We start from the raw sequence: 115,343 nt of genomic DNA, 5'->3' as shown, positions 1-115,343 counted from the left end.
AACAGGTAGTCACGGGGTTGGAGCGCGGTCATCAGGCCCACCACGCTGGCTTCCTCACCCAGGTTGAGGTGGCAGTACCCGCCGATCTTCGCCCGCTTATACATCTGGTCGGCCGTCAGCTCGAATCTGCGGATCAGTGCCATCTGCCGGTAATACCCGATCAGCGTCTGCGGGTCTTCCTCCCCGGCGGTGCGCTGTTGCGTCCGATCAACCATCATGTTCCTCCGTTGCTGGCCTGCCTCCATGCCGTCGTCACTTTTGTGGTTAGGGGCCGGGAGGCTGTTCCTGAAGTCTGAAGCTGCCGGATCCCCCGCAGGTGGGGCAGGTTTCGGGGGCTTCCATCCCACGGGCCGGCTCGCCGCAGGTTCCACACACCCATTCGGTGGTCAGCAGGGCCACGATGTCGCGGCGGCTGACGATTCCTGCCAGCCGTCCGGTGTCCAGCACGGGAAGACGGCGCAGCCGCTGATCCACCAGCAGGGCCCGGATATCGGAGATCGGTGTGTCGACGGAAACGCTGATGACCCCGGGGCTCATCACCTCGGCGGCGGTCCGCCCGGGTTTGGCGAGCACATCGTATTCGCTGACCAGCCCCAGCACATGCCCGGGATCTTCCACGACGGGCAGAGCACTGATCCGGTGCCGACCCAGCAGGGCGGCGATTTCTTCGACGGGCGTGTCACGGGAAACCGTGAACACGGGAGTGCTCATAATGTCGGCGGCCGTGGTGGGAATTCGCGTCCCGGCCGAGTCAAGATGCTCGGAAGCATCCTGGGAAACGCCGGTGCCCTGAGGTTCGCTCATACCCCCAGTGTGCCCTCACCCGTCGTGACTGGCCAGCAAAGGTGAGGGAAAGACCATCGCGGGCGGTGAAACCCGCAGCTGGAGCCGCCCCTCGGGGGACTGGCTCCACCACCCGGGTCTTCGTGGTCCAACCCGTCGGTGGTGCTCGATAGTCTAGGTTCATGCGGATTCTGCACACCTCCGACTGGCATCTGGGCCGGTCCTTCCACGGCGCCGGACTCCTGGACGCCCAACGTGGTTTCGTTGATGCCCTGCTCACAACGGTGAAGGACGAACGGGTTGACGTGGTCCTGATCGCCGGGGACGTCTACGATCGCGCCCTGCCCTCCGTCGATGCGGTCACCGTGTTCGACGACGCCATTGTGCGGTTACGCGATGCGGGGGCCACCGTCGTGGCCACCAGCGGCAACCACGATTCGGCCCTGCGACTGGGCTTCGGCTCGCGCCTGCTCGAACGCGCCGGACTGCACCTGCGCACCCGCCTCGCGGACCTCGACACCCCGGCCCTGGTGGAGGGCGAGGATTTCACCTTGGCCATCTACGGGTTGCCCTACCTTGAACCGCGGATGGTCGCCGAGCAGTTGGGCGTTGAGGCCCCCGGACATCAGCCGGTGGTCCGGGCGGCGATGGGCCGGGTTCGTGCCGATCTGGCTACGCGGAGGGAAGGAACCGGGACGCCCATCCGCTCCATCGTCATGGCCCACGTTTTTGCAGCCACGGGCCTCTCGAGTGATTCGGAACGCGAATTGAGCATCGGCGGGCTGGACATCGTTCCGATCGAAGAGTTCGACGGCTTGGACTACGCCGCCTTGGGACACCTGCATGGTCGCCAACGCCTCGCCGAAACGGTCCGCTATTCGGGTTCACCGATCGCCTACTCCTTCTCCGAAGCAAACCACCGCAAGGGGGCCTGGTTGCTGGAGGTCACCGCCGAAGGCATCACCTCCATCGACGCCGTGGACTGGCCCGCCGCCACCGAGCTGCGCATTCTGCGGGGCCCCCTGGAGGAACTCCTGGCCGACCCGGGCCTGGCAGGTGCCGAAGAAGCCTGGTGCCAGGTGACGCTGACGGACCGTGATCGTCCCTCCCAGGCGATGGAACGGCTGCGAACCCGCTTCCCGAACACCCTGGTCCTGAACTTCGAACCCGAGGGCCGCCCGGCAGAGGTCACCCGCAGCTACCGCGACCGGCTGGCTGCGGCGGAGAGCCCGTTGGAGGTCTGCACCGGATTCATCGACCATGTCCGCCAGCGCCCGCCCTCGGAGGCGGAGGCCGAATTGCTGGGCCGGATCCTTCAGCAGGCCACCAGCGGGAAGGTGGAACGATGAGAGTCCACCACCTGCAGATCGCCGCATTCGGGCCGTTCGCCGCGCGGCAGGATATCGACTTCGACGAACTCTCCGCGGCTGGCTTATTCCTGCTCAACGGTGAAACAGGTGCCGGCAAAACCAGTATCCTCGACGCGATTTGCTACGCACTGTATGCCGGGCTCCCGGGGGCACGGGAAGGCACCAAATCGCTGCGCAGCGATCATGCGGGACCAGCCGATGAGCCGGAAGTCGTCCTGGAATTCAGTACCGGCGGACGCCGCTTCGAGGTTCGTCGATCACCGGCCTGGCAGCGCCCTTCCAAACGCGGGACAGGGAAGACCACCACGGCCCAGGCCCAGAGCCGGCTCCGCGAACTCGTGGAGGGCCAGTGGAAGGAAATTTCCACCCGCAACGACGAGGTCTCCGCCGAATTACGGGGAGTCATCGGCTTGGGCAAGGACGAATTCACCCGCGTCGCCATGTTGCCCCAGGGCGCTTTCGCCGCCTTCCTGCGCGCCAAGGACAAGGAACGCGAAGAGCTCCTCAAGAAACTCTTCGACACCGGTCTCTACGACAGCGTCGAAGCGCTGCTCGCCGAGGAACTCGCGATGGCTAGAACGGCAGCCGAAGAGGCCGACCGCGCCCGCAGTGAAGCCGTCGACCAGTTGATCGAAGACGCCACCGCATCCCTTTCCAACGACGACGGAGTCTCCCCGTTTGCCGCCGATACGGTCGATAGCGAAGAGGGTACGGCGCCCGACATGACGCCGGAAGAGCTCTCCAGCAAGGAACTGCTGACGCTACTGGAGACACGGTTGCAGGAAAGCACGGCACGTTCGAGCACCGAACGGACGGCGGCAGATGCCGCCGCGACGCAGGCCCGAACCGCCGCCAGCGAACTCGCTGCAGCCGCCGAACGCCACCGGGCGTTGGCCGAACTGGACCGGCTGCGCGCCACCCATGCCGAGAGCGGCGAGCGGATGGCTGCCGTGGCCGCCAAAGTGTCCTTGGATGAGCAGGCAGCGGCTCTTCAGCCCAGCGACAAGGCACGACGCCGGGCAACACAAGCTGTCCAGGACGCCGACCAGGCGCTGGAATCCGTCCGCGAGGCCGCAGGCCGTGGGCTGGCCGCCGACTACCTGGCCGCGGCAGCGGAACCGGGCGTGCTCACCGAAACGGACGCCGCAACCGATGCTGGGCCGGCGGAGACCGAAGCTGCAGAACTGTCGCAACGCGCCGCCGAGGCCGCTTCGCGCATCACCGGCGACGCTGCCGTGCTGGAGGCTGCCCTGCCCGAAGAGCGCGAACTGAGCGAACACAACACTGAACTGGACAAATCCCAGGCTGACCTTGAACTGCGGAGGACGGCACAGGCCGAGAAACTGCGTGAACAAGAGGCGCTCGGGGACTCACTGCCGCGACTGCGGGAGGCAGCCGAAGCCCTCTCCGGGACGGCCGGCACGCTGCCGACGCTCACCGCCACACGGGACGACGCGGCGCACCGGGTGGCAGCCGTCGCGGCCCGCCAGGCCGCCGAAACCGCGGCAACCCAAGCCCATACTGTGTGGGCCCAGGCCAAGGACGAACAACTGGCAGGCCGTGAACGGCTGCTGGACCTGGGACGGACCCGGCTGGCCCAGGCGGCTGCGGCCTTGGCCCGGGAACTGGTTCCGGGGCAGGCCTGCCTGGTCTGTGGCTCGGCCGAGCACCCGGCTCCGGCCAGGGTAGCGGACGGTGAACTCGTCGAAGAAGAGGACGAGGAGAGCGCCCGTCAGCTGGCTGCCGCTGCCGATGCTGCCGAAACCGAGGCGGCCTCCCGGCTCCATGCAGCCCGCGAGGCAGCCTCCCGGGCCGCGGGGCAGGCGGGGGAGTCCACCGCCGAACAGGCCGACCAAGCCCTCGCCGATGCCAACCAAGCATTGGCGGAGGCTACCGAGTCCGCGGCGCAGGCCCAACGCGCCCGAACGGCGGTTGAAGAGGCCAGCGAAAAGTTTGAGCGCCTGCGCACGAACAACACCGCCGAAGCCACGGCACTGACCGTCTTGGCCGGAAGTATCGAACAGCTCGGCATACGAATCACCACCCTCGAATCCCGGCTGAAACGGCTGCGAGGCGAGGAAGGATCCTTACGGTCCCGCCACGAACTGCTGGTGGGTGCCAGGGGACTGCTCGAGGAACTAGCCCGGGCAGCCCGTGCGCTCGACAGTGCCCGCCGTGCCGCCGACACGGCCACCGCTACCTGGGAAACCGAACGCCATGCTGCCGGGTTCCACGACGACGCCGCCTGGGCCGCGGCACTTCTGGACCCGGAGGCACGGGCCGGCGCACAGGCCCAGATCGCCGAACACACGGCCGAGGGCGTACGGATCGACACCCTGGCGGGAACCGAAGCCGTAGCCCGGGCCAAAACCGAGGTGGAAGAGGGGTTCTCGGTCCCTGGCCAGGAGGAACTGGCCGAAGCCCAGGCCACGGCCGCCGAAACGGCCACGGCACGTGACACGGTGCTCGAACGCGACGCCGTCCTGCGCTCCTATGCCTCACGCTTCGGACGGCGCAGCGAACGCCTCCGTGAACTCGAGACCAGCCAAGGCGCCGTGCTGGAACGCTATGCGCGGGTGAAGTCGATGGCCGATATCGCCCGGGGGTTGGGGGAGAACCGGTTCAAGATGACCTTGTCCACCTACGTTTTGGCTGCCCGGCTGGAAGCCGTGGCGGCCGCCGCGACCGAACGCCTCCTGGTCATGAGCGCCGAACGCTATTCGCTGGTCCACGACGACAGCCCCAAGGGCAACGCAAAATCCGGTCTGGGACTGCATGTGCTCGACGCCTGGACCGGCCAGCGCCGCGACACCCAGACGCTTTCCGGTGGGGAGTCCTTCATGGCCTCGTTGGCGTTGGCCCTGGGTTTGGCCGATGTCATCCAACAGCAGTCGGGAGGCATCGACATCGAGACCCTTTTCGTTGACGAAGGGTTCGGTTCCCTCGACGAGGGGGCACTGGAGACGGTGATGGATGCCCTCGACGGGCTGCGTCGCGGTGGCCGGGTCGTCGGCCTCGTGAGCCACGTCGCCGAGATGAAACAACGTATCCCTGCCCAGTTGAGGGTCAGTAAGGAACGCACGGGTTCCACCACCGAAGTGGTTTTGGCCGACACGGTAGAATAGGGAGCGCAAAGGGTAGGGCGCTCCGGGTGGCTGGGACGGGCGCACCTTGGAGGACCCGTGAAATACATGAACACCGATCCCTCGGCGCCCACCACGGGCGCGCACCCCGCCACTGAAACCACCCCCCGCTCTCGTGGTAGTTTCCGCAGCCTGCTGGAACTGGCCGGTCCGGGATTCTTCCCGCTGGCTTTCTTCGCCCGACTGCCTCTGGCCATGCTCACCATCGGCACCCTGACACTGATCAGCACCGCGACCGGATCCTATGCCAGCGGTGGGATCGCTGCAGGGGCGGTAGGAGTTGGTTCGGCCATCGGTGCGCCGCTGATCGGTTACGCTGCGGACCGGTGGGGCCAACGGCCCGTCCTGCTCCCGGTGGCCTTGCTCCACGCACTCGTCGTTGCGGTGCTCATCCTGGCCGGCATCGGAATCATCGACTCCGAATCCCTGCTCCTGGTCATCGTGATCTCCTTCGCTGCCGGGGCCAGTTGTCCGCAAGTCGGCCCGCTGGCCCGCGTGCGTTGGATGGCCCTGACCCAGGGGCGCTCCCGGGGCCGACGGGAACTCGAAACAGCACTGAGCTACGAAAGCACCGTCGATGAACTGACCTTCGTGATGGGACCGGCGCTCGTCGGCGTGCTGGCCTCACTCGCGGCGCCCTGGTTACCGCTGGCCTTGGCCGCCGTCTTGACCGCGGTTCTGGTTCCGGCCTTCGCGGTCCACCCGACCTCCCACGCCATCGAACTGCAGGATTCCGGCGCCGAACCAGTCCCTGGATCCGGATGGATCCCGGCCCGCGTGGTGCGCGTGGGTCTGTGTGTACTGGGGATGACGGGGATGGGGACCCTCTTCGGTTCAGTCTCTGCCGGGGCCGTGTCCTATGCGGGACTTTTCGGTCATGCCAGCGCCGGCGGACTGCTGTATGCCGCCTTGGGACTGACCTCGGCCATCGCCGCCCTGTCCGTCTCGCTGTGGCCACGTGGCTGGGCGCAACCGGTGCGCTGGGCGGCCTGTGCCTTGCTGCTGATTCCGCTGGCCCTGCTGCTGCAGGTTCCTGACACGATGGGCACCATGGTCGTGTTCCTGCTGCTGATCGGCCTACCGATCGGACCGATTCTGGTCACGATCTTTACCGTCGGAGGAGACGTGGCACCCATCGGCAGAATGGGCACCGTGATGACGATGCTCGCCAGCGGGATTGTCGTCGGCACCGCGATCGGCAACGGTTTCGCCGGGGTACTGGCCGATGTGGTGGGGCCGCAGGGGGCGTTCCTGGTCGCGGCGGCTGCCGCCGTCGTCCTCTTTGGCTCGGGTGCAGGAACCTACGCGCTGGGACGGGTGCGGCGCACCGACAGCGTTTAGCTGCCGGACCGGGCAACGACGATCAGCCCAGCGCCAGTTGGACCGTGGCCGCGGCGGTGGCCACGCGGTGGCCCACCGTATCGGCGTCCACCTCATGGGCCGCCGTGGCATAGACGACAGCTAACGCGGCAGGGGTCTGGCCGGGAACGTGAAGGGCCGCAGCGATGGAGGAAACTCCAGGGATGACCTCATCCAGGCTCGTGGCATATCCTGCCCTCCGGGCGTCGTCGGCGGCCGCACGCCACGGATGTTTCGGTGCCACCGCCTCCCATTCGGCGCGCGAATGCGCCGACTGGATCGCGATGCCCGGGGCGCCATGGGTTAACGGATGCCTCGAACCGGGACGCTGCATGACGGTGGCCGTGCTGTGTCGTGGTTCCACGGAGACCAAGGTGATGCAGTCCTCGTGGTCCCAGACGGCCAAAAATGCCGTCATCCCCAATTCGTTGGCCAGTGAGGTCAGTTCCGGCAGGGCGGCGCTTTGCAGATCGCGCTGGACTCCACGGGCCAAGGACGCCAGCCCCGGAGCCCCCTCGAGGCGGCCGGTGCTATCTCGACGGACCAGGGCATGATCTTCCAGGGTGCGCAGGATCCGGTAGGCGATGGAGCGGTGGACGCCCAACTCGTCAGCGAGTTCGGCGATCGTGGGAGGCTCGGAACGATCGGTGATGATTTCCAGGGCGCGGAGCCCCCGCGACAGGGTTTGCGCCGGGGAACCGGCCGTGGAACTCTCTGACACGGGTACCGCCTTTTCTGAGGGGCGGGGCGCGACCTCTTGTGCGCCGCAGGGGCCCGGGATACGTTTGAAGTAGTTCTCTCATAGAACTGGAAGTTCGAATATAGAACACCTGTGGTCGTGAAGGCAAGGTCCTGATCGCTGACGACGGAGGCTCGGACATGGACGTGGACCCGCAGGGCGAAGTAGCCGAAGGCGGCCTACCGCACCGGATCGAGACCACCGACCCGCGGCACTTCAGGGGCAGCCTGGGGCGCTTTGCCACCGGCGTGACCATCGTGACCTTCGATGGATCCACTAAACGCCACGGGATCACGGTGAACTCCTTCACCTCCGTGTCCATGGACCCCGCGCTGGTGCTGGTGAGTATCGCCCGCAGCACCCGCGCCCACGACGAGCTCGCTGACCGGCCCTTCACGGTGAACATCCTCGGCGCCGAACAACAGGCCTTGGCCCTGCACTTTGCCGGCAAGCCGGGACCGGACCCCGTTTGGGTCGAAGGCGAAACAGCGCCACGCCTCGCCGGCGTGCTGGCACATTTCTCCTGCGACCCCTGGGCCGCCTACGGCGGCGGGGACCACACCCTGTATCTGGGGGAGGTGAAGGACTTCAACTACCGCACCGGCGATGCGTTGGCCTTCGCCAATAGCGCCTTCACCACCATTCCGGGAAGCCAACTCGGGGTCGAAGAACTGCTCTAAGCCGTGCCGTCGTCATCTGGGCGAAATATGGGAAATGTTGACGAGAAATTGACGAACATATCGGTTACGATGAGATAGATCACACTTACCGTCCGTTCGGTCGGTTATGCACCTAGCGCAGAGAGCGCAGAACACTGGAGTTCGCATGTCCCTGTCAGCAGCAGCACCCACTGCAGCCACCCGGCGCGAGGAACGCAAGGTCCTGGCCGGAACCCTCGTCGGAACCACCATCGAATGGTACGACTTCTTCATCTACGCACAGGCCGCCGGTCTCGTCCTCGGTCCGTTGTTCTTCGCCCCGCTGGGGGAAACCGGTGCACAGCTGGCCTCCTGGGCCTCCATCGGCATCTCGTTCCTGTTCCGCCCGCTGGGCGCCATCGTCGCAGGCCATCTGGGCGACAAACTCGGTCGCAAGAAGATGCTGGTCTTCACCCTGATCATGATGGGGCTGGCCACGTCGCTGATCGGCGTACTGCCCACCCACGCACAGATCGGCGGATGGGCCGCCATCCTGCTGATCCTGCTGCGCGTCTTGCAGGGCTTCTCGGCAGGTGGCGAATGGGGCGGAGCCGCCCTGATGTCGGTTGAGCACGCACCGGATCACCGCCGCGGGTTCTTCGGCGCCTACCCGCAGATCGGTGTCCCCTGCGGCATGATCCTGGCGACCGGCACCATCTGGCTGTTGACCACCCTCATTGGTGAGCAAGAGTTCCTTTCCTGGGGCTGGCGCGTTCCGTTCCTGTTCTCGATCGTGCTGATCATCGTCGGCTACGTCATCCGCCGTTCGGTGGAGGAGTCCCCGGTCTTCGCTGCCTTGCAGGAGCGCAAGAAGGAGTCATCGGCACCGCTGAAGACGCTGTTCAAGCACAACACCCGTGAAGTGGTCCTCACCGCGCTGATCTTCATCGCCAACAACGCCGCCGGCTACCTGCTCATCGCCTTCTTCGCCACCTACGCGTCCAAGACGTTGGGGATGGACCGTGGCCCCGTGTTGCTGGCCACGGCGTTGGCCTCCTTCGGTTGGCTGATCTTCACCATGTATGGGGGCATCCTCTCCGACAAGATCGGCCGGGTGCGCACCTTCCAGCTCGGCTACATCCTGGTGGCTCTCTGGGCGGTACCGATGTGGTTCCTCATTGATACAGCCAACATCTACTGGTACTTCGTGGCGCTGTTCGTTCTGACCATCGGACTGGGCTTGTCCTACGGCCCGCAGTCGGCACTCTATGCCGAGATGTTCCCCGCCAGGGTTCGCTACTCAGGGGTCTCCATCGGCTACGCACTCGGTGCGATCCTCGGTGGTGCCTTCGCCCCGCTGATCGCGGCGCTGCTGCTGGAGAAGACCGGGCATTCCTGGAGCATCGGGATCTATGTGGTGGTCATCTCGATCATCTCCTTGATCGCCGTCTCCATGGTGAAGGAAACCCGCGGGGTCGACCTGATGGTTGAACACCACGTGGACTACGTCGAGAAGTAGAAACGCCGAGGACGACGACGGCCGCCCCACCTTCCGGATTCACTTCGGGGGTGGGGCGGCCGTCCTCGTGGGGGAGGGGTGTCATTTCGGCCATGGCAGGATGTAACCCACGAGCAACCAAGAGGGGGATTCCAATGGACCCGATGCGGGAAGTGCGGCTGGATGATGTCCGTGAGTCGGGCCCCGTCGAGCCCGGAGGTATCCGGAGGCCCCAATGGCGCCATCAGCTGTGGTGGGCCCTCGTCTTCACCGCGGTGGCCATCGCGCTGGTCGGCCCCGAGGCGTTGTTCTGGATGTTCCTCATTGCCGGAGTCGTGGGCACTATGACCGTCGAGCTCGTCAGATGGCGAAGGCGTCGAGCCACGGTGCGTGGCCTAGCCGCCCAGTAGGCGCAGCACGTCCTCGTCGCTGACCTGGGCGAAGTTGGCATAGAACTCACCGACCGCACCGAATTCTTCCGGCTGCAGCGGGCACACTAGTTCGTCGGCTACCGCTGCCAGTTGTGCGCACACCTCGGGTGGGCCCACCGGGGAAGCGACGATCACGCGGTTGGGGTTTCCTTGGCGGATGACCTTGATGGCCGCGAGCATTGACGCCCCGGTAGCCAGACCGTCATCGCACAGGATGACGTCTTGTTCGCCGACATCGATGCCGCGCCGGCGTAGATAGGAGAGCTGGCGGCGTCGTAGTTCCCTGGATTCGCGGTCCCGGACTTCATCCAGGGCGGCCTTGCTGCGTGTTTCCGGGGGAAGGGTGGCCAGAACCTCGTTCATCAGTACTTCGGCTTGATCCGGTCCGTGGGCGGCCAAGGCGCCGAAAGCGAGTTCCTTCTGGCCGGGGACGCCGAGCTTGCGCACAACCAGCGCGTCGAAGGGGGCATCGAGGATGCGGGCCACGGCCGCCGCAATCGGTACACCGCCACGGGCCAGGCCCAGCACGACGACGGAGTCAGATTGGTCTCGGTAGGTGTCCAGATGGCTGGCCAGATGGCGGCCTGCGTAGTCCCGGTCCGAAAAGGGACGGGCGTCTGATCGAAAGAGTCCCATGCCCTATTGTCGCCCGGAAGTTCTAGGGTGACCAGTCTCGGGCGTGGCGTCGAAACCGACTGCCCGATGGTCCGGGCTCCCGTGGGAGCGCTGCTCAGCCTGGGCAACGCCCCGGGCCTGATCGCGGTGCCAGCCGGTCAGTCCCACCCATAGCGGTTTGACCTGATTCGGTTCTGAATGCTCTGAAGCATCCGGAGGTTTTGCTGTGCGGCAACGTATGGCCACCTTCGGAGACATCCCGGAAGAGTCAACGCGAGGTCTACGTCATGTCACCAATTGGTGACATCATGGAGGCATGGAAACCAGAGGAATTGATGCCGCGATGGTAGGTGAACGCATTCGTTCCGCCCGCAAGCGGCGCGGCTGGACGCAGCTGGAACTGGCTAGGGAGGCAGGGGTTTCCAGGAAATTCCTTGGTGACCTCGAGGCTGGCCACCCCGGCGCCTCGCTGGGCTTGACTCTCATTGTCCTGAACAAGCTGGATTTGAACGTCACTGCAGGCCCTCCCGAGCGCGACTTCAGGATCGACTTCGAGTCCACATTGTCCCGGGGCGACTACGAATTTGCCTTGCGCCTTCTGGGGGAGTACGCCCAACGGGTCGTCGAAGAGGGGCCGTCCATGATGATCACCCGGGCGCCGCGGATCAAGGATCAGGCCTACCGTGCCGCGCTTGCCGCCATCACCCGTTGGGCAGCAGCCAAGGTTGGTTCGTGCTCTCCCCGATGGGCCAAGGACTCGAAGCCGGCATCCAGCCCGATGTTCCCCTCAGAGAAACTCCACCCCATGGGCGAGGCGATGAAGGACCTGGTCCGACGGGAGACACCTCGTGAATTGGCTTCCATGAACGTCTGGATGCGGGAGAGGGACCTGACTCGCGCATGAGCATGCCGGGATTCACCCGAGAAGCAATCCTTGGGCTACTCGTTGAGCTCGAATCCCGGCTCGAGAAGCGTGGCGTCGCCATGGACATTCAGATCGTTGGCGGTGCCGCGCTGATCTTTCACGGTCTATTGGAACGCTCGACCGAGGACATCGACGCCCGGTACTCCAACAAGATCATCGACGAGGTCGCCACAGAAATGGCCGCTGAGGACGTGCTGCCAGCGCGTTGGTTGAATTCCCATGCCACGGCTTTCATCCCGGACGGTGCCGAGTGGGCCGCGAACATTCCTGGAACACCTGCCGCCGTATCGCTGGCTGACTTGCCAACGCTGGCCGCCATGAAACTCGCAGCTGAACTTAGCAAGGATATCGAGGACCTCGGACGCGTGGCCAGCGCACTGGATATAGACACTCCCGAGGAGCTCGTTGATCTCGCCTACGAGAAGTACGGCGAAGAATCCATCTCCTGGTCAGCAGGACGAGAAAACTACTTGATCGTCGCCGGAGAGGCTCTCGCGGCAGCCCGGGCATTTCGCGTTCGCGGAGACTACCGGCCCTAGTCCGGTTCCGCGTCGATCATCCAAGCCTGCTTTTTCACCAAGTAATGTCCACCAACGTGGATCGAGTTGGGCAACGCACCGGACCTGTGAGTGCTTGAATGGTGCTGTGACCCCTTCCCCTGCCGACCCCGACGAGACGCCTTATGTTCCGGATCCGCGCCGTTGGCGCATCCTCATCGTCCTGCTGGTCACGATGTTCATGTCGTTGGTCGGCGTCAGCATCGTCAATGTTGCCCTGCCCTCCATCCAATCCGGCCTCGACGCCTCGCAATCGGATCTTCAGTGGGTCCTCTCGGGCTACGCCCTGACCTTCGGTGTCGTGTTGGTCGCCGCCGGCCGTGCCGGGGACATCCTGGGCCGGGGGCCGTTGTTCCTGGCCGGGGTCACGGTCTTTACCCTTTCGGCGGTCGCTGCCGGCCTGGCCCCGGACCCGACGAGCCTGAACATTGCCCGGTTCGTCCAAGGCGTCGGCTCCGGGCTGCTGAACCCCCAGGTCGTGGGGATGATCCAGCAATACTTCAGGGGCCGCGAACGCGGGAGGGCCTTCGGGGCCCTGGGCAGCGTGGTCGGGGTCTCGGTGGCCTTCGGGCCGTTGATGGGCGGCCTGATCATTGAGACCTTCGGTGCCGAAACCGGGTGGCGTTGGACCTTCCTGGTCAACGTTCCGGTGGGGATCGTCGCGGTGGTGCTGGCGCTTAAATGGTTCCCGCGGCCACTCCTGATCCGTCGCAATGCGGCACCGAAGACCGGCAAGGAACTCTCGAGCGTTCAACCGAAACAAAAATTCGATTTGGACCCGGTGGGTGCTCTGCTGTTGGGGTTCAGCGTGTTGGGTCTGCTGCTGCCCTTCGTCGAATCGGAGGGTTCGGCCTGGGCGTGGCTGCTCCTCCCGGTGGGAATGGCCCTGCTGGGACTGTGGATCATGTGGGAGCGGTCCTATAAGCAGCGCGGCGGTAGCCCCATGGTCGATTTGGAACTCTTCAGGACCCGCAGCTTCACCTTGGGGACCATTATTGCCGGACTGTACTTCCTGGGGGTGACGAGCGTCTGGGTGCTGATCGCCCTCTACGTGCAGGACGGGTTGGGGCTCAGCGCCCTCCAGACGGGCCTGCTGGGGCTTCCCGCGGCACTGCTGGCAGCGGTGAGCTCGAACTGGGCCGGGAAACGGGTCATGGATTTCGGGCGGAAGATCGTGATCGGCGGCATTATCAGTGCCTTCGTGGGGCTGGTGCTCACGGTACTGGTCGTCCAACTGGAAGCGGCAGGCATCCTGAGCATCTGGTGGCTGTTGGGTTCCATGTGCTTTGTGGGCCTGGGGCAGGGGTCAATTATTTCCCCCAACCAGGCGCTGACCCTGGCCGAGGTCCCGCAGGAATATGCCGGCAGCGCCGGGGGAGTGCTGCAAACCGGCCAGCGCATCGGGACCGCTGTGGGGCTGGCCCTGGTTACTGCCGTGTTCTTCGCGATCCTGGCGCTCACGGACTGGACGACGGCCTTCACCGCGGCATTCTCGGTGATCGGGATCGTGGTGCTGGTGACCCTATCGGTCGCCGTGGCAGACGAAAAGCGGCGCAGCAGGCTCTAAGCCTGCCGCGCCGCCGTGGGGCCTGCCGCTGCTAGAGCTGGTGGCCCATCTTGAAACCGACGTCCTCGCCCGGCTCCTCGGTTGCTCCGACACCGGGAACCCGGGTGTAAGAGAAACCATCGGCACCGACGGTCACCGCCATCTCGGACTTGTCCTCACGGATGGTGACCGGCTGCGGGTTGCCGTCCAGGTCCAGGACCAGGGAGGCCTCGGTGTACCAGGAGGGGACCACTGCGTTGCCCCACCAGTCGCGACGCTGGTTATCGTGCACATCCCAGGTGATCGTGGGGTTATCGGGATCCCCGGTGTAGTAGTCCTGCGTGTAGATCTCGATCCGGTGGTCGTCCGGATCCAGGATGTACAGGTAGAAGGCGTTGGACACCCCATGCCGGCCGGGGCCGCGTTCGATCCTGTCGGAAATGCGCAGGGCGCCCATCTTGTCGCAGATCTGGATGATGTTGTGCTTCTCGTGGGTGGCGAAAGCGACGTGGTGCATCCGCGGTCCATCCCCACCGGTCAGGGCCGTGTCATGGACCGTCTGCTTGCGGTGCATCCAGGCCGCATAAGTGACGCCATCGGCGTCTTGGATGTCCTCCGAGACGCGGAAGCCCAGCCCCTCCAGGTAGTCGCGGCCCCGCGGGACATCGGGGGTGACCTGGTTGAAGTGGTCCAGACGAACCAGCTCACCGGCGGAGTAGAGGTCGTAGCGCTGGTGCAGACGCTCGACATGCTCGACGTCGTAGAAGAACTCGTAGGGGAAACCCAGCGGGTCCTCCACCCGGACCGAGTCGCCGATGCCCCGGACGAACCCGTCCTGGCGGCGTTCGGTGCGGCAGCCGAGTTCCTTGAAGTAGGCCTCGGCGGCGTCGACCTCTGCCGGTGACTTCACCCGGTAGGCGAAGGCTGCCACGGCGGCCACCGGCCCCAGAGTCAGCACCAGGTTGTGGTGGATGAACTCCTCGAAGGAACGCAGGTAGATGGCGTGCTCGTCCTCGTAGGTCACGTGCAGGCCCAGCAGGTCCACATAGAATTCGCGGGAGCGGGCCAGATCGGTGACCACGATCTCCATATAGGCACAGCGCACGATATCCGGTGCGGGAACTGAGGTGGTGACGGTTGAGATGCTCATGATGGTTCCTTAGGAAGTGGGGTCAACGGCGGCGTCGTTGCCGGCGTTCAGGCGCCGAACTTGGGGGTGTGGACCTCGCCGAGCGTGATGTGCACAGCCTGCTGATCGGTGTAGAAATCGATCGAACGGTAGCCGCCCTCATGGCCCAGGCCAGAGGACTTCACGCCCCCGAAGGGGGAACGCAGGTCACGCACGTTATGGCTGTTGAGCCACACCATGCCGGCCTCGACCGCCTGAGCGAAGTTGTGGCTGCGCTTGAGGTCGTTGGTCCACACATAGGCGGCCAGCCCGTACTTGGTGTTGTTCGCCAGTTCCAGGGCCTCCTCCTCGGTATCGAAGGGAGTGATCGCCACGACGGGCCCGAAGATCTCCTCCTGGAAGATCCGCGCGTCGGGGGCCACGTCGACGAAGACCGTCGGGGCGATGTAAGAACCGTTTTCCTGGCCTTCGGGAAGGTCTTCGGGGCGGCCACCGCCGGCCACGAGCCGGCCCTCGGATTTGCCGATCTCGACGTAGGACATGACCTTGTCGTAGTGCTCCGGGTGCACGAGCGCTCCGACCTCGGTGGCGGGATCGTGGGGGTCGCCCACCACGATGTTCTTCGCACGGGCCGCGTAGGCCTCGACGAACTGGTCGTAGATCCCGCGCTGGACCAGGATGCGCGAACCGGCCGTGCAGCGCTCGCCGTTCAGCGAGAAGACCCCGAAGACGGTGGAGTCGATGGCCGCATCGAAGTCCGCGTCGTCGAACACGATGGCGGGGGACTTGCCACCGAGTTCCATCGACATGCCCTTCAGGCCCTCAGCACAGTTGCGGAAGATCGTCTGGCCGGTGGTGGATTCGCCGGTGAAGGAGATCAGCGGGACCTGGGGGTGCTTCACCAGTGCGTCCCCTGCGGATTCGCCGAAGCCGTTGACCAGGTTGAAGACGCCTTCGGGCAAGCCCGCCTCTTCGAAGATCTTCGCCCACAGCGAGGCCGAGAGCGGAGTGAATTCGGCGGGCTTCAGGACCACGGTGCAACCCGAGGCGATGGAGGGGGCCAGCTTCCAGGATTCGAGCATGAACGGGGTGTTCCAGGGGGTGATGAGCCCTGCGACGCCGATCGGCTTGCGGTTCACATAGTTCAACTGTGCCCCGGGGACCTTCAGCGCGCTATCGTGCTGGGCAACGATCAGGTCGGCGAAGAACCGGAAGTTCTCGGCGGCGCGCTGGGCCTGGCCACGCGCCTGGGTGATCGGCAGACCGGTATCGAAGGTCTCCATCTCGGCCAGACGGTCCTCCTGGGCGACGACGGCGTCGGCGATCGCGTAGAGGACCTTGGCCCGGGCGCGGGGCTTCATGGTTGGCCAGGGGCCGTGGGTGAAGGCTTCACGGGCGGCGGCGACAGCTGCGTCGATGTCTGCCTGCTGACCGGAAGCGGCAGTGGCGTAGGTGGTGTTGGTGACCGGGTCGAGGACCTCAAAGGTCTCACCGCCGACGGAATCGACGAACTTCCCGCCAATATAATGCTGCACGTGGGTGGGCAGGTTTTCGGGGACGAAATGCTTGCTCAAGGGGTGTTCCTTCCGTGGACGGATGGTTTAGAGGGCCGACGGCGGTTGGCCGGCGGCTGCGAGGTAGGCGTTGAGGGTGTTGGTGCGGTGGGCGCGGGCCGCTTTTTCGATCTCTTCGGCCGGGGCCCCGGTGGCGAGGAGATCAAGCAGGGCATCATGTTCGGCCACCGAATGATGTGCCCGGCCGGGAATCTGGCCGAAGGACGTCGAACGCATGGCAGCCAATCGGGCCCAGCCACGATGGACGAGGTCCAGGATGTGTGGATTGGGGCAGTTTTCGTAGAGCACCGCATGGAACTGGTTGTTCAGCTCGGTGAAGCGGCGCGGATCAAAGTCCGTGAGTGTCCGGCGCAGGGATTCGTTGATCTCCCGGGCCCGGGCCAGGTCTTCGGTGCTCAGCAGCGGGGCGGCCAGGGCGGTGGCCGCCCCTTCGATGATCGAGAGGGTCTGCATGGTGTGCAGATACAGGTCGGTATCCAGCGAGGCGACGGTGGCCCCGACATTGCGTTCGAAACGGACCAGACCCTCGGCCTCGAGTTTGCGGATCGCCTCCCGCACCGGGACCACACTGCAGCCCAGTTCCGCGGCGATGGTCCCCAGGACCAGGCGGTAGCCAGGTACCAGGGCGCCGGAGGCGATCCGGTCACTGAGCAGGGTGTAGGCCTGCTCGGATTTACTCGTGGCAATCACTCGGTCCTACTTCGGGTCGAGGCCGACGGTGGAACCGCCGGAGGCGATCCAGGCGTCGTACATGGATTTCCAGGCGGCGTTCATCGGGAACAGTCCCTCGACCTGGTGTCCCTGCCGGACCTGTTCGAAGGTGAACTCGTCCTTGCGTTCCTGCTCCATCGCCTCGTCGGCGACCTGCTCGGCCAGTGCCGGCGGGATGACCAGGATGCCGTCGTCGTCGGCGACGATGATGTCCCCCGGCTGCACGGTGGTGCCGCCGCAGGCAATGGTGAGGTCGGTATCCCACGGCACATGCTTGCGGCCCAGGACCGCCGGGTGGGCGCCGCTGTAATAGGCGGGGATCTCCAGTTCGGAGACTGCCGTGAGGTCACGGACCCCACCATCGGTGATGATGGCCGCCGCGCCGCGGACCTGGGCGCGCAGGCCCAGGATATCGCCCAGGGTGCCGGAGCCCTTTTCGCCGCGGGCCTCCATGACCAGGATCTCGCCCTCGTTCACCGAGTCGATGGCCCGCTTCTGGGCGTTGAAGCCACCACCGTGGGACTTGAACAGGTCCTCGCGGTTGGGGACGAAGCGCAGGGTCCGCGCGGTGCCGATGACCTTGCGTCCGGCCTTGGTCGGGTGCAGGCCATCGATCGAGACGTTGTTCAGCCCGTGCTTGCGCAGCGTGGCGGAGATCGTGGCGGTGGCCACGGCGTTCAGCTTCGCCTTGAGCTCATCGGTGAGGACGACGGCAGGAGACTGCTCGGTGGAGTCGTCGGCTGCGGGGGAAAGGGCTCCGGCGGTGGAGGCTGCCTCGCGGGAGCCGTAGGCGTCGATGAGGTCGGTTTCGGAGAGCCGGGGCTGATTCCCGAAGCTGCCCATCGCCGTGGTGCCCTGGGTGACCGGGGTGGACAGCCGGCCGGTGCTCAGGCCCGAGGCCGGGTCGTCGACCTCGACCTCGACGGTATCCCCGGGGACGATGACCGAGGAGCCGGCGGGGGTGCCGGTGAGGATGACGTCCCCGGGTTCCAGCGTCATCAGCTGGGAGAGGTCGGCGACCATGCGGGCGAAGTCGAAGATCAGTCCCGCGGTGGTGTCGTCCTGGACGAGTTCGTCGTTGACCCAGGTGCGGATGCGCAGGTTCGACGGGTCGATGGAGGCCGCCGGCAGAAGGGCCGGGCCGATGGGGGTGAAGCCGTCGCCGGATTTGGAGCGGACGTTGGAGCCTTTATCCGCGTATTTCATGTCGTAGACGCCCAGATCGTTCGACGCGGTGACCCCGCCGACGTGGGCCCAGGCCTGATCGGGGGAGACCCGGCGGGCCGTGGTGCCGATGACCAAGGCGATCTCGCCTTCGAAGGCCAGGGCCTCGGTGCCGGCGGGGCGTTCGACCCCGGTGCCGGAGACCGAAAGCGAGGAAGCGGCCTTCATGAAGTAGGAAGGATGCTCCGGGGTGCGCCCGCGCTGGGCGGCCCGGGAGGCATAGCTGAGGTGGATGGCCAGCACCTTGCCGACCGCGTCGATCATGGACTCGTCGACGGGGACGGTCCCGGCTGCGCCCTGCTCGCCGGTGTTCGCTACGGGGTTCTGCTCCAACGCCACGGTTCCTCCTGTGATGTACGAAATCGTATACGATTCATCATGCCCTGTGGAGCACATCACGTCAAGAGGTGGAGGGGTGTGGTTTGAACGTGTTGGAGACGGCGGAAGGCCGCCCGGTATCCGGGCGGCCTTCCTGTCCGGCATGGGAGGGGCGCCTTAGCCGTCGACGAACTCCACGGCGCTCTGCTTATAGGCCCGCGAGGTCACCGCATTGGCGTGGGTGCGCACCGGCAGGAGCAGCTCGCGGACGTCCGCCTCGGCGCCCTGGTGTTTCCGAGCCAGCTCCACCAGCTGCGGCAGGGTCGCCGCCAGCTCGTCGCGCTCGCCGGCGACGAGCAATACAGGCATCGAGGGCACGGCCTCGGACGGGTCGAACGGCTCTGACTTGATGGCTTCGATCAGGGACAGCATGGAGAACATGTTGTTCGTGGGCACCAGCTGCGCCATGCGCACCAGTTCCGCCGTTGTCGGATCCTCGATCTCGGGTCCGCCGGAGAGGTGTTCCCGGGCAGCGTCGAGGTCGAAGTCCGAGAGCGGGTCGTTGCTCGCCGGTCCGCCCAGGACCAGGCGGTGCACCAGCTGTGGTTGGGTGCCGGCGAACTCCCAGGCCAGACGTGAACCCAGCGAGTAGCCCAAGACGTCCACCCCCGAGGCAGGATCCTCCTCGGCCAGCGGGCGCACGTGGTGGTCCTGCAGGATCTGCAGGATTTCCGCACGGATCCTGCTGGGGGTGTAGGCATCCAGATCATCCGGTGCCGGGCTGAGCCCGTGACCGGGCAAATCCACGGCGATGACCTTGCGGCCGGCGTCGTTCAGGGCGGTGATCCACCCGGTGGCGACCCAGTTCAGCTCGGTGGAGGAGGCGAAGCCGTGGATGAGCAGGACCGGGCGGGCTCCGGAATCATCCCCTGCGGAGAAGATCCGCACGGTCAGGGAGTTCTCGGTGCCCTCGACCCGGTGCTCGGCGTCGTGGTGGGCCGTGGCTGCCGCCGTGCCGTTCTCGGCTGGAGCCACGATTAGTCCTCGTCCAGGTTCGCGCTCAGGCGCACCCGGCGCTTCGGGGCGGCCTCCTGCGGCACGGTGCCCACGATGCCTGCGGTGTCATCGGCCACCTCGAAGACGATGAGTTCCTCACCGACGTTGATCGTGTCACCTGGTTCTCCGTGAATGCGCAGCACTTTGCCGGCCTGCGGGGAGGGCAGCTCGAGTGAGCTCTTGGTCGTTTCGACCTCGACGAGGGGCTGGTTGCGTTCGACCTGGTCGCCGACGGCCACGATCCACTCGAGCACGGTGGCATCGATGAGGCCTTCTCCCAGATCGGGCAGCGGGAAGGAAATTTCAGCCACGGCGGTACTCCAATACTCGTTGAATGCCGAACAGGATGCGGTCGATGTTGGGGATGTACTCATCCTCGAGATCACCTGAGGGATACGGTACGTCGAAACCGGTCACCCGCTCAACGGGTGCCTTGAGGACACCGAAGCAGGATTCGGAGACCAGCTGGGCGACTTCGGCGCCCAGGCCCGCGGTGCGGGGCCCCTCATGAACGACGACGGCGCGTTTGGTTTTGGACACCGAGGCCGCCAGACCGGCGGCGTCGATGGGCTTGAGCCAGCGCAGGTCCAGGACCTCGATGCTGATGCCATCCTCTTCGGCCAGTTCGGCGACCTGCAGGCAGCGAGCCACCATGGCACCCCAGGCAATGAGGGTCAGGTGGCGGCCTTCGCGGGCAATGACCGAACCTTCCAGATCTCCGGGATTCTCGGTGTCGACCTCGCCCTTCTGCCAGTAGCGGGACTTCGGTTCCATGAACATGACCGGATCGGGCATGAGGACCGACTTCTTCAGCAGGTGGTACGCCTGGTGCGGGTTCGACGGGGAGACGACCTTGAGCCCGGGCACGTGGGCGAAGAGCGACTCGAGGGACTCGGTGTGCATTTCGGGGGCGCGGATGCCGCCGAAGGAGGGCACGCGCAGGGTTACCGGCATCGGCAGGGTGCCGCGCGAACGGTAGTTCATCCGGCCCAGCTGGCAGACGATCTGGTTGATCGCCGGGTAGGCGAAACCGTCGAACTGTACTTCGGGGATCGGATGCCAGCCGGCCATGGCCAGCCCGATGGACATGCCCAGGATGCCGGATTCGGCCAGCGGGGTGTCATAGACGCGGCTGCTGCCGTGCTTGGCTTGCAGTCCGTCGGTGATGCGGAAGACACCGCCGAGGCCGCCGACGTCCTCGCCGAAGATCATCGAACGCGGGTCTTCGGTCAACAGTTCGTCCAGGCCGCGGTTCAGGGCCTTCTGCATGGACATTTCGACGACGGTGTTTTCCATCGGACGCTCCTGCACGGTTGCGGTGGCCGGGTTAGACATGTTCGGATTCCTCTCGCCAGTTCGCGGCCTGGGCTGCTAGTGCTTCGGTGGGTTCCTGGAAGACGAAGTCGAACATCTCGGTGCCCGGGCGGGCATCGAGGGCGTCGACGCCGAGACGGACCTGCTCGACGAATTCGCCGGCCTGCTCGCTGATGGCGGCGACGGAGGTGTCATCGAGGGCACCGGCGGCACGCAGGGTGGCTTCGAGACGGTTCAGCGGGTCCTCGCCGCCGTCACGCCGTTCGTCGTCGAGGCTGCGGTAGCGTCCCGGATCATCCGAGGTGGAGTGCGGTCCGCGGCGGTAGGTCATGGCCTCCACCACCGCCGGACCGTTGCCGGCCCTGCCGTGTTCGACGGCGGCACGCACGGCACGGACCACGGCGACGACGTCGTTGCCGTCGACCTGGATCGAGGGGATCGCGTAGCCGGCACCACGGGCGGAGACCGAGCCGCCGGCGACCTGGCGTTCGGTGGGAACCGAGATGGCCCACCCGTTGTTCTGCGTGAAGAAAACCACCGGGGCCTTGAAGACCGAGGCGAAGTTCATGGCCTCGTGAACGTCGCCCTGCGAGCTGGCGCCGTCACCGAAATAGGTCAGGGCCACGTTGCCGGTGCCGTCAACGGTTTGTCCGTGGGCCCAGCCCACGGCGTGCAGCACCGAACCGGCCACGACGGCCTGAATGGGGGCCACATGGGTTTCGGCGGGATTCCACAGGCCACCATGCCAGGAGGCCTTATGGGTGGACATGTAATCCACCATGTCGATCCCTGCGGCCAGAGCGACGCCCATCTCGCGGTAAGTGGGGAAGGCGAAGTCGCGGGTGAAGTCCAGTGCGTAGGCGCTGCCCACCTGGGCTGCCTCCTGGCCTAGTTCCGGGGCATAGCCCGGCAGGATGCCTTGTCGCTGCCAGGCAATGGCGGCGACATCAAGCTGCCGGGTGCGCACCATCAGGCGGTACAGCTCAAGTAGTTCATCGGTGCCGAGCTCGTCGGCGTGCGGCTCAAGCCGGGGTGCATCGGTCATGTTCGACTCCCAGTGGATTCGGTGAGGTGGGCTTGCTGTGACCCTAGTTACCACCTGTTTCATGCGCAATCGCATCAATCAATGACCAACAATCTGCGCAGAGTGTCTACGCTGGTACCGAGTCATCTATACATATTGTCTAGTTAAGGAGCGTCCATGAAAATCGACGCATTGGATGCACGGATCCTGGGGGAGTTCTCCTCGGACCCGCGGATGTCGGTGTTGGAGGCGTCGCGGGTTCTGGGGGTGGCCCGGGCGACGGTGCAGTCGCGGCTGGACAAGCTCACGCGGGAGGGCGTGATCACCGGTTGGGGGCCGCATCTCTCGGCCGAAGGGCTGGGATATCCGGTGCGTGCCTACTGTTCCCTGGCGATCGATCAGGACGCAGGGCACGACGGCGTGGCCGCCGCCCTGTCCCAGGTCCCCGAGGTGCTCGAACTGCATACCGTTTCGGGTGAAAGTGATCTCATGGCCTGCATTGTGGCCACGTCGAACGACGATCTGCAGCGGGTCCTGGACGCGATCATCGCGACCCGGACCGTGCTGCGCAGTTCCTCGTTGGTGGTGCTGAACTCACCGATCCCCTTGCGCATGCTGCCCCTGGCCCGGGCCGCGGCCCAGAGGGGCTGAGCCCTCAGGGTCGCTGGGCCGTTCAGGCCTCCGGCCGCTCCAGCCCCAGATGACCCCGCAACGTGTGAGTCGAGTATTCGGTGCGGTAGAGCCCCCGACGTTGCAACACTGGAACCACCCGGTCCACGAACTCCTCTAGGGAATCAGGCAGCATCGGCGGCATCAGGTTGAAGCCATCGGCAGCGCCCGAGGTGAACCAGCGTTCGATGGAGTCGGCGACCTGCTCCGGGGTCCCCACCATCGTGCAATGGCCGCCGCCGGCAGCGAGTCGACCCAGCAGCTGTCCGACCGTGGGGCGTTCGGCTTCCACGATGCGCAGGATCGTGGCGTACCTGCCCTGTGGGCCGGTGAATTCGCTCGCCGGTGGCAGAGCCGGAACCGGTGCGTCGAGGTCCCACTCGCTGCAATCCTGCCCGATGAACATTCCCAGCTGGGCCAGCGACTGTTCGGTCGGTAGGAGGGCATCCACCTCTGCCTGCCGCGCCAACGCCTCGACTTCGGTGGATCCGAGGTAGGTGACCAGTCCGGGCATGATCGCGACCTTCGACGGGTCCCTGCCTTCGGCGGCAATGCGCTGCTTCAGATCCGCGTAGTAGTCCTGCCCGCTGGCCAGATCGTAGGCCACCGCGTAGATCCCTTCGGCATGGCGTGCCGCTAGCTGGCGACCGGATTCCGAGGCCCCGGCCTGGAACAGGACCGGCCGGCCTTGCGGGCCCCGGGGCACGTTCAGCGGCCCGGCAACACCGAAATGCTCGCCGTCGTGGTTGATGGGCCTGACTTTCTCGGGATCGGCGAAGAACCCCGAACGATCGGCGAGCACCGCGTCATCGGCCCAGGAATCCCAGAGGGCCAGCGCGACGTCGATGAATTCGGCGGCCCGGGCATAACGTTCGGGACTGGCCGGCATGGAATCCATCGAGTGGTTGCGCGCCTCGGCGTCGAACATCGAGGTGACCACATTCCACCCGATGCGCCCGGCGCTGAGGTGATCCAGCGAGGCGAGCATCCTGGCAGCGTGGTACGGGGTGTAGAAGGTCGTGGAGACGGTGGAGATCAGCCCGATGCGGCTGGTGCTCCGCGCCATGGCGGCCAGCGCCGTCAACGGTTCGAAGAACCACCGGGGGCCGGCTGCCGGGTTTCCCGCCGAGTGTCCGTCGGCGAAGAACACGGCATCGAAGAGGCCGGCCTCGGCGGTTTGGGCCAACCGTTCGTAATGCTCGATGCTGCCCAGTTGCTCAACCGCAGAGTCCGGGTGGCGCCACGCTGCCTGGTGGTGCCCGCAGGCGTTGAGGAAGGCGTTGAAATGTAGTTGGCGTGGTGCCGTTTCGGCTGTGTTGATGGGGTGTGTGCTCATCTCTAGTTCATCACCAGTCCGCCGTCGACCACCAGATTCTGCCCGGTGACCGCACGGGCCCAGGGGGAAGCGAAGAACAGGATGGCGTCGGCGAATTCGGCCGGTGTGGTGACCTTGCGCAAGGGGGTGGAGGAGGCGATGAAGTCGAAGACCTCTTCGGGGGTCGCGGCGCTGGCGTCCGTGGTGCGTAGTAGACCACCGGAGACCATGTTCACCGAGACCTGGTGTTGGCCCAGGTCGGCGGCGAGTGTTCGGGTCAGGGCCAGCAGGGCGGCTTTGGAGGCGGTGTAGTCGTGGTACGGGACCACGGGGTTTTGGAAGAGGTTGGTGCCGATGTTGATGATCCGCCCGAAGCCCTGTTTACGCATCCCCGGCAGCGCCGCCTGGGCGGTGTTCAGTGCGCCGCGAACACTACCGGAGAACTGGGTGGTGAACTCCTCCCAACCAATCTCTGCGGCCGAGGATCGGGCCTCGCCATTGAAGGAGAAATCGGCCAGCGCGTTGTTCACCACGGTGGTCACGGGGGAACCGAAATGGGCCTGGGAGGCCACGAGCATGGCGGTGACCTGCGCCGGATCGGTGACATCTGCCTGGACTGCCAGGGCACGGTCGGGCCCCAGACCGGCAGCAAGTTTCTCGGCGGCTTCGGCGGACTGCCGGTAGTTGATGACGACGCGGGCGCCTTGTGCGGCGAAGGCCTGCACGATATGACGGCCCAAACCGCGGGCGCCCCCGGTGACAAGGACAATCTGGTCTGAGAGGTTCATTTGGTCTCGCTTTCATGGCTGCCGAGGGCAGGTGGTGGTGGAAATGAAGGGGATCGTTGCGGGCAGCATCGCCCGGGGGAGAGAGGTGAGGGCCCCGTGAGACACGCGGGGAGCACGGTGGTCGTGCTGTGGTGTCCGACGGTGGAGAGCAGGCTGCGCAGGAGAGGTTTCAGCTGGGCCGCAGCTGGCGGGCAGAGGCTAAACCGCTGGCCGAGAGACGGCACGGCAGGATGCGGAGCGCCAGGGTGGACGCAACCAACGCATGGCGACATCGGGCCGTGGGGTGGCGGTCCGGCAGGACCTTCCAACATGGAGGTTTAGGTGAAGAAGCACCTGCAACATCCCTTCGCTAGTTCGAACTAGATCAGGTTCAACGGGTGTTCTCTCAGCCAGAAATCATGGCACCCCGTGTCACTGCACCACACCCTACACACTTCACGCAGCGATTCGACAACTTCGTGTCCACGTGTACAGTCTGTGCTGAACACGGGAGTCCGGTGAGCCGGGCTGAGAGGAAGCTGATCAAGCTTCGACCGTCGAACCTGATCTGGGTCATGCCAGCGCAGGGAGGCAAAACTCTAAATCCCGTGCCCTGTTCACTCAACAGAAGGGGCACGACAGTGCACTCAATAACGCCGCCATCCACCACGCCACTACCGGCGCGACGACGCTTTTCCTTCGACCTCAAGGACCTGGTGCTCATCGTGGTCCTGGGGGTCGTCTTCGGATTCCTCTACTGGGCGTTGGTCCAGGCATCGGCCGGGCTGACCCTGCTGATGGGCCCGTTCGGGGACCTCTCCTCGCATCTACTCTTCGGCGGGTGGCTCATCGTGGCCCCGATCGCCGTCGCCATCATCAGACGACCCTTCGCCGGGATCCTCGCGGAGGTCATTGCCGGTGGGGTGGAGGTCGTTTTCCTCGGCTCGACGGCAGGACCCATGCTTTTCCTGGTGGCCGCCATCCAAGGTCTGGGCAGCGAACTTCCCTTCGCCCTGCGTCGCTACCGGTCTTTCAGCTGGCTCACCTACGCTTGCTCCGGACTACTCGGAGCAGGATTGGCCTTCGCCGTCTCGGCCTTCCGTTTCGGGTGGTACGGCCAGGATTTCTTTGTCATCCGGCTCATCGTTCAACTGCTCTCCGGGCTCATTCTCGGCGGTCTCCTGGCCCGCAAGACCGTTAACGCCCTGGCTAAAACCGGCGTCGTGGACAACTACGCCATCGGCCGGGACCAGCCAACCGCCGAGGGAGCATGAAACCGGCAAGCACGCCGGTAGTCGTGCTTGAGAACGTGACCGTAACCTACCCCCGAAGGCAGGTGCCGGTCCTGGATCGGGTGACCTTGAGTCTCGAAGCAGGCGAACAGGTCATCATCCTGGGGCCCTCGGGGGCCGGAAAGTCGACGCTTTTAAACCTGATGACCGGGGTCATCCCGCATTCGGTGGCGGCACGGTTCACTGGCCGGGTCCTCGTCGCTGGTCAGGACACCGCTCACACCGGCGTCGCCGAATTGTCACGGACCGTCGGCGTCCTGGCCCAGGACCCCGAATCGGCGATGTGCATGCCCGATGTGCAGCGGGAGATCGCCCTTCCACTGGAGAACCATGCGGTACCCCCACGACAGATCGAGGGCCTGATCGATGAGGTGCTGGAACAGGTCAACGGAGCCAGCCTCAAGGACAGGTCAACACGGCAACTCTCCGGTGGCCAAGGTCAACGGGTTGCCTTGGCGGCCAGTCTGGTCGTGGAGCCGCCGGTGCTGCTGCTCGACGAACCCACCTCGATGCTTGACGCCGAAGGCATCTCCTCGGTGCGCCGGTCCATCGACCGGGCGGTGCACGACCGTGGCCCCGCCGTGGTGCTGGTGGAACACCGCATCGACGAGTATGCGGGAGCCGACGGTGTGGCGGGGCTTCCCGGACGGGCCATCGTGCTCGACGCCGAAGGGGCCCTGATCGCTGACGGCCCCACACGGACCGTGTTAAAACAATCGGCACGCCAGCTCGTGGACGCCGGGTGCTGGACACCGTTGGAAACCGAGCTGCAGGCTGCATGCGGCACCGAAGGCGGTTTGGCATCGCCCATCGTCCGCGAAGAATTGCTGCACTGGGCGGAGGGCCAACCAACGGTTCCGCAGCCGACGCAGGCCACCGACAGCGTGGTCCTCTCAGCCCGGGGCCTCTCGATCACCCGGGCGCCAATCCCTGCCCGGAAACGACGCCGCGAACCCGCGGTGATCAGCCCCCAACTTGAAGGCATCGACCTGGAACTACGCTCCGGGGAGATCGTCGCCCTGTTGGGCGCCAACGGGACGGGCAAGACCAGTCTGTTGCTCGCGCTCGCCGGGCTGCTGCAACCACTTGCCGGCACGATATCGGGGGACCGCCCCGGGCTGGTGTTCCAGAACCCCGAACACCAATTCGTGGCCACCACGGTCCGAGAAGAAGTTGGCCATGGCCTGCCGGCGCTCATCAATGGTCGTCCTGCCCAGGAGAAGATCGATGACCTGCTGGCCGAACACCGGCTGACGCATCTGGCCGCGAGCAACCCGTTCCGACTCTCGGGCGGGGAAAAGCGGCGGCTCAGCGTTGCGGCCATGCTCGCTCATTCCCGCAACGTCCTGTTGGCCGACGAACCGGGTTACGGGTTGGACCGGAAAGCCACCATCTCGATGATGGGAGCCTTCCGGGACGCGGCGGCCGACGGACAGTCGATCCTGTTTTCCAGCCACGATCTACGCAGTGTCGCGAGCCTGGCCCACCGGGGAATCGTCATCGCCGAGGGCACCATCATCGCCGACGGGCCGATTTTTGACGTGCTGGGCGACCGAGACGTCTTGGCCAGGGCAGGGATCGTGCTGCCCCCGCTGCTGGACTGGCTGCTGGGCCTCGGGAAGAGTCCGGAGCAGATCAAGAACATCCTGGATGCTCTGGATCGCGAAGTTGCGCCTGCGGCACGGATGCAGGTGCCCTCGTGAGCGCGGCCCCCTTTCCGTGGGTGGTCACGACCACGCCCTTGGGCCGTCGCAACCCCACCATGAAGCTCGCCCTGCTCTTCGTGGTCTCCTTCGCCTTGCTCTTCGTCTTCGACCCGCTGACCCCGGCCCTGCTCTATCCGTTGGCGCTGGCCGCCGTGCTGATCTGGGGCCGGCCCTCGCCCCGGATGCTGCTGCTGGCCCATATCCCGTTCCTGGGTTTTGCCCTCGGGATGCTCATGATCAATGCCATCACCCGGCCGGGGGAGGAACTCTTCACGGTGCTGGGCCTGCAGGTCAGCGTCGAGGGGGTGAACCTGGGGACTTCCCTGGCCCTGCGCACGTTCGTTCTGGGGGTGTTGTCGATCGGTTTCGTCCTCTCCACCGATGCCGTGGCCCTGACCGACAGCCTGCATCAACAGGCCAGACTGGGTCCGCGTCTCTCCCATGCCGTCCTGGCCGGATACCAGATGCTCCAAGATCTGCCGGGCACCTGGCAGACGATCCGGCAGGCCCATGGGGTGCGGGCTCCCGAGCTGGCTCCGGGGCTGCGTCGCCCCACGATCCGGGAGTTCGGGCATGCCTCCTTCGCCCTGCTCGTGGTCTCGCTGCGCCGGGGTGAGCGCATGGCCCAGTCCATGGAGTCCCGCGGTCTGGGACTGACTCCCCGAACCATCTGGAAGCCCATCAGACTCCAACGAGCGGACTGGATCATGGCTACCGGTGTGCTCAGCGTTTTGGCGGTGGTGTTGGGCCTGGGTGTCGCCGGTGGGTGGATCAGGGGATACTCCGCCCTCTGGGGGTAAGCCCGGACTCGGGCCATGCTCAGCAGGCTCGTCTTCGCTTGGTAGGCTGCTTTCTTGCTCCCCGGTGAGAGGAATGCGGCATGAGCCAGGACCCGAGTACCTTCAGATCCACTGCCCGTGCAGTGAATAACCGCAGTACCAAGGCCAAGACGCTCGCACGCTACCTCTGGGATCGCCACCTGGGACCCGAGGAACTGGCCGTGTACACCGAGCAGGAACTGCGGTCCATCGCCCGGGCTGCAGGAGTGCACCCACCCTCGACCAGCGAGACCTGGGAGGCGACCGCCGAACTGCTCCTCGCCCAACAGGCCTGGCTGGAGAAGCACCCGGGCCACCCCGTGGGGGAGCGGCACTGCCTCGAGGACGCGTGGAAATACGAGCCGGGGTTCGGCGGCTGAGGAATTCGAGTACCCAGGGGCAGTGAACAAGTGTTTCTGCCGCGAAAAACAGGGGGAAGCTTCGCTGGTTCGGGCGATGAAGGGTTCTTAACATTGAGGTAGGGCAGATGTCATCGCAGCAGCCGGTGTCCCAGCGGGGACCAACATGAAACTCGCACCATGTTCAAGGCTACTCCGGGCGTCGAGACGAGGGCATGTTGCACCTCGTCGATGTCCCGGGCCACCGGTACGGTGCCGCCGGATGAGTCCCATCGACCGGCAGCACACCCGAAGCCGCGACCCAGGCAGGGGGCGGATCAGGGGAACCGGTGGCCGGGATGTTGCCTGCGTCCCGGGCCAACGGCCCCGGGTGGGTCGGCGAAGCCGTGCAGTAGCCTCGAAACCATGAGCACGGCAGGCGGGCCCGGAGGATTGCGCAGGCACGCGCCCTTCGTCCGCTTCTGGGCCGCTTCCACCGTCTCGGACTTCGGCACCTACGTCACCTCCGTCGCACTCGCCGTCCTGGTCCTGGTGACCCTGGACGGAAATGCTCAGGATCAGGGGTGGGTTAGTGCCGCACGATGGGCGCCGTACCTGATCTTTGGGCTCGTGGCCGGCATCTGGGTGGATCGCTTCAGCCGACGTCGTGCCCTCATGGTTGCCGACCTGGGGCGGGCGGTCCTGCTGGGGGTGCTGTGTATCGGAGGGGTGTCCGGGTGGCTGTCCGTTTCCGGTGTCATTGCGTTGGTTTTCGGCTTCGGGGCCCTGTCGCTGGTGGGGGATGCCGCTTACCAATCCTTCATCCCGCAGCTGGTGCCCCGGAAGCTGTTGGTGCGGGCCAACGTCCGCCTGGAGCAGAGCGACACGGTGGCCCAGACCGTAGGCGGCGCCGTGGCCGGCAGCCTGGTCGCCGTCCTCACCGCCCCCTGGGCCCTGCTGCTGGACGCCGGCAGCTTCTTGTTCTCCGGGGTCGTGGTCGCCACTTTGCCCGGGCGACCCACGGGGAAGGCCGCTCCGGCCACGAATCACGGTGCGACTCCGAGCCTGCGTGCCCGCGTGGTCGAATCGGTGCGTTGGCTCTATGGGCACTACTACTTGGGCCCGCTGGCCTGGAGCACGCATGTCTGGTTCATCGGATCGGCGATGGTGGGTACGGTCCTGCCGGTGCTCATCCTGCAGACTGCCGGGCTGGGTCCCTTCGATTTGGGGGTGGTTCTCAGCTGCGCGGGCGTCGGAGCAGTGGTGGGCACCAGCGCCTCGGCCCGGTGCGGCGAGCGGTGGGGAACGGGCCGCATCATCGTCCTGTCCCGGGGACTCGAAGTCGTCTCAGTGGTCGCGGTGGCCAGCATCGCCGCGCTGCTGCCGCAGCTGGGGCCCGCGTCGGGAGATCGCGTCACCCTCTTGGTGTGTCTGGGAGCCGCGCAACTGCTCTGGGGCGTGGCCATGGGGGTCGAGAGTCCCTTGGAGATGGGCTTCTGGCAGGGGCTGACGCCCGATGGGATGATCGCCCGGATGACCTCGGTCCGGCGTTCGGCCAACCGAGGCATGATCGTTCTCGGGGCCCCGCTGGGCGGTTTCATCGCCACCTCCGCAGGCGTCGGTACTGCCTTGTGGGTCGCCGCGGGGTTCATTGCAGTGGGCACGGCACTGTTGGGCATCTCCCCGTTCCGCGCCGTGCGCCTAGAAGACGTCATCCTTGACGACGAAGAAACCGCCGGTCAATAAAAGGCGTGGGTCCCGAGGAAAAATACGCGTCATAGGTGTTGGAAATGCCCGTCCACCGACGTATGCTGACTTATTGTCAATTCGACAATAACTCTTAATCGCCTCGGGAAGGAGCAGGGATGGAGTTCGCCAATGTTTCCGAACGCCAAGCCATGAGCCCGGAATTGGCCGTCTCGACGGTGATCTTCGCCCTGCGTGATGAACTCCGGGACGGGGAACCGACCGGACGCCGGACCCTCTGGCTGCCGCTGATCCGCCGGACGCGCGAACCCTTCCGCGGCCAATGGGCGCTGCCGGGTGGCCCGTTGGGCGCCCGGCAAACCCTGCAGGATGCCGCCGCCGGCAACCTCAGGGCCACCACCGGCCTGGCCCCTAGCCACCTCGAACAGCTCTACGCCTTCGGCGGGCTTGACCGGTCCCCGGCACACCGGGTCGTCTCGATCGTCTACTGGGCCCTGGTCCGTGAGGAACATCCCGACGCGCCGCAACTGGTGAAGGACCCCCATGTCGCCTGGTTCCCCGCCCGCGACGAGGCCGTGATCGACGCGCTGGCCTTCGACCATGCCGAGATCGTGCGCTACGCGCTGTGGCGACTGCAGAATAAAGTCGAATACTCTTCGATCGCCCACCGCTTCCTGGGCCCACGCTTCACCCTGGCCCAGGTCCAGGACGTCTACGAGGCCGTCCTGGACCGCCGCCTCGACGCCGCGAACTTCCGCCGCCACCTGCGCGGAGCCTCCGGCATCGAGGCCACCGATGAATACCTGCACGGGGGCAAACACCGCCCACCACGCCTGTACCGGTACGCGGGGGATGCCGCCGTCGTACCTCAAGAGACCACCAACACGGAAGAACAGCGGGATAGATCATGACCAGTGTCAACAGCACCATCCAACAACTGAGCCTGACTCCTGTCGGGGACGGGGCGGACTCAGGGGTCTGCGCCACCGACCTGGTGAAGTCCCCCTGGGACCTCGATACCGGGCTGCGCTCCTATGGGCCCGGTTCCTCCATGGATGACGTCGCCCCGGCCGACACCCCGCAACAAGGGGTGATCCCGGAAAAGTACCGGAATGCGGACGACGCCGAACTCGACGCACGCATCCGCGCCGCCAAGGAAACCCTGGGCGAACGGTTGGTGGTGCTCGGGCACTTCTACCAACGCGACGAGGTCGTCCAGTACGCGGACTTCATCGGTGACTCCTTCCAGCTGGCCAACCAGGCGCTGAACCGCGAGAGGGCCGAATACATCGTGTTCTGCGGGGTGCACTTCATGGCCGAGACCGCCGACATCCTCTCCCAGGACCACCAGCAGGTCATCCTGCCCAACCTGGCCGCCGGCTGCTCGATGGCCGATATGGCCGATGAGTCCTCTGTGGAGGAGTGCTGGGAACAACTCGAAGACCTCTACGGCACCGAACCCGACGCCGCGGGGCGGGTCCCGGTGATTCCGGTGACCTATATGAACTCCTCGGCGGCCCTGAAGTCCTTCGTCGGCCGGAACGGCGGGATCGTGTGCACCTCATCCAATGCCACGACCGTGTTGGAATGGGCGTTCGAACGCGGCCAGCGCGTGCTGTTCTTCCCCGACCAGCACCTGGGCCGGAACACCGCCAAGGCCATGGGCATCCCCCTGGAGCAGATGCCACTGTGGTCACCGGCCAAACCCCTGGGCGGGAACACCGCCGAGGAACTGGCCGAGGCGAAGGTCCTGCTCTGGCATGGTTTCTGCTCGGTCCACCGCAGGTTCAACACCGGTCAGATTGACAAGGCGCGGGCCGAATACCCGGGAGTGAACGTCATCGTCCACCCCGAATGCCCCATGGAGGTCGTCGACGCCGCCGACTCGGCAGGGTCCACCGACTTCATCCAGAAGGCCATCGCCGCCGCCACGGAACCGACCACCTTTGCGATCGGCACCGAGATCAACATGGTCAACCGGCTTGCCGACCAGTACCCGCAGCACAGAATCTTCTGCCTCGACCCGGTGATCTGCCCCTGCTCCACGATGTACCGGATCCACCCGGGCTACCTGGCCTGGGTCCTGGACGAACTCGTTGCCGGACGCGTGGTCAACCAGATTTCCGTCCCCGAAACCGTGGCGTCCAACGCCCGGGTGGCCCTGGAACGGATGCTGGCGGCCCGCCCATGAGAAGCCCCGCAGTGAAGAAACCGCTGCACCTGGTGATCGTGGGGTCTGGGGTCGCGGGACTCTATGCAGCGATCACCGCCGTCGAACACGGCCACCAGGTCACCCTGCTCACCAAGGACGCGCTGGCCGACTCGAACAGCTGGTACGCCCAGGGTGGGGTCGCCGCCGTCGGGCCCCGGGGGACATCCCGCGGGGATGAGGTGGCCAGCCATATCGAGGACACCCTCACCGCAGGGGCCCGGCTGAACGACCCGGCCGCGGTCCGGGCCGTGTGCTCCTCCGCCTGGGAACATATCGAAGCGTTGATCGGGCTGGGAACCACTTTCGACGCCGACCCCGCGGGGGACCATCCTGCCCTGGGGCTCGAGGCCGCCCACACCCACCCCCGCATCCTGCACGCCGGAGGAGACGCCACCGGGAAGGTGATCGCCTCCACCCTGATCGGTGTCTGCCGCCGATTGGCCGGACAGGGGAGCCTGCGCATCCTCGAGGACGCCTTCGTCACCGACCTGGTGGACGACGACGGTGTCATCACCGGGGTGCACTACCTCCAGGCCGGGCAATGCCACCGACTTCAGGCCGACGTAGTGCTCCTGGCGACCGGGGGGATCGGCTCACTGTATGAATGGACCACCAACCCCGCGGGGGCCACCGGTGACGGGGCCGCCTTGGCGTGGAGGGCAGGAGCCCTGGTGGTGGATGCCGAGTTCGTCCAGTTCCACCCCACCCTGGTGCGCGCCGGCAGGTTCATGGTCTCCGAAGCCGTCAGGGGAGAGGGTGCGGTACTCATTGACGGCAACGGGCGACGCTTCATGGAAGAGGTGCACCCGGCGGCCGAACTGGCTCCCCGCGACGTGGTTGCCCGGGCCATTCATTACGTCTACGCCATGGGTGGCCAGGTGTTCCTGGACGCCCGGGCCGTGGAGGCAGCGAAGGGACGGGGGTACCTGGCCCGGAGGTTCCCCTCCATCACCACCCGGTTGGCCGCCCTGGGCCTGGACCTGGCCGTCCAACCGGTCCCGGTCACCGAGGCCCAGCACTATTGGATGGGCGGGGTCTACGCCGACGCCAGGGGGCGCACCACCGTCCCCGGACTGCGGGTCGCGGGGGAGACGGCCTGCACCGGAACCCATGGAGCCAACCGGCTCGCCTCCAATTCCCTGCTCGAAGCACTCGTGCACGGCTTCGCCGCGGCCTCCACCCTGGGGGCCGCAGACGCCCGGCAGGCCTCCACTCCCATCGAATTCGAATATGTGTTCGAACTTGATGGGGGGTGTAGAGAAACGCCGGCCGTTCCGCTGACCCGGGAAGGGCTCCAGGACCTGGCCACCGCCCAGCTGGGCGTGGAACGCACCGGGGAGGGCTTGTCCCAGGCCGCAACAACACTGGCCGGTGCCCTGGCCGGGTCGGGGGCCGCCACGCGGGAGGAGGCGGAGCTGCGCAACCTGATCACCGTGGGGCGCCTCATCGCCGAAGCCGCCCTGGCCCGCACCACCTCCATCGGCGCCCACTACCGCACCGATACCCCCGATGCCGTGACCCACGGGCCACGGGTGCGGACCGGCTTCGTCCGGGCAGCCCCGACACCGCCGCCACCCTTCACCGGCACCGGGGCAGAGGACAACCACCTGCTGCTCACCGGCACCCCCAACTCCTGAGGAACGAATGACCACTGTGCACCACGGACCCACCCCCGCGGCCCCTTCAGTCGCCGTGACCGAACCGATGCCCGTGCCGCAACGCGTCGTGGAGAACATCGTCGAAGCCGCGCTCGCCGAAGACAACCCCACCGGCGACCTGACCGGTAATGTCCTGCTGCCCGCAGATGCCACGGCAACCGCCGACGTGATCGCCAGGGAACCGGGCATCGCCAGCGGCTTGGGGGTCTTCGCCACCACCATGGTCTTGACCGACCCGGCCATCACCGTGGACCTCGCGCTCGCCGATGGGCAGCCCTTTGCCGCCGGAGACGTTCTGGCCACCGTCAGTGGGTCGGCCCGTTCGGTGCTTGCCGGTGAACGCGTCGCGTTGAACCTGCTCCAACGCCTCTCGGGGATCGCCACCCTCACCCGAGCCTTCGTCGACGCCGCCGTAGGGACGTCGGCGAGGATCGCCGACACCCGCAAAACCACCCCCGGGCTGCGCGCCCTGGAACGCTATGCGGTGCGCTGCGGCGGGGGGCATAACCACCGTGGGTCGCTCTCCGAGGCAGTGATGGCCAAGGACAACCATCTGGCTCTGCTGGGTACCGGTGCCGAGCTGACGGCGGCCCTGACCGCAGCCCGGGCCCGGCTCGGACATACCGTGCACTTCGAGGTGGAAATTGATGGGCTCGACCAGCTCGACGCGGTGCTGAACGCCGGGGTGGATACGATCATGCTCGATAACTTCACCCCGGCCGACCTCATCGAAGGCGTCCGCCGCATCAACGGTGCCGCCTACGTGGAGGCCTCGGGGAACGTCACGTTGGAAACCGTCGCCGAACTGGCAGCCACCGGGGTCGACGTCATCTCCTCCGGTGCGCTCACCCATTCGGTCAGGTCCCTGGATCTGGGGCTCGATGTCCGCATCGGCGGCGCCGCAGCCACCACCGCCGCTACCGACGCCGTGGCAGGGCAGGGAACGGTGCGGGCGTGATCTACCTCGACGCCGCAGCCACCACACCGGTGAAGCAGGAAATCCTCGAACTGATCTGGCCGCTGATGGCTCGCGATTTCGGTAACCCCTCCAGCACCCACTCTCTCGGGGAGACCGCTGCCCGGGCCCTGACCTATGCCCGCACGACGGCGGCCAGCACCCTGGGGGTGCGCACCGGGGACATCGTGTTCACCTCGGGCGGCACCGAGGCGAACAACCTGGCGATCATTGGTCTGGCCCTGGCCAACCCGCGCGGCAGGCACGTGGTGCGTTCCGCCATCGAACATTCCTCGGTTCGTGAAGCCTGCGACTACCTGCACCGTCACCACGGGTTCAGCATCGACGTCGTCCCCGTGGGTTCCGAGGGCCTGGTGGATCCCGCGGTGCTCTCCGGGCTGCTGCGCGAGGACACGACACTGGTCACGGTCATGTCGGTCAATAACGAAATCGGGACCATCCAACCCCTGGCCGAGATTTCGGCAGCCGCCCGAGCCGTCGGAGCGCTGATGCATAGCGACGTCGTCCAGGCCGCCAGCTGGTTGCCCCTGGTCGAACTGGCCCAGCACCTGGACGCCCTCAGCATCTCGGGTCATAAGCTCGGCGGGATGAAGGGGGCCGGGCTGGCCATGATCCGCGGGAAACTGGCCGTGGAACCTGGACTGCACGGTGGCGGGCAGGAACGCGGACGCCGTTCGGGAACCGAAAACGTGGCCGGCGCCGTTTCCACGGCTACCGCACTACGGTTGGCCACCTCGGCGGTGGCGGGCTTCGAGGACTCCCGAACCAAGGCAAACTATCTGATCGATACCGTCTTGGAAGGACTCAACACCGGAAGGCGCCCCGGGGAGGAGGCAGCGGTGCTCACCGGAGACCGCCAGCAGCGGGTGCCGGGCATCGTCTCCTTCACCTTCCCCGGGGCCAACGGGGAAACGGTCCTGCTGGAACTTGAACGGCGCGGCATCATCTGTTCCTCGGGGTCGGCCTGCGCCGCCGGATCCACCGAACCCTCACCGGTTCTGCTGGGGTTGGGGCTGGACCCCGATCTGGCCCGCACCGCTGTCCGGTTGAGCTTCACCGCCGAGACCACCGACGTGCAACTGACCACAGCGGCCCGCGCCGTCATCGCGGCGGTGCAAACAGTGACCGACACAGGCCCCCACATTGCCGCGCCCACCTCGGAGGCGTAGTTTAAAAGTATCGACCGTTTCCGCACACTAGGTGCGGCGACGGCTCCGAATTGCATGACGAAGAGACTCCCGGATCAGCCGGCCGCCTCTTCCACCGGTGGAAGGGAGCCTGCCATGGCAACGAATAATACGACAACGAAGAGCCGTGACCGCACGGGCATCGTCTGGTTTGTGCTGGGAATCGTGATCATGGCGATCTACGGGATCTCAGCAGTGCTGGTGCAGAACCCCTTCGTGGACCAGACCCATACCTCGCTCTGGCTCGGAGTTATCGTCGGCCTCGTCATGGTGATCTTCGGGGTCATCGGGATGACGAAGCGCCGCCACCCGGGACACTACTAAACCAGGCATCCCCGCGACGCCGGACCCCGGTCGACTGGGCCTGGTCCTAGGCCCGGTCGGTGTGATGGGCACCGAGTGGCCGGTGCTGGCGGGACCGGAGTCCGCGGTCTGCTAGGGACCATATGAATGGTGGCGCGTGGAGAAGCCGGGTGCCTGGCTTCAGCGCCCCGGCCGTGGGAGCTGTTGAGTGGAGGCTGTTCAGCGGGCGACTTCGACGCCGACCCGCCCGTTCTCCACGCTCCAGCGTTGGTCCAGACTCACGTTCTCCAGGAGCCGTCGGTCGTGGGTGACCAGCAGGAGCGCCCCGGTGTAGGACTCCAACGCCTCCTCGAGTTGTTCGATGGCTGCCAGGTCCAGATGGTTGGTCGGTTCGTCCAGGACCAGCAGGTTCACCCCGCGCGCCTGCAAGAGTGCCAGTGACGCCCGGGTCCGTTCGCCGGGGGAGAGGTCGCCCACCAGGCTGGCCGTCTGATCGGCCTTTAAGCCGAATTTGGCCAGGAGGGTCCTGATCTGCCCGGACCCCATCTCCGGGACCACTTGTTCGAAGGCTGCCCCCAAGTCCAGGGACTCGTCCAGCTGCCCGCGGGCCTGGTCGATTTCGCCGATCGCCACGCTGGCACCCAACGACGCCGTCCCCGACTCGGGGGCGGTGGATCCCAAGAGCAGGCGCAACAGCGTGGACTTTCCTGCACCGTTGGGCCCGGTGATACCGATCCGGTCCCCGGCATTGACCTGGAGCGAGACCGGCCCGAAGGTGAAGGACCCCTGGGTGAGTACCACGTCGTTGAGCGTGGCCACCACCGAGGAGGAGCGGGGGGCGGTGCCGATGGAGAACTGCAGCACCCATTCCTTGCGCGGCTCCTCCACCTCGTCCAGCCGGGCGATGCGCGACTCCATTTGTCTGACCTTCTGCGCCTGCTTCTCCGACGACTCGGCGCTGGCCCGACGACGAATTTTGTCGTTATCGGGTGCCTTGCGCATCGCGTTACGTACCCCCTGGGAGGACCATTCGCGTTGGGTCCTGGCCCGGGAGACCAGATCCGACTTCTTCTCGGCGAACTCGTCGTAGGCTTCGCGGGCATGACGGCGGGCGACCTCGCGTTCGGCGAGATAGGCGTCATAGCCACCGTCGTAGACCGAGACCTTCTGCTGCGGCAGATCCAGTTCCACGATCCGGGTCACACAGCGGGAGAGGAATTCGCGGTCGTGGGACACCAGCACGACGCCGGTGCGCAGCCCCCGCACGAAGGCTTCCAACCGTTCCAGCCCGGACAGGTCCAGGTCGTTGGTGGGTTCGTCGAGGAGGACCAGGTCGAAGCGGCTCAGCAGTAGCGCCGCCAGCCCTACTCGTGCCGCCTGACCGCCGGAGAGCGACGTCATCAAGGCCGTGGGGTCCACCAGCAGGCCCAGTTCGGCGAGCACCGGGGCGATTCTGTCTTCGAGATCGGCGGCGCCGGAGGCCATCCAATGGTCGAAGGCCGCGGAGTACGCGTCGTCGGCGCCGCGGATGCCGGAACCGAGTGCCTCTGCAGTGGATTCCATGTCCGCGGTGGCCTGAGCACAACCGGTCCGTCGGGCCAGATAGGCGGCGATGCTTTCGCCCCGGAGGCGTTCGTGCTCCTGGGGCAGCCAGCCAATGAAGGCCCCCTGTGGGGATGCGGCCACCGATCCGCCCTGAGGAGTGTCGAGGCCGGCGAGCAGACGCAGCAGCGTGGATTTACCGGCCCCGTTGGCGCCGACCACCCCCACGACGTCGCCGGGCGCAACGGTGAAGTTCAGATCCGAAAACAGGGTGCGGTGGGCATGGCCTCCGGAGAGGTCCTTGGCCACGAGGTGGGCGCTCATCCCACCATTCTAAGGACGCTGCACCCCCGGTCCCGACCGGTCGCCGCCTGCCCTCAGTCCCTGGCCTGGACCGAAGCGCCGAGTTTGCGGGTCAGCCGGGTCAGTTCAGCGAATTCGGTCACGTCCAGGGCGGAGCCCAACACCTCGTGAATATGGCGGACATGTTCGCGGCCGATCTCGCGTTGGATGGCGCTGCCGGCCTCGGTCAGCCAGAGCCGCATCGCGCGCTGGTCCTGCGGGTCGGCGGCACGGGTGATGAAACCCTTGGCCTCGAGCCGGTCAACCATCCGGCTCAGGCTCGGCTGGCTGAGCAGGACGTTCTCGTTGAGCTCACCCAAACGGATCCCACCCTCGGGGCAGCGTTCGAGGGTGACCAGCACGTCGTATTCGCGCATCGTCAACCGTTTGAACGACGGATGGCGTTGGAGCCGTCGCATGATGGTCACCTGGGCCCGGAACAAGGACTCCCAGGCCTGGGTGGTCTCACGGAGGGTGGCGGGCCTAGACATGGGACTCCTCGGGGGTCTTTTCAGGCACCGGGACCTCGTTGCGGGCGGTGGCCGGCTTGATGCCTGCCCGCCGAGCAGCCAGCAGGTTGGCGTGGGTCGGGGGTTCGGGGTGGTCTGCGGGTTTGCGTTTGGCGTATTCGGCACGCAGCTCGGGCAGCACCCGTTCGCCGAACAGGTCCAACTGGTTCAGCACGGTTTTCAGCGGCAGGCCGGCGTGATCGACGAGGAAGAGCTGACGGTGGTAGTCCCCGAAGTACTCCTGGAACGTGAGCGTCTTCTCGATCATTTGCTGCGGGCTGCCCACGGTCAGCGGGGTCTGGGACGTGAAGTCCTCCAGGGAGGGCCCATGGCCATAAACCGGGGCGTTGTCGAAGTAGGGGCGGAACTGTGCCACGGCGTCCTGGGAGTTCTCGGCCAGGTAGAACTGACCGCCGAGGCCCACATAGGCCTGATCGGCCCGGCCATGACCATAGTGTTCGAAGCGCTGACGGTAGAGGCCGATCAGTTCCTGGTAGTGCTCCTTGGGCCAGAAGATGTTGTTGGCGAAGAACCCGTCACCGTAATACGCGGCAATTTCGGCAACCTGGGGTGTGCGGATCGAACCGTGCCAGACGAAGGGGGCGACGCCGTTCAACGGGCGGGGAGTGGAGGTGAAGTTCTGCAGCGCCGTGCGGTGCTTACCGGACCAGGAAACGTTCTCCTCGTCCCAGAGCCGGCGCAGCAGGTGGTAGTTCTCCACGGTCAGTTCCACCGCATCCGCCGAGCTCTTCCCGAACCAGGGATAGACCGGGGCGGTGTTCCCTCGTCCCAGGACCAGATCCGTGCGGCCCCCGGAAAGGTGTTGGAGCATCGCGAAATCTTCGGCAATCTTCACCGGATCGTTGGTGGTGATCAGCGTGGTGGCCGTCGAGAGGGTGATGTGTTCGGTGTGGGCGGCAATATAGGCCAGCTCGGTGGTGGGCGAAGACGAGAAGAACGGTGGGTTGTGATGCTCGCCGATGGCGAAGACATCCATCCCGATCTCTTCGACCTTCCGCGCGATCGCCACCATCGCGGTAATGCGTTCATGCTCGGTCGGCAGCTGACCGGTGGTGGGGTCGGCCGTGATGTCACTAACCGAAAAGACGCCGATTTCCATGGTGCTCCTTCGTGGATCTGACTTTCAGTATGTCAGAAGATATATGCATTTGCATATAAGAACATCAGTCATCTCATGGGTATTCCCAAGTCACGGGCCCGATGGTGTGGCGACGCGGTGAAAGGGGCTGCCGTTAACGAACGGTGGGACGGGTCGCACCCGTCCCACCGTTGAAAACACTGAAAACCTATGTGAGCCCGAGCGACTTATTCGTTGCCGCGGTGACCTCGGCGAGCAGGTCGGGGTTTTCGTTGAGCTTGACCCCGAAGCTGGGGACGATCTCGGTGAGCTTGGATTCCCAGCCGGCGAAGTTCTGCGGGAAGCAGCGACGCAGGACCTCGATCATGATCGGTGCAGCCGTCGAAGCGCCCGGGGAGGCGCCCAACAGCCCCGAGATCGAGCCGTCGGCACTGGTGATGACTTCGGTACCGAACTGCAGGATACCGCCACGCTTCTTATCCTTTTTGATGACCTGTACGCGCTGGCCGGCGGTGATCAGTTCCCAGCCGTCTCCCGAGGCATTGGGGTAGTACTCGCGCAGGGCCTCGTTCTTGGCCTCGCGGCTCTTGAGGACCTCGGTGACCAGATACTTCACCAGGCCGAGGTTGTCCTTGGCGACGGCGAGCATCGGGATGAGGTTACCGGGACGAACCGAGGCGACCAGGTCCAGGTAGGAACCCGACTTCAAGAACTTGGGCGAGAATCCGCCGTAGGGACCGAACATGAGCGAACGCTTGCCGTTGACGAAGCGCGTGTCCAGGTGCGGGACAGACATCGGCGGGGCGCCCACGGACGCCTGGCCGTAGACCTTGGCATGATGGCGGGAAATAACATCTTCGTTGGTGCTGCGCAGGAACTGTCCGGAGACCGGGAAACCACCGAAGCCATGGGCCTCGGGGATGCCTGCTGCCTGGAGCAGGTGCAGGGCGCCGCCACCGGCACCGACGAACACGAACTTCGCGTTCACGGTCTGCTGATCCCCGGTGGCCCTGTTCTTCACGGTCAGCGTCCAGCCGGCACCGTTGCGTTCCAGCCCGGTGACCTTATGGCCGAAGTTCAGATCGACCCCGTCCTCACCCAAGTTGGCAACCAGCTGGCGGGTCAGCGAGCCGAAGTCGACGTCGGTGCCGCCCAGAACGCGGGAAGCGGAAACCCGTTCGCCGGGGTTGCGCCCTTCGGCCACGAGCGGAGCCCATTCGGCGATGGTGGCGAGGTCCTCGGTATGCTCCAGCTGCTCAAAGAGCGGCTGGGTGCGCAGTGAGTCGTAACGCTTCTGGAGGTAGTCGGCGCTGTCGGAGCCGTGGACGAAGCTCATATGCGGCAGCGGATTGATGAAGGAGCTGGGAGTGGAAATCCGCTTCTGGTCCACCAGATGGGAGTAGAACTGGCGGGAGACCTGCCACTGTTCGTTGATGCCCACTGCCTTGGCGGGGTTGACCTTGCCATCGGCGCCGAGTGGGGAGTAGTTCAGTTCGCACAGTGCCGAGTGGCCGGTACCCGCGTTATTCCACGGGTCGGAGGCTTCCTGGCCCGCCTGATCAAGGTTCTCGAACAGGGCGATATCCCAGCTGGGTTCCAGCTGCTTGATGAGCGTTCCCAGCGTTGCACTCATGACCCCACCGCCGATCAGGGCAATATCAACGTTCGATGAGGTGGTTTGGCTCGGCACAGGATTCTCCATCCGACGACTCTGGTGGCTTAAGCCAAGGTTAGCGCGGTCAGATCACCGCCATGAAATCAGGGGGTGCCCTGAGCCGCCCTAGGTGGCGAGCCTCACCCGGTCAAACGGCTCGTCCAGGGTGGGACTGGTGGGGTAATGCATGACCGTATCGTCGGCCGCGACGGCGGAAATCGGGTAAGCCAGCGGGAGGGCGGGCAGATCTTTCGCCAGCTGTTCGCCGATCTGCTGGTAGGTCGTGGCCCGTGGGTCCCCGTTGGGCATCGAACGCGCCTTGACGATCTTTGCGCGCACCTTCGGGGCGTCGTAGCCGAATTCCGGTGACGTGGTGCCAAAGAGGGTACCGATGAAGTTGTCCGGATCCCGGTAGCCGCCGTTCCAGCCCAACAGATGGAAGCCGGGACGCCGTCCGTTGACGACGTTGTCCATATAGCCGTCTTCCCAATCGATCGGGTACGGCTTGATGTTGAACCCTACGGCGGTCAACTGGGCGCTGATTTCGGCATAGATCCGCTCGGGCATCGGCAGGTAGGCGCGAGTGACATTCAACGGATAGGTGAAGGGGATTGGTTCGCCGTCGTATGAGGAACTTTTCAGCAAGGATTTGGCCTTGGGGACGTCATAGCCGAGATAGGTCTGGCCGTCGGGCACCCCGAGGCTCGGCGGTACGAAACTCCGTGCTTCCTTCGTCCCGGAGATGAAGAACTTTTGGATGAGCTCTTGCCGGTTCACGGCATGCGCCACTGCTTGACGGATCTTCCGATCTGCCAGCAAGGGGTTGGACTGGTTCATCCCCAGATACAGGATGGAGAACGGGTCACGCTGCAGGATCTGCTGGCCCTCACGAACGAGCTCACGCAATTCGCCGACGGTGACCATGTCATAGGCGGCGATCTTCTGCCTCCGCAGGGACTGCAAACGCGAGGAGGGATCCCGCAGCACGGCAAAGGTCGCCCTGCCGATCTGGGTACTGTGTCGCCAGTAGTCCTCGTTGGCGACCACGGTGACCGATTCAGCTTCTGCTTCATCAAAGAGGTAGGGGCCGGTGCCGACCGGGTGCCGGCTGAAACCGGTGCTGAGACTGCCCGAAGCATCCTTCTTCGCCTCGTCGGCCTTGTACTTGCGGAGCGCGGAGGGGGAAGCGATGCCGAAACCCGGGAGGGTCAGGGCGTCGATCAAACCGGTGATCGGTTTGGTCAATTTCAGCACGAACGTGTGGGAGTCTACGGCGCGGCAACTGTCGTAGTAACTGGCCGTCACCGTCTTGAACTTGTCCTTCGGCGCCGATTCCTTGCTGGAATCCTTGGTCAGCTTCAACCCGCCGAGGACGTTGGGGGAGAGCAGCATGGATTGGGTGGCCGCCTGGGAGTCCTGCGCAATGCCGGTGTCGCCGGCCGGCTGCACCTCGGTGTGGTGGAAGACCGATTCGAAAGCCTGACCGACCTTTCCTCCGAGATCCTGGGGAAGGTTGGCCCATCGTTCGAAGTTGTGAACGACGGCATCGGCATTGAACTCCGTGCCGTCGTGGAAGGAAACCCCGTCGCGCAAGGTGAAGGTGTAGGTGAGTCCGTCTTTGCTGATCTTCCACTCGGTGGCCAACCCCGGGGTGGGGGCCCCGGTATCCGGGTCAACGCTGATCAGGGATTCGAAGATTTGTCGGGTGACCCGGAAGGATTCGTTATCCGAGGCGAGGGCCGGATCCAGGATGGCCGGTGCCGCAGGGGTGCCGAACCGTATTTCCAGGTTCTTCACGATCGACGTCGAGGGAGGTGCCGCGGTGGGCAGTTCTTCGGGTGTCGTGGCCTTCGTGCAGCCGACCAGCCCCGCCATGGCGATGGAGCCGAGGCCCAACACCGCGCGGCGCGAGGGGCGAATTCCCCGGGAGAACGAGGTACCAGGGCCCTGAACGTCGCCGGGGCGGTTGGTGGACTCCACGCTCACTTGCTCCTTGTCTAGGGGCGCATCCCGTTGTGTTTTGCGGGGCCAATGACGGTCCTGCGACGAGCCGATGGGTGCTTCGTTGTCGTCGTGCATCATCACCTAGTGCGAGCGGGGGGACTTGAACCCCCACGTCCTAAGACACTGGAACCTAAATCCAGCGCGTCTACCAATTCCGCCACGCTCGCTGAGGCCCTCTACATGCGGAAGGCCTCAACCAGTGTAACGGAACCCCTTGCAAGAACCGTGAATTGGCGCCCGCACTTAAGAAACGGTGTCGAGCCCCAAATCTCGGTGCAGTTTTGCCACGTGGCCGGTGGCGCGGACGTTGTACTGGGCGAGCTGGACCTTTCCGTCTTCGCCGACCACGATCGTCGAGCGGATCAGGCCCTCATAGACGCGGCCATAGTTCTTCTTTTCGCCCCAAGCGCCAAAGGCGGCGGCGACGGAGTGGTCCTCATCCGAAAGCACGGGGAACGTCAAGGTTTCCTTCTCGGTGAACTTCGCCAGTTTCGTCGGTGAATCCGGTGATACTCCCAGCACCTGGTAGCCGGCGGCGGCCAGCGAGGAGAGCGAGTCGCGGAAGTCACAGGCCTGTTTGGTGCAGCCGGGGGTCATGGCCGCCGGGTAGAAGTAGACGACGACCTTCCGTCCGGCATAGTCAGAGAGCGAAACCTCGGAGCCGTCCGCGGCGGTCAAGGTGAAAGCGGGCGCTGGCTCGCCGACGGCGAGGCGCTGGGATGGGGTGGTCATGGGCTTCCTCCAAGTGTCTGGATATATAAAAAGAGGCCAGCCTCGCGGCCGGCCTCTTTTATCTGTTGTGCACCCCTCGGGACTTGAACCCGAAACCTACTGATTAAGAGTCAGTTGCTCTGCCAATTGAGCTAGAGGTGCATTATTGCTTCCTGCGAATCCCTTGCGAGGCCGCGCTTTGCAACGAGATGAAACATTACCAGCACTTTTCCGACCGCGCAAAATCGCTTCCCTGAATGGGTTCCGCGTCACATTTCTAGGAATTTTCAGACCCGAATTGGCGGTCGTGCCGGTGATGAATCCTAAGCTGTGTGCATGGAACCCATCTCTACCTTTACTGTCCCTGACCACGACCTGCTCGATGCCTGCTCGCCGCTGCCTAGGGGCGTGCGTTGCGGAGTGTGGGATTTGGACAGCGAACCTCAGGGAGTTGCGCTGGAAGATATCGGAGCGGTGGTTTTGCCGTACTCGATGGCCTCAAAGAAACGGTGGGGAAACGTTCGGAAAGCATCCAATCTCCGCTTGGTCCACACCCAATCCACGGGCTACGACGGCGTGATGGACGCAGTAGGCGAAGACATCGCCATTGCCTCGGCGCACGGAGTCCACGCAGCTGCCACCGCGGAACTGGCCGTCGGACTGCTGATAGCGGCCTTGCGTGGAATGGGCCAAGCGGCACAGAACCAGCTGACTGGCACCTGGGATTCGGCACGCTGGAAGGGGTTGGCCGATCGCCGGGTCGGTTTGATCGGGGTGGGCGGAATCGGCGAGGAAATTCGACGCCGGTTGGAACCCTTCGAGATTGACCTGGTTCGTATCGGCACCCACGCTCGAACCGACGAACATGGGCCGGTGCACGGTCTGGACGAGTTGATGGAGCTTGCCCCCGGGCTCGAAGCCGTTATTGCCATCGTTCCGCTCAACGATTCGACCCACCACCTGTTGGGTCGGGAACTCTTGGCCGCATTGCCAGACGGCTCAGTGGTCGTCAACGTGGCCCGTGGCCCGGTCGTCGATACCGATGCGCTGACAGCGGAAGTCGCATCAGGGCGACTGCACTGTGCCCTCGACGTGACCGACCCCGAGCCTTTGCCCAGCGATCACCCGCTTTGGAAGCTCCCGAACGCGTTGATCACGCCGCATGTCGGCGGTAATACTGAAGCCTTCCCACCCCGGATCGCCCAGCTGCTTCGTGAGCAGATGGCCAGCATGGCTGCGGGGGAGCGGCCGAAGAATCTCGTGCATCAGGGTGAGCACCTGCTCTAGGTCGACGCATGACTCGCGGCAAGACCTGTGGTGTTCCGCTGAGCTAGCGAACCGATGACTATTTCGCCGCGGACTTCTCTCGGAGGAACGGTGAATCACAGACCGGGCCACCGGGGTTATTGGCACAGTCCTGGTCGACCAAGAGTTTCTTGGTGCGCCAAACGCTCATGGGCATGGGGTCACTCGGGACGCTAGCCGTACCGGGAATTGGCATCCATGGCCCGCCATCGACGGAGTATTCGCCGCGATAGGCGGTGTTCAGTTGGATGGTGAAATCGCCGGTCTCCTCATACACGTGGCTGGTGTCCGTCGATTGATCGAAGGTGTGATTCGGCATGGGCTTTCCGGGTTTTTGCAGTTTTCTGCTGTGGCCGTCGCCGTAGTTCCAGAGGTAGGACTGGGGGATCGCCCGGACACGAACAGGTTCGTCATAAATATCGACGTCGAATGTCTGAGGGTTTGGAGTTGCGTACAGGTGTGCGTGACCATTCCGGAGGGAGAATCCTGAGGGCTGGCTGTCAACCTGAGAACCATGAATGGGAAAACTCTGAAACTCTGCAGGAGTGACTTCGGTGGTCCTTTGCTCTTGGACTGCACGCTGAAGATCTTCTGGTTGCGCAGGCGAACCTTCGGGCGCCTGTGGTGGAGGCTCCGTTTTGCAATAGGTGTCCCGTGATACGAGTGCGCCGGCCGGGGTCCGAATAGTGCGGACTTTCAGTGGTTGATTGTCAGAGCATGGAGCTTCATCAAATGTCTTGCAGCTTCCGTTGCCACCAAGTTGTAGGGCGCAGGTAGTCGAATACGAGACTCTGTATTTCATAGAGTTCGAAGGAGCCTTTGCCGTTGATTTCTTAGCTGCACCAGCACGTCCTTTTGGTGGTCTATTTGGCGAAACGTCGGTCTTACGCGTACTCCCCACCTTGTTTTGGTGGCGTTTTCGAGGAGCGATAGACGCGTCTTTTGTCGCTGTAGCATGCCGATTCTCGAATCCAATTATCGCCCCAGAGTCATCATTGGATTGTCTTGTCTGAGGGGCGCCGAAGGCAGCGTTCCCGCCGAATACTAGTGCCAGCGCGAACGCAAAAATAATGGCCCAAACGGGGCGAAAACAACCGACTTTGGTGTTCATTGTTGGACGCTCATGATTCAGGGAACTCCACCGAGTTGACGCGCCATCCATCTTTCCATCCCAAAAAGAAGGAACCGACGACGGGCGTTGAGGTTTCCTCGAGAGTCGTCCGTACGGTTTTGTCTGGATCGTAAACTTGGCCTCCTGCTTGCATGTATGTGAAGGAGACCCAGACTTCATCTGGTCCCTCCTTTTGAGCAGAGCTGATTGAAAGATCGAACGCGCCGCCCGTGTTCCAGCCGCCCTTTTCCTTGTTGTGTTTTGCAGGTTCGATAATGGCCTCGTCGCATAGTTCGCAGTCCGAGGAGGAAACCTTGCTGATGGGTTTCGACTCGTTGGTCACCGAGGTGTATTCGATAAGTTCGAAGTAGTACTTGGTGAATTCGGCTGCGCCCTCAAGGTCGTGCTTCTTGGCCTTTACAGGCATTTTTGGCACGGGCCAATTCTTGGCGGGGCCATCGGAGCTTGCGGCTATCGGAGTTGGTGAGGCGGACTTCGTTGTGGGGGAGGCAGCAGTGCTGCTGTTCTTATTGCCTGTTGACGCTGAGGCTGGGGATGAGGACGATTTGGCGTCACTGGAATTCGTGGTTTCTGCGCCGTCCGAGGGCGAGCAGGCGCTGAGGGCGATGGCGATGGCTACTCCAACGGCGAATCTGCTGAGCGTCTTTCTTGCGATCGTGACCGGCATGAGGCCTCCGGGTTCGACAATGAAACGGGCGTAAAAGCACCCTAGCCCGGAAATCAACGCGGTTGAATAGTTATCCACAACTCAGTGTTGGGGGCAACCTTGAAAGGGAAAATACTGGCCAATGGTGACCAGCGAAGATGCGGTGGACGCCTATTCCAGGTGCAGCGACTAGCCTCCGCAGCTGGTGGAGTCAGGAGTCCTAGCGATGCTGGGGCTGGCCGGAGATGCCGACGAGAGTGGCGGAAACGTCCTCCAGCGCCGTATGCATCCACGACACGGCGACTTCGTCATCCGCATCGCCAGGCTGAATGTGGAGCCTCATGTACTGGTCGATTTCGAACCCGAGCATCTCGAGCAGGCCGAGAATGCGCTCAAGGGAGTATGCCGTGGTGGCAAGGCTCAAAGACTGGCAGCCGGCACTGGAGGTCAGGGACGTATCTCGGGGAGTGCTGCCCTGCCCCAGATCCTCGAGGGGATTTCTGCCTTCGTGTTCTTGAAGCATGGCGCCCCTGCCTGTACTCGCGGTCGTGGAAACTCGGGTAGGAATCCGCCAAGGCGCTACGGCACTGCCATGTCCTTCCGACTGCTGGCAGCACGATAAACAAGGTCTAAAGATAATATCTGGACGCCACCGACGCAAACGCGAAACGGGTTTCGTGGATCAACGAATAATTCTGATTGCGACTACTGGTCCCCGACAAGGTTTCCTGACTCACCGAAACCGTCCAAAAGGGTCAGGAACTCATCGAAAAACGCCGAGAAGTCCTCGGCGTCGTGGTGCTGCCGGAGTCTGACCCGGGTGCCCGGGGCACTGGTCGCGGCGGGTGGGAGATCAACTGTCGTTTCCGGGGCAACCTCGAAGCGGTAGACGCGACCGGTGCTGGTCCCCACCTCGTGGCCACCGGCACGATCCTCGGCCAAATGACTGAGGTTGGTCAGGTTGATCGCCACGGCTGGTTCAAGGGCCGCCAACGTCCCCGCATGCAAGGGGGCAACAAGGATTTCCATCGGCTCGCGTCGGTATCCGACAATATATTTGCCGCCTTCACCGGCACGCCCCGTCGCGTAGACGAGGTTGTAGCTACCGAAATTAGGGATCTGCTGATCGAAGGCGCGGTGCAGATGGGCCTTGAGCGTCGAGTCTTCCGTCGTCTCGGGCGCGCTGACGTCACTGTCTGTTTTCCCCATGCCGTCCATCCTAAAGGGAATGGACTGATAGTTCAGGGCAAATGTTTCAAAAGCAGGTCACGGGTTCGTTGCGTTTGCCGGGGAGTTCTAGACTCTGGTTTATGAGCCAGGACAGCACCATAGACATCAAGCCACGCAGCCGCGCCGTCACCGACGGCATCCATGCGGCCCCGGCCCGCGGAATGTTCCGCGCGGTCGGCATGGGAGACGACGACTTCGCCAAGCCGCAAATTGGCGTGGCCAGCTCGTGGAACGAAATTACTCCCTGCAACCTCTCCCTGAACCGGTTGGCGCAGGCCTCCAAGGAAGGTGTCCACTCAGGTGGCGGCTTCCCCATGCAGTTCGGCACCATTTCTGTTTCCGACGGCATCTCCATGGGCCACGAGGGCATGCATTTCTCTCTCGTCTCGCGTGAGGTCATCGCCGACTCGGTGGAAACGGTCATGATGGCCGAACGCATCGATGGATCGGTCCTGCTGGCCGGCTGCGATAAGTCCCTACCCGGCATGTTGATGGCCGCGGCACGGCTCGATTTGGCCAGTGTGTTCGTGTACGCCGGATCGATCATGCCCGGCACCGCCAAGCTCGAGGACGGCACGGAGAAGGAAGTCACTCTCATTGACGCCTTCGAAGCCGTTGGGGCCTGTGCTGCAGGCAAGATGAGCGAAAAGGATCTGGACACCATCGAACGGGCCATCTGCCCGGGCGAAGGAGCCTGCGGCGGCATGTACACCGCCAACACGATGGCCTGCATCGGCGAGGCGCTGGGCATGTCGCTGCCCGGCTCAGCAGCCCCGCCCTCGGCGGACCGCCGCCGCGATATGTTCGCGCGCAAGTCCGGCGAAGCCGTGGTGAACATGCTGCGCAAGGGCATCACCGCCCGCGACATCATGACCCGCAAGGCCTTCGAGAACGCGATCGCCGTGACCATGGCCTTCGGCGGCTCCACCAACGCAGTGCTCCACCTGCTCGCCATCGCCCGCGAAGCAAACGTTGACCTCAAACTCGAGGACTTCAACCGCATCGGCGATAAGATCCCGCACCTGGGGGACCTGAAGCCCTTCGGCGAATACGTGATGTACGACGTCGATAAGATCGGCGGCGTTCCGGTGGTCATGAAGGCACTGCTCGACGCGGGCCTGATCCACGGGGACTGCCTGACAGTTACCGGTAAAACCGTGGCCGAGAACCTGGCCGATATTGAGCCCCCGGCACTGGACGGACACGTCCTGCGCGCGCTGGACAACCCCATCCACGCCACCGGCGGGATCACCGTGCTCATGGGGTCGATGGCTCCCGAGGGTGCGGTCGTCAAGAGCGCCGGCTTCGACGCTGACGTCTTCGAGGGCAGCGCCCGCGTCTTCGAGCGCGAACAGGGTGCCCTGGACGCGCTGGATCAGGGTGAGATCAAGGCTGGCGACGTCGTCGTCATCCGCTATGAAGGGCCCAAGGGTGGACCCGGAATGCGCGAGATGCTCGCCATTACCGGAGCCATCAAGGGGGCCGGGCTGGGCAAGGACGTACTGCTCCTGACCGACGGACGGTTCTCCGGAGGGACGACCGGCCTGTGCATCGGGCACGTGGCACCCGAAGCCGTGGACGCCGGCCCGATCGCCTTCGTCAAGGACGGGGACAGGATCCGCGTGGACATTGCCGCCCGCTCCTTCGACCTGTTGGTGGACGAAGCGGAACTGGCATCCCGCCGTGAAGGCTGGGAGCCGCTGCCGGCCAAGTTCACCACCGGCGTGCTGGGCAAATACGCCAAGCTCGTGAAGTCCGCCAGCACGGGAGCCTACTGTGGCTAACTAAGGCAACGGGATGCGACGTCCGGGCACCGGGCATGTCCACGGACTGGACGTCGCGTCCACATGTTGAGACAGGCAGTGGGTTTCGTTGACAGCCCCCGCAGCACCGGGGAAACTGAAGACATGCAGATCCGAACCGAAGTCCTACTAGTTACCAAGCGCGGAGCCTAAGCCTCGTTTGTAGGACACGGTGACGCGCGAACCCCTCTGAAGCCATGATGGCCAGCGGGGTATTTTTATGCGCAGAACTAGAGAAGAGAAGGAATATCCGATGAGTAACGGAACACCCATCAGCCCGTCACTGGTGGCCCAGGCCGCCGGCCGTGCCAAGGATCATGCTCCTGTCTCTTCCACCGTGGATGCCTCGAACCCTGTCCAGGGTCCGAATAACACCGTGGCACCCACTGAGATGACTGGCTCACAAGCCATCGTCCGCTCGCTGGAAGAACTGGGCGTCAAAGACGTCTTCGGGTTGCCGGGAGGGGCTATCCTGCCCACCTACGACCCACTGATGGACTCGACCAGGCTCAACCATGTCCTGGTCCGCCATGAACAGGGCGCAGGCCACGCGGCACAGGGCTACGCCATGGTCACCGGGGAAGTCGGGGTATGCATCGTCACCTCCGGCCCCGGCGCCACCAACCTCGTCACCGCCATTGCCGACGCCCATATGGACTCGGTCCCCATGGTCGCCATTACCGGACAGGTGCATTCGGCCTTCATCGGTACGGACGCCTTCCAGGAGGCGGACATCGTCGGCATCACCATGCCGATCACCAAGCACTCCTTCTTGGTGACCAAGGCCGCCGATATCCCGCGGGTGATGGCCGAAGCCTTCCATATCGCCGCCACGGGACGGCCGGGGCCGGTCCTGGTGGACATCACCAAGGACGCCCAGCAGGGCAAGGCAGATTTCTCCTGGCCGCCAAAGATTGACCTGCCGGGCTACCGCACCGTCGTGCGTGGTCATGCCAAGCAGGTCCGCGAGGCCGCCAAGCTGATCGGCGCCTCCAAACGCCCGGCCTTCTACGTCGGTGGCGGCATCATCAAGGGCCATGCCTCGGCCGAGCTCATCGAGCTGGCCGAACTGGTCGGAGCCCCGGTGGCCACCACCCTGCAGGCCCGCGGCGGCTTCCCCGACTCGCATGACCTGCACGTGGGGATGCCCGGCATGCACGGCTCGGTCTCGGCAGTCACGGCCCTGCAGCAGTCTGACCTGCTCATCACCCTCGGCGCCCGGTTCGATGACCGCGTGACCGGGGTGCTGTCCACCTTCGCCCCGTATGCCAAGGTCATCCACGCTGATATCGACCCCGCCGAAATCTCCAAGAACCGCACCGCCGATGTTCCGATCGTCGGCTCGGTCAAGGAGATCCTGCCCGAGCTGACCGAAGCCTGCCGGGCACGGTTCGCCAGCGACGGCCACCCGGATCTGACCCAGTGGTGGTCGACCCTGGACCGGTTGCGCAAGACCTACCCGATCGGTTTCACCGAAACCGAGGACGGTCTCACCGCACCGCAACGGGTCATCGAACGCATCGGTGCCCTGACCGGGCCCGAAGGCGTCTACGCGGCAGGGGTCGGCCAGCACCAGATGTGGGCGGCACAGTTCGTGAAGTACGAACGCCCCCACCAGTGGCTGAACTCCGGTGGCCTGGGAACGATGGGCTACGCCGTTCCGGCGGCCATGGGCGCGAAGGTCGGCAACCCCGACCGCGTGGTCTGGGCCATCGACGGCGACGGCTGCTTCCAGATGACCAACCAGGAACTGGCGACCTGCGTGATCAACAAGATCCCGATCAAGGTGGCGGTCATCAACAACTCCTCCCTGGGCATGGTCCGCCAATGGCAGACCCTGTTCTACGACGGCCGTTACTCCAGCACCGACCTGAACACCGGTCACGGAACGGCGCGGGTGCCCGATTTCGTCAAACTCGCCGACGCCTACGGTTGCGTGGGGTTGCGCTGCGAACGCGATGAGGACATCGACGCCACGATCCAGCAGGCGCTGGAAATCAATGACCGTCCGGTCGTGATCGACTTCGTCGTCAGTGCCGACGCCATGGTGTGGCCGATGGTCCCCACCGGCGTGAGCAATGATGCGATCCAGATCGCCCGCGGCATGACCCCCGAATGGGAAGAGGAGGACTAGGACCATGGCACGCCATACCCTTTCAGTGCTCGTGGAGGACGTCCCCGGCGTCCTGACCCGCGTGGCCGGTCTGTTCGCCCGCAGGGCGTTCAACATCAACTCATTGGCCGTCGGCCCCACCGAAGTGCCCGGGATGTCTCGGGTGACCGTCGTGGTCGACGCCGAAGGAGACCTCCTCGAGCAGGTGACCAAGCAGCTCAATAAGCTGATCAACGTCATCAAGATCGTTGAACTGACCCCCGATTCCTCGGTGCAGCGCGACCATATCCTGGTCAAGGTGCGTGCCGACGCAGCCACCCGGCTGCAGGTCACCCAGGCGGCGGACCTCTTCCGGGCCTCCATCGTGGACGTGGCCACGGACTCAGTGGTCATCGAGGCCACCGGCACCCCGGATAAACTCGATGCGCTGTTGGCCGTCCTGGAACCCTTCGGGGTCCGCGAAATCGTTCAATCCGGCACCCTGGCCATCGGCCGCGGTTCCAAATCGATGTCGGACCGCGCCCTGCGTGCGGTCTCCGCCTGAACACCAACAAAATACTTCCAGACTCAGATACCGAATAGCACCAAGGAGTTATCACCGTGACCGACATGTACTACGACGACGACGCAGACCTTTCGATCATCCAGGGCCGCAAGGTGGCCGTGATCGGCTACGGCTCGCAGGGCCACGCCCACGCGCTGAGCCTGCGCGATTCCGGCGTCGACGTCCGCGTCGGCCTGCGCGAAGGATCAGCCTCGCGCGCCAAGGCCGAGGCAGAGGGCCTGCGGGTCGTGGGTGTCGCCGAGGCGGCAGCCGAAGCAGATGTGATCATGCTCCTGGCACCGGATCAGATCCAGTCCAAGGTCTACCAGGACGAGATCGCTTCGAACCTGGTGGCCGGCGACGCACTGTTCTTCGGGCACGGCTTCAACATCCGCTTCGGCTACATCCAGCCGCCGGCAGATGTCGACGTTGCCATGGTCGCCCCCAAGGGACCGGGCCATATCGTCCGTCGCGAATTCGAAGCAGGCCGTGGCGTCCCGGACCTCATCGCCGTGGAACAGAACCCTTCGGGTCAGGCCAAGGAATTGGCCCTCTCCTACGCCAAGGGCATCGGCGGAACCCGTGCGGGCGTCATTGAGACCACCTTCACCGAAGAAACCGAAACCGACCTCTTCGGCGAGCAGGCAGTGCTCTGCGGCGGCGCCTCCCAGCTGGTGCAGTACGGCTTCGAGGTCCTGACCGAAGCCGGCTACAAGCCAGAGATCGCCTACTTCGAGGTCCTCCACGAGCTCAAGCTCATCGTTGACCTGATGGTCGAAGGCGGCATCGCCAAGCAGCGCTGGTCCGTTTCCGACACCGCCGAATACGGCGACTACGTTTCCGGCCCGCGGGTGATCACCCCCGAGGTGAAGGAAAACATGAAGGCCGTCCTCGCCGACGTCCAGAACGGCTCCTTCGCCAAGCGCTTCATGGATGACCAGGCAGCCGGCGGGAAGGAATTCCTTGAGCTGCGCAAGAAGGGCGAGGATCACCCGATCGAGTCCACCGGCCGGGACCTGCGCAAGTTGTTCTCCTGGATCCAGACCGACGACGACTACACCGACGGCGTCACCGCCCGCTAGATCGACAGCGCCCCGGGGCACCCACAGCACGACGGCGATCGCCCGTCCCGTTCCGACGGGGCGGGCGATCGCCTTTTCTGGTCATGTGTGGGAACCAGCACGTCATATTCGCCGGCCCGGGCATCGCTGATCGTAATATCCGCACTTGCACACGGGCAGGGGAGGCCCCGGACGATAATCTGGACCTTCGGGACCGAACGACCCGGCCCCGATCCGCATCCGTCGATCGCAAAGGTGCCACCTCCGTGTCAGAAACCAAGCCCGTCGTCCTCTTGGCCGAAGAACTCTCGCCCGCCACCGTCCAGGCGTTGGGCCCGGACTTTGAGATCCGCAGCACCGATGGTTCCGATCGAACCCAGCTGCTGGAGGCCATCGTGGACGCCGAGGCGATCCTGGTTCGTTCAGCCACCCAGGTCGACGCCGAGGCCATCGCCGCCGCGACCAAGCTCAAGGTGATCGCCCGTGCCGGCGTCGGACTGGATAACGTGGACATCAAGGCCGCCACCCAGGCCGGTGTCATGGTCGTGAACGCCCCGACCTCAAATATCATCTCGGCTGCAGAACTCACCGTCGGGCATATCGTCTCATTGGCCCGCAGGATCCCCGCGGCCAACGCCTCGCTGAAATCCGGTGCCTGGAAGCGTTCGGCCTACACCGGCGTCGAACTCTATGAGAAGACCGCGGGCATCATCGGTTTGGGCCGCATCGGCGCCCTCGTGGCGGCGAGGCTGCAGGGCTTCGGCATGGATGTGGTCGCCTATGACCCCTATGTCACCAGCGCCCGCGCCCAGCAGATGGGGGTGCGCCTGCTCGAACTCGACGAATTGCTGGCCACCGCGGACTTCGTGACCATCCACATGCCCAAAACCCCCGAAACCCTGGGCATGCTGGGTGCCGAGGCCTTCGGCAAAATGAAGGACAGCGCCTACGTCGTCAACGTCGCCCGTGGCGGCCTGATCGACGAGGACGCCCTGTATACCGCGCTGAAAGAGGGCCAGATCGCCGGCGCCGGGGTGGATGTGTACGTCTCAGAACCCAGCACCGACCTGCCGTTCTTCGACTTCGACAACGTCACCGTCACCCCCCACCTCGGCGCCTCCACCGCGGAAGCCCAGGAAAAGGCGGGCGTCTCGGTCGCCAAATCGGTTCGCCAGGCGCTCTCGGGAGAACTCGTCCCCGACGCGGTCAACGTCGCCGGCGGCGTCATCGACGAACAGGTCCGCCCCGGCATCCCGCTGATCGAGAAGCTCGGACGCATCTTCACCGCGCTGACCGTGGATTCGCTCACCTCCCTGGATGTCGAGGTGGCCGGGGAGATTGCCGAACTCGATGTCAAGGTGCTGGAACTCTCGGCGCTGAAGGGCGTCTTCCGGGATATCGTCTCCGACCAGGTCTCCTATGTGAACGCCCCCGTGCTGGCCGAACAGCGCGGGATCTCCACCCGGCTGGTCACCACCACCGAATCACCCGAATACCGTAACGCGTTGACCCTGAAGGGCGCCCTGTCCGACGGCCAGCAGATTTCGGTGACCGGCACCCTGACGGGGCCGAAGCAGATCGAGAAGCTGGTCGGAATTGGCGGGTACGAACTCGAGATTCCGATCGCCGAACACATGATCGTGCTGATCTACCAGGACCGGGCAGGGGTCATCGGCACCTTGGGCAGCACCTTGGGCCAGCACGGGGTCAACATCGCCGCCATGCAGGTCTCCCGCAATGAGGAAGGCGGCCCGGCCCTGGCAGTGCTCGCTGTGGATTCCTCCCTGCCGGCCGGGGTCCTGGATGAGGTCAGGGATTCGATTAGCGCCACCACGGCCCGCGAAGTAGACCTCTCCGAGTAATTCACGCGCAGCATCAACCCGCCGCAGAGCGTGTGGGGCATCGGCATCGTCGGTGCACCCCACGCCCTGCGTCGCAAGCTGCGGATGGGCCCGCCGGGGCCGATGAGTCCGGTTGCTACAGCGTCGATGGGCGGCGGAGCTCCAGGGTGCGGTAGATTTCTGGGGTGACTTCAACTCAGGATCAGACCCCGTTCTACATCACCACGGCCATCTCGTACCCCAATGGCGACCCGCATATCGGCCATGCCTACGAGTTCATTGCCACGGACGCCATGGCGCGTTTCAAGCGCCTGGACGGGGGGGACGTCTTCTTCCTGACCGGCACGGACGAGCACGGCCAGAAGATGTTGCAGACCGCCGAGAAGGAGGGCATCACGCCCCGCCAGCTCGCCCAGCGCAACTCGGACGTCTTCCAGGAGGCGCAGGACGAACTGGGGATCAGTTACGACCGGTTCATCCGCACCACCGACGTGGACCACCTCGAAGCCGCCCAGGCCATCTGGAAGCTCATGGAGGAACGCGGAGACATCTACCTCGATAAGTACGCCGGCTGGTACTCGGTGCGCGACGAAGCCTTCTACGGTCAGGACGAGACCGAGGTCCGCGAGGACGGCATCCGGTACGCCACCGAATCCGATACCGAGGTGACCTGGACCGAAGAGGAATCCTATTTCTTCCGGCTCTCCGCCTACCAGGACAAACTGCTGGAACTCTATCGCGACCAGCCAGACTTCGGGGCACCGCACTACCGGTTCAACGAGGTCATCCGTTTCGTCGAGGGCGGACTGAACGACCTCTCGGTCTCGCGCACCTCCTTCGACTGGGGGATCCCCGTACCCGGAAACCCGGCCCACGTGATGTACGTGTGGGTGGACGCGCTGACCAATTACCTGACCGGCGTCGGCTTCCCCGACACCACATCGGCCTCCTTCCGTAAATACTGGCCCGCGGACCTGCACGTCATTGGCAAGGACATTTCCCGGTTCCACGCCATCTACTGGCCGGCCTTCCTGATGTCGGCCGGGCTGGAATTGCCGCGCCGGATCATGATCCACGGCCACCTGCACAACAACGGCGTGAAGATGTCCAAGTCCCTGGGCAATACCGTGGCCCCCGCCGACTGGGTGGAAAACTACGGTCTGGACCAGACGCGGTACTTCCTGCTGCGCGAAGTCCCCTTCGGCGCCGACGGAAACTACAGCCATGACGCGATCGTCGCCCGGATGAATTCGGATCTGGCCAATAACCTGGGCAACCTGGCCCAACGCTCCCTGTCCATGGTCGCCAAGAACTGTGGGGGACTCGTCCCCACCCCGGGCGACTTCACCGACGCCGACCGGGAACTACTGGACGACGCCGAGGCACTGCTGGAGCTGTCCCGTGGCGCCTACGATCGCCAGGAGTTCAGCAAGGGGCTCGAGGCCGTATGGCATGTGCTGGGGGATACGAACGCCTACTTCGCAGAAAATGCCCCCTGGGTGCTGCGCAAAACGGATACCGCCCGGATGGAAACCGTGCTGTATGTGACGTTGGAAATCCTGCGGAAGGTCGCCTTGCTGGTGCAACCGGTGATGCCTACCGCGGGGAGCCAGCTGCTGGACGTCCTGGGCCAATCGGGGGGAGCGGCACGCACTTTCGCCGCCTATGACTCGGCCATTGAACCGGGGGCCGAATTGCCCGCCCCGAGGCCGATTTTCCCGAAGTACGAAGAACCCGCCGCGGAGTGAATAGGCGCTAGTCAACGGCCTGACGGCGGGTGCCTGTCGCCGGGCGACAGGGAGCGCCGGCTAGCGGGGATCGCGCCGATGACGGGGCCGGGGGAAGAGACCGGCAAATTGACAGCGGATGCCTTGTCAGTAAAGTGGATCAACGGACTTACTCGTATCCCCGACCCCGTATTTGAGGACTGTCATGAGCACCCCACCGGATATAAGCGGTGAGAAACAAGACCAGAGGCTCGCCTCTGCGGCCGAGGTGAAGAAGGCGCCGTTCATTCCTGCGCCGCGGGTCTTCTGGCCCGCATTGATCGTGATCGTGGCATTGGTCGCCGTGGCGATGATCGCCCCCGAAGGCACCTCGAAGGTCTTCGGCGACATGCAGACAGCGGTCGTGGACGGCCTGGCACCGTACTACATGCTGGTCGTCGGAGCCTTCGTGGTCTTCGCGATCTGGATGGGCCTGAGCCGCTACGGCAACATCACCTTGGGCAAGGACGATGAGAAACCCGAATTCGGGTTGCTGTCCTGGTTCGCCATGCTCTTCGCCGCAGGCATGGGCATCGGCCTCGTTTTCTGGGGCGCCGCCGAACCGCTGACCTTCTTCGTGAACCCCAAACCCGGGGTGACCGGTGACGAGGCAGATCTTGCCCGGGCCGCCATGGGCCAGACCTTCATGCACTGGGGATTGCATGCCTGGGCCATCTACGCCGTCGTCGGCCTGGCCATGGCCTATGCCATCCACCGCCGCGGGTTCCCGATCTCCATCCGCTGGACCCTGGAACCCCTGCTGGGCAGCAAGGTCAAGGGCTGGCTCGGCGATACGATCGACGTCATCGCCGTCGTCGGCACCCTGTTCGGAATCGCGACGTCACTCGGGCTCGGGGTCAAGCAGATTTCCGCCGGTCTGTCCCATATGGGTGTCGTCGGAACGGTAGACAACACCCTGCTGGTCATCCTGATCATCATCATCACCCTCTTCGCCCTGATCTCAGCGGTCAGTGGCGTGGGCAAGGGCATCAAGTGGCTCTCGAACATCAACCTGGGTTTGGCAGGGGTCTTCATGATCTCGGTCCTGCTCTTGGGCCCGACCCTGTTCATCTTCCGGGATCTGGTCTCCTCGCTGGGCTACTACCTGCAGAACATCCTGGGCATGACCCTCGATACCGCCACCTACACCGGGACGGCCGGCCAGGAATGGCTGGGCAGCTGGACCATCTTCTACTGGGGCTGGTGGATGTCCTGGGCACCCTTCGTTGGCGTCTTCATCGCCCGGATCTCCCGCGGACGTACCGTGCGCGAATTCGTGCTCGGCGTCCTTGCCGTTCCGACCATCGTCAGCTTCATCTGGTTCTCCATCATGGGTGGAACGGCCATCCAGCGGGCCTGGGGCGATATGAACGGCGGGCTCTTCGACGAGAAGGAAGGCATCGTCTCGGAGAACGTCCTGTTCAATATGCTCGCCGAGCTGCCGCTGGGCGGAGTCCTTTCGGTCATCGCCGTGCTGTTGGTGACGATCTTCTTCGTGACCTCTTCGGACTCGGGCTCACTGGTGATCGACATGCTGGCCTCCGGCGGCGACACCGATCCGCCCAAGTGGAGCCGTGTCCTCTGGGCTTCACTCGAGGGACTCGTCGCCATCGCCCTGCTGCTGGCCGGGGGTCTGGGCGCGCTCCAAACGGCGTCCATCCTCACCGCTCTGCCGGTCAGCATCGTGATCATCGGCATGTGTATCGCGACTTTCAAGGCACTGCACGCAGAACATCAGGTGCTGTTGCGGGCCGAACGTCGCCAGCGTCGGCGTGAGCTGGCCCGCGAGGTCGGTGAAGGCGTGACCGACGAGCTCACGGACAACTTCGATGAGCGCTTCGGCGAGCAGGTGGATGACCGGATTGAAACGGCACTTCCCTCCAACGTCAAGACCCCTCCTCGCCCGTGGAAACCACGCGACAGGCGTCCTCGACTCTAAGTCGCCTCGAGGACCAAGCACCATCAAAGCAGGGCCCCCATCTGGAAGAAGTTCCAGATGGGGGCCCTGCCTTTTGTGCTGACCGCCGGGATGGCTACTCGGTGGCCAGTCCCTCCACGGGGGAGAGGCGGGCGGCCCGGCGAGCCGGGAGTACCGAGGCGGCCAACGCTGCCAACACGCTGACACCCAAGACGAGTGCCAGCTGTGCCCAGGGCAGGGACAGCGTCACATCGGTAAAGGAACCGATGGCCGATTGGGCGCCCAAGACACCATAGGTGGTGCCCAAGGCAATCCCCAGCGTCGCGGCGACCCCGGCGATCAGGATCGCCTCCAGGGCCAACATGGACTTCAACTGGCCCCGGGTCAGCCCCAGGGCCCGCAGCAACGCCGATTCGCGGGTGCGTTCGAGCACCGACAAGCTCAAGGTGTTGGCCACCCCGATCAGGGCGATGAACACGGCGACGGCCAGCAAACCGGAGACCACGAGCAACAACGTGTCGATGACCTGATTGAACAGCGACCGCTCCACGGCGCCACCGGCGACCTGGTAGTCCTGGACGTGCAGCTCGGTGGCCAGGGTACGGCTCAGACCCTCGAGCTGATCGGTGCTCAGCCCGCTGGCTGTTTTGAGCCATAGCAGCGGATAGGCGCCCAGCTGATCGGGTCCCGCCTGAGCTGCGGCACGGGCCGCCGAAGCGCCGGTGGTGTATCCATCGAGCTGCCGCGCCGTTTCCAACGTCATCAGCGGGGCGGAGATCTCCGACCGCGAGTGCTGGGCGGCCAAGGAGCTGGCCGTGGATCCCTTGTACGCCGTGACCTCGACGTCGTCACTGGTGACCGATTGGCCCACCAGCACTTCGCCGGTGCCGGGGACCAGCGACGGGTCCTTCAGGACCCGGGCCAGTTCCTCGGCTGCTGCGGCGTAGACCGGCTCCCCGGCGGCGTTTCGTCCCACGGGTTTGAGCAGTGCGACATCCTCGATCCCGTCGACGCCCGCCGCGAGCTTCGCCTGCTGGGTGCCCAACTGGCCGGCGCCCGCCGCCACATCGGGGCCGGGCAGGGCGCCGCCGTCGAAGCCCTCCCCGTAGTTGGCGGGGGAGTCCACGGTGACGTCGACCAGGTAGTTGCGGGCCAGTTCGTCGTTGAAGGACTGTTTGGTGGTCTGGGCGCCCACCATCATCATCGACACCAGGGTGACACCGATGAGCAGCGCCGTGGCCGTGGCGGTGGTCCGCCCGGGGTTGCGCACCGAGTTCAACGAAGCCAGCTGCGCCGGAACTCCCGAACCGCCGAAGAGCCGGCCGACCGCGCGGACGGCACCGGGCAGGAACAGCGAGGCGAGCATCAGCACCCCGATGAAGGAGAACAGGCCTCCGGCGAAGCCCAGCAGGAGCTGGCCGAGGACCGCGCCGCCGATCAACAACCCTCCGCCGCCGATCAGCAGCAGCGACCCGAAGATCAGGCGGACCTTGCCCACCCGGTTATGCACACTGGCGGAGTCCGCGGGGCGGAGGGCCGCCAAGGGGGCCACGCTCATCGCCTTGCGGGCCGGAGCCCAAGCGGCGATCAGGGTCATCACGGTGCCCGCGAGAAGGCCGGCGATCACGGCGCTCGGTGGCACGGCCAGCACGGCGAAGGAAGCGGAGGGCAGCGTTGAAACGTAGCCCACCAGCCCGGCCATCACCCCGATGGCCAGCAGGACCCCCAGCACCGAGGAGACGAGCCCGACCACGAAGGCTTCGACGAGCACCGAACGGCGCAGCTGGGCGCTGAGGGCACCCAGAGTGCGCAGCAGGGCCAGTTCGCGGGTGCGTTGGGCCACCAGGACTGCGAAGGTGTTCATGACCACCAGCCCGGTGACCACCAGGGCGATCAGCGCGAAGACCAGTAGAACGCCGGTGAGCTGATCCTGGCCTCCGGTGAAACCTGCCAGATCTTTGACGGTGCGTTCCTGAGCGGTCATGACCGACGTCTGGGGGACACCCGCGGACTTTAGTGCGGCCGCTACGGCCGAGGTGGCCTCTGCCGGGTCGGTTCCTTCATCAAGCCGTACCAGCAGGGATTCGTACTGCGGGTCCGAACCCATCAAGGTGCTGTAGCGCTGGGGGGAGACGGCAACCTGCAGATTCGACCCCATGAAAGGGCTGTTGCTGGAGGTCGTGATACCGCTGATCCGGGCCGTGAAGTCCACCGTGGAGCCGTCCGGGGAGGAACCGGACATCCCGACTTCGTCGCCGACCTTCAGGTGATAGCTCTCGGCATGCTGGCGGTCCACGGTGATTTCCTCGCGGTCTGCCGGAACGGCACCGGAGTCCAGCTCGGTGGTGCGCAACTGTTCGTCGGAGACAAAGGATTGCACGATGGCGCTATAGTCGCCCGAGCCGGTTTCGATCCTGGCTCCGGCGCTGCTTTGGGCCTCCGCGGCGGCGACCCCGGGGGCCTTGCGGACCGCGGTGAGTTGCTCGGGGCCGAGGCCCACGGCCTCGTCGGTCTCATCGGGGCTGATGCCGGCAACCAGATCGGCGTTCTGGTAGGCCTCACCGATGCTGCGTTCCAGCGAGGCGGTGGTCGAGGCATTGACCATGAGGGTGGCCGCGAGGAAGGCGGTGCCGATCATGACGGCCAGGGTGACGGCGATGAAACGCCGTGAGTACATTCGAATATTTGCCAGCGCGAGTGATAACACCTCAGGCCCCCAGTCCGGCCAGCGCCGAGGTGACTCGCTCCGGCGTCGGATCCGACAGATGGCCGACCAGTTCCCCGTCGCGCATCAGCACCACCTCATCCGCATAGCCGGCGGCTGCCGGGTCGTGGGTGACCATGATGATGGTCTGGCCCATTTCCCGGACCGACGAACGCATCAGGGAAAGCACCTCGGCACCGGTGCGTGAATCGAGGTTGCCGGTCGGCTCGTCACCGAAGACGACGGCGGGGCGGGTGAGCAGGGCGCGGGCCACCGCCACGCGCTGTTGCTGTCCACCGGAGAGTTCGTGCGGTTTATGGGAGAGGCGGTCTGTGATGCCCAGGGTGTCCACGACGGTGGCAAGCCAACCGGCGTCGTGCTTTTTCCCGGCGAGTTGGAGCGGCAGCAGGATGTTCTGTTCGGCGCTCAAGGTGGGAACCAGGTTGAAGGACTGGAAGACGAAACCGATCTTCTCGCGGCGCAACCGGGTCAGCTGGTCATCGTTCATCGAGGTGATGTCCTGGCCGGCGATCATGATGGAACCGCTGGTGGCGGAGTCGAGGCCGGCCAGGCAATGCATCAACGTGGACTTTCCCGACCCCGAAGGTCCCATGATGGCGGTGAAGCGTCCGGCCTCGAAGCCGATGTCCACGCCGGCCAAGGCGTGGACCGCTGTGCTGCCGCTGCCGTAGACCTTGGTGAGGCCGCGGGCGGAGACTGCCTGGGTGGTGGTTGAGGTGTGAGTAATCGTCATACTGAATAATTTATGCGGACCCTCCCTCCCGGCGGATCAACCCGGTGGAGGGTCTTCGCGGTCGCGCACGTCATACCGAGGTATGACGCAGGCGCGGGACAGCGACGGATTGGGGGTATCGGTGCCGGCACCTGGTGTGGCGATCACGGACCGTCCAGCGAAGGAACGGCAGAATAAGCCCATGACTGTGCGTTCCTCCACTGCCGCCGCCGTGCTGGCCCCCCTCATGACCTTGGCCTTGCTCACCGGCTGCAGCAAACCTGCCGAACCCCAGGCCTCCCCGACCCCTGCGGCTTCGTCCTCGACGCCGGCTCCCAGCCCCTCCGCCCCGGCAGTCAAAACCTCGGGGATGAAAAAAGACCTGGCAGGGTTCACCACCAAGCTCTACACCGGGAAATCGGTGCCCAGCAGTGGCCCGGCAACCCAGGCGCTGAAGCAGGTGAAGGCTCCGAAGCGGGCGGCCTCCGTCAAAGCTGCGACCGGAACCTGGAAGAAGGAACACTTCGCCGTGCTCACCAGTGGCAAGGACGTCACCCTGGTGGTGAAGAAGAAGGGCACCTGGACCGCAGTGGGCGGTTGGTGGCCCTCACTGGGGATCAAGGATGCGGCGCTGGGTGGGAAACGCCATGTGCTGCTCATGGGGTCGGACGCCCGGGAAAAGCAAGGCGAAAAGATCGACGAGGCACGGGCCGATGCCCTGCAGGTCGTCGGTGTTGACGGTCGGGGCGGCGGCGGGGTGATGGGCATCCCGCGGGACCTGTGGGTGCCCCAGGCCAACGGCAGGAACGCCAAGATCAATAGCGCCCTCTCCACCGGTGGGCCCACGGCACAGACGAAGACCGTTGAAAAAGCCACCGGACTGCCGATCCAGGGATACGTCCTGACCGGGTTCACCGGGTTCCAGAAGTTGATCGACGAGCTCGGCGGGATCACCATCAACGCGCCCATGAAGGTGCGGGCTGTGGAGAAGGGTAAACAGCAGGTCGACGGGTACGACGCTTTCTGGTTCACCCGCGAACGCAAGACCCTGCCCAACGGTGACTTCGACAGGACCTCCAACCAGGGGATCGCCCTGGCGGGAATTGGGGCCAAGGCGGTGGGCGAGGGCCCGGCAGGCCTGGCGAAGGTGCTCGATATCGCCGATCGGCATGTCTCCACCAACCTGAGCGCCGAACAGGCCCTGACCTTCGGTGCCTGGGCCTATCAGATCGACCTGAAGAAGATGGGTCATCAGGTGCCGACCGCCGACTATGGACGCAGCGCAGATGGCCAATCCATCCTGGAAGCCACCGGCGCAACCCGGAAGGTGTTTAAGGATTTTGCGGACGGAAACCTGCCGAAATAACAACAAATATCGCCCATCGTGTCCTTTTCGTTACAATAGGTGAGGCGTCGTTTGGCGTCTGACCTAACGAAGGAGGCGGATGCGCGCGACGGCCCCGGGCTCGAACCAGTGCTCCACCCTGCGCTGGGCCGCCCTCGTCGGCACCCTGATGCTGGTGGGCTCCCTCGGTATCCTGCCCGCTTCCGCCGCTGAAACATCCCCCGAAGTTGCCGCGGATTCGGTGAGCACCACCACCGAGACCGGCCCTGACTCGCCGTCCGTGACTCCGCCGGAACCCACCGATCCGCAGATCACGACGGATCCTAGTGAATCTTCACAGCAGACGGAAACACCAGAGCCATCGGAATCAACGGAACCGACGGAGCCGATCGACCCCACGACGGAGCCGCCCAGCACGGATCCCACGACCCCGCCGCCATCCTCGACGCAGCCCTCGGAGCCGGGCTCCTCCTCGGGATCCGGCGGGCCATCCTCGAGCTCCTCGGCGGAGCCCCCCGCCCCGGCGCCGTCGACCACGCCGTCGAAAACGTCGCCGGGGGTCATCCCGGCACCGCCGAAGCCCCCGCGGTATCCCTCGAAGCCCGGCAGTTCGACGCGCAGCCCGCGGCCCGGACAGTCCTCGACCCACACCCACGGCCCGCGTCCGGGAGCACAGTATGGTGCCCGCGACGCCCGGACTGGTTTTCTCCTTGATCCGGCCAGCGGCTATCCCATCCACCCGAAGACCGGGCTGCTCATCGAACCGGGCACCGGACGCATGCTGGTGCGTGGTTCGCTGGAGGCCAGTGACTTCGTCTACGACCAGGCGACCCAGAGCGTGAAGCTCTCCATCCAGCAGCAGGACGGCAGCTCGGCACCTGGGGAGCCGGACTCCTCGGCCGGTGCCGGCGACGGGGCAACGAACGCCGTGGGCGTCCTTCCGCCGTCGAACCCGGCACAGCAGGCGGAGGCTTCCACTGGGCGCCCCTCCGCAGTGATGGGACTGGTCATGTCGCCTTCGGCCCCGGCCATTGGTTTGGGCACCCTGCTGGCTTTGGGTGGGCTCTGGTACTTCTTCGTGTTCGTCCGCCAGCCCAAGCCGAAACCCCAGTACCGCCGCTAATGCCGGCAAAAAGCTACGGGGTGACGACCCCGGTGGCATAGGCGATGACCACTGCCTGGACCCGGTCACGGGCCTGCAGCTTGGACAGGATCCGCCCCACATGCGTCTTCACGGTCGCCTCGGAGAGGAAGAGTTCGGCGGCGATCTCCGGATTGGCTTTGCCCCAGGCGATGAGTTCGAAGACTTCGCGTTCACGTGCCGTCAGGGAAGCCACGGCCGCCTCATGCCCCGAGGTGGTGGCTGCCGGTTGGCGCAGCATCGGGGCGACGTGGTCCAGCAGGCGCCGGGTGGTCGACGGGGCGATCACCGCATCCCCGCGGTACACCGTGCGGATGGCCTCGAGGAGCTCTTCCGGAGGGGCGTCCTTGAGGAGGAATCCGCTGGCCCCGGCATGGATGGCAGCCAGCGCGTACTCGTCCAGATCGAAGGTGGTCAGCACGATGATGCGCGGTCCGGTACCCGGCCCAGGGGCCAGGAGTTTGGCGGTCGTCTCAATCCCGTCCATCTCGGGCATGCGCACATCCATGAGGACGACGTCGGCCCGGGCTAGTGCGGGGGAGGCGAGGGCCTGCCGGCCGTTGGCTGCTTCGGCGACCACCTCGAGGTCGGGCTGCGAGTTGATCAGCATACGGAATCCGCTGCGGACCAGGAGCTGGTCGTCGACCAGTGCGACGGCGATCGGGGTGCTGGGCTGGGTGTCCACTTAGTCCTCGGTGTAGGGGATGAAGATGCGGGCGGAGAATCCACCGGTGCTCCGTGGCCCGGTCTCAATGCGTCCATCGTAGAGGGCGACCCGCTCCGCCATGCCGATGAGTCCTTGACGGGCCCCGATGTTCTCCTCGGTGGCTGCTGCACCGCGCCCGTCGTCGGTGACTTCCACCTCGAGACCGGTGGAGGTCCATTCCAGGTGGACCTCGGAGGAAGCGGCCGGGCCGGCGTGTTTGATGGTGTTCGTCAGCGCTTCCTGGATGGCACGGTAGGCGGTCAATTCCGCGCCGGGTGGGAGCTCGCGTCGCGGGGACCCCGAGAGGGTGGAGGTCACTTCCAATCCGGCGGTCCGGGTTTCGTCCAAGAGCCAGTCAATATCGGCCAGCGTGGGCAACGGGCGGGTGGAGGCTTGCTCGTCGCCACGCAGGACACCGAGCAGCCGGCGCATCTCGCGCAATGATTTTCGGCCGGTTTCCGAAATGGTGCCCAGGGTTTCGCGCGCAACCTCGGGGTCGTGTTCGCTCGCGTAGCGGGCACCGTCGGCCTGGGTGATGATGACCGAGAGCGAATGGGCAACGATATCGTGCATTTCCCGGGCAATCCGGCCGCGTTCGTCGGAGGCGGCGAGATCGCGTTCCTGTTGGCGTTCGATTTCCAGCCGGCTGGCCCGGTCGGACAAGGCTTGCATGGCTAATCTGCGGGTACGGGCCAGGTCTCCGAAGGTCCAGGCCACGAGGACGATCAGGGCCAGACCCACGAGGCTCGGCAGCATGTGGAGGCCGATGGCCTGCCCGGTCGGATTTCCAAAGCGCAGTGTGGCCAGGACGGCCCCGAGCATGCCGGCGCCGAGTCCTGCGTAGGAGGCCCAACGTTTCCCATACTTCGCCAAGGAAAAGACCACGATGGGGACGGTCAGCTGAGAGGGAAGGAACGTCTGGAGGAGGATGACTTGGGCCAGGCATCCGAGCACGACGACGGCGCTGCTCAGCAGCAGATGGGAGCGCCGCCAGATCAGCGGCAGGACCTGCAGCGATCCGATGATGAACTCGAGGACGCGGTGCTGCCCGGAAAAACCACCCAAGAGGAAGGCCGACAGGGTGAGGAGCAGCCACAGCCCGATGGCTAGTGCCCCGTCGACTTTGCCCGGGTGGTTTCGGATCCAAACATCCAGGGTGCGGTGCGGGGTCATGGGCCTACTCTACTTTTGGTCGCCCCCGCCCCGCGTCATACCTCGGTATGGTCCCGGGGGCATTTGAGGGGACTGACCCCAGGATGTGGCTAGAAGGATTCGGCCGAAGTCCAAAGAACTAAACGTGATAAACGGCCGCAAATTTCACGTGGACCAAGCCCTCCTCTAGCATTGTTTAGTTGTCAAAGCGTTAAATCATGGGGGAAACTGCAGTGAAATTCAAGCGGCATAAAGCAAATGATCGGCAGGAGTCGATTGCGCGAGGATATATCAAGGGTGTCTTTACGCCGCTCGTTTCATATGCCGTCAGTGCCATTGCCGCCACTCTGGCAATTCTCGTCTCCTCCGGTCCAGGGCATCAGGGTATTTTCATCGGACTGTTGGCTTTCGCCCTGGCGGTCCATGTGCTCGGGCTCTGGAGAAAAGGCGGAAAACTCGGGTACCGCCCAGTCATTCGTATCCTCGCTGCTGCTGCTGTCGCCGCCAATCTATCCAGTGTTGGTTTGTCAGATAGTAGGCCGGAAGCACCATATCTAGCCGTACTGGGCTTTATTGGTATTGGGTTGCCCGTACTATTCGAGCCTTCGCTGAGGCGGGCCATCGCTCTCCGCCTGCCGTTTGTCGCGCATTTGCCGGGAGTCCCTACGACGAAACAGCCGATCACGATCGATCGTCAGCTGCTCACAGCTAGTTCAATCGTGATCATGGCCGGCGGCGTCCTGCATGGCGCTGGACAACAGCTCTGGTGGTGGATCGCAGCTGTTGGCGTACTGGATATATTCTATGTGCTGGTTTTTCTACAAGCCGTTGCTCAGTTTCGGCAGTCAACGCTCGTCAAAAGAAATCTGGGGGACGGGCTGCTGCGTCTCGCACCAGAATTTATGATCTACACCTCGCTAGCGGAACCGGCTGCACATCAGGTGAAGATGTGGCTTCCCTACCTGGAGCGAACCGGGCGGCCCTTTGTGCTCGTCGCTCGCACCGAGCGTACGGCTCGCGATCTTGCTGGGGTGACAACCCATCCTGTTCTCCTATGCCGCTCCATCGAAGAGCTCGAGGAGGTCATGGTGGAATCAATGCGAGCCGTCTTTTACGTGAATGCTTCGTCCGGTAATAGCACGATGGTTCGGTACAGGAATCTCACACATGTCTTTCTTGGACATGGTGATTCGGACAAACCAACTTCGTATAACCCATTGCATGCCATGTATGACAAGATCTTCGCCGCGGGACCAGCTGCGATCAGAAGGTACGCTGCGCACGACATCCATATTGAACCCTCGAAGTTTGTTGTCGTCGGTCGCCCCCAGCTGGAGACTGTTATTCGCAAGGTCCGATCAGACGACAGTGCGGGACCGCAGACGGTTCTTTTTGCCCCAACGTGGCGTGGACATGTCGAAGAGACGAGTTTGTCTTCGCTGGCCGCAGGATTCGAGATCGTTTCGGCTCTCTTGGACCGTGGATGCCGGGTGATCTTCAGGCCACACCCGTTCAGTTATCAGTTTCCCGAGGACAGGGAACATATCTCCAGGATTCATGAACGCCTGATATCGGACTCCAAAATCACCGGCCGGGAGCACGTTTACGGTGTTGCAGCCGAAACGTTGCGGTCGATTACCGACTGCATCAACGAGTCCGACGCCATGGTTTCGGATGTGTCCAGTGTGGTATCCGACTACCTATATTCCGAAAAACCGTTCGCGATGATGTCGATTGGGATTGGAGCCGACCGGTTCTCGGAGCTGTATCCGGTCGGTGCGGCCGCATACGTTGTGGATGAATCCCTGACCTCTCTTTCGGGGTCGCTTGATGCCATGCTCGGCAGTGATCCGCTCCAGTCGGATCGAAGGAGATTGAGAGCCGACTATTTGGGCGACTTTCCCCTTGAAAACTATGCTTCAAATTTCGTCGAAGCCGCACGGTCACTGATAAAGCCGGCGGGAATCGAAGCATCACCGGTCGCTGGTGCCGCGACGACGAAGGTCCACTCTGTGGGGGCTGGGCAGAGTTCCAAAGCAGGTGAACCAAAGAAGAGCCGTCCGACAATCCACGCGGCGAACCGACCTAGCAAGCATGACGCAGAAACGCTTCCTCCATCGGCCACCGTCGGAGCGCCTATCGGTGCATCCCCCACGCCGGATGGACCCCGGCTACGACCAGGAATCCCCTCGGCGATCACCTTCGAAGGCGCGGCCAGTGAGTCGGGGCAGTTGGTGGTCTCCACCGTGGCGGCCCCCAAGGAGAATCTAATAGTCCACCTAGCGGGAAGGATCTGGAAGAGAGACTCGGGGCGGACCGTTCTACCGGTCACTCTGAACGTAGCGGTCTTTACGTTTGCGATCCTTGGCGCTTCTCCCCTCTTCGTGGCGGCTCTTGGCGTGGCCGCATCTGCTACCTACCTATTTCAAAACAAGCAGGCAGCCGGGGATTCTATAGCCGTGAATCGACTGCTCAGGGCAGTCAATGGTGCTCGGTCGCTCGGAGTAGCGGCGCTGGGTATTGCGCTGATAGGCCGGTACGGCTGGACCTGGTGGCTTGCTGGTGCAGCAACCTTCCTTATCCTATCCATCGTGATGGAAACAAGCATCCATAAAGCCTGGCGCGTGAGTGGTCTCGAATGCAGGAACGTCCACGGGGTCGAGACCCGCGGCTATCAGCCGATTGCTCGGGGATACGCAACGCTCATTGCTAGCGTTGCGATCGCGCTGTGCTGGATGCTCGCCTACGTCGGCTCCCACCCAGCAGTGATTTTCGTGGTCTCTGCAGTTCCTTTCCTGTTCGCCGTGTTTATCTTCTGCAGCGGATTGGAAAGAGGGGTGCGTAGCGCAAAATTGGAGACGTCCTTGCCCGACGTCTTGGAATCCATCTCTCCGGAGTTCGTCGTCTACTTCGGGGCAAAAACCGGTATTGATTACCAGCTGGGTATGTGGCTGGAATACTTTGAAGAAATGAACAAGCCGTTCATTATCGTGACTCGAAATATCGTCATGATGCGTGAAATTTGGCCGCGCACCACGGCCCCGGTCATCTACCGGAAAACGCTCCGCAGCCTGGAAGATGTCATTACGCCGTCGTTGAAGGTCGCCTTTTACGTCAACAATGCCGGCAACAATTCCCATTTCATTGAACGGCGCGACCTTAAACATGTGTGGCTCAACCACGGGGATTCCGAGAAGCCAGCCTGCTATAACCCGGTACACAACATCTATGACTTCATTTTTTCAGCAGGCCAGGCTGGCGTGGACCGCTATGCCCGCCAAGGGGTAACGATCCCACCCGAGAAATTTAGGATCGTAGGGCGCCCCCAAGTCCGCGAGGTTCTGCGTCCAGGTTCCTACCAAAATGAGCAAGGTTCCAAGACCGTGCTGTATGCGCCGACGTGGAGGGGGCCGTATAAGGATACGGAAGTCTATTCGCTGCGTCATGGTGAAGAGATAGTCTCCGCCCTGCTGCAGCGTGGTTGCACCGTAATATTCCGGGCCCATGTTCTGAACTATCAATTTCCGGACGACGTAAAAAGGATTAATCGAATTAGTCGCCTTCTTCGTAAGAACGCAGCCAAGACAGGCAGAGCCCACAAATGGGGTCGGAAAGCAGAGACTCGCATGAGTATCGTTGACTGCTTCAACTCCTCTGATGCGATGATTTCTGATGTGTCGGCCGTGGTGTCGGATTACCTGCAGTCTGAAAAGCCCTTTGCCGTAGTCGCAATGAAAAAGTCTCCCACGGAGCTGGAAGTTGAATTGCCCGCATCAGCGGCTGGCTATCTTCTTAGAGAAGATCAGTCCAATCTTCAGATGGTTCTGGACGAACTATTAGGTGCCGACTCGAAATCCGTTCTGAGGACTGAAATGCGCAACTACTACCTTGGAGAGTTTGACCAAACTGAGTATTCGAACCAGTTTCGTATTGCGAGTGAGGACCTGATAAATAGCGTGGGTCCCAACATGGATTCAATTCGCTCTGTTGACTCGATTGCGGCCGACAGCGTGCTCTGAACTCGCTCAAAAGTGACCAAAGAGTTCAGGTGGACTAAAGATTGCTCGTATGACGAACCCGGAGGTTAGCTGGATCTCGATCGTGGGTCAGGTGTTGTAGCACTGGTCGTATGCCGAACAGTGGGACCGGTTCTGGTGTCGGCTCGCAGATATAACACGGCCTTCAGGGTCAGGCGTATTACTGCGCCAGAGAAGAAGATTGCAAGTGGCTTGAAAGACTGAACTCTGCCCAGGATCTCATGATGGGGTGAGGGATAAGACAAGTGTTGCGGGCTTCATAAACGTCGAGAGTGAGACAGAACAAATCCGTGCGCAGCCCTTTTCCCTAGTATCAAATAGCGAGACAGTTTGTCCGGGATGCGGACGCCGCAATAATCTGGATACATGAGCAACGCGATTGATGTGGCCGTCATCTCCGGTGACGGCATTGGCCCCGAGGTCATTGCCGAAGCCATCAAGGTCCTGAAGAAGGCAACCGAAGGCGGTGACCGTTCACTGCGGTTCACCGACTACAGCCTGGGCGCCCAGCATTGGTTGGAAACGGGCGAAACCCTCACCGATGAGACTCTTGAATCCATCCGCGCCCACGAAGTGATCCTTTTTGGAGCAGTCGGTGCGGCGCCGGGGGATACCCGCATTCCTTCGGGGCTGATCGAACGCGAACTGCTGCTCAAATTGCGCTTCAGCCTCGACCACTACATCAACCTGCGGCCGTCGCGCCTGTACCCGGGCGTCCCTAGCCCGCTGGCGCACCCCGGAGACATCGATTTCGTTGTTGTCCGTGAGGGAACCGAGGGCCCTTACGTCGGCAACGGTGGTGCACTGCGAGTCGGCACCGAACACGAGATCGCCACCGAGGTCTCCGTTAACACCGCTTATGGCGTCGAACGCGTCGTCCGCGAAGCCTTCCGCCGTGCCAGCGAACGTCAGCGCCGCCACGTCACTCTGGTCCATAAGCACAATGTCCTTGTTTACGCCGGGCATCTGTGGCGCAGGACCGTCGAGACCGTAGCCGCTGAGTATCCGGACGTCACTCACGACTACATGCACGTCGACGCGGCGACGATCTTCATGACCACGAATCCTTCACGTTTCGACGTCATCGTCACCGACAACCTGTTTGGTGACATTCTCACTGACCTCGCAGGGGCCGTGACCGGCGGAATCGGGCTGGCTGCCTCGGGGAACATCAACATGCTCGGTACCGGTCCTTCGATGTTCGAACCGGTCCACGGCTCGGCTCCGGATATCGCGGGACAGCAGATCGCCGACCCGACCGCGGCGATCCTCTCCGCGGCGCTCCTGCTGGAACATGTGGGCCTGACCGATGCTGCCCACAAGGTAGAAGCCGCCGTTGAAAAGGACCTCGACTCACGGGCGGAACTGACCGATCCGAGATCAACTGCGGAAGTCGGCGACGCGATCACGCTGGAGCTGTCATAAGCTGGTGCCGGAACAACGTCCCGTGTGAGGGGCGGCACGAAAACTTTGCAGAGGAAGTGCGTAGGCACCATGGAATTCTCACAACAGCTCTCCACCACCCCCAAGAGCGCCGAAGAACGCGCCAAGATTCTGGCAGATCCCGGATTTGGCGATTACTTCACCGACCACACCGCCGTCGTCGACTGGACCCAGGATGCCTCCGGCAAGGGGGTCTGGCACGATGCCCGGATCGAACCCTATGGGCCGATCATGATGGACCCGGCGGCATCGGTCCTGCACTATGGGCAAGAGATCTTTGAGGGGCTGAAGGCCTACCGTCACGCCGACGGAAGCGTCTGGACCTTCCGGCCGGAAGCCAACGCGGCGCGCTTCAACACCTCAGCCCGCCGGCTGGCCCTGCCAGAACTCCCGACCGATGTGTTCATTGATTCGCTGAAGCGCTTGGTATCGGTCGATGTTGATTGGGTGCCCTCAGGTGACGGCGAAGCCCTGTACCTGCGCCCGTTCATGATCGCCACGGAAGCCTTCTTGGGGGTGCGTCCCTCCCACGAGGTCTCCTACCGCGTCATCGCTTCACCGGCAGGAAACTACTTCGGCGGCGAATTGAAGCCGGTCTCCATCTGGCTGTCCACCCAGTACGCCCGGGCCGGTCACGGCGGCACGGGTGAGGCGAAATGTGGCGGGAACTACGCAGCTTCCTTGGCGGCCCAGCTCGAAGCAGAGGCCAACGATTGCAAGCAGGTCCTCTTCTTGGATCCCACGAATGACTTCGCAGTCGATGAACTGGGTGGCATGAATGTCTTCTTCGTCTTTACCGATGGCACGCTGGTCACCCCAGAACTGAACGGGAACATCCTGCACGGCGTGACCCGGTCCTCCGTGATGGAACTGGCCCGCGAGCGTGGCCTGACGGTCCAAGAGCGCAAGATTACTATCGACGAATGGCGTAGTGCGGCGGCTGACGGTTCCCTCGCCGAGGTCTTTGCTTGCGGCACCGCTGCGGTCATCACTCCCATCGGGGAACTGAAGACCACCGATGAATCGATCGTGACACCGGAAACCGGCAAGGACTCGGTGGCCATGGCCATCCGTGAACAATTGCTCGGCATCCAGACCGGAACCATCGAAGATACCCACGGGTGGCTCACCCGCCTCGTGTAGGCCTACCTGGTCCCTGGGCGAAGGCATCAAACTCGACATCCTCGCTGAGCATTGCTCCGCGAGGATGTCGGGTTTAGTGTCTGAGAGCATGAACCGAGAAAGCTGCCATTGGTCGTTGTGGATGACCGCACTCCTGCTGATGGTCCTCTCGGGTTGCGCAGCCGGAGCAGGCACGGAAGCCACCGGGGGCGCTTCAAAAACCTCAGGCTCGAATGCCGTGGTGGCATCGTCTGCCTCGGATCCAAGCTCGGATATACCGAACGACACCCGCTGCCCCTCCGGGACGCAAATCGTCCCTGAGACGCTGAAAGCCGGCTCCACCACGTCGCCAGCCGCCAGCTGGGGGAACGGTAGGACCGGCGTTCTGCTGTTGCACCAGAGCGATGGTGACGGCATGTGCGGGTGGCTTGCCCACTCGCAGGCTTTCAATGATCTCGCCCATGATGCTCGATTCCTGACCTTTGATCTCTGTGGGTATGGGCAGGCACAGTGCGCCGGGACCGAGACCAACCAGCGCCAGCAAATCACGGCGGGTATCGATCGACTGCAAGACAGCGGTGCTCGGGTGATTGTCATCGTCGGAGCTTCCCTAGGCGGATACCTGGCCGTGCACTTCGGGCCAGCTGCCGGTGCTGATTCGATCATCAGCTTGTCGGGCTACGGTATGGCCGGTGCGGATTCCTTCCAGCACGACTTGAAACGAACGAATCAGCCGGTTCTGCTCACCACATCGCATGCCGACGGCGAGACCCGCTATCAGGATCTGCAGGACGTCGCTAAAGCAACCGGGAAGGACTTCGCGGGCTTTGACGCCGGTCACGGCTACACCATGTTGCCTGAAGCGAAAGCAACTGTGGAGGAATGGATACGGGACGCAGCAGCGCAATCTTCCCCAACAGCGGGATAGACCTCATAGACTGGGGGCCATGCGCATTCTCGTTACCGGCGGAGCCGGATACATTGGATCCCACACCGTTCTGCTGCTCCTAGAAGAAGGCCACGACGTCCACGTCCTGGACAACCTGTCGAATTCATCTCGCGAGGCCCTCCGACGCGTTGCCGAACTGGCCGGAGGAGAGGCTACCTTGCACGTGGCCGACTTATTGGAGCCTGCAGCTCTGGATCGGGTCTTTACCGAAGCGGCGCCCGAGGCGGTCATCCACTTTGCCGGGTTGAAGGCCGTCGGTGAGTCAGCCCAGAAACCGCTCTGGTATTACCGCAACAACGTCGTGGGGACTCTCAATCTGCTCGAGGCGATGGAAGCTCACGACGTACGGACCATCGTTTTCAGCTCATCTGCCACGGTCTACGGCGAAGCCGGAGGAATAGTTGAATACACGGAGGACCTTCCCCTGGACGCCATGAATCCTTATGGGCGAACAAAGATGCATATTGAACAAATCCTCAAGGATTTGGCTGCTGCGGATGGACGCTGGAAGATCGCCAATTTGCGGTATTTCAACCCTGTCGGTGCCCATGAATCCGGACGCATCGGCGAGGACCCTCAGGGACTGCCCAATAACTTGATGCCCTTCGTCGCGCAGGTCGCCGTCGGGCGCCGAGAAAAAGTGAGTGTCTTTGGAAATGACTATGACACGGCTGACGGTACCGGTGTTCGTGACTACATCCACGTCGTTGACCTTGCGGCCGGGCACCTCAAGGCAATGGAATACCTCGTCGAGCACGGCGGCCTACATTCTTGGAATTTAGGTAGCGGCGTAGGGACTTCCGTCTTGGACGTGATCCAGGCTTTCTCACGTGTCTCGGGGGAAGAAGTCCCTTACGAAGTCACTGCCCGCCGACCTGGGGACTTGCCAGCGTACTGGGCAGATCCAACCTTGGCTCGCGAAGAGCTCGGGTGGAAGTCAGAACGTGGGCTCGAGGACATGGTGGCCGATGTCTGGCGCTGGCAGTCAGCCAACCCAGAAGGCTATCGAGAACAGGGGTTGGAGGACAAGAGCGTGGCAGCTGACTGTTTGAATTCCCCAGCAGACGACGTGCCCGAAGATCGTCCTCTTCCAGCGGGGGCAGATCGCACGGAACCCGGAACCTCTACTAGGCTGTAGTCCATGCGTATTGCTCGGTTTGTACTAGACGATGACCCCATGTACGGCGTAGTCGACGGCGAAGACGTCATCGTCATTGCCGGTGACCCCTTCTTCCAAGGCATCAAGCCCACCGGTACCCGCCACCGGCTCGATGATGTACGTCTGCTTGCCCCGATCATCCCGCGATCAAAGGTCGTCTGCTTCGGTCGCACCTATGCCGAACATGCCCGGGAGATGGGCAACGAGGTTCCTGTCACACCGTTGATGTTCCTCAAGCCGAACACGTCGGTGGCCGGCCCCGGTGACCCGGTAACCCTTCCTGCCTTCTCTGAAGAAGTGTCCTATGAGGCCGAACTAGCCGTCGTCATCGGGCGCATCTGCAAAGATGTCCCGGCAGATAAAGCCGGCGATGTCATCTTCGGGTACACCTGTGCCAACGACCTGACGGCCAGGGACGTGCAGAGGACCGACAACCAGTGGGCCCGTGCCAAGGGATGGGATGGCTCCTGCCCCCTCGGGCCATGGATCGAAACAGATTTGGACGTCGAGGATGTGCGGATCCAGGGACGCTTGGACGGCGAAACCGTTCAAGATGGCGATACCACCTTGATGGTCTGGAGCGTTCCGGACCTGGTCGCGTATGCCTCGCAGGCGTTCACGCTCCTGCCCGGCGACATCCTGCTCACCGGGACGCCTGCCGGAGTCGGCCTGCTCCGCGAAGGACAGCGTTTCGATGTCGAGATCGAGGGAATCGGTACGCTCACCAATACCTTCCGTCGCTAAGGGACGCCAAAGGTGTACGGAAAACGTCGTGTAGGGCGGGCCATTCGCCTATCGATGATGGAGACTCAACGCAGTCGAGCGGCTCGCCCTGCTTGGCAGAAGCGTCGCACGGCCCTCTGGGGAGCCGCGTGGGCTTTGGCCGTCTGCTCACGGATCTCTCATCGGGCGGGTTGGCCCGTCCCGGTGACCACCACGTTATTGGGCATCGCCATCGCCTTGGCCGTGACACTACTGATCCGCCGTATCGCCTCGGCGGTACGTAATCACCGCCAGTCCAAAGAACGATGACGCGGGCCGACTTCCCTTAGCCGTATTAGGATGGGATTCATCATGATTGAGCCATCCCAGATTCCGGTCGTCACTGACGAGACCCCTGTCCGCGTCCGCTTTTGCCCGTCCCCGACTGGGACGCCACATGTCGGACTCATCCGCACCGCACTGTTCAACTGGGCGTATGCCCGGCACACCGGTGGAAAAATGGTGTTTCGGATCGAAGACACCGACGCCAAGCGAGATTCCGAGGAAAGTTACGAGCAATTGCTCGATGCTCTCAATTGGCTCGGCATCACCTGGGATGAAGGTGTCGACGTGGGCGGTCCGCACGAGCCCTACCGACAGTCGCAGCGCGCAGACATCTATCAGGAAGCTATTTCCAAGCTGCGGAATGCTGGCCATCTCTATGAATCGTTCTCCACGCCTGAGGAAGTTGAGGCCCGTCACCGCGCGGCGGGGGAGGACCCGAAGCTCGGCTATGACAATTTCGACCGCACACTCAGTGACGAGCAGATTGCTGCTTTCCGTGCCGAGGGGCGCGAGCCGGTTCTGCGGTTGCGCATGCCCGAAGATGATCTGACGTTTACCGATCTGGTCCGCGGCGAAATCACCTTCAAAGCCGGTATGGTCCCCGACTATGCCGTCGTCCGTGCGAACGGAAAGCCGCTCTACACGTTGGTGAACCCTGTCGACGATGCTCTGATGGGGATCACCCATGTTCTGCGTGGCGAGGACATCCTCTCTTCGACGCCACGGCAGATCGCCCTGTACCGGGCGATGATTGACGTGGGAATCGCCCAACATATGCCCCTCTTCGGGCACTTGCCCTATGTCATGGGTGCCGGCAAAAAGAAGCTGTCAAAGCGTGACCCTGAGTCCAGTCTGTTCCTCCACCGCGACAGAGGTTTCATTCCTGAAGGTTTGGTGAACTACCTGGCGTTACTCGGATGGAGTTTGTCGGCAGACGAAGACATCTTCACGCGCGAGCAACTGGTCGAGGCCTTCGACATCCACGACGTCCTCGGCAACCCAGCCAGATTTGACGTCAAAAAGGCTGAAGCCATTAACGGCACCCATGTGCGCATGCTCGAAGCGCAAGATTTCCGCGACCGGCTCGTGCCGTATCTCCAGACTGCCGGGCTCACGGGGGAGACGCTGACAGCAAAGGAAGGACACACCCTTGATCAGGCCGCTCCTCTGGTCCAGGAACGCATTACCTTGCTTGGTGAAGCACCGGAAATGCTTGAATTCCTCTTCCGTGGCGATGACGAGATCGTGATCCAGCCGGAAGCGCTCAAGGGCATGCCCGGAAACGCCGACGAGGTCCTCGACGCCGCGCTAGCGGAACTGACAGAACTGGCTGTTTGGGATGCAGAGTCGATCCAGGCAGTGCTTCGGTCCGCGCTGATCGAGAACATGGGCATCAAGCCGCGACTGGCCTTTGGGCCTCTGCGCACCGCCATGTCAGGCAAGCGCGTCTCGCCGCCGTTATTCGAATCCATGGTCATCCTCGGGAAGGAATCGTCCCTGAAGCGACTGCAAAACTTCAAGGCCACGCTGGCCTGATGCTCCACGGCTGGGGAGGGCCAGCCGATTTTGGTTTTGTCGGATTCCTCGGGTAAAGTTATTTCTCGTGCCGAGGCATACGGAACATCTCGAAAGAGAGGTCAACCGAGTCCGGCAAACCATTGGGATATGGTGTAATTGGCAACACATCGGTTTCTGGTACCGACATTCTAGGTTCGAGTCCTGGTATCCCAGCGCTACAGCCGGGGCAGATTCTGCGCCGGCTGGCATTGTCCGATGAACAAACAGGACAAGCTATGGCCCCATCGTATAGCGGCCTAGTACGCCGCCCTCTCACGGCGGTAACGCGGGTTCGAATCCCGCTGGGGTCACGTTCACCAGAACAGGGCGGCATCAGCCCTCAACGATGCGAGCTATGCGGCCCCATCGTATAGCGGCCTAGTACGCCGCCCTCTCACGGCGGTAACGCGGGTTCGAATCCCGCTGGGGTCACCTGTGGAACTTCGCGGTACATCGTCATGGTGTGCCGCGAATTTTCGTTTGAAACCCTGGCGCCGATTTCTGCTGTGTTCCGTCTGCGCCGCTTCCCCTGTTCTTCCCCTTGGTTTGGCATGATGTAGTAGTGACTTCCCTCGACAGCGACGGCCAAACGGGACCACCGGCCCTCGGACTCCTCCAAGAGTGCCGGTCTGCCCTTGAGGTGGTGTCCTTGCCACTTGACCTCCCAGGGGCCGACAGCGTGCGCAGCAGCGTGCACGATGCCGCCGTCCAACTCAATGACTACATCCTGCCTCGGTACCGCAGCCTCGACGCTCCACTTCTGGCGGTGGTTGGTGGGTCAACAGGGGCCGGCAAATCCACGCTGGTCAACGCGTTGGTCGGCCATCCGGTGACGCGGGCCGGAGCCATCCGTCCGACGACACGTCAGCCCATCCTGGTTCATCATCCGGATGAGAGGGAGTGGTTCGACGGTGACCGGATTCTGCCCGGGCTACCCCGGATCACTGGGACCGTCGAGCCTAGTGGGCAGATTCAGGGGGCTGCGACCGCGACGGTGGCGGGCAAAGGTGAAAGCGTCGGCCCCGTGGGCGGGCCATCGCTGCTTCTCCTCGGGCACAACAACATCCCGCAGGGCATTGCCTTGCTGGACGCACCTGACATCGATTCGGTGTCGGACGCCAACCGGCAATTGGCCGGACAACTACTCGCGGCAGCCGACCTGTGGATTTTCGTGACCACTGCCAATAGGTACGCCGACGCCGTGCCGTGGCGGCTCCTGGCAGATGCAGCATCCCGCGACATCACCCTCTCCATTGTGCTGGACCGTGTCCCGTCGGGGGTGGAAGACGAGGTTGCTGCAGACCTGCGCGCCATGCTCGACCGACAGGGATTGGACACCGCTGGGCTCTTCGTCGTCCAGGAATCCGAGCTCGACGGGGACGGCATGCTCGCTGCGGAGGCCGTGGCACCCCTCCGCGAGTGGTTGGCCGGTATCGCCGCAGACAGCGCCGGCCGGGCAGCCATCGCCCGCAAGACGCTGACCGGGGTGGTCGCGACCCTTGGCCGCCGCACCGCGGCAATTGCCGTTTCACAACAAGAACAACACGACTCCAGCCGCCAGCTGGCCGGTCACGTCACCGAATCCTATGCGGCCGCCGCAGAACGCATCGGTCATGCCACCAGCGAAGGGACGCTGCTGCGCGGCGAAGTTCTGGCCCGGTGGCAAGATTTCGTAGGGACCGGAGAGTTCTTCCGCTCGCTGGAATCGGGCATCGGCAAGGTACGTGACCGCATTGGAGCTTTCTTCACGGGCAAGCCTCAGCCGGTCAGCACCGTCGAGGAAGCCATCGAATCCGGGCTGCATGCCGTCATCGTGGACGAAGCGGCCAAGGCAGCCGAGCAATCAGAGGCTTTCTGGCGATCCGACCCCGCCGCCCGATCGCTCATCGGTACCGTCGACTACGGGTCGACCTCCGAAGGCTTCAGCGATCGTGTCGCCGCGGAAATCCGAGACTGGCAAAACGAGTTACTGGCCCTGATACGTTCAGAAGGGTCCGGAAAGCGTTTTACCGCCCGGATGGTTTCCTTCGGCGTCAACGGTGTCGCCGTGGCATTGATGGTCGTGGTCTTCGCTTCCACCGCCGGTCTGACAGGACTCGAGGTGGGTATTGCTGGAGGCACCGCCGTCGTCGGTCAGAAACTACTGGAATCCATTTTCGGGGAAGACGCCGTCCGGCGACTAGCGAAAACGGCACGTGAAGGACTCGAGCGGCGGGTCAAAGGACTGCTCGCCGAGGAAAGCTCACGATTCCTGACCTTGCTGGAAGACACTCCAACGACGGAGGAGATCGCTCGGTTGAAGGACTTGTCCATGCGGCTGGATCAGCTGGCGCAGACCACTCCGGAGGCGACGTCATGAGCCGCCGGGGGAAGGACACAGCCACCACGCCGTTGATCGAACGACTCGAAGCGCTCCAGACTGCCACCGAGCTTGGCACGGGCAGGGTCCCCGCGGCGGATATAGAGCGGGCGGGGATCGTTCTCGACCAGGCTTCCACCCGCAGGTCGTTGTCAGCCGAACACACCGTCGTTGGATTCTTCGGGGCCACCGGCAGCGGAAAATCCTCGCTCTTCAACGCAGTGACTGGTAGGGAACTGGCTCGAACTGCTGCCACGCGTCCGACGACCAGCGTGCCTCTGGCCGGGGTATGGCACGCAGCGGGCAGTGATGATCTTCTGGACTGGTTGCAGGTTCCAGAGCGCCACCAACTTGATGAACCGCTGGGAACGAGTAAGAGTGGCCTGATGCGACGCCGAGGCGGGGTAGCCAGCGGATTGATCCTCGTGGACCTTCCGGACTTTGATTCCACGACGGCAACACATCGCGAAACCGCCGAGCGACTTGCCGGGCAGATAGATGTCCTCGTGTGGGTGCTCGATCCACAGAAATACGCCGATGCCGCGGTCCATCACGAATTCATCCGCCCGCTGGCCGCCTATGCTGGTATCACGCTCGTGGTCTTGAATCAGATTGATCTCCTGGATTCTTCGGATCGTGCAGCAGTGATCGAGTCCCTGCACGGCATCCTCGAGGCCGATGGGCTCCGCCGTCCGCGAGTCCATGCCGTCTCGGCGAAGACCGGTGAAGGCATCGACGGGCTACGCGAAGCCATCGCCGACGTCGTCGTCGCACGATCAGCGGCAACGGACCGGCTGCTTCAAGACGTCGCCGCTGCCGCGGACGGCCTCATCGGAGAATCACCTTCAACAACGGATCCCAAAGCAGGGTGGCGCGGAGACCCGGCGATGGCTATCGGGAGGGGGCTGAGCGAGCCCGGCAGTGCCGAGCAGCGACGTCTGGCTGATCATTTGGCAGAAGCTGCTGGAGTGGACACCGTGGTTGCCGCCGCGCGGACCTCCTACCGTCTCCAGGCTCGCGCCCGGACCGGATGGCCGGTGACCCGCTGGTTGTCCCGGCTTCGCCCCGACCCCTTGCGCCGTCTGAATCTGCGCAGTCGAGACGTCAATCCTGCAGTGAACAGGACGTCATTCCCGTCCCCCGGTGCTGCCCAACGTGCCCAGGCGGATTCCGCCGTACGCGCCTTCGCCGACGGGGCGAGCCAGGGCGCTCCCGAAGCCTGGCGGGGATCGATCCGGCGTGCCGCCCGTGCCAGTTCGGAGGAGCTGCCGGATGCGCTGGATCAGGCGATCGCTTCTACGGACATTTCGGCAGGACGGGGGTCCTGGTGGTGGCCGGTTGTTTCCGTGGTGCAGTGGTCGGCGTTGGCCGTGGCCCTGGCCGGGGCCGGATGGCTGGCCGTGTTGGCGGTCATGGGATATCTGCAGTTCGACGCTCCGCCAGCCCCCCGGGTTGAAGGCCTTCCCGTCCCGACCTTGATGCTGGCCGGGGGAGTGCTGCTGGGTATTGTCCTCGGGTTCGCGACCGGCCTCCTGGCTCGGGCCGCTGCCTCCGGGAGGGCACGCGCAGCGGGTAAGAGGCTCAAGGCCTCCATCGCCCACGTGGCACAGAACGCAATTGTGGAACCAGTGAGCGAGGAAGTCAGGCGTTTCAACTCCTTCAGCTCCGCCGTTCGGAGGGCCCGTGGCTGAAACATCGGATCAGGAACAGACGGTGGCCGGACTCGGTGAAGCCGGTGTCCTTAAACGGATCCTGCCACGTCTGCGCGGAGCCAGCATGCTGCTGGGGCCAGGGGACGACGCCGCCATTATCGACGCTCCGGGAGGACGCTTCGTCGTTACCATCGATACCCTCGTCCAGGATCGAGACTTCCGTCTCAACTGGCGCAACGGGTACCAGAGCAGCGGATATGACGTCGGATGGAAATCTGCGGCGCAGAACCTGTCAGACGTCAACGCCATGGGGGCTGTAGCGACGGCCGCAGTCATCTCCCTGACGCTTCCTCCGGAGACACCCGTGGCGTGGGTCGAGGGAATCGCCGACGGTTTCTCGGCAGCGGTCAGGGAACTCGGCGCCGACCAATGCGCACTAGCTGGAGGCGACCTGAGTTCGGGGAGTGAACTGTCGATCACGGCCGCCTTGACCGGCTCGATTCCCGGCCCTGCGCTGCTGCGGAGCGGGGCCCGTCCTGGAGACATCCTGGCAGTCTCCGGAGTTCTGGGCGCCGCTGCCGCCGGGCTGGCCCTTTTGGAGTCCGAGCATGACTTCACCGCTCTCGATCCGTCGTGCGCAACTCTGGTTGAACGACAGCTCCGGCCACGCCCTCCCTTATCCGCGGGACCCCGGGCGGCAGCGGCTGGAGCAACCGCGGCGATGGATATCTCCGACGGGTTGGCCCGTGATGCCGGACGACTGGCCGAAGCCAGCGGGGTGTCCATTGACTTGGAATCCACCTCACTACGGGCCATCATCGGATCCATGGAACGCGAAGGCATAGATCTCGGGGCCGCCGCGGAACTCATGGAACAGGAACCCTTGAATTGGGTTCTCTCCGGGGGAGAGGACCACGGGTTGCTGGCAACGTTTCCCCCAGATGCAGCACTGCCTTCGGGATTCATGCGCGTGGGCCGGGTGGGCCGCGCAAGTGGTGACCAGGACGTACGGCAATGCATCTCGCTGGATGGCGCGCCGTATCCTTCCGGGTCCGCGGGGGAGTCCTCCCCCGGATTCGACCATTTCAGTGGATAGGAGGAGGCGAGCTGATTTAGGCGGTCGGCTTCTTCAGCGCCTCGCTGAGCTGGGCTGCCATCCGGCACACGATTTCCGAATGAGCCTTGCCCGGTTGACGGCCGAGACGTTCGATAGGACCGGAGATCGACACGGCGGCGATGACCCGGCCCGAGGGGCCGCGGACCGGTGCCGAGACGGAAGCCACGCCTTGTTCGCGTTCGCCCAGGGACTGGGCCCATCCTCGCCGCCGCACACCCGCGAGAATGGTGGGGGAGAACCGCGCTTGGTTAAGCCCATGCAGCAGCCTCTCGTGGTCTTCCCACGCCAGCAGGACTTGGGCCGCCGAACCGGCCTTCATGGACAGTTGGGTGCCCACGGGAATGGTGTCGCGCAACCCGACGGGACGTTCGGCTGAGGCAACACAGACCCGGTTTTCACCCTGACGGCGGAATACCTGTGAACTTTCACCGGTGGCATCGCGGAGCTGGACCAGGAGTGGGCCGGCAGCGGCGATGAGACGGTCCTCGCCAGCGGCGGATGCCAGTTCCACCAAGCGGCTGCCGAGCATGAACCGGCCGTGGATGTCCTTGCCCGCCAGCCGATGGTGGACCAACGCCTGGGCCAACCTGTGGACGGTGGGGCGTGAGAGCCCGGTGGCCGCAACCAATTGAGCCAAACTGATGGGTCCAGCCTCGAGTGAATCGAGAACCAGAGCTGCCTTGTCGATGACGCCGACCCCGCTAGAAGTGTCCATCTATTGATACTAGCGTCTCACCATTTGAGATGCACGCTATTCTGCTAGCGCGTGGAGTGCCGCTGGTGGTGTCCTAGATCTAAGGGAAGAATCCAGGAGGAACCCAATGTCTGAACAGGAACGGTCCACGGCCACCACCACGCCGAAGACGCTGGCCGAAAAGGTCTGGAACGCACATGTGGTCCAAGAAGGTGGCGGAGAAGGCTCGGCACGCCGTCCGGACCTCATCTACATTGATCTGCACCTGATTCACGAAGTGACGTCGCCGCAGGCTTTCGAAGGGCTGCGGCTGGCCGGTCGGCCGTTGCGCCGGCCTGATCTGACCATTGCCACCGAGGACCACAACACTCCGACGCTGGAGATCCATAAGCCGATTGCCGATCCGACCTCCAGGACCCAGATCGAGACGTTGCGGTCGAACTGCGCCGAGTACGGCGTGCGACTGCATTCGCTCGGGGATCAGGAGCAAGGGATCGTCCATGTCGTTGGACCGCAGCTGGGCCTGACCCAGCCCGGCGTCACCGTGGTGTGCGGGGACTCCCACACCTCCACCCACGGAGCCTTCGGCGCGTTGGCCTTCGGCATCGGTACTTCCGAAGTCGAACACGTGATGGCCACCCAGACCCTGTCGCTGAAACCCTTCAAGACGATGGCCATCAACGTCGAGGGAACCCTGCGCACCGGGGTGACCTCCAAGGACATCATTTTGGCCGTCATCGCCAAGATCGGGACCGGCGGGGGCCAAGGGTACGTGTTGGAATACCGTGGCTCGGCCATCCGTGCGCTGTCCATGGAAGCCCGCATGACAATCTGCAACATGTCGATTGAAGCCGGCGCCCGCGCTGGCATGGTCGCCCCCGACCAGATCACCTTCGACTACCTCGAAGGCCGCCCGCACGCCCCACAGGGCGACGACTGGGACGCCGCGGTCGACTACTGGCGAACGCTGCGCACCGACGATGACGCCCGGTTCGACGCCGAGGTCAACGTCAACGCCGATGACCTCGAACCCTTCGTCACCTGGGGAACCAACCCCGGCCAAGGCGTTTCCCTCTCCGAATCGGTCCCGGCTCCCGAAGACTTCGAGGACGAGAACGCCCGCGCCGCCTGCGAACGGGCCCTGACCTACATGGACCTGGCGGCCGGCACACCGATGAAAGACATCCGGGTCGACACCGTGTTCCTGGGATCCTGCACCAACTCCCGCATGGAAGACCTGCGCTCGGCAGCCAACATCATCAGCGGCAGGGAAAAGGATCCCGACATCCGCATGATCGTCGTCCCTGGCTCTGCACGCGTCCGCCTCGAAGCCGAAGCCGAAGGACTGGATCAGATTTTCAAGGAGTTTGGAGCCGAATGGCGCTTTGCCGGCTGTTCTATGTGCTTGGGGATGAACCCCGACCAGTTGGCCGAAGGCGAACGATGTGCCTCGACGTCCAACCGCAATTTCGAAGGCCGTCAGGGCAAAGGCGGGCGCACCCACCTGGTCTCACCGCTCGTAGCAGCAGCCACCGCCATCCGGGGAACCCTGAGTTCTCCCTCGGACCTGGAACCAGCCGACGGCGCAGCCGCCTCAGCAGCCTAAGGAAGTAGATATGGAAAAGATCACCACACATACGGGCATCGGCGTTCCGCTGCGGCAGTCTGATATTGACACCGACCAGATCATCCCCGCCGTCTATCTCAAGCGGATCACCCGCACGGGCTTCGACGATGCACTCTTCGCTCGCTGGCGCAAGGATCCTGAGTTCGTGCTGAACCAAGCCCCCTTCTCTCATGGTTCGGTCCTGGTGGCTGGTCCGGACTTCGGTACCGGTTCCTCACGCGAGCACGCCGTCTGGGCGCTGAAAGACTACGGATTTCGTGCCGTCCTCTCATCGCGGTTCGGCGACATCTTCCGCGGCAACTCAGGTAAGCAGGGCCTCGTCGCTGCGCAAGTCGACCAAGGCGATATAGAGCTCATCTGGAAGGAGCTCGACAACCACCCGGGGTCCCAGGTCACCGTTGACCTGGAATCACGGACGGTCAGCTGCGGATCGATTGTCGCGCCGTTTGATATCGATGACTACACCCGCTGGCGGCTCATGGAGGGCCTGGATGATATCGGGCTGACCCTGCAGCAGGAACCGGGGATCACCTCTTATGAGCAGACCCGGCCCAGCTGGAAGCCGAAAACGCTGCCAGCAAAGTATTCCTGAGCGTAGACCGGCATCGCTTCAGCCGACAGCGAATCGCGCACGCCGAACCGCCGCGCGTTCAAGGGTCGTCAGGGGTGGTGGCTGTATGCTTGCCGAGAACCTTCGGAGAACTCGAAGAACCATACAAGTGTGAGGTTTTGATACATGGGCAAGGTCCTGACTATCCACGGCGGTGTCCCGCTACAGGGGAGAGTAAAGGTCAGGGGGGCCAAGAATCTAGTTCCGAAGGCAATGGTGGCCTCTCTTTTGGGGAACACCCCCTCGGTACTGCGCAACGTCCCTGAGATCAAGGACGTCGACGTCGTCACGAGTCTGTTGCAGATCCACGGTGTCACGGTTGAGAAGGACCCTAAATCCGGTGATCTCACCCTCGATCCTCAGGGTGCCAAAACGGCCCCATCCAATGAGATTGACGCCCATGCCGGGGACTCGCGCATTCCCATCCTCTTTTGCGGCCCGTTGATCCACAGCATCGGGGAAGCCTTCATTCCCGACCTTGGAGGCTGCCGGATCGGTGACCGGCCGATCGACTTCCATCTGGAAGTCCTCCGCAATTTCGGTGCCGTGGTCGATAAACGCGCCAATGGCATTTCAATCAGCGCCCCCCACGGACTCAAGGGCGCCAAAGTGGATCTGCCCTACCCGAGCGTCGGCGCCACCGAGCAGGTCTTGCTGACAGCTGTCCGGGCCGAAGGTATAACCGAACTCACCGGCGCAGCGGTGGAACCTGAAATCATGGACCTGATCGCGCTCTTGCAGAAGATGGGCGCCATCATCACCGTCCAGACCGACCGGGTCATCCGCATCGAGGGAGTCAACGAGCTCCATGGCTACAACCACCGCGCCATCCCTGACCGCAACGAGAGTGCCTCTTGGGCCTCGGCCGCACTGGCGACGCGCGGAGACATTTACGTCGAGGGGGCAGACCAACAGGACCTGACGTCCTTCTTGAACACCTACCGCAAGATCGGTGGTGACTTTGAGGTCCATGACGACGGCATCCGTTTCTTCCACCCCGGGGGGGAATTGAAGCCGCTGGTTCTTGAAACCGACGTCCACCCCGGGTTCATGACCGACTGGCAGCAGCCCTTGGTCGTTGCCCTGTCGCAGGCACATGGCGTGTCGATCGTCCACGAGACCGTCTATGAAAACCGGTTTGGATTCACCGAAGCCCTCGTGCGCATGGGAGCAACGATCCAATTGCACCGCGAATGCCTCGGTGCGGTTCCTTGCCGGTTCGGACAGCGAAACTTCAAGCACTCGGCGGTCATCACCGGTCCGTCGCAGCTGGTGGGCCGCGATATCGACATCCCCGACCTCCGGGGCGGATTCTCACACCTCATTGCAGCCTTGGCCGCCGACGGCACCAGCCATGTGACCGGGATCGAGCTGATTAGCCGTGGCTACGAGCGTTTCCTGGAAAAGGTCCAGGGCCTCGGAGCACGCGTCGAAATCAGCGAAATCCTCTAGGGCCCGGATGAAGGAAGAACGGGGACAGCGACTGGTCTTCGGGATCCTGGCCGGAATTGCCAGGCCCCTGATGAACGTGCTGATGGCCAAGACGTGGATCGGTTTCGATAACCTGCCAGTAGCGGGCTTTATCGCTTGCCCGAACCACATCACGGAGATCGACCCGGTAGTGGTGGGCCATGCCTTCTACAACCAAGGTCGCCTGCCGCGTTATCTGACGAAAGAGTCGCTCTTCAAGGTTCCGCTTCTGGGTGCTGCCCTGCGGGCCTCCCATCAGGTGCCGGTGTCCCGGGCGACTGCGGGTGCCAGCGGATCATTAGCCATTGCGAAGGAAGTACTCGATGCTGGGGACGTGATCATCATCTATCCCGAAGGGTCCCTGACTCGGGATCCCGAGGAATGGCCCATGCGTGGACGCACGGGTGCGGCCCGGCTGGCGTTGCAGACCGGGGCGCCGGTGGTACCGGTCGCACATTGGGGCGCGCAAAAGGTCCTGCCCCGTTACGGCAAGACGTTGAGCATCTTCCCAAGAAAGCGCGTGTATGTCAGAGCCGGCCAGCCCGTGGACCTCGACGATCTACGAGACCGACCGATGACTCGCACGGTTTTGGACCAGGCGACACAGCGCATTATTGCCGCCCTATCGGCGGAGGTGGGCGAGCTCCGTGGCGAGCAGCCACCAGAGAAACCATGGGACCCGGTTGCGCATGGGCAGACGGCGACCGGACGAATGAACACCGAAGACAAAAACCGCAACGAAGACGACCGACCAGGAGGGGCAGCATGAGGCCAGCACCGCAGAAGATTGCCGTCCTCGGAGCCGGAAGTTGGGGAACAACCTTTGCCAAGGTCCTGGCAGACTCCTGCGCCGACGACGGAACCACGGTCCAGTTATGGGCCCGCCGTGCTGAGGTTGCCGAGGAAATCACCTCGAGGCATACGAACTCGACGTACCTGAAGGAAACCGTCCTTCCGTCCAATATCACTGCCTCTGCGGATGCCGGTGCCGTCCTAGCCGGTGCCGACATGGTGGTGCTGGCGGTGCCAGCCCAACAGCTGCGCGAACAGCTACGAAAAGTCGTAGGCCTCATCCCTGCCGGTGCGGTCATCGTGTCCTTGATGAAGGGCCTCGAACGGGGGACCGACTCACGGATGACGGAAGTCATCGCGGAAGAAATCGGCCGAAACCAGGACGAAATTGCCGTCGTTTCCGGCCCGAACCTGGCCATGGAAATTGCCCGTGAAGAACCAACCGCCTCGGTGGTGGCCTGCCCGGATGGTGACACGGCAGCATGGATCGCCAATGCCTGCTCTCCTGACTACTTCCGTCCGTACACCAATACCGACCTCATCGGCGTCGAAATCGGCGGCATCGTGAAGAACGTGATCGCCTTGGCCGTGGGCATCTGCGATGGCCGCGGCATGGGGGACAACACCAAAGCCTCGGTCATCACCCGCGGGTTGGCCGAAACCACACGGTTGGCCCTGGCCATCGGCGGAAAACTGGAGACCATGTCGGGGCTGGCCGGCCTGGGTGACCTGGTAGCTACCTGTTCCTCCCCGCTCTCGCGCAATCGCACGGCAGGGCGGCACCTCGGCAACGGGCTCACCCTCGAGGATGTCAACGACACGATGACGCAGACCGCCGAGGGCATCAAATCCGCTCGTGCCGTCTTGGACCTGGGCCGAAACGTCCACGTGGAAATGCCGATCACTGAGGCCGTGGTCATGGTCCTCGAAGGAAAACTGACGGTGTCAGCGATGGCCGAACGCCTGCTGGGGCGGGAACTTAAATCCGAAGGAGAAGGCTCATGAGTGCGACCAACAGCAAAAAAACAAGGATCGCGCTGCTCTTCGGCGGCAGGTCGCCGGAACACTCCGTGAGCTGCGTGACTGCTGCCGGGATCCTCCGGGTTTTGGACCCTGAGAAGTACGAGGTCGTTCCTATCGGCATCACCCGTCAGGGACAGTGGACTATTGAAGAAGCCGACCCGGAGTCTTGGTCACTGTCTTCCGGCGTCGCTCCGGAAATCAAACCCAGTGGAGAGTCCCTGCAGTTCTCCCATACCAATGAGGCGACCGAACTCATTGGACATAGCGAATCCGGGGCCATGCGCAGCCTCGGTGGAGTCGACGTCGTCTTCCCCGTGCTGCACGGATCCTTCGGCGAAGACGGCACGGTCCAAGGGCTGCTGGAAATGGCCGACGTTTCGTATGTGGGCTCCGGCGTTGCCGCCAGCGCCATCGGGATGGATAAGCACTTCGCCAAACTCGTCTTCGAGGCAGCTGGGTTGGAAGTTGGCCCCTACGAGGTCATCACCGATAAGGAATGGCTGCGGGACCGGCAAGTCTGCCTGGGCCGGCTGTCGGGTCTTGAATACCCCCTCTTCGTGAAACCTGCGCGCGCAGGATCCTCGGTCGGCGTGAGCCGCGTCTCCGACGAAGCCGGACTCGTCCACGCCATCGACGCGGCGCGCGAGCACGATCCGAAGGTCATCATCGAACAGGGCATTGCCGGCCGTGAAATCGAATGCGGTGTGCTCGAAGGACGCGGCTCCGACGCGCCGCGGACCTCATTGCCCGGAGAGATCGAGGTCACGGCCGGGGCCGATACCTTCTACGATTTCAACGCCAAATACGTGGACGGGGGAGCCGCGGAGCTCACCTGCCCGGCCGCTCTACCTGAAGACCAGATCTCGATCATCAGGGAACAGGCCTCCATCGCGTTCGACGCGATCGGTGGTGAAGGCCTGGCCCGGGTCGACTTCTTCTACACCGATGATGGCCGCTGGATCATCAACGAGATCAACACCATGCCCGGCTTCACCCCGGTGAGCATGTACCCGCGTATTTGGGGGGAGACCGGAATCGGCTACGCGGAACTCGTCGACGAACTGATCTGGTTGGCCGTGAACCGAAAAACCGGTCTCCGCTAGGACCCGGTGGTTCCCTTCGGGAACCTACGGCAGGTCCTCGGAGGTGTCTTGGGTGCTGCACCCTCCTTGAGCGGGAATACGCTCGGCGGCGGATCCAAGCTGGGACAGCACGGAACTGGAAGGCACTTCATCCGGATTGAAGAGTACCTCGGTGGCGGGGGTCCGGCCGTAGGTGGTCAACGTCCATGCGACCTCACCCTCCTTGGCCACCCAGTCCACACCGTTCACGCCGGCACACTGATCCGTCGTCGGGCCCGGAACATTGACGCCGCACCGCAGGATGATTTTCGCAGGGTCCCCCCAGACTGCCGTTGCTTGACTGGTCGTGGGGCGAAGTTTGTAGCCGGCCAGCTCATCCGGCATCGCTACCATCATGTCAGCGCAGAGTGGATTCGCTGCGTCATCGGCCGGCTGCACGGTAGCGGGACTGGCACATCCTGCCAATGATAGGCCCGCGAGAAGGACAACGACCGCCGGGAGGGCCCGGCGCTGAACAAATAAATCAACAGGCAAACGCACACCTCCACTCTAACCCGTGGTGCCACGGCTAAGATGAGACGGCAACCACGGCGATGAAAGGCTGACATGTCCCAAGAGAACATGGATTTGGCGTTCGGTGAACCCGAACATAAGACGAAGCACCCGGTACGAGCGACCATCATCACTCTCTTGTCACTGGTCGTGATTGCCGCCCTGGTCGCCGGTGGATACGTCTTCATGCTCGCCAAGAACTTCGATTCGCACAGCGCAAAAATCGAGTCGGCTTTCCCTTCGGACTCAGTCCGCCCTGAGAAGTCGGCCAATGGGGCCTCCAACATTCTTCTCCTGGGCAGCGACTCTGGAGGCGGATCCGGTGACTCGGAGAACCTCAAGGGTGTCCCCAATGCCGGCAGATCTGACACCATCATGCTGATCCACGTACCGGCAGACCGAAAGAACGTTTTCGTCACCTCGATTATGCGCGATACTTGGGTGCCGATTCCGGGGAAGGGCAGCCACAAGATTAACGCAGCCTTCTCCTACGGTGGAGTCCCGCTGGCGGTCCAGACGCTGGAGACACTCTTGGATACGCGTATTGACCATGTGGCTTCCATTGATATGGAAGGCTTCAAGGGGCTCACCGAGGCGATAGGTGGTGTCGATGTCAACGTGCCATCGAATTTCACGTCAGGGTACGGACACTATGACTTCACTCAAGGACAGACACATCTCGAAGGAGATAAGGCCTTGGCCTTTGTCCGCGAGCGAAAGTCGTTCAAGGATGGCGACTATCAGCGAGTGAAGAACCAACAGACCTTTATCAAGGCTGTCGTGGGGAAGGTGTTGACTCCGAAAACGTTGGCCAACCCGGCCAAGATGACCGATGTGGTCGATGAAATCTCGCCATATATCGCCGTCGACGATGAATTCGGCGCGGTCGAGGTTGGTAAATTGGGCGCCTCTCTGGCTCGTGTGCGAAGTGGGGACATGCACTTCTTCACACTGCCGAATAAGGGCACCGGTTGGTCCAACGACGGCCAATCAATCGTTGTCCCTGACGACGCGGCGATCGATGAACTCGCCACCGCACTCAAGGATGACAAAGTCGGCGAATTCGTCCAGTCACACGGACTCTAAGCAACCCGTAAGGGGAACGAACATGACCGCCAAGATCGCTTCAGGGGTGCCCGCAGCAGCCACCTGGCTCGAATCGATGGTCGGGGCCCTGGCCAACCATAGCGACCGGCTGGACGCTATCAATATCTTTCCGGTAGCTGACGGGGATACCGGCTCCAATCTTTACCTGACCGCGCGAACTGCCCACGACGCGGTGTCGGTATTGGAATCAGAGGACCTCGGCGAGTATCTGGCGACGGCAGGTCGAGCCGGAATGGAATCGGCGCGCGGTAATTCAGGGACACTGCTTTCGGTATTCCTTATCGGTTTTTCAGAACCGCTGCTGGGACAGCCACGATTGACCGGCCCCTTGCTCGCCGCCGCCCTGGAACGTGGAAGGGTCCGGGCATGGTCCGCGCTCAGCGACCCGGTTCCGGGGACCATGCTCTCCGTGGCGGAGTCCGCGGCTCGGGCGGCAAGTAGCGCGGTGGCACAATCGACTGCCGATCCGTCCAGTCGAGCAAACCTGCGCGAGGTTCTGACTGCCGTGCAGGAAGTAACGATCCAATCCGTGGTCAGTACTGAAGACCAGCTCGGGGCGCTGACCAAAGCCAAGGTGGTGGATGCCGGAGCCGTGGGTATGCTGCTGGTCCTCGATACGCTGTGTGCAGCGCTGACGGGTGAAGAACCTGAGGAATCGCGCTATACCCCGTTACACGGGTACGGGATCCAGGATCCCCACATTCATGCCACGTCCTCAACTGAGGAAGGCGTCGAAGTGATGTGCACGATCACGTTGGGAGCCTTGGAAGCTGCCACGCTGCGTGCCCGGCTCGACTCGCTCGGCAACTCGGTCATCATGAGCGCGGTCAATGGGCCCAACGAAGCCTATCGCTGGCGTGTCCACGTCCATGTTCCTGCTGCAGAAGACGCGCTGGAAGCCATCCGTGAGGCCGGTGAACCGGTCAACGTTTCTATTACGGACTTGTGCACCCACAGTGGTTGACTCAACGTCCTTCGGTCCGGAAACACCCTTGCGCTCGGCAGTTGGAAGTCGAGCAGCCGACGCAGTGGCCAAGGCCTTTCATATCGAAACCTGTGGGGAACTGCTCCACCACTTCCCCCGACGTTATCTCGACGTGGGTGAACTGACGCGTATCGACGAACTTCCGTTCGGTGAAACCGTGACCGTGGTGGCCCGGGTTGTCTCCTCGGAACAACGCAGAATGCAACGACGCAAAGGGATGCTCCTGCAAGTAGCTGTCGAGGACGAACTCGGCGACACGCAGGGCCGACTCAACATGACCTTCTTCAACGGGTACAAGGCTGCCAAGGAACTGACCCACGGAACCGTGGCCATGTTCAGTGGAAAAGTCGGTGCCTACCGGCAGACACTTCAACTAGCCCAACCCGAGTACGCACTCTTGGAAACCGCAGAGGACGCCGAACCCCGGCCGATCCCCATCTACCCGGCGACCGCTGCGGTCAGTAGCCAGGCACTGCGGGGCATGATGGACCTGGTGTTGGCTGGCGTCTCATCGACGACATACCCAGATCCGGTGCCCGAATCACTCCGCGAGCAACACCGCCTTCCCGAGCTCGCACGAGCCCTACACGCGGTCCACGCGCCGGATACGGTCGCCCATGGTGAAGCGGCGAAGAAACGCTTCCGATACGACGAGGCATTGGTGCTCCAGCTGGCCTTGGCTGAGCGCCGGGCGCACCGCTTCCGCCAGCCAGCTACCGCTCGGGTCGGGGGAGTCGACGGGATACTTAATGCCTTCGAAGCAGCTCTGCCGTTCACGCTCACCGAAGGCCAGATCCGGGCCGGGATGGAACTTTCAGCGGATCTGGCGCGTCAACGACCGATGAACCGTCTGCTCCAGGGAGAGGTCGGGTCAGGTAAGACCGTCGTGGCGTTGCGGGCCATGCTCCAGGTGATCGATGCCGGTGCCCAAACGGCGTTGATGGCACCGACAGAGGTCCTGGCGCAGCAGCACTATGCGTCCATCTCCCGGATGCTGGGCCCACTAGGACGTGCAGGGCAGTTAGACGGCCAGCCGAACGGGACACGCGTGGATCTGCTCACTGGGTCCATGCCCGCCGCACAGCGCAAGGAAGTCCTGCTGAGGGTTGCCTCCGGGGAGACCGGAGTCCTGATCGGGACCCACGCGTTGCTATCGGAAAACGTGATCTTTGCCGAACTGGGATTCGTTGTTGTCGACGAACAACATCGGTTTGGCGTCGAACAACGAGATACCTTGCGAGCCAAGAACAGCATTCAACCCCATATGCTGGTCATGACGGCAACACCTATCCCGCGAACCGTCGCGATCACGGTCTTTGGGGACCTGGAGATCAGTACGTTGTCGGAATTGCCGGCCGGCCGGGCCCCGACCAGTACCTATGTCGTTGACCTCCATGACGAACGCTACCGCGACCGAATGTTTGCCCTCATGCGAGAAGAGGTTGATCAGGGACACCAAGTCTATTTGGTCTGCCCGCGCATCTCCGAACAGGCGACGGAAGACGGCATGGCTCCGGGGCCGAACGGCTCCGAAGCTATGGGCTCGGACACAGGATCTGAAGGCGCTAATCTGCCCGGTCTGCCTGCACCGCCGAAGGCTACCGTTGAGGAGATGTACCAACGTGTGGCAAACATGCCGCTTTTCAACGGGGTAGGCATCGATACGCTGCACGGTCGGATGACGACCGAAGAGAAGGCAGCCGCCATGTCAGGATTCGAATCGGGGGAGACCGGAATCCTGATCTCCACGACGGTCATCGAAGTAGGCGTCGATGTCCCCAATGCCACCGCCATGGTGATCCTTGATGCCGACTCCTTCGGTGTGTCGCAGTTGCACCAGCTGCGCGGACGCGTTGGCCGTGGCGGCCTGCCAGGGACCTGTCTCTTGGCGTCATGGCTGCCCCCGGAGCACCCTTCCTTGCAACGACTCGCAGCCGTGGCCAAAACCACCGACGGTTTTGAGCTGGCGGAAGTTGATTTGGCCGAACGCCGCGAAGGAGACGTGCTGGGGGCCAGACAATCGGGAACACAGAACACCCTGAAGATCCTCCGGGTCGTCCGTGACCGGAAGATCATCACGGCAGCCCGAACCGATGCCGAAAAAATCGTTGAAAGCATCGGAGGGCTCGCCGCGCACCCGGGACTGCGCCAACTGGTGCACAGCTGGGTGGATGATGACATGCAAGCTTTTCTGGAACGAGGTTAGCCGCATATGGGACGTGTTATTGCCGGTGCAGCCGGGGGACTGGGCCTCACCTCCGTACCGGGTGACGCTACTCGACCGACAACCGATCGTGTGAAGGAAGCACTCTTCTCGAGGTTGGAAAGCCAGGACGAACTCGACGGCGCTCGTGTTCTGGACCTCTATGCTGGCTCCGGCGCACTCGGCGTTGAGGCAGCCAGTCGGGGAGCTCGAGCAGTAGTGCTCGTTGAGCAAGCTCCCAAGGCTTTGGCGGTGTGCCAAGCCAATGCCGCGTTGGTCAACAAACACCTGCGCCGCGAAGTTATCGCGGCCCGGCGCGGGTCAGTCAAGACGTTTTTGGCAGCTGAAACCGAGTCGGGGCGTGGCTGGGACCTGGTCTTCATGGACCCGCCCTACCCTCTGACTGACGCGGAGCTCTCGGCCACGCTCCTGGCGTTGGTGCCTGTCTTGAACGAGGGGGCGCTGGTGGTCCTGGAGCGTTCCTCACGTTCCCCTGAACCTTCGTGGCCGGCGGAGCTGGCCGGACTGTCGACGAAAAAATACGGGGAGACGACCCTATGGTTTGCGGAGGTCGTCAAGATCGACGCCTGAAAGGACACTGCCGGGGTGGGGGCCCATGCCACGCAAGTCGTCTAGCCGAGAGCCGTCCCACGCGGTATCTGTCCCCATGAGAATGAAATTTCCCGGGGCTCGGAGCTCGAATAGATCCTGGGGACCAGCGACGGTGACCTGCCGGTACGTCTCTTCCATGGCGCGGATCTGTTGGCGGATGAAGGCAAAGGGCGGATCGTCCCCGACATTGACCAATGAAATCCCCGCAGGGGCCAGTAATCGTCGGATTTCTCGATGGAATTCATCCGCACGCAAGTGTTCCGGAGCGTCGGCTCCGGCAAAAACATCCAGAATGACGGCGTCGAAGGTTTCCCTGACAAGCTTCCCAGCGACAACATCACGTGCATCAGCGATGATCAGTTGAAGGTTCGTCTCGGCGGGTAGCGGCAGGACCTCGGTGACGAAGCCCAAGAGCTCCCGCTCTGAATCCACGGCAACCTGGGTACTTCCGGGACGCGTCGCGGCGAGGTAGCGAGCCAAGGTGAGGGCCCCTGCACCCAAGTGCAGAACCTTCAACGGTGTACCAGGGGAGCCGAGTAGATCTAGATGGTTGGCAGTTCTGCGGAGGTACTCGTAGAAGATTTCCTGGGGAGCCGCAGGATTGACGTGGGATTGCTCGGCGCCGCCGATCGAGAGGACCCACGCGCCGGGAATCCACGTGTCGGGAATGAGCTCCGCGTGTTGACCGACGCCGGACAGCCAGCGGCGATGGGTCTTGTGGTGCGGGACGTTCATCGGGTGATTACTTTACGCAGCCGACTCAGCCGTTTCGTCGCCTCGGCGAGGACATCGGGCCGCTTGCAGAAGGCGAACCGGATCAACGTACGTGTAGCAGCGGCACCCTCCTGGTGACAGAAGACCGACAGGGGAATCCCGGCAACCCCAACGATTTCAGGCATCCGCCGCGCCAACTCCGAGGCGTCGTCGATTCCCAGGGGTGCCACATCGGCGACAACGAAGTACGTGCCTGAAGGGCGGTACACTCCCATGCCAGCGTTCTCCAAGCCGTCGGCCAGGAACGTGCCGCGTTCTGCCAAATCCGTCGCAAAATTCGCGAAGTATTCGTCGGGAAGCCGGAGCGCCTCGGCCACGGCGGGCTGGTAGGCCGGACCCGAACTGTAGGAAAGGAACTGCTTCACCGTGCGGACTGCAGCAATCAAGGCGGCTGGTCCACTCGCCCATCCGACCTTCCACCCGGTAAAGGAAAAAGTCTTGCCAGCCGAGGAAATACTGATCGTCCGCTTCCAAGCACCATCGATGGAGGCCACCGGAATGTGCTGACAGCCGAAGGTCAGGTGCTCGTAGACTTCGTCAGACACGATCAGCACGTCGTGACGTTCAGCGAGCTGGACGATCTGTTCGAGGACTTCGCGCGTGAAGACCGTCCCCGTCGGATTATGCGGATTATTGAGCAGAATCATGCGCGTTTTAGCGGTGATGGCGCGTTGAAGATCTGTTGGGTCTGGCTGGAAATCAGGAAGCCGCAGCGGAACCGTCCGGTGAATACCTCCCGCCAAAGCGATGGTCGCCCCGTAGGAGTCATAGAAGGGCTCGAAGGTGAGAACTTCATCTCCCGGATTGACCAGGGCGAGGACCGACGCAGCAATCGCTTCAGTAGCACCCGTGGTGACCACGACGCCGTCCGCAGGGTCGGGCGAAAGCCCGTAGAAGTGTTGCTGGTGTTCTGCAATAGCTTCGCGGAGCTCCAGAATACCCGGACCCGGTGCATATTGGTTCTGACCTGATCGAATATTTTGTGCGGCTGCTTCGGCCATGAAGTCGGGCCCGTCCGCGTCGGGGAATCCTTGACCGAGATTAACGGCATCGTGTTTTCGTGCGAGGACAGTGATCTCTTCGAAAATGGTTGCTGCCAGGTGGCCGTCTTGGCCGAGGAGATTTGCGCCATGGGCGGCACGTTGCCAGGGAAAGCTGTGGGACATGGACTCAGTATGGCAAGGACGCGGCCGACATGACGACTATTGCAGGTCATGGACGCCTCCAATTGATAGATTGCACGTATGCGTCGAGCCGTCTGCCCCGGATCTTTTGATCCCATTCATAAGGGTCATGTGGAAATCATTGCCCGTGCCAGTAGCCTCTTCGACGAGGTCGTGGTGGCCGTGTCAACGAACTACTCCAAAAAGTACCGCTTCGACGAGGAGGAACGGATCGCGATGGCGCGTGAAACTGTCTCCGGGCTCGCGGGAATCAGCGTCGTACCGATGGGGGATGGGCTGCTGGCAGGATTTTGCCGCGAGGTGGGGGCCGATGCCATCGTCAAGGGCCTGCGCTCCGTCGTGGATTATCAGTACGAGGTCCCGATGGCTGCCATGAATCGGCATCTGACAGGGGTCGAGACCGTTTTCCTCTCCGCGGACAACAGATATGCGCATCTGTCTTCGAGCCTGATCAAAGAAGTCCAAGCCCTAGGCGGTGACGTCGACGAATATCTTCCCCGCTCGGTCGTTAGCCGTTTTCGCAATGGTCGTTAGAGCCTGCAACCCGAAACCCTCGAGGTCTTGTAAAGTCGGAGCATGACTGAAGCGAAGCGCATCACCAAGGCAGTGATTCCGGCGGCGGGCTTGGGGACCCGTTTCTTGCCGGCTACCAAGGCGATGCCCAAGGAAATGCTCCCCGTTGTCGATAAACCAGCCATCCAATATGTCGTCGCCGAGGCAGCGAAGGCAGGCTTGGACGACGTTTTGATGATCACTGGACGAAGTAAACGAGCCCTTGAAGATCATTTTGACCGGGTCCCTAATCTTGAGCAGGTCTTGACGGAGAAGGGCGACACGGAGAAGCTCGCGTTGATCCAAGAGGCGACTGACCTCGGAGAGATCCACTACATTCGCCAGGGAGATCCACAGGGGTTAGGGCACGCTGTGCTGCGTGCCAAACTCCACGTGGGAGATGACCCTTTCGCTGTTCTCTTAGGAGACGACCTCATCGACGAACGGGATGACCTCCTCAGCGACATGATCAAGGTCCAACAAAATACCGGCGGGTCTGTGATTGCGTTGATGGAAGTTGATCCTGCGCAGATTGGAGCCTATGGATGTGCCGACGTCACCGCCATCGACGGTGAGGGCTACGTCAAGGTTAATCGACTGGTCGAGAAGCCAAACCCTGAAGAAGCGCCGTCCAATTTGGCGGTCATCGGCCGCTACGTGCTGCATCCTTCTGTTTTTGAAGTGCTGGAGAGGACTGAGCCCGGCCGCGGCAACGAAATCCAGTTGACCGACGCACTGCAGGAACTAGCGGCCTCGCATCAGCCCGGCGGTGGTGTGCATGCCGTCATTTTCCGCGGTCGTAGATACGATACGGGAGATAAGCTCTCCTATATCCAAGCTGTCATCAGCCTCGCGGCAGAACGGCCGGATATCGGCGAACGACTGATTCCGTGGCTCAAGGAGTTCGTTGCGGACCTAGATTCCTAGGTTCAGCTGAATCTAATCTGAGCGAATCCAGTCTTCCAATGACGCTAGACTGGCTTGCTAACGACCATCCACTTGATTCGGGCATCGTCGCGGCCAAATTTGGGCCATTTCATAGCCGGCGTCCCCTACGGGAGAAGACTTGAAAAGTACGCAGCCTGAATCTGGGTATGCCCCGCGCCGAATGTCGCCGCGGAAAAAACACCCAGTACGCGCCGTCATTCTGTCGTTGGTGGCGCTGATTGTGGTCGCCGCTCTAGTCGCCGGCGGATACTTATTCACGCTCGCCAACACGTTCGATGATCAGACCCCCGAGTTGGGCTCAGCTTTTCCGGAAGAGTCGCTTCGGCCTGTGAAGGATCCGGGCGATAAATCCATGAACATCTTACTGATGGGTGCGGACCACGGTGGCGCAAATCAGGTCACCGAAGACGTCATCGACACTGGTGGTACCGGTCAGCGCTCTGACACGATGATGCTCGTGCACGTTCCGGCGGACCGCAATGGTATCTACGTCATGTCAGTCATGCGCGATACGTGGCTGGAGATTCCGGGCCATGGGAAGCACAAGATCAACGCGGCGATGGCTTTCGGGGGAGTCCCCTTGGTGGTTCAAACGTTTGAAGGCTTGTTCGACGCTAAAATCGATCACGTCGCCGTGGTGGACTTCCAAGGGTTCCGAGACCTCACCACCGCGCTGGGTGGCGTGACAGTGAAGAATGAGATTCCCTTCACGGCGAACGACACCGACTATTTCTACCCGGTAGGAAATATTGATTTAGAGGGAGACCGCGCGCTCCGCTTTGTCCGCGAAAGAAAGTCCTTCTCCGATGGCGATTACCAGCGAGTGAAGAACCAACAAACGTTCTTGAAAGCCGTCATGGATAAGCTCCTGCGGTCCGAAACTCTGACTAATCCGAGCAAGGTCTATAGGGTCATCGACAAGGTCTCTCCCTATGTATCACTTGACGACTCGCTTGATGCAGGGACCGTTGCCGGATTGGCCATCCAATTCAAGGGGTTGCGTTCCAAAGACGTTCACCTGTTCACCCTCCCAACGGCAGGTACATCGACGAGCGCGGACGGGCAATCCATCGTGTTGGAAGATGAACAAGCAGTTGCTGACGTCGGTGAAGCCCTGAGCCACGATACGATGGGCTCCTACTTCGAAGATTTGGAATCAGATTTGGAAGCCAAGGCCAAATGAGGAGTTTGAACGCATGACGGTCATTGGTTCAGTGGGACCCGAAGGGCTTCACCGAGTGGGAGCCAGACCCCGCCTCCTTACCTACCTGAAGCAAGCCTGGGAGCGGCGTGACTTCGCCTTCGAACTGGCACGTAGCCGGATCGAGGCCAGCAACGGGCGTAACCGTTTGGGTATGTTGTGGGTCGTTCTGAAGCCGACTTTGAACGCGCTGATGTATGGCGCTATTTTTGGGCTATTACAGGGTGACAGCAGGCCGCCAGGCTTTCCGATGTATGTCGTCATCGGTGTCTTCCTCTTCGAATTCTTCAGCCAGTCGATGAATCAAGGCGCAAAGTCGATTACCGGAAACACTGCGCTGGTGCAGTCGCTCTCATTCCCTCGTATTACGCTTCCCTTGGCTACCGTTCTTCAGCAGCTACTCACTCTGGCGCCCATGCTGGGAGTGATGTATATCTACTGCCTCATTCTGGGTGCTAAACCGTCATGGAGCTGGCTACTGGTTTTGCCGCTCGTAGGCATCTATACCTTGTTCAATACCGGGGTCGCCCTCGTTGCCGCACGACTTACCGTGCATGTGCGGGACCTGACTCAGCTTTTGCCATTGATCAATAGGCTCTTGTTCTATACGTCCGGTGTTTTATTTTCGGTGGATCGCATTCTGAGCATGCTCCCGGTTATGGTGACACTTTTCGACTTCCACCCGATCTATCAAACGCTCCAGATCGCCCGCGGATGCATCATGGGCACCGAATACCCCATTGAGTATTGGGCATACCTGTCCATTTGGTCGGTACTGCTGTTGATTTTCGGAATCCTTTTCTTTTGGGTAGCAGAGGAGCGTTATGGCCGAGTCAACTGATTTTGACGATCTGATTCGTCCGAGGCGACGTTCTGCGGACCGTGTCGAAACCGACGGCGCCGGAACGAAAGCGGATACTGCCTCTGAAGCATTCCGGGGGAGACGCCGGAACTCCATGGGAAACCACCACCAGGTCGAACCACCCAGCGGTCCTCCTAGCGAGATCCCACCTAAAGACACGGCGTCTCCTGTCTCGGCATCGTCAGAGGCAGAGTCCGCACACGCGACGCTGGAGACCGAATCCGCGACAGTTTCTCCAGTACCCGAATCCGCTGATACACACCCGGACGGACGACGACCGGTGGTGGTCGTGGAGGACCTGCATGTTCGGTACAAGGTCTATTCCAGTGGGAAGTCCGCTGGTTCGGCTGGTGGTCGACGACTGATGACGAAAACCCGCGGGCTGCGGGAGGTACACGCGGTGAAAGGGATCTCCTTCACGGCCTATGAGAACGAGTCAATCGGGATCATCGGCTCCAACGGTTCAGGAAAGTCCACCCTGATGCGCAGCATCGTGGGCCTGACCCCTCCAGCATCGGGAGCCGTCTACGCGACTTCTCGTCCCAATATGTTGGGCGTGGGGGCCGCGCTCATTCCTGATCTTTCAGGGGATAAGAACATCACCCTCGGGGGGCTCGCCCTGGGCTATAACCGCAGGGAAATCGAAGCGATGAGGAGCGATATCATTGAATTCGCTGAACTTGAGGACTTCATCGACTTGCCCATGCGGACGTACTCCTCCGGGATGTCGGCTCGTCTGAAGTTCGCGATCGCGGCTTCTAAGCAGCACGAAATTCTCATCGTTGACGAAGCGTTGGCGGTTGGCGACGCGCGTTTCCGGAAGCGGAGTGAAGCTCGTATCCGGCAGATCCGCGAACAAGCCGGAACAGTCTTCCTCGTATCGCATTCCATGAAGTCCATCCTCGATACCTGCAACAGGGTGCTATGGATCAACCAGGGGGTTCTGGAAATGGACGGGGACGCCGAGGAAGTCGTCAAGGCGTACAAGGAATCAAAGAAATGAATTTCCCCGACCGAAAGACAGCCGTTTCGTACGTCATGCCTGTCCTGAACGAGGCTGAGTACGTCAGAGACGCTGTCCAAGGGATTCTCGCCCAGGACTTCGATGGACCCAAGGAAATCATCCTTGCTCTGGGCCCAAGCGACGATGGGACTGAGACCGTGGTGGAGCAGATGGCACTAGAAGACCCGAGAGTCCGGTGGGTTCACAACCCCATTGGACGCACTCCAGCAGGCCTGAACCTCGCCATCAAGGCGTCTACGGCTCCCATCATCATCCGGGTGGATGCGCACAGCGTTCTGGATCCCCAGTACACACGCCGCGGTGTGGACACCCTGTTGCGCAGTGGGGCGGCCGATGTCGGCGGCCGTATGGACGCGCAAGGCCGCAACTCTCTGCAACGCGCCGTCGCGGCTGCCTATAATTCGCCCCTGGGACTGGGGGGAGCTGCTTACCACTCGGGTGCTCCCGAAGGCCCGGCTGAATCGGCGTACCTTGGAGTTTTTCGCCGCTCGATCTTCGACGAAGTCGGCTTCTACGATGAGTCCTTGTGGCGTGGACAAGATTGGGAACTGTGTCTCCGGATCCGACAGGCCGGAGAAAAAGTGTGGTTTGATCCACTGCTGAAGACGACATATTTTCCTCGGGATGATTACCGTCGATTGGCCGCACAAAGCTACGCTTCCGGGGTTTGGCGGGGGGAATTGGCTCGTAGGTATCCGGAAGGAAAGTCATTTAGGCATTTCGCGCCGCCGATCATGGCCGTAACGGTTGCGGCGGGAGTCGTGTCGTGGCTCGTGCGTTCAGATCATTTCAGAGGCCTAGGACGCTTAATTCAACGAGCCGTGCGCAGTGCCCCTGCGGTCTATGGAGCAATGATCATAGCGGCTTCAGTCCAGACGAAATGCTGCAACGGGTTGGAGCGGCTCCAACTGCTGCGTGTCTTACCGACCATCCACTTTCCCTGGGCCTTCGGCTTTGTCCGTGGACGAATTCTTGGGGCCGGCCAGACCACGGATCAGAGCCGACCGGTAAAGATCTTGGAAGAAAACTCCGAGGGTACAGAATGACCCCGTCGGAAACACGACCGGCAAGACCGTCGTTGGATGAGCTTCGTGCCGTATGTCAGCCCCCGGAGGTCAGATCCAGACGTAACGCCGAGCATTGGACTGCGGAACTATACCTTCGACATATCTCCATCTATCTCACCGCATTACTGGTTCGAACCCCGATCAGTGCCAACGGAGTCACGGGACTCATGATTCTTGCCGGCTGGGGTATGTCCGCAGCCTTGCTGATTCCAGGTATCTGGGGCCCCCTAATCGCTGTCGTGCTGTCCCAAGTGCAGCTATATTTTGATTGCTGCGATGGAGAAGTCGCGCGATGGCGAGAAACCCAGGGGCCCAAAGGCATTTTCATTGACATGGTCGGCCACCATACTACCGAGGCGCTACTACCCATCGCCCTCGCGGCTCGGATTTCCCTTGGAAACGAAGCGGGGCTCCCCGCCGGGCTCGATGACCAGGTGCTGTTCATCGGCGCAATCGTGGCCTTGCTTCTGGTGCTCAACCGCTCCTTGAGCCTGATGGTCCACGCTGCTCGCGGAATGGCTGGACTCGGCAAACTTCCCGATACCGGGGATGCGCGGGCAATTCCGTCGACGTCCCTGTTGGGCAAGTTGCGGAATCTCGCCCGTTTCCTGCCCTTCCACCGGCTCTTGCACGCTGTGGAATTGAGCCTTTTGTTTCTGGTAGCGACCATCGTATCCACGATTTTCGGGAGTTCAGGACTTGCCGAAAGCTGGTTGCTGTGGTTGCTCGTGCCTGTCACCCTTTTCGTGAATCTCGGGCATTTCGCAGCCAGCCTCGCATCATCCAGACTCAGGGCTTAGGAGGCATTCATGGGCACAACGAATGTAGAGCCCAGCGTCGGCGTCGTGATCCTGACCATGGGAGACCGGCCGCAGGAACTTCGACGCGCATTCGCTTCGCTTCAATTACAAGAAGGCGTCCGCTTGGATGTTGCCGTTGTCGGCAATGGCTGGGACCCGGCAACACAGCCGGGAGGACTACCGGAATGGTTTGTCCCGGTCTACTTGGAGGAGAATCTAGGCATCCCAGCCGGGCGTAATGCCGGCGTGCCGCACGTTCGGGGTGAATTCATCCTGTTCCTCGACGATGATTCGTGGCTTCCAGACATCGATTTTCTGCAAAATGCCGTTACCCGTTTCCGGAAGTACCCGGATATGGGGATGCTGATGCCGTGCATCGCCGACCCGGAAAACGAGGAATCGCCCCGTCGTTGGATTCCTCGCCTGAATAAAAAGACGGCGGGGGAGTCAAGCAATATCTTCCATGTTGGGGAGACCTGTCTTCTCCTACCCAGGGCGATTTTTGAGGCGACCCGTGGTTGGGCTGGCGGGTTTTGGTATGCCCATGAAGGCATTGAGTTGGCTTGGCGTGTGTGGGATACGGGCCATCGTGTCTGGTACGCAGGGGACCTGCGAGTCTTCCACCCTGTCGTAGATCCACGCCGGCACGGTGAATTTTATCGGCTGAACGCCCGAAACCGAGTTTGGCTGGCACGTAGGAATCTGAGGTGGCCTTTCAGCTGGGCCTACGTGGGGTCGTGGACGCTGATCAACATCGTCCGCCTGCGGAAAGATCGCAAGGGCCTGCGCCAGCACCTCGCCGGGTTGTTGTCGGGCTACCGCACCTCCCCTTGGTATCAAAGGCCGCGGCCCAAGTTGAAGTGGAGTACACATCTCCGGATGACCCTTGCTGGTCGTCCCCCGATTATCTGAACGGGACCGGGCTTCACCGATGAGCCGGATCTCCGCAACAGCGCAGTTCCCAAACCTGCCTTTTGGGAACACGTGATGCTTGGAACGTGATCGAGAGGCAGGGTTCGTCTAAAGTGGTTATGGATCCATAGCCCTCGACGTCAGGTAATAGAACATGACCAGGACCGTATTGACCTACGGCACATTTGACCTCTTCCACATCGGGCATCTGAACATCTTGAAGCGCCTCAAGGAACAAGGGGACCACCTGATTGTGGGCGTATCAACGGATGAGTTCAACGCGGTCAAGGGTAAAAAGCCAATCGTCCCCTACGATCAGCGAGTGGAGATCGTCCGTTCGATTTGTTACGTAGACGAGGCAATCCCGGAAGACAACTGGGGACAAAAACGCGAAGATATCACCAAATACGATGTCAACGTGTTCGGGATCGGGGACGACTGGCGCGGCAAATTCGATGATCTGGAAGACAAGGTAGACGTGATCTACCTGCCACGGACTTCAGGGATTTCGACCACCGAAATGAAGCGTGTCCTCAGTGCGTTCGATGAACGGCACGTGTCAGAACTCAAACGAACCCTTGATAGCTTGAGCCAGATCGTCAAGGAACTGAGTTAAAAAGATACTCAACGCGGGACTGTGACGGTAGTTCCCGCGAGTTTCAGTATCGTACTTGCAATATTTTCTAGACGAGGGATGGTCAATATATGCGTAATGTTGGTGTGATTCTTGCAGGGGGAGTCGGCGAGAGGGTTGGCTTGGGTATCCCGAAGCAACTGATAAAAATCGCGGGACGTCCCATTATCGAACACACAATGGCGATTTTTGAGGAAAGCGCCAAAATCGATGAAATCATCGTTATGATGACACCGGGATACCTTGACGATGTTCGGTCTATCGTCAAACGAAACACCTTCAAAAAGGTGTCCCAAGTGCTGGAGGGCTCGGGAACCCGCAACGAGACAACGCAAGCTGCTTTGGCCGCGATGGGCAACGAGGATTGTAACGTCATTCTTCATGACGCGGTGCGTCCGTTGCTATCCCAACGCGTGCTCGACGACGTCGTCACCGCTTTGGACACGTTCAAGGCCGTTGACGTAGCGATTCCATCAGCGGATACCATCATCGAAGTCGACCAGCGAGGCGAGGGGATCCCCACCATTGCCGAGGTGCCTCCAAGAGCGGCACTACGTCGTGGTCAGACGCCTCAAGCTTTCAAGCTAAGCACCCTGCGAAAGGCATATGTCGGTGCTTCCCACGACCCGGATTTCACCGCTACGGATGACTGCAGTGTTGTTCTCCGCTACTCACCCGAGGTGGATATCGGGGTTGTCCAGGGTGAAGAGCGCAACATGAAAGTCACGGAGCCCATCGATATCTTCGTCGCCGATAAACTTTTCCAGCTGTACAGTGCAGACGGACGAGCAACTTTCGATGATGATGAACTGCGCTCGGCGTTGACCGGAAAGGTCGCCGTTGTGTTCGGTGGTGCGTATGGCATCGGAGCGGACATAGCCGCACTGGCCGAGGAACACGGGTGCACGGTGAGAACTTTTTCTCGTTCGTCCACCAACACGCATGTCGACCGCCGCGCAGATGTCGTCAAGGCCAGAGATGAAGTCTTGGAAGAACTCGGTCGGGTGGACTTCGTGGTCAATACGGCGGGGATCTTGCCGCGAGGTCTACTACTCGATGAAACTGACGACTCCGTCTACCAAGCCACGGAGATTAATTACCTGGCCCCGATCTTCATTGCTCAGGCCTTCCACTCAGCCCTTCGTGCCTCAGGGGGCTCACTGCTGCTCTTTACCTCGAGTTCGTACACGCGTGGCAGATCGGGCTACAGCCTTTACAGCTCTGCCAAAGCAGCAACAGTGAACCTGACCCAAGCCCTAGCCGATGAGTGGGCAGGAGACCGTATTCGGGTTAATTGCGTTAATCCTGAACGAACGGGAACGCCGATGCGCACGAAGGCCTTCGGAGCTGAGGACCCCAACTCCCTTTTGGCCTCGGAAACGGTGGCCCGGACGTCCTTGGAGACCCTCATTGGTGGGCGGACGGGGCACGTCATCGATGTACGCAAAGATGATCCTTTGTCCGCCAAGGCGCTACTCGGCGAGGGCAACGATTTTTAACTGAAGACAGCCGGACGCCCAACTTTCCAGTCCTGTCTTCAGGTGGAAGAAGCCGGCAAGGATAGAACTGCCTCGCGGAAGGCGTCTGGCGAAGTACCACCCAAGTAGTAGGCCGTAGCCTCGTCGCGGGTACTTCGCATCGGATCGGGCCCCAGGAACAAGTGCCAGGACTCTGAATCGGGCGATGTCGGTAGGTATGCATGTTGGACCGACGGGAACTTAGCACCGATGTCTGAGTCCTGTCCGGCGATCGCTCGGCTATGAGCGGGTAGCAGCACTGCTGCCGGCTTGTGTGATGCTAAATAGTCCACCAGCACGCTGGATACGTCAGTCACGAGGGCATCGGAAGCATTGAAGAGGTCCAGAAGATCCATGGTGGCTGTATCCTCGGAGCCAAGGTGACGCAGTCTCTTGTCAACCAAGAGGTTGTCAATTTCTGCGATGTCGTTTTGATCTTTGGCAGAGAAGCGGCTGAAGGGATGGGGCCTGAACAGCACCGTGATTCCGCGGGCCATGAGATCAGCGATATACGGTACGGCGATACTCAGCGAGCTCAGGGCAGTTGCTTGGTTGTACCCTGACCAGGTTGGCGCGTACAGCACTGTTTGTGGGGCACGTCTGGACGCCGGAACGTCGACACGTTCCAATTGGGGCCGTCCGACGATCTGGGCCTGGTCTGGGTCGAGGTTCACATTTTCTGTCGCGTATCTATCTATGGCAGCTTGCCCGGCTACGAAAATTGCGTCGTACATCCGGTGTGCTGGGTGCGCCGAAATCTCCTTGTCGGAGTCTCCGTGGCCCAGATATACGTGCTTGACGTTCCGGTAGCTGACCATGTTGGCATTATTCGTGACCGAATTCACGTAGAAGACCGCCCGAACGGAGCTCGGCATGACGTCGTCCAGATCTTTGTTTTCGCGACAAGAGATAATGGGGATCTCAGAGGAGATGGAAGTTGCGAGGTGTTTGGCAGCTTCGGGGTCGCGGACGACGATGATAACCCGCGGCGTAATAGCCAGGATCTGGGGAAGCCATTGTTTGATCTGGTAGGCACCCCCATCGCGACGTCCCATGTACAGAATGTACTGAGGGGTGAAGTCCTCGATAGCCCGTCGTAGGATCGGCCGATACCTTCGTGCACGGTGGAATTTCATAGCAAGCCTGCAAGCGGCGGCCACAGCCAGACCCAAGGCGATACTGGCCACGATAACTCGCAGGGCTAGCTGCGCCCCCGCTACGGCGAGGAAAGCATAAGCGAGGACAACAAGGCCTGTGACCACGGCGGTGATGGTAACGATCCGTGATTCTTGGCGAGGCGGCGGAAGCTGAATGTTGTAGGCCGCTGGCCAGCCGCGAAAAGACGCGAGCACTGCCAGCCCAGGCCACGGCGCCATCGCGACGCCGATCCCCGTTGCGATGGCTATTTCCCAGAGCCGTTCAGTTCCATCGACCGCTTTAGCCCCCGATAGGGCTATTGCAATAGCAAGAGCAAAAATCGTACTTGGAATGGACGCTACAAGTGCAGTCTTCAAGGTTTTCACAGTGCTTCAGTCTCTGCCGATTCCGCCTCGTTGAGGATTCTTGCTCCAGCGTCGATGAACCCATCGGCGTAGCTGGCGGGCGGGAAGTCACCCAAGTAATATTCCCGGACGCGTCCTCGGCGGTGCAGCAGTGGGTCATCATTCAACAGATGATTCAATACTTCCTGAAGATTATCGAGGTCACCATGCAGTACATAGCCGCCCGACGTCGCAGGCATATCGGCTGCTAGCTGCTTTGGAGTGTGATTGATGGCGGCAACGGCGAAGGGCTTCTCTGATTGCAAAAAATCAGAAACCATGGCGGAGACATCGGAGATCATGGCATCCGAGGCGTTGAAACAGTCGACCACCCCCATGTCCTTTTCCGCAGATGCGCCATAGATGTGCTGGCGTCCGGTTTCTGCGGCGTCCAAAGCCAACAAGTTGCGGATTCGGCGCATCCTGCGTACTGCGTCTGGGTAGCGGTAGTTGAACGGGTGGGCCCGGAAAATGACGGTGCACCCACGGTCGAGTAGGGCTTGGACGATGTGGACGCCCAGCGGGAGCGAGTACACAGCCGTATCTGCGTATGGCCCTCTCCATGTTGGCGCGTAGAGGACCGTCTTCGCCTCATCAAGAACATCACGACGGCGAGTGATTGCCTCGACTTGGGGACGACCGACGATCTCGAACTTTTCCCGTGGGATGGTGACCCCGTGACGTTCATACCTGTCGATCCCCGCCTGACCTGCGGCGAAAATACGGTCGTAGATTCCATGGACAGGGTTATAGCAAGCGGCCTTTTCCGAATCTCCATGATTCAGCCATACGTGGGTCAGTTCCCGATGTTCAATTAAATGGGTGTTCTTGACTGCGTTGTTCACGTAGAAGGCCGTGGTCAGGCCCGGCACCAGGACGGCTTCGAGCGATCCAAGGGTCTTACGATAGATCACGGGAGATTCGGTGACTTTAGCAGCCGCTCGAGCCATCCTGAGATCCCTGGCGATGATGATGTATGGCTGGCCAAGCCGGTCGAGATAGGGCACCCACATACCCAGCTGGTAAGACACGCCGACGTTCGAAGCAAAATACACGCAGAAGCGCGGGGCATAGTTCTCCACCAGCTCGGGAAGCCGCGCTTCCAATGACAAGTTCACGTATCGGCGGTGTATGCCTCGCACCAGAACGTAAGTGGTGACTCCCAGAGAGAGTGTCCCGAAAACTAGCTGGAGGGATCCCCAGAGTGGGAATAGTGCTGCACTGATAGTCATCGCTGCCAGAGCCAAAGCAGAAACCATCCCAGCCCAGCCGCGGGCAAATGCTAGTGGAACCGCTGCTTCTGTACCAGGGAGGTTTCTTGACTGAAGCCCCTCTGCGCGCCACGTGGATACGGCTTGCCCTTCGAGGCTGATGGCGAGGAACGCCAAGGCCGGGCCAACGATGGAGGCCCATCCTTGCCCTGAGGTGGCCATACCGGCTAGGAGGGTTACGGCAATTAGGCTCCTAGCAATGGGCATGGAACCCAGCGCGCGGTTCATCCATGCTTGGCTTTTGAAGCCACGGCGGTGGAGATAGACGAAGATCGTCAGCGAGAGTATGGCTGGTACGAGGAAGGCGAAGCTGCTGACCCCGAAAACCGCCGCTGCTCCCAGAGCTGCTGAGGCCAGCACATCCGGCAGGAAATGTCGGGCCATCCGTAGTGCTTTATTGCGCACCCTGCGCGCGCGCCGGCGCTGACGCCTACGGTCCTTTGCCTTCTCTAAGGCTTCAGTATCCAGGAGTGGAACGTCATCTGAATCGCTGGGTTGATCCTCATCGTCGTCATCGGGCCCAGATTCGTCGGCCGTTGCCGATGTAGTCATATCTGCCGTGGCGGCCTCAACAGATTCCATCTGCTGGCTGGACGGATGTTGTTCTATGGTGGCGACGGCGGCGTCGACGAAGACCGACGAGTAGCCATCGTTGGGGAAATCACCCAAATAGTCTGAACGCAGCTCGAGCCGACGCGCGCGCATAGAGTCGTCTTTGAGCAGTTGGTCGAGGACGGCGTTGATATTGCGCAGGTCAGACTGGAGCAGGTACGCAGCGCGGGCAATCGGATATTCGTCTCGGAAAGCCTCTAATGGCGTGTTCACTACGACCATCGCCATGGGTTTGTATGAATACAGGTAGTCTGAAACGACACTGGATACGTCGGAAATCATCACGTCCGAGAGATTCATGCACTCGATGACGCCCAATTCCTGCTCTGCAGCCTCGCCGTACAGGTGCTTTATGCCGCTGGACTGTGTGTCTGCGCGAAGCAACTCATGGACCCGGGCGATGATCGCTGCGTCCTCCTCGAACTGGTAGCTGAACGGATGGGGTCTAAAGACGACCCGGACGTGACGTTCCAATAAGGCGGCGATGATTCCTGGAGCTGATGGAATCGAATGAAGGAACGTTTCATCCACATGGCCACGCCAAGTTGGGGCATACAGGACAGTGGGCTGATCCGTGAGTGTGGAGGTAGCCGGTTCGAGCGTCTCTAGTTGGGGCCGACCGACGATGGTGAACTTACCGGGGTCCAGCAGTACACCGTGTGCTGCATATCGCCTAGTTGCAGCGGGTCCCGCGGCGTAGATCTGGTCGTACATGGCATGTGTCGGGTTGTACGAGGGTGCCTTATCCGAATCTCCGTGACCGAGATAGACATGGGTGAACTGGCTGTAGCGCACCATGGCACCATTTCCAGATGAGGCGTTGACGTAGAAGAACGTGCTGAGACTGGGCACCACGAGGTCGTCAAGGTCCGCCAGCCTACGGCGCATTACAATTGGTGCATCAGTGATTTTAGCCAGTGCGTGCGAAGGTCCCTCTGCTCGGGTGACGATGATGAATTTCTTTCCCGTACGTTCCAGGTACGGCAGCCACATGGCGACCTGGTAGGAGGCATCGTCCGGACGTGCTGCGTAGATGGCGAACTCCGGCGCATATTCCGTGAGCAGGGAGTGGAGTTCGCGCTCGGTCTTTCCGTTGTAGCGGCGCCGAAAGAAGACGCTGACGGCACGCATCAACATGAGCGAGGAGATAACGAGCCCAAGGAAGAACCACCCAAGGGCCGAGAGATCCATGGCCGCAACCAGAACCCCATAGCCGAGAAAGGCCAGTTGGAGATAGACGATGGTCAGTGTCATGCGCCAGACGCGCGGGGCTGTTGGTGCTCCGGGGAGGCTGAGAATTGCGTGGCCGCCACCGAGTCCGAAGCGGCGCAGCACACGTTCCCCCACGATGGTTCCCGCCCCCACCAGAACTGTGAGCGTGACGAAGAGGGATTCGAAGTCTGACGGAGAAGTGGATGCTGCAAGGATGCCGATGGAAGCCAACAACCCCGCTCGAACGGCTGTATACCGGCCGAGGCCTGGCCGGAAGTCCCGTCTAGGGAAAAGCACGATGAGGGCAATGACAGACGCCCAAGATAAGCCGAGCAGCCAGCCCCACGATTGTTTGTCAGCGTGTTCAATGGCGACTAGCAAAGTCGTTGCCAAGACCGCTACAACAATTAGCAGAGTGACAATTGTCTGGATCCGTAGCCAGGTGTGGGCACGGGCGGGAGCCAGGCGATCGTGAATCTGTGTCAATTGAATAGGTTCCTCAATGCTGAAACTGACATGGCTATAAACGTATCTGCTATTGTCCGGGAGTTTATACAACCAACCCCGCTCTAAGGCACATCGGACAAACCGACTGAAGGAAGAGAAAGTAGGTCCTGAGAAGCACGGATGAAGCGCTCGGTGCCACTCCCGAGTTCGTCGGGTCCGAAGATATGCTGACGGAAACGGTCTTGCTCTTGAGCTGCTCCCTCACGAGCCAGCTTAAGTATCCGTTGAACGGCATCAACCGGAACATCGGACCAGGTAGGCACGGCTGATACTAGATGATTAGTAGCACCAGCGGTTGCTGCTGCCGATGCGGTCAGAACCAACGTTGGTTTGTTGAGTCCTACGGAGTCCATGGCCATGGCTGACACATCCGTAATCACCACGTCTGCTCGCGAAATATCACTGGTGGAGTCGATCGCGGGCTGTGTTCTGGATCTGGGCGGCTCGACCTTGCTTGTGGATCTGAGCAGATGGCGGATCTGCCGCAAAGCTTCGGCATGTTCCCTCGAACGTGTACCGAGCTTTGGATGAGGGCGAAAGGTGAGGCGTACGCGGTTGTCCGCGGCAAGCAACTGGATCAATTTCCGTCCACTACCCGTCAATGAGCTATATGCCATGGCGGGGCTGTCTCCTTCCCACGTGGGGGCGTAGAGAACCTCCGTTTGATCACTAGGCACTGGGCGGGCAGAAGCACGGAAATCCAATTGAGGTCGACCGATCTCGACCAAGGCCGACGGATCGATTCTTTGAATATGGGTAAGGATTCGTTCCCTGGCTGCCGCCCCGGCGATGAAAGCGAAGTCGTAGGCTTTTAGCTGGTTCGACACCATGGACGACTTTTCACTCTCACCATGGCTGAGGTGTACATGTACGACTCTGTTGATCCGTAACGGCGTGAAATTCGCTTGGTTATTATTAACGTAGAACAGGACATGGACGTTGTGCTTTCTTACGAAATTCTCGACATCTGCAGCTTGGGGGCAGAGAGAAATCGGCAAGTTACCCGCGTTTGACAGCAGGTTCGCTGAGTTCGAATTGGTGATTAGAAGTGTGACCGGGGTTCCCACGGCGCTGAGATGTTGTAGGGCTGGAATCCATTGCTCGAGCTGGTAGGCCGCATCTGGGGTGTCTGCAAAATATACGGCGAAGGGACTTATCCTGGGCGGCACCTGCTCTCGACGCCTGATGCGTGCTCTTACCACTGGTGCGAAAACCATGGAACTGACTTGCGTTGTCAGCCGCTTGCACGCGGTGGAGAGGCGAATCCCTATTGGCATCTGACCAGTTTAGTTCCCCAGCACCAAAGTTGGTTACATAGATGAATTCCAGCGCGTTCCGTCGGTGAGGAAGCCGCTGTCCGTCATAGTACTTTACGAAGGTTGCGGTCGTGTTGGTTGGGTCTCTTGGTAGAAGCCCGGTGACTATGTGAGTTTCGCATTCGCTAATGGATGCAGGAGGAAATTCATAGATATGGCACCTAAACATAACCCTGATCAGGTCATCGCGAAGGTCCGGCAGGGCCAGAAGATGCTCAACGACGGGCGCCCGATGATCGAGGTCATCAAGGAACTACAGATCACTGAAGCGACTTGGTACTGGTGGCTTCAGCAGCACGGATCCGAGA

At 62.7% G+C, this 115,343-nt stretch carries 99 protein-coding genes, 5 tRNA genes, 1 pseudogene and 2 riboswitches (2 of these 107 running past the window's edge); of the genes and pseudogenes, 67 read left to right on the top strand and 38 right to left on the bottom strand.

All coding sequences use genetic code 11. The features are described 5' to 3' along the window. On the bottom strand, window positions 1–218 hold the start of the coding sequence (gene pdhA / locus CIK75_RS08055) for a pyruvate dehydrogenase (acetyl-transferring) E1 component subunit alpha (RefSeq protein ID WP_198962411.1). Its footprint begins 844 nt before the window's first position; the window shows 218 of its 1,062 coding nt (coding positions 1–218); its start codon is at window positions 216–218; its stop codon lies beyond the left edge, outside the window. Window positions 219–264: 46 nt separating this feature from the next. Beyond that, a complete protein-coding gene (locus CIK75_RS08050) occupies window positions 265–804 on the bottom strand; it encodes a CBS domain-containing protein (protein ID WP_096223572.1) in 540 nt (179 codons plus the stop codon). Between the two features lie 161 nt (window positions 805–965). Between CIK75_RS08050 and CIK75_RS08045 the strand changes: the two genes are divergently transcribed. From CIK75_RS08045 to CIK75_RS08035, 3 genes are all read left to right on the top strand, one after another. Next, window positions 966–2,132 carry an exonuclease SbcCD subunit D gene (locus tag CIK75_RS08045; RefSeq protein WP_096223571.1) on the top strand — a complete coding sequence of 389 codons (1,167 nt, stop codon included), beginning with the start codon at window positions 966–968 and terminating at the stop codon, window positions 2,130–2,132. Beyond that, entirely contained in the window at window positions 2,129–5,278 is a 3,150-nt protein-coding gene (locus CIK75_RS08040) for an SMC family ATPase (protein WP_096223570.1), read from the top strand. The genes CIK75_RS08045 and CIK75_RS08040 overlap by 4 nt, the downstream gene beginning before the upstream one ends. Before the next feature lie 66 nt (window positions 5,279–5,344). Further along, complete coding sequence (locus CIK75_RS08035) at window positions 5,345–6,637, top strand: MFS transporter (protein ID WP_086998738.1); 1,293 nt, start codon at window positions 5,345–5,347, stop codon at window positions 6,635–6,637. A gap of 22 nt (window positions 6,638–6,659) precedes the next feature. Here CIK75_RS08035 and CIK75_RS08030 read toward each other — a convergent pair whose 3' ends face one another. Continuing rightward, window positions 6,660–7,376: a helix-turn-helix domain-containing protein gene (locus tag CIK75_RS08030; RefSeq protein WP_086998439.1), complete on the bottom strand. Its 717-nt coding sequence runs from the start codon at window positions 7,374–7,376 to the stop codon at window positions 6,660–6,662. A 158-nt stretch (window positions 7,377–7,534) separates the two neighbouring features. Here CIK75_RS08030 and CIK75_RS08025 point away from each other — a divergent pair, with 158 nt between their 5' ends. From CIK75_RS08025 to CIK75_RS08015, 3 genes are all read left to right on the top strand, one after another. Beyond that, the gene (locus CIK75_RS08025) at window positions 7,535–8,074 is read left to right on the top strand and encodes a flavin reductase family protein (protein ID WP_086998440.1); all 540 of its coding nucleotides are present in this window, start codon (window positions 7,535–7,537) and stop codon (window positions 8,072–8,074) included. Window positions 8,075–8,219: 145 nt separating this feature from the next. Next, window positions 8,220–9,551: an MFS transporter gene (locus tag CIK75_RS08020; protein WP_086998443.1), complete on the top strand. Its 1,332-nt coding sequence runs from the start codon at window positions 8,220–8,222 to the stop codon at window positions 9,549–9,551. Window positions 9,552–9,685: 134 nt separating this feature from the next. Then, window positions 9,686–9,940, top strand: a complete 255-nt coding sequence (locus tag CIK75_RS08015) for a hypothetical protein (protein WP_086998446.1) — start codon at window positions 9,686–9,688, stop codon at window positions 9,938–9,940. On the opposite strand, the gene CIK75_RS08010 is transcribed toward CIK75_RS08015, so the two are convergent. Next, window positions 9,926–10,597, bottom strand: a complete 672-nt coding sequence (locus CIK75_RS08010) for a phosphoribosyltransferase family protein (protein ID WP_086998448.1) — start codon at window positions 10,595–10,597, stop codon at window positions 9,926–9,928. The two genes, CIK75_RS08015 and CIK75_RS08010, sit on opposite strands and share 15 nt — an antisense overlap. A 295-nt stretch (window positions 10,598–10,892) precedes the next feature. Between CIK75_RS08010 and CIK75_RS08005 the strand changes: the two genes are divergently transcribed. The 3 genes from CIK75_RS08005 (at window position 10,893) to CIK75_RS07995 (ending at window position 13,625) form a co-directional block, all read left to right on the top strand. Beyond that, a complete protein-coding gene (locus CIK75_RS08005) occupies window positions 10,893–11,480 on the top strand; it encodes a helix-turn-helix domain-containing protein (RefSeq protein WP_198962410.1) in 588 nt (195 codons plus the stop codon). After that, window positions 11,477–12,040, top strand: coding sequence for a DUF6036 family nucleotidyltransferase (locus CIK75_RS08000; protein ID WP_096223569.1), 564 nt, complete (start codon window positions 11,477–11,479; stop codon window positions 12,038–12,040). The genes CIK75_RS08005 and CIK75_RS08000 overlap by 4 nt, the downstream gene beginning before the upstream one ends. A gap of 193 nt (window positions 12,041–12,233) precedes the next feature. Beyond that, on the top strand, window positions 12,234–13,625 hold the full coding sequence (locus tag CIK75_RS07995; protein WP_096223665.1) for an MFS transporter: 1,392 nt from the start codon (window positions 12,234–12,236) through the stop codon (window positions 13,623–13,625). Window positions 13,626–13,656: 31 nt separating this feature from the next. Here the strand turns inward: CIK75_RS07995 and hpaD are convergent, their stop codons facing one another. The 8 genes from hpaD to CIK75_RS07955 form a co-directional block, all read right to left on the bottom strand. Continuing rightward, window positions 13,657–14,754 (bottom strand): 3,4-dihydroxyphenylacetate 2,3-dioxygenase, encoded by a 1,098-nt coding sequence (hpaD, locus tag CIK75_RS07990; RefSeq protein ID WP_096223568.1) that lies wholly within the window; start codon window positions 14,752–14,754, stop codon window positions 13,657–13,659. 47 nt (window positions 14,755–14,801) lie between these two features. Continuing rightward, on the bottom strand, window positions 14,802–16,307 hold the full coding sequence (gene hpaE, locus CIK75_RS07985) for a 5-carboxymethyl-2-hydroxymuconate semialdehyde dehydrogenase (RefSeq protein WP_096223567.1): 1,506 nt from the start codon (window positions 16,305–16,307) through the stop codon (window positions 14,802–14,804). 27 nt (window positions 16,308–16,334) lie between these two features. Next, window positions 16,335–16,994: a GntR family transcriptional regulator gene (locus CIK75_RS07980; protein WP_086998746.1), complete on the bottom strand. Its 660-nt coding sequence runs from the start codon at window positions 16,992–16,994 to the stop codon at window positions 16,335–16,337. 9 nt (window positions 16,995–17,003) lie between these two features. Continuing rightward, on the bottom strand, window positions 17,004–18,575 hold the full coding sequence (locus tag CIK75_RS07975) for a fumarylacetoacetate hydrolase family protein (protein ID WP_256382354.1): 1,572 nt from the start codon (window positions 18,573–18,575) through the stop codon (window positions 17,004–17,006). A 162-nt stretch (window positions 18,576–18,737) separates the two neighbouring features. Continuing rightward, on the bottom strand, window positions 18,738–19,514 hold the full coding sequence (locus CIK75_RS07970; protein WP_241895374.1) for an alpha/beta fold hydrolase: 777 nt from the start codon (window positions 19,512–19,514) through the stop codon (window positions 18,738–18,740). 83 nt (window positions 19,515–19,597) lie between these two features. Continuing rightward, a complete protein-coding gene (locus CIK75_RS07965) occupies window positions 19,598–19,927 on the bottom strand; it encodes a biotin/lipoyl-containing protein (RefSeq protein ID WP_086998474.1) in 330 nt (109 codons plus the stop codon). Next, window positions 19,920–20,951, bottom strand: a complete 1,032-nt coding sequence (locus CIK75_RS07960; RefSeq protein WP_198962409.1) for an alpha-ketoacid dehydrogenase subunit beta — start codon at window positions 20,949–20,951, stop codon at window positions 19,920–19,922. The genes CIK75_RS07965 and CIK75_RS07960 overlap by 8 nt, the downstream gene beginning before the upstream one ends. Then, window positions 20,944–21,975 (bottom strand): thiamine pyrophosphate-dependent enzyme, encoded by a 1,032-nt coding sequence (locus tag CIK75_RS07955; RefSeq protein WP_096223563.1) that lies wholly within the window; start codon window positions 21,973–21,975, stop codon window positions 20,944–20,946. Before CIK75_RS07955 ends, CIK75_RS07960 begins: the two co-directional genes overlap by 8 nt. A gap of 156 nt (window positions 21,976–22,131) precedes the next feature. Here CIK75_RS07955 and CIK75_RS07950 point away from each other — a divergent pair, with 156 nt between their 5' ends. Further along, window positions 22,132–22,605 carry an Lrp/AsnC family transcriptional regulator gene (locus tag CIK75_RS07950; protein ID WP_086998483.1) on the top strand — a complete coding sequence of 158 codons (474 nt, stop codon included), beginning with the start codon at window positions 22,132–22,134 and terminating at the stop codon, window positions 22,603–22,605. Window positions 22,606–22,627: 22 nt separating this feature from the next. Here CIK75_RS07950 and CIK75_RS07945 read toward each other — a convergent pair whose 3' ends face one another. Together CIK75_RS07945 and CIK75_RS07940 are read right to left on the bottom strand one after the other, a co-directional pair. Continuing rightward, entirely contained in the window at window positions 22,628–23,959 is a 1,332-nt protein-coding gene (locus tag CIK75_RS07945) for an LLM class flavin-dependent oxidoreductase (RefSeq protein WP_096223562.1), read from the bottom strand. A gap of 2 nt (window positions 23,960–23,961) precedes the next feature. Continuing rightward, window positions 23,962–24,726 carry a 3-oxoacyl-ACP reductase gene (locus tag CIK75_RS07940; RefSeq protein WP_086998489.1) on the bottom strand — a complete coding sequence of 255 codons (765 nt, stop codon included), beginning with the start codon at window positions 24,724–24,726 and terminating at the stop codon, window positions 23,962–23,964. A 324-nt stretch (window positions 24,727–25,050) separates the two neighbouring features. After that, window positions 25,051–25,145: riboswitch (TPP riboswitch) on the bottom strand. Between the two features lie 57 nt (window positions 25,146–25,202). Then, window positions 25,203–25,312, top strand: a riboswitch (TPP riboswitch). 34 nt (window positions 25,313–25,346) lie between these two features. Here CIK75_RS07940 and CIK75_RS07935 point away from each other — a divergent pair. The 11 genes from CIK75_RS07935 to CIK75_RS07885 all read left to right on the top strand — a co-directional run bounded on the left by CIK75_RS07935 (window position 25,347) and on the right by CIK75_RS07885 (window position 36,923). After that, window positions 25,347–25,979: an ECF transporter S component gene (locus CIK75_RS07935; protein WP_241895363.1), complete on the top strand. Its 633-nt coding sequence runs from the start codon at window positions 25,347–25,349 to the stop codon at window positions 25,977–25,979. 35 nt (window positions 25,980–26,014) lie between these two features. Continuing rightward, on the top strand, window positions 26,015–27,700 hold the full coding sequence (locus CIK75_RS07930) for an ATP-binding cassette domain-containing protein (RefSeq protein WP_158225925.1): 1,686 nt from the start codon (window positions 26,015–26,017) through the stop codon (window positions 27,698–27,700). Beyond that, entirely contained in the window at window positions 27,697–28,503 is an 807-nt protein-coding gene (locus tag CIK75_RS07925) for an energy-coupling factor transporter transmembrane component T (RefSeq protein ID WP_086998495.1), read from the top strand. The genes CIK75_RS07930 and CIK75_RS07925 overlap by 4 nt, the downstream gene beginning before the upstream one ends. Window positions 28,504–28,583: 80 nt before the next feature. After that, a complete protein-coding gene (locus CIK75_RS07920) occupies window positions 28,584–28,901 on the top strand; it encodes a hypothetical protein (RefSeq protein ID WP_086998498.1) in 318 nt (105 codons plus the stop codon). Between the two features lie 384 nt (window positions 28,902–29,285). Further along, on the top strand, window positions 29,286–30,605 hold the full coding sequence (locus CIK75_RS07915; RefSeq protein WP_158225924.1) for an MFS transporter: 1,320 nt from the start codon (window positions 29,286–29,288) through the stop codon (window positions 30,603–30,605). Between the two features lie 119 nt (window positions 30,606–30,724). Beyond that, window positions 30,725–31,477 carry an NUDIX domain-containing protein gene (locus CIK75_RS07910; protein WP_096223561.1) on the top strand — a complete coding sequence of 251 codons (753 nt, stop codon included), beginning with the start codon at window positions 30,725–30,727 and terminating at the stop codon, window positions 31,475–31,477. Further along, the gene (nadA, locus tag CIK75_RS07905) at window positions 31,474–32,757 is read left to right on the top strand and encodes a quinolinate synthase NadA (RefSeq protein ID WP_096223560.1); all 1,284 of its coding nucleotides are present in this window, start codon (window positions 31,474–31,476) and stop codon (window positions 32,755–32,757) included. The genes CIK75_RS07910 and nadA overlap by 4 nt, the downstream gene beginning before the upstream one ends. Then, the gene (gene nadB / locus CIK75_RS07900; RefSeq protein ID WP_096223559.1) at window positions 32,754–34,415 is read left to right on the top strand and encodes an L-aspartate oxidase; all 1,662 of its coding nucleotides are present in this window, start codon (window positions 32,754–32,756) and stop codon (window positions 34,413–34,415) included. Before nadA ends, nadB begins: the two co-directional genes overlap by 4 nt. A gap of 67 nt (window positions 34,416–34,482) precedes the next feature. Beyond that, the gene (gene nadC / locus CIK75_RS07895; RefSeq protein WP_096223663.1) at window positions 34,483–35,394 is read left to right on the top strand and encodes a carboxylating nicotinate-nucleotide diphosphorylase; all 912 of its coding nucleotides are present in this window, start codon (window positions 34,483–34,485) and stop codon (window positions 35,392–35,394) included. Then, window positions 35,391–36,581 (top strand): cysteine desulfurase family protein, encoded by a 1,191-nt coding sequence (locus CIK75_RS07890; protein ID WP_096223558.1) that lies wholly within the window; start codon window positions 35,391–35,393, stop codon window positions 36,579–36,581. Before nadC ends, CIK75_RS07890 begins: the two co-directional genes overlap by 4 nt. Before the next feature lie 114 nt (window positions 36,582–36,695). Continuing rightward, complete coding sequence (locus CIK75_RS07885) at window positions 36,696–36,923, top strand: hypothetical protein (RefSeq protein WP_096223557.1); 228 nt, start codon at window positions 36,696–36,698, stop codon at window positions 36,921–36,923. 198 nt (window positions 36,924–37,121) lie between these two features. On the opposite strand, the gene CIK75_RS07880 is transcribed toward CIK75_RS07885, so the two are convergent. The 8 genes from CIK75_RS07880 to CIK75_RS07845 form a co-directional block, all read right to left on the bottom strand. Then, a complete protein-coding gene (locus CIK75_RS07880; RefSeq protein ID WP_096223556.1) occupies window positions 37,122–38,768 on the bottom strand; it encodes an ABC-F family ATP-binding cassette domain-containing protein in 1,647 nt (548 codons plus the stop codon). Between the two features lie 53 nt (window positions 38,769–38,821). Next, a complete protein-coding gene (locus CIK75_RS07875; protein ID WP_096223555.1) occupies window positions 38,822–39,277 on the bottom strand; it encodes a MarR family transcriptional regulator in 456 nt (151 codons plus the stop codon). Further along, on the bottom strand, window positions 39,270–40,415 hold the full coding sequence (locus CIK75_RS07870) for an LLM class flavin-dependent oxidoreductase (protein WP_096223554.1): 1,146 nt from the start codon (window positions 40,413–40,415) through the stop codon (window positions 39,270–39,272). The genes CIK75_RS07875 and CIK75_RS07870 overlap by 8 nt, the downstream gene beginning before the upstream one ends. 187 nt (window positions 40,416–40,602) lie before the next feature. Further along, window positions 40,603–42,096, bottom strand: coding sequence for a malate:quinone oxidoreductase (locus tag CIK75_RS07865; RefSeq protein ID WP_241895362.1), 1,494 nt, complete (start codon window positions 42,094–42,096; stop codon window positions 40,603–40,605). Between the two features lie 78 nt (window positions 42,097–42,174). After that, window positions 42,175–44,028 carry an ABC transporter substrate-binding protein gene (locus CIK75_RS07860; RefSeq protein WP_158225923.1) on the bottom strand — a complete coding sequence of 618 codons (1,854 nt, stop codon included), beginning with the start codon at window positions 44,026–44,028 and terminating at the stop codon, window positions 42,175–42,177. Window positions 44,029–44,137: 109 nt separating this feature from the next. Then, a tRNA-Leu gene (locus tag CIK75_RS07855) sits at window positions 44,138–44,219 on the bottom strand. A 76-nt stretch (window positions 44,220–44,295) separates the two neighbouring features. Further along, complete coding sequence (gene bcp / locus CIK75_RS07850) at window positions 44,296–44,784, bottom strand: thioredoxin-dependent thiol peroxidase (RefSeq protein WP_096223552.1); 489 nt, start codon at window positions 44,782–44,784, stop codon at window positions 44,296–44,298. A gap of 68 nt (window positions 44,785–44,852) precedes the next feature. Further along, window positions 44,853–44,925: transfer RNA gene (locus tag CIK75_RS07845), tRNA-Lys, on the bottom strand. A gap of 174 nt (window positions 44,926–45,099) precedes the next feature. Here CIK75_RS07845 and CIK75_RS07840 point away from each other — a divergent pair. Further along, on the top strand, window positions 45,100–46,050 hold the full coding sequence (locus CIK75_RS07840) for a 2-hydroxyacid dehydrogenase (RefSeq protein ID WP_096223551.1): 951 nt from the start codon (window positions 45,100–45,102) through the stop codon (window positions 46,048–46,050). A gap of 58 nt (window positions 46,051–46,108) precedes the next feature. Here CIK75_RS07840 and CIK75_RS07835 read toward each other — a convergent pair whose 3' ends face one another. Next, on the bottom strand, window positions 46,109–46,387 hold the full coding sequence (locus tag CIK75_RS07835) for a hypothetical protein (protein WP_096223550.1): 279 nt from the start codon (window positions 46,385–46,387) through the stop codon (window positions 46,109–46,111). 802 nt (window positions 46,388–47,189) lie between these two features. Beyond that, the gene (locus CIK75_RS16420; protein WP_256382353.1) at window positions 47,190–47,654 is read right to left on the bottom strand and encodes a DUF6318 family protein; all 465 of its coding nucleotides are present in this window, start codon (window positions 47,652–47,654) and stop codon (window positions 47,190–47,192) included. A 40-nt stretch (window positions 47,655–47,694) separates the two neighbouring features. On the opposite strand from CIK75_RS16420, the gene CIK75_RS16415 reads away from it, so the two are divergent. Further along, window positions 47,695–47,901 (top strand): hypothetical protein, encoded by a 207-nt coding sequence (locus CIK75_RS16415; protein ID WP_206745476.1) that lies wholly within the window; start codon window positions 47,695–47,697, stop codon window positions 47,899–47,901. Between the two features lie 165 nt (window positions 47,902–48,066). On the opposite strand, the gene CIK75_RS07820 is transcribed toward CIK75_RS16415, so the two are convergent. Together CIK75_RS07820 and CIK75_RS07815 are read right to left on the bottom strand one after the other, a co-directional pair. Beyond that, window positions 48,067–48,369, bottom strand: a complete 303-nt coding sequence (locus CIK75_RS07820) for a hypothetical protein (protein WP_096223547.1) — start codon at window positions 48,367–48,369, stop codon at window positions 48,067–48,069. A gap of 182 nt (window positions 48,370–48,551) precedes the next feature. Then, window positions 48,552–49,055 (bottom strand): hypothetical protein, encoded by a 504-nt coding sequence (locus CIK75_RS07815; protein WP_096223546.1) that lies wholly within the window; start codon window positions 49,053–49,055, stop codon window positions 48,552–48,554. A gap of 101 nt (window positions 49,056–49,156) precedes the next feature. Between CIK75_RS07815 and ilvD the strand changes: the two genes are divergently transcribed. From ilvD to CIK75_RS07780, 7 genes are all read left to right on the top strand, one after another. Beyond that, window positions 49,157–50,860 carry a dihydroxy-acid dehydratase gene (gene ilvD, locus CIK75_RS07810; protein ID WP_096223545.1) on the top strand — a complete coding sequence of 568 codons (1,704 nt, stop codon included), beginning with the start codon at window positions 49,157–49,159 and terminating at the stop codon, window positions 50,858–50,860. A gap of 271 nt (window positions 50,861–51,131) precedes the next feature. After that, window positions 51,132–53,012 carry an acetolactate synthase large subunit gene (locus CIK75_RS07805; RefSeq protein ID WP_096223544.1) on the top strand — a complete coding sequence of 627 codons (1,881 nt, stop codon included), beginning with the start codon at window positions 51,132–51,134 and terminating at the stop codon, window positions 53,010–53,012. 4 nt (window positions 53,013–53,016) lie between these two features. Next, window positions 53,017–53,535 (top strand): acetolactate synthase small subunit, encoded by a 519-nt coding sequence (gene ilvN / locus CIK75_RS07800; protein WP_086998562.1) that lies wholly within the window; start codon window positions 53,017–53,019, stop codon window positions 53,533–53,535. A 56-nt stretch (window positions 53,536–53,591) separates the two neighbouring features. Further along, a complete protein-coding gene (gene ilvC, locus CIK75_RS07795; protein ID WP_198962408.1) occupies window positions 53,592–54,617 on the top strand; it encodes a ketol-acid reductoisomerase in 1,026 nt (341 codons plus the stop codon). Between the two features lie 245 nt (window positions 54,618–54,862). Further along, on the top strand, window positions 54,863–56,458 hold the full coding sequence (gene serA / locus CIK75_RS07790) for a phosphoglycerate dehydrogenase (protein WP_241895361.1): 1,596 nt from the start codon (window positions 54,863–54,865) through the stop codon (window positions 56,456–56,458). A gap of 164 nt (window positions 56,459–56,622) precedes the next feature. Then, window positions 56,623–58,185: a methionine--tRNA ligase gene (gene metG / locus CIK75_RS07785; protein ID WP_096223542.1), complete on the top strand. Its 1,563-nt coding sequence runs from the start codon at window positions 56,623–56,625 to the stop codon at window positions 58,183–58,185. A gap of 184 nt (window positions 58,186–58,369) precedes the next feature. After that, on the top strand, window positions 58,370–60,142 hold the full coding sequence (locus tag CIK75_RS07780) for a BCCT family transporter (RefSeq protein WP_096223541.1): 1,773 nt from the start codon (window positions 58,370–58,372) through the stop codon (window positions 60,140–60,142). Between the two features lie 94 nt (window positions 60,143–60,236). On the opposite strand, the gene CIK75_RS07775 is transcribed toward CIK75_RS07780, so the two are convergent. Then, window positions 60,237–62,798 (bottom strand): ABC transporter permease, encoded by a 2,562-nt coding sequence (locus tag CIK75_RS07775; RefSeq protein WP_241895360.1) that lies wholly within the window; start codon window positions 62,796–62,798, stop codon window positions 60,237–60,239. 31 nt (window positions 62,799–62,829) lie between these two features. Further along, window positions 62,830–63,579, bottom strand: coding sequence for an ABC transporter ATP-binding protein (locus CIK75_RS07770; RefSeq protein ID WP_096223539.1), 750 nt, complete (start codon window positions 63,577–63,579; stop codon window positions 62,830–62,832). A 181-nt stretch (window positions 63,580–63,760) separates the two neighbouring features. Between CIK75_RS07770 and CIK75_RS07765 the strand changes: the two genes are divergently transcribed. Further along, the gene (locus tag CIK75_RS07765; RefSeq protein ID WP_158225922.1) at window positions 63,761–64,924 is read left to right on the top strand and encodes an LCP family protein; all 1,164 of its coding nucleotides are present in this window, start codon (window positions 63,761–63,763) and stop codon (window positions 64,922–64,924) included. Between the two features lie 63 nt (window positions 64,925–64,987). Here the strand turns inward: CIK75_RS07765 and CIK75_RS07760 are convergent, their stop codons facing one another. Continuing rightward, window positions 64,988–65,554: a hypothetical protein gene (locus CIK75_RS07760; protein WP_096223537.1), complete on the bottom strand. Its 567-nt coding sequence runs from the start codon at window positions 65,552–65,554 to the stop codon at window positions 64,988–64,990. A gap of 127 nt (window positions 65,555–65,681) precedes the next feature. On the opposite strand from CIK75_RS07760, the gene CIK75_RS07755 reads away from it, so the two are divergent. Next, window positions 65,682–66,026, top strand: a complete 345-nt coding sequence (locus CIK75_RS07755) for a hypothetical protein (RefSeq protein ID WP_096223536.1) — start codon at window positions 65,682–65,684, stop codon at window positions 66,024–66,026. A 13-nt stretch (window positions 66,027–66,039) separates the two neighbouring features. On the opposite strand, the gene CIK75_RS07750 is transcribed toward CIK75_RS07755, so the two are convergent. Both CIK75_RS07750 and CIK75_RS07745 read right to left on the bottom strand, forming a co-directional pair. After that, window positions 66,040–66,729 carry a response regulator transcription factor gene (locus CIK75_RS07750; protein WP_096223535.1) on the bottom strand — a complete coding sequence of 230 codons (690 nt, stop codon included), beginning with the start codon at window positions 66,727–66,729 and terminating at the stop codon, window positions 66,040–66,042. After that, window positions 66,730–67,923 (bottom strand): sensor histidine kinase, encoded by a 1,194-nt coding sequence (locus CIK75_RS07745; protein WP_096223534.1) that lies wholly within the window; start codon window positions 67,921–67,923, stop codon window positions 66,730–66,732. It abuts the gene before it with no gap. Between the two features lie 197 nt (window positions 67,924–68,120). Between CIK75_RS07745 and CIK75_RS07740 the strand changes: the two genes are divergently transcribed. From CIK75_RS07740 to thiL, 14 genes are all read left to right on the top strand, one after another. Beyond that, entirely contained in the window at window positions 68,121–71,921 is a 3,801-nt protein-coding gene (locus tag CIK75_RS07740) for a CDP-glycerol glycerophosphotransferase family protein (RefSeq protein WP_096223533.1), read from the top strand. A 384-nt stretch (window positions 71,922–72,305) separates the two neighbouring features. Continuing rightward, window positions 72,306–73,364: a 3-isopropylmalate dehydrogenase gene (locus CIK75_RS07735; RefSeq protein ID WP_096223532.1), complete on the top strand. Its 1,059-nt coding sequence runs from the start codon at window positions 72,306–72,308 to the stop codon at window positions 73,362–73,364. A gap of 69 nt (window positions 73,365–73,433) precedes the next feature. Next, a complete protein-coding gene (locus tag CIK75_RS07730; RefSeq protein ID WP_096223531.1) occupies window positions 73,434–74,525 on the top strand; it encodes a branched-chain amino acid aminotransferase in 1,092 nt (363 codons plus the stop codon). 76 nt (window positions 74,526–74,601) lie between these two features. Next, window positions 74,602–75,432 (top strand): alpha/beta hydrolase, encoded by an 831-nt coding sequence (locus CIK75_RS07725; RefSeq protein WP_143413289.1) that lies wholly within the window; start codon window positions 74,602–74,604, stop codon window positions 75,430–75,432. Window positions 75,433–75,451: 19 nt separating this feature from the next. Further along, complete coding sequence (gene galE / locus CIK75_RS07720) at window positions 75,452–76,591, top strand: UDP-glucose 4-epimerase GalE (protein ID WP_096223530.1); 1,140 nt, start codon at window positions 75,452–75,454, stop codon at window positions 76,589–76,591. 3 nt (window positions 76,592–76,594) lie between these two features. Then, window positions 76,595–77,356 carry a fumarylacetoacetate hydrolase family protein gene (locus CIK75_RS07715; protein ID WP_086998641.1) on the top strand — a complete coding sequence of 254 codons (762 nt, stop codon included), beginning with the start codon at window positions 76,595–76,597 and terminating at the stop codon, window positions 77,354–77,356. Between the two features lie 54 nt (window positions 77,357–77,410). Next, window positions 77,411–77,644 carry a hypothetical protein gene (locus CIK75_RS16410; protein ID WP_143413287.1) on the top strand — a complete coding sequence of 78 codons (234 nt, stop codon included), beginning with the start codon at window positions 77,411–77,413 and terminating at the stop codon, window positions 77,642–77,644. A 42-nt stretch (window positions 77,645–77,686) separates the two neighbouring features. Then, window positions 77,687–79,195 carry a glutamate--tRNA ligase gene (gltX, locus tag CIK75_RS07710; protein ID WP_096223529.1) on the top strand — a complete coding sequence of 503 codons (1,509 nt, stop codon included), beginning with the start codon at window positions 77,687–77,689 and terminating at the stop codon, window positions 79,193–79,195. A 123-nt stretch (window positions 79,196–79,318) separates the two neighbouring features. Continuing rightward, window positions 79,319–79,390: transfer RNA gene (locus tag CIK75_RS07705), tRNA-Gln, on the top strand. A 64-nt stretch (window positions 79,391–79,454) separates the two neighbouring features. Further along, window positions 79,455–79,527: transfer RNA gene (locus CIK75_RS07700), tRNA-Glu, on the top strand. A gap of 48 nt (window positions 79,528–79,575) precedes the next feature. Next, window positions 79,576–79,648, top strand: a tRNA-Glu gene (locus CIK75_RS07695). 211 nt (window positions 79,649–79,859) lie between these two features. Beyond that, window positions 79,860–81,575 (top strand): dynamin family protein, encoded by a 1,716-nt coding sequence (locus tag CIK75_RS07690; protein ID WP_343251895.1) that lies wholly within the window; start codon window positions 79,860–79,862, stop codon window positions 81,573–81,575. After that, window positions 81,572–83,266, top strand: a complete 1,695-nt coding sequence (locus CIK75_RS07685) for a GTPase (protein WP_086998651.1) — start codon at window positions 81,572–81,574, stop codon at window positions 83,264–83,266. Before CIK75_RS07690 ends, CIK75_RS07685 begins: the two co-directional genes overlap by 4 nt. Continuing rightward, on the top strand, window positions 83,259–84,323 hold the full coding sequence (gene thiL, locus CIK75_RS07680; RefSeq protein ID WP_086998654.1) for a thiamine-phosphate kinase: 1,065 nt from the start codon (window positions 83,259–83,261) through the stop codon (window positions 84,321–84,323). Before CIK75_RS07685 ends, thiL begins: the two co-directional genes overlap by 8 nt. 16 nt (window positions 84,324–84,339) lie before the next feature. Here thiL and CIK75_RS07675 read toward each other — a convergent pair whose 3' ends face one another. Then, window positions 84,340–85,059 carry an IclR family transcriptional regulator gene (locus CIK75_RS07675; RefSeq protein ID WP_086998657.1) on the bottom strand — a complete coding sequence of 240 codons (720 nt, stop codon included), beginning with the start codon at window positions 85,057–85,059 and terminating at the stop codon, window positions 84,340–84,342. A gap of 106 nt (window positions 85,060–85,165) precedes the next feature. On the opposite strand from CIK75_RS07675, the gene leuC reads away from it, so the two are divergent. From leuC to CIK75_RS07645, 6 genes are all read left to right on the top strand, one after another. Continuing rightward, window positions 85,166–86,644 carry a 3-isopropylmalate dehydratase large subunit gene (gene leuC, locus CIK75_RS07670; protein WP_086998660.1) on the top strand — a complete coding sequence of 493 codons (1,479 nt, stop codon included), beginning with the start codon at window positions 85,166–85,168 and terminating at the stop codon, window positions 86,642–86,644. 10 nt (window positions 86,645–86,654) lie between these two features. Then, the gene (gene leuD, locus CIK75_RS07665) at window positions 86,655–87,257 is read left to right on the top strand and encodes a 3-isopropylmalate dehydratase small subunit (protein WP_086998662.1); all 603 of its coding nucleotides are present in this window, start codon (window positions 86,655–86,657) and stop codon (window positions 87,255–87,257) included. A 144-nt stretch (window positions 87,258–87,401) separates the two neighbouring features. Further along, window positions 87,402–88,727, top strand: coding sequence for a UDP-N-acetylglucosamine 1-carboxyvinyltransferase (gene murA, locus CIK75_RS07660; protein ID WP_096223527.1), 1,326 nt, complete (start codon window positions 87,402–87,404; stop codon window positions 88,725–88,727). Window positions 88,728–88,734: 7 nt separating this feature from the next. Then, a complete protein-coding gene (locus tag CIK75_RS07655; RefSeq protein ID WP_096223526.1) occupies window positions 88,735–89,514 on the top strand; it encodes a lysophospholipid acyltransferase family protein in 780 nt (259 codons plus the stop codon). Then, window positions 89,511–90,542: an NAD(P)H-dependent glycerol-3-phosphate dehydrogenase gene (locus CIK75_RS07650; protein ID WP_086998672.1), complete on the top strand. Its 1,032-nt coding sequence runs from the start codon at window positions 89,511–89,513 to the stop codon at window positions 90,540–90,542. Before CIK75_RS07655 ends, CIK75_RS07650 begins: the two co-directional genes overlap by 4 nt. Next, complete coding sequence (locus CIK75_RS07645) at window positions 90,539–91,663, top strand: D-alanine--D-alanine ligase family protein (protein ID WP_086998674.1); 1,125 nt, start codon at window positions 90,539–90,541, stop codon at window positions 91,661–91,663. Before CIK75_RS07650 ends, CIK75_RS07645 begins: the two co-directional genes overlap by 4 nt. Before the next feature lie 24 nt (window positions 91,664–91,687). Here CIK75_RS07645 and CIK75_RS07640 read toward each other — a convergent pair whose 3' ends face one another. Continuing rightward, on the bottom strand, window positions 91,688–92,080 hold the full coding sequence (locus CIK75_RS07640) for a DUF3515 family protein (RefSeq protein WP_343251894.1): 393 nt from the start codon (window positions 92,078–92,080) through the stop codon (window positions 91,688–91,690). Window positions 92,081–92,248: 168 nt separating this feature from the next. Here CIK75_RS07640 and CIK75_RS07635 point away from each other — a divergent pair, with 168 nt between their 5' ends. The 4 genes from CIK75_RS07635 to rsmD are packed head-to-tail and all read left to right on the top strand — an operon-like array spanning window position 92,249 to window position 97,080. After that, window positions 92,249–93,280 (top strand): LCP family protein, encoded by a 1,032-nt coding sequence (locus tag CIK75_RS07635; RefSeq protein WP_241895359.1) that lies wholly within the window; start codon window positions 92,249–92,251, stop codon window positions 93,278–93,280. Between the two features lie 22 nt (window positions 93,281–93,302). Then, complete coding sequence (locus CIK75_RS07630; RefSeq protein ID WP_086998763.1) at window positions 93,303–94,265, top strand: DAK2 domain-containing protein; 963 nt, start codon at window positions 93,303–93,305, stop codon at window positions 94,263–94,265. After that, on the top strand, window positions 94,258–96,492 hold the full coding sequence (gene recG / locus CIK75_RS07625) for an ATP-dependent DNA helicase RecG (protein WP_256382352.1): 2,235 nt from the start codon (window positions 94,258–94,260) through the stop codon (window positions 96,490–96,492). The genes CIK75_RS07630 and recG overlap by 8 nt, the downstream gene beginning before the upstream one ends. A 6-nt stretch (window positions 96,493–96,498) precedes the next feature. Next, window positions 96,499–97,080 carry a 16S rRNA (guanine(966)-N(2))-methyltransferase RsmD gene (gene rsmD, locus CIK75_RS07620; protein WP_086998680.1) on the top strand — a complete coding sequence of 194 codons (582 nt, stop codon included), beginning with the start codon at window positions 96,499–96,501 and terminating at the stop codon, window positions 97,078–97,080. Here rsmD and CIK75_RS07615 read toward each other — a convergent pair. Next, window positions 97,045–97,836 (bottom strand): fused MFS/spermidine synthase, encoded by a 792-nt coding sequence (locus CIK75_RS07615; RefSeq protein ID WP_096223524.1) that lies wholly within the window; start codon window positions 97,834–97,836, stop codon window positions 97,045–97,047. The two genes, rsmD and CIK75_RS07615, sit on opposite strands and share 36 nt — an antisense overlap. Beyond that, window positions 97,833–99,041: an aminotransferase class I/II-fold pyridoxal phosphate-dependent enzyme gene (locus CIK75_RS07610; protein WP_096223523.1), complete on the bottom strand. Its 1,209-nt coding sequence runs from the start codon at window positions 99,039–99,041 to the stop codon at window positions 97,833–97,835. Before CIK75_RS07610 ends, CIK75_RS07615 begins: the two co-directional genes overlap by 4 nt. 78 nt (window positions 99,042–99,119) lie before the next feature. Here CIK75_RS07610 and coaD point away from each other — a divergent pair, with 78 nt between their 5' ends. The 10 genes from coaD to CIK75_RS07560 all read left to right on the top strand — a co-directional run bounded on the left by coaD (window position 99,120) and on the right by CIK75_RS07560 (window position 108,558). Continuing rightward, on the top strand, window positions 99,120–99,593 hold the full coding sequence (gene coaD, locus CIK75_RS07605) for a pantetheine-phosphate adenylyltransferase (RefSeq protein WP_096223522.1): 474 nt from the start codon (window positions 99,120–99,122) through the stop codon (window positions 99,591–99,593). A gap of 42 nt (window positions 99,594–99,635) precedes the next feature. Further along, a complete protein-coding gene (galU, locus tag CIK75_RS07600; protein WP_096223521.1) occupies window positions 99,636–100,538 on the top strand; it encodes a UTP--glucose-1-phosphate uridylyltransferase GalU in 903 nt (300 codons plus the stop codon). A 139-nt stretch (window positions 100,539–100,677) separates the two neighbouring features. Continuing rightward, window positions 100,678–101,742: an LCP family protein gene (locus CIK75_RS07595; RefSeq protein ID WP_241895357.1), complete on the top strand. Its 1,065-nt coding sequence runs from the start codon at window positions 100,678–100,680 to the stop codon at window positions 101,740–101,742. 13 nt (window positions 101,743–101,755) lie between these two features. Then, a complete protein-coding gene (locus tag CIK75_RS07590; RefSeq protein ID WP_086998699.1) occupies window positions 101,756–102,601 on the top strand; it encodes an ABC transporter permease in 846 nt (281 codons plus the stop codon). Window positions 102,602–102,902: 301 nt separating this feature from the next. Next, a complete protein-coding gene (locus tag CIK75_RS07585) occupies window positions 102,903–103,625 on the top strand; it encodes an ABC transporter ATP-binding protein (RefSeq protein ID WP_241895356.1) in 723 nt (240 codons plus the stop codon). Then, on the top strand, window positions 103,622–104,692 hold the full coding sequence (locus CIK75_RS07580; RefSeq protein WP_096223519.1) for a glycosyltransferase family 2 protein: 1,071 nt from the start codon (window positions 103,622–103,624) through the stop codon (window positions 104,690–104,692). The genes CIK75_RS07585 and CIK75_RS07580 overlap by 4 nt, the downstream gene beginning before the upstream one ends. A gap of 188 nt (window positions 104,693–104,880) precedes the next feature. Continuing rightward, window positions 104,881–105,513 carry a CDP-alcohol phosphatidyltransferase family protein gene (locus tag CIK75_RS07575; RefSeq protein ID WP_343251891.1) on the top strand — a complete coding sequence of 211 codons (633 nt, stop codon included), beginning with the start codon at window positions 104,881–104,883 and terminating at the stop codon, window positions 105,511–105,513. Between the two features lie 9 nt (window positions 105,514–105,522). Further along, window positions 105,523–106,425 carry a glycosyltransferase gene (locus CIK75_RS07570; RefSeq protein WP_096223517.1) on the top strand — a complete coding sequence of 301 codons (903 nt, stop codon included), beginning with the start codon at window positions 105,523–105,525 and terminating at the stop codon, window positions 106,423–106,425. A gap of 154 nt (window positions 106,426–106,579) precedes the next feature. After that, a complete protein-coding gene (locus CIK75_RS07565; protein ID WP_086998709.1) occupies window positions 106,580–107,041 on the top strand; it encodes an adenylyltransferase/cytidyltransferase family protein in 462 nt (153 codons plus the stop codon). A gap of 89 nt (window positions 107,042–107,130) precedes the next feature. Next, a complete protein-coding gene (locus tag CIK75_RS07560; RefSeq protein ID WP_096223516.1) occupies window positions 107,131–108,558 on the top strand; it encodes a bifunctional cytidylyltransferase/SDR family oxidoreductase in 1,428 nt (475 codons plus the stop codon). Window positions 108,559–108,596: 38 nt separating this feature from the next. Here the strand turns inward: CIK75_RS07560 and CIK75_RS07555 are convergent, their stop codons facing one another. The 3 genes from CIK75_RS07555 to CIK75_RS07545 all read right to left on the bottom strand — a co-directional run bounded on the left by CIK75_RS07555 (window position 108,597) and on the right by CIK75_RS07545 (window position 114,996). Next, complete coding sequence (locus CIK75_RS07555) at window positions 108,597–110,099, bottom strand: CDP-glycerol glycerophosphotransferase family protein (protein ID WP_096223515.1); 1,503 nt, start codon at window positions 110,097–110,099, stop codon at window positions 108,597–108,599. Beyond that, the gene (locus CIK75_RS07550) at window positions 110,096–113,698 is read right to left on the bottom strand and encodes a CDP-glycerol glycerophosphotransferase family protein (RefSeq protein ID WP_096223514.1); all 3,603 of its coding nucleotides are present in this window, start codon (window positions 113,696–113,698) and stop codon (window positions 110,096–110,098) included. The genes CIK75_RS07555 and CIK75_RS07550 overlap by 4 nt, the downstream gene beginning before the upstream one ends. Window positions 113,699–113,781: 83 nt before the next feature. Beyond that, window positions 113,782–114,996, bottom strand: a complete 1,215-nt coding sequence (locus CIK75_RS07545; protein WP_096223513.1) for a CDP-glycerol glycerophosphotransferase family protein — start codon at window positions 114,994–114,996, stop codon at window positions 113,782–113,784. Between the two features lie 193 nt (window positions 114,997–115,189). Here CIK75_RS07545 and CIK75_RS07540 point away from each other — a divergent pair. Continuing rightward, window positions 115,190–115,343, top strand: a pseudogene (locus CIK75_RS07540) (transposase); its annotated part runs 676 nt beyond the window's last position; the annotation flags it as partial.

Origin of the sequence: Glutamicibacter sp. BW78, assembly GCF_002332245.1 — a bacterium.
Classification (GTDB): domain Bacteria; phylum Actinomycetota; class Actinomycetes; order Actinomycetales; family Micrococcaceae; genus Arthrobacter_H; species Arthrobacter_H rhombi_A.
The sequence above is the reverse complement of the archived record's forward strand: the minus strand, read 5'-3'. Positions and strand labels throughout refer to the sequence as shown.

Bases quoted from the DNA above. Each gene is read 5' to 3' on its own strand.
- CIK75_RS07570 (WP_096223517.1), top strand. From the start codon at position 105,523: ATGGGCACAACGAATGTAGAGCCCAGCGTCGGCGTCGTGATCCTGACC.
- leuD (WP_086998662.1), top strand. From the start codon at position 86,655: ATGGAAAAGATCACCACACATACGGGCATCGGCGTTCCGCTGCGGCAG.
- CIK75_RS07590 (WP_086998699.1), top strand. From the start codon at position 101,756: ATGACGGTCATTGGTTCAGTGGGACCCGAAGGGCTTCACCGAGTGGGA.
- CIK75_RS08000 (WP_096223569.1), top strand. From the start codon at position 11,477: ATGAGCATGCCGGGATTCACCCGAGAAGCAATCCTTGGGCTACTCGTT.
- CIK75_RS07805 (WP_096223544.1), top strand. From the start codon at position 51,132: ATGAGTAACGGAACACCCATCAGCCCGTCACTGGTGGCCCAGGCCGCC.
- CIK75_RS07915 (WP_158225924.1), top strand. From the start codon at position 29,286: ATGAGCACGGCAGGCGGGCCCGGAGGATTGCGCAGGCACGCGCCCTTC.
- CIK75_RS07630 (WP_086998763.1), top strand. From the start codon at position 93,303: ATGACCGCCAAGATCGCTTCAGGGGTGCCCGCAGCAGCCACCTGGCTC.
- CIK75_RS08050 (WP_096223572.1), bottom strand. From the start codon at position 804: ATGAGCGAACCTCAGGGCACCGGCGTTTCCCAGGATGCTTCCGAGCAT.
- CIK75_RS07875 (WP_096223555.1), bottom strand. From the start codon at position 39,277: ATGTCTAGGCCCGCCACCCTCCGTGAGACCACCCAGGCCTGGGAGTCC.
- CIK75_RS07580 (WP_096223519.1), top strand. From the start codon at position 103,622: ATGAATTTCCCCGACCGAAAGACAGCCGTTTCGTACGTCATGCCTGTC.
- coaD (WP_096223522.1), top strand. From the start codon at position 99,120: ATGCGTCGAGCCGTCTGCCCCGGATCTTTTGATCCCATTCATAAGGGT.
- CIK75_RS08020 (WP_086998443.1), top strand. From the start codon at position 8,220: ATGTCCCTGTCAGCAGCAGCACCCACTGCAGCCACCCGGCGCGAGGAA.
- CIK75_RS07780 (WP_096223541.1), top strand. From the start codon at position 58,370: ATGAGCACCCCACCGGATATAAGCGGTGAGAAACAAGACCAGAGGCTC.
- CIK75_RS07955 (WP_096223563.1), bottom strand. From the start codon at position 21,975: ATGACCGATGCACCCCGGCTTGAGCCGCACGCCGACGAGCTCGGCACC.
- nadC (WP_096223663.1), top strand. From the start codon at position 34,483: ATGCCCGTGCCGCAACGCGTCGTGGAGAACATCGTCGAAGCCGCGCTC.
- CIK75_RS08035 (WP_086998738.1), top strand. From the start codon at position 5,345: ATGAACACCGATCCCTCGGCGCCCACCACGGGCGCGCACCCCGCCACT.
- nadB (WP_096223559.1), top strand. From the start codon at position 32,754: ATGAGAAGCCCCGCAGTGAAGAAACCGCTGCACCTGGTGATCGTGGGG.
- CIK75_RS07635 (WP_241895359.1), top strand. From the start codon at position 92,249: ATGTCCCAAGAGAACATGGATTTGGCGTTCGGTGAACCCGAACATAAG.
- gltX (WP_096223529.1), top strand. From the start codon at position 77,687: ATGATTGAGCCATCCCAGATTCCGGTCGTCACTGACGAGACCCCTGTC.
- murA (WP_096223527.1), top strand. From the start codon at position 87,402: ATGGGCAAGGTCCTGACTATCCACGGCGGTGTCCCGCTACAGGGGAGA.
- galE (WP_096223530.1), top strand. From the start codon at position 75,452: ATGCGCATTCTCGTTACCGGCGGAGCCGGATACATTGGATCCCACACC.
- CIK75_RS07735 (WP_096223532.1), top strand. From the start codon at position 72,306: ATGAGCAACGCGATTGATGTGGCCGTCATCTCCGGTGACGGCATTGGC.
- CIK75_RS07685 (WP_086998651.1), top strand. From the start codon at position 81,572: ATGAGCCGCCGGGGGAAGGACACAGCCACCACGCCGTTGATCGAACGA.
- CIK75_RS07650 (WP_086998672.1), top strand. From the start codon at position 89,511: ATGAGGCCAGCACCGCAGAAGATTGCCGTCCTCGGAGCCGGAAGTTGG.
- CIK75_RS07820 (WP_096223547.1), bottom strand. From the start codon at position 48,369: ATGCTTCAAGAACACGAAGGCAGAAATCCCCTCGAGGATCTGGGGCAG.
- CIK75_RS07835 (WP_096223550.1), bottom strand. From the start codon at position 46,387: ATGCCGAATCACACCTTCGATCAATCGACGGACACCAGCCACGTGTAT.
- nadA (WP_096223560.1), top strand. From the start codon at position 31,474: ATGACCAGTGTCAACAGCACCATCCAACAACTGAGCCTGACTCCTGTC.
- CIK75_RS07885 (WP_096223557.1), top strand. From the start codon at position 36,696: ATGGCAACGAATAATACGACAACGAAGAGCCGTGACCGCACGGGCATC.
- CIK75_RS07770 (WP_096223539.1), bottom strand. From the start codon at position 63,579: ATGACGATTACTCACACCTCAACCACCACCCAGGCAGTCTCCGCCCGC.
- CIK75_RS07610 (WP_096223523.1), bottom strand. From the start codon at position 99,041: ATGTCCCACAGCTTTCCCTGGCAACGTGCCGCCCATGGCGCAAATCTC.
- CIK75_RS07730 (WP_096223531.1), top strand. From the start codon at position 73,434: ATGGAATTCTCACAACAGCTCTCCACCACCCCCAAGAGCGCCGAAGAA.
- CIK75_RS07655 (WP_096223526.1), top strand. From the start codon at position 88,735: ATGAAGGAAGAACGGGGACAGCGACTGGTCTTCGGGATCCTGGCCGGA.
- CIK75_RS07745 (WP_096223534.1), bottom strand. From the start codon at position 67,923: ATGACCCCGCACCGCACCCTGGATGTTTGGATCCGAAACCACCCGGGC.
- CIK75_RS07675 (WP_086998657.1), bottom strand. From the start codon at position 85,059: ATGGACACTTCTAGCGGGGTCGGCGTCATCGACAAGGCAGCTCTGGTT.
- CIK75_RS07560 (WP_096223516.1), top strand. From the start codon at position 107,131: ATGCGTAATGTTGGTGTGATTCTTGCAGGGGGAGTCGGCGAGAGGGTT.
- CIK75_RS08025 (WP_086998440.1), top strand. From the start codon at position 7,535: ATGGACGTGGACCCGCAGGGCGAAGTAGCCGAAGGCGGCCTACCGCAC.
- CIK75_RS07565 (WP_086998709.1), top strand. From the start codon at position 106,580: ATGACCAGGACCGTATTGACCTACGGCACATTTGACCTCTTCCACATC.
- CIK75_RS07645 (WP_086998674.1), top strand. From the start codon at position 90,539: ATGAGTGCGACCAACAGCAAAAAAACAAGGATCGCGCTGCTCTTCGGC.
- CIK75_RS16410 (WP_143413287.1), top strand. From the start codon at position 77,411: ATGATGGAGACTCAACGCAGTCGAGCGGCTCGCCCTGCTTGGCAGAAG.
- CIK75_RS07945 (WP_096223562.1), bottom strand. From the start codon at position 23,959: ATGAGCACACACCCCATCAACACAGCCGAAACGGCACCACGCCAACTA.
- CIK75_RS07920 (WP_086998498.1), top strand. From the start codon at position 28,584: ATGAGCCAGGACCCGAGTACCTTCAGATCCACTGCCCGTGCAGTGAAT.
- ilvN (WP_086998562.1), top strand. From the start codon at position 53,017: ATGGCACGCCATACCCTTTCAGTGCTCGTGGAGGACGTCCCCGGCGTC.
- galU (WP_096223521.1), top strand. From the start codon at position 99,636: ATGACTGAAGCGAAGCGCATCACCAAGGCAGTGATTCCGGCGGCGGGC.
- CIK75_RS07995 (WP_096223665.1), top strand. From the start codon at position 12,234: ATGTTCATGTCGTTGGTCGGCGTCAGCATCGTCAATGTTGCCCTGCCC.
- hpaD (WP_096223568.1), bottom strand. From the start codon at position 14,754: ATGAGCATCTCAACCGTCACCACCTCAGTTCCCGCACCGGATATCGTG.
- CIK75_RS07715 (WP_086998641.1), top strand. From the start codon at position 76,595: ATGCGTATTGCTCGGTTTGTACTAGACGATGACCCCATGTACGGCGTA.
- CIK75_RS07575 (WP_343251891.1), top strand. From the start codon at position 104,881: ATGATTCTTGCCGGCTGGGGTATGTCCGCAGCCTTGCTGATTCCAGGT.
- ilvD (WP_096223545.1), top strand. From the start codon at position 49,157: ATGAGCCAGGACAGCACCATAGACATCAAGCCACGCAGCCGCGCCGTC.
- CIK75_RS08015 (WP_086998446.1), top strand. From the start codon at position 9,686: ATGGACCCGATGCGGGAAGTGCGGCTGGATGATGTCCGTGAGTCGGGC.
- CIK75_RS07815 (WP_096223546.1), bottom strand. From the start codon at position 49,055: ATGGGGAAAACAGACAGTGACGTCAGCGCGCCCGAGACGACGGAAGAC.
- CIK75_RS07765 (WP_158225922.1), top strand. From the start codon at position 63,761: ATGACTGTGCGTTCCTCCACTGCCGCCGCCGTGCTGGCCCCCCTCATG.
- leuC (WP_086998660.1), top strand. From the start codon at position 85,166: ATGTCTGAACAGGAACGGTCCACGGCCACCACCACGCCGAAGACGCTG.
- CIK75_RS07870 (WP_096223554.1), bottom strand. From the start codon at position 40,415: ATGGAAATCGGCGTCTTTTCGGTTAGTGACATCACGGCCGACCCCACC.
- CIK75_RS07755 (WP_096223536.1), top strand. From the start codon at position 65,682: ATGCTGGTGCGTGGTTCGCTGGAGGCCAGTGACTTCGTCTACGACCAG.
- CIK75_RS07880 (WP_096223556.1), bottom strand. From the start codon at position 38,768: ATGAGCGCCCACCTCGTGGCCAAGGACCTCTCCGGAGGCCATGCCCAC.
- CIK75_RS07775 (WP_241895360.1), bottom strand. From the start codon at position 62,798: ATGTACTCACGGCGTTTCATCGCCGTCACCCTGGCCGTCATGATCGGC.
- CIK75_RS08045 (WP_096223571.1), top strand. From the start codon at position 966: ATGCGGATTCTGCACACCTCCGACTGGCATCTGGGCCGGTCCTTCCAC.
- CIK75_RS07940 (WP_086998489.1), bottom strand. From the start codon at position 24,726: ATGAACCTCTCAGACCAGATTGTCCTTGTCACCGGGGGCGCCCGCGGT.
- CIK75_RS08040 (WP_096223570.1), top strand. From the start codon at position 2,129: ATGAGAGTCCACCACCTGCAGATCGCCGCATTCGGGCCGTTCGCCGCG.
- rsmD (WP_086998680.1), top strand. From the start codon at position 96,499: ATGGGACGTGTTATTGCCGGTGCAGCCGGGGGACTGGGCCTCACCTCC.
- CIK75_RS07865 (WP_241895362.1), bottom strand. From the start codon at position 42,096: ATGGAGAATCCTGTGCCGAGCCAAACCACCTCATCGAACGTTGATATT.
- CIK75_RS07950 (WP_086998483.1), top strand. From the start codon at position 22,132: ATGAAAATCGACGCATTGGATGCACGGATCCTGGGGGAGTTCTCCTCG.
- CIK75_RS08005 (WP_198962410.1), top strand. From the start codon at position 10,893: ATGGAAACCAGAGGAATTGATGCCGCGATGGTAGGTGAACGCATTCGT.
- CIK75_RS07910 (WP_096223561.1), top strand. From the start codon at position 30,725: ATGGAGTTCGCCAATGTTTCCGAACGCCAAGCCATGAGCCCGGAATTG.
- bcp (WP_096223552.1), bottom strand. From the start codon at position 44,784: ATGACCACCCCATCCCAGCGCCTCGCCGTCGGCGAGCCAGCGCCCGCT.
- CIK75_RS07960 (WP_198962409.1), bottom strand. From the start codon at position 20,951: ATGTCTAACCCGGCCACCGCAACCGTGCAGGAGCGTCCGATGGAAAAC.
- CIK75_RS07615 (WP_096223524.1), bottom strand. From the start codon at position 97,836: ATGAACGTCCCGCACCACAAGACCCATCGCCGCTGGCTGTCCGGCGTC.
- CIK75_RS07545 (WP_096223513.1), bottom strand. From the start codon at position 114,996: ATGCCAATAGGGATTCGCCTCTCCACCGCGTGCAAGCGGCTGACAACG.
- CIK75_RS08010 (WP_086998448.1), bottom strand. From the start codon at position 10,597: ATGGGACTCTTTCGATCAGACGCCCGTCCCTTTTCGGACCGGGACTAC.
- CIK75_RS07740 (WP_096223533.1), top strand. From the start codon at position 68,121: ATGGGGGAAACTGCAGTGAAATTCAAGCGGCATAAAGCAAATGATCGG.
- CIK75_RS07840 (WP_096223551.1), top strand. From the start codon at position 45,100: ATGGAACCCATCTCTACCTTTACTGTCCCTGACCACGACCTGCTCGAT.